101 protein-coding genes (2 of these 101 only partly in view) are annotated in these 112,497 nt (G+C 72.1%); 38 read left to right on the forward strand and 63 right to left on the reverse strand.

What is annotated here, in order from left to right:
- Positions 1-2,809: the 3' portion of a chromosome partitioning protein ParA gene (locus ACFFR3_RS24935; protein WP_379483928.1), read on the forward strand. It extends 509 nt beyond the left edge of the window; only the last 2,809 of its 3,318 coding nucleotides appear in the window; its start codon lies off the left edge, out of view; its stop codon occupies positions 2,807-2,809.
- Positions 2,810-2,813: 4 nt separating this feature from the next.
- Here the strand turns inward: ACFFR3_RS24935 and ACFFR3_RS24940 are convergent, their stop codons facing one another.
- Together ACFFR3_RS24940 and ACFFR3_RS24945 are read right to left on the reverse strand one after the other, a co-directional pair.
- Positions 2,814-4,298, reverse strand: coding sequence for a citrate/2-methylcitrate synthase (locus tag ACFFR3_RS24940; RefSeq protein ID WP_345387004.1), 1,485 nt, complete (start codon positions 4,296-4,298; stop codon positions 2,814-2,816).
- A gap of 51 nt (positions 4,299-4,349) precedes the next feature.
- A complete protein-coding gene (locus ACFFR3_RS24945) occupies positions 4,350-5,636 on the reverse strand; it encodes an MFS transporter (RefSeq protein ID WP_379483929.1) in 1,287 nt (428 codons plus the stop codon).
- Between the two features lie 105 nt (positions 5,637-5,741).
- On the opposite strand from ACFFR3_RS24945, the gene ACFFR3_RS24950 reads away from it, so the two are divergent.
- Positions 5,742-6,371, forward strand: a complete 630-nt coding sequence (locus tag ACFFR3_RS24950) for an HAD family hydrolase (RefSeq protein WP_379483930.1) — start codon at positions 5,742-5,744, stop codon at positions 6,369-6,371.
- 9 nt (positions 6,372-6,380) lie between these two features.
- On the opposite strand, the gene ACFFR3_RS24955 is transcribed toward ACFFR3_RS24950, so the two are convergent.
- The 3 genes from ACFFR3_RS24955 to ACFFR3_RS24965 form a co-directional block, all read right to left on the reverse strand.
- Entirely contained in the window at positions 6,381-7,265 is an 885-nt protein-coding gene (locus ACFFR3_RS24955) for an NAD-dependent epimerase/dehydratase family protein (RefSeq protein ID WP_379483931.1), read from the reverse strand.
- Positions 7,266-7,643: 378 nt separating this feature from the next.
- Positions 7,644-11,312 carry an AAA family ATPase gene (locus tag ACFFR3_RS24960; protein ID WP_379483932.1) on the reverse strand — a complete coding sequence of 1,223 codons (3,669 nt, stop codon included), beginning with the start codon at positions 11,310-11,312 and terminating at the stop codon, positions 7,644-7,646.
- Positions 11,313-12,422, reverse strand: coding sequence for an exonuclease SbcCD subunit D (locus ACFFR3_RS24965; RefSeq protein WP_364364153.1), 1,110 nt, complete (start codon positions 12,420-12,422; stop codon positions 11,313-11,315).
- Between the two features lie 107 nt (positions 12,423-12,529).
- On the opposite strand from ACFFR3_RS24965, the gene ACFFR3_RS24970 reads away from it, so the two are divergent.
- Entirely contained in the window at positions 12,530-14,023 is a 1,494-nt protein-coding gene (locus ACFFR3_RS24970) for an alpha/beta hydrolase family protein (RefSeq protein ID WP_345387015.1), read from the forward strand.
- Here the strand turns inward: ACFFR3_RS24970 and ACFFR3_RS24975 are convergent.
- Together ACFFR3_RS24975 and ACFFR3_RS24980 are read right to left on the reverse strand one after the other, a co-directional pair.
- The gene (locus ACFFR3_RS24975; protein ID WP_345409279.1) at positions 13,996-14,961 is read right to left on the reverse strand and encodes an alpha/beta hydrolase; all 966 of its coding nucleotides are present in this window, start codon (positions 14,959-14,961) and stop codon (positions 13,996-13,998) included. The genes ACFFR3_RS24970 and ACFFR3_RS24975 overlap by 28 nt on opposite strands.
- A 1-nt stretch (position 14,962) precedes the next feature.
- A complete protein-coding gene (locus tag ACFFR3_RS24980) occupies positions 14,963-15,823 on the reverse strand; it encodes an enoyl-CoA hydratase-related protein (RefSeq protein ID WP_345387017.1) in 861 nt (286 codons plus the stop codon).
- Positions 15,824-15,993: 170 nt separating this feature from the next.
- Between ACFFR3_RS24980 and ACFFR3_RS24985 the strand changes: the two genes are divergently transcribed.
- Positions 15,994-17,532 carry an LCP family protein gene (locus ACFFR3_RS24985; RefSeq protein WP_379483933.1) on the forward strand — a complete coding sequence of 513 codons (1,539 nt, stop codon included), beginning with the start codon at positions 15,994-15,996 and terminating at the stop codon, positions 17,530-17,532.
- A 40-nt stretch (positions 17,533-17,572) separates the two neighbouring features.
- A complete protein-coding gene (locus tag ACFFR3_RS24990) occupies positions 17,573-17,827 on the forward strand; it encodes a hypothetical protein (protein ID WP_345387021.1) in 255 nt (84 codons plus the stop codon).
- A gap of 104 nt (positions 17,828-17,931) precedes the next feature.
- Here ACFFR3_RS24990 and ACFFR3_RS24995 read toward each other — a convergent pair whose 3' ends face one another.
- The 3 genes from ACFFR3_RS24995 to ACFFR3_RS25005 form a co-directional block, all read right to left on the reverse strand.
- Positions 17,932-18,936 carry an enolase C-terminal domain-like protein gene (locus ACFFR3_RS24995; RefSeq protein WP_364364137.1) on the reverse strand — a complete coding sequence of 335 codons (1,005 nt, stop codon included), beginning with the start codon at positions 18,934-18,936 and terminating at the stop codon, positions 17,932-17,934.
- Between the two features lie 11 nt (positions 18,937-18,947).
- Positions 18,948-20,333 carry an MFS transporter gene (locus tag ACFFR3_RS25000; protein WP_345387025.1) on the reverse strand — a complete coding sequence of 462 codons (1,386 nt, stop codon included), beginning with the start codon at positions 20,331-20,333 and terminating at the stop codon, positions 18,948-18,950.
- 74 nt (positions 20,334-20,407) lie between these two features.
- On the reverse strand, positions 20,408-21,148 hold the full coding sequence (locus ACFFR3_RS25005; RefSeq protein ID WP_364364134.1) for a TetR/AcrR family transcriptional regulator C-terminal domain-containing protein: 741 nt from the start codon (positions 21,146-21,148) through the stop codon (positions 20,408-20,410).
- A gap of 103 nt (positions 21,149-21,251) precedes the next feature.
- On the opposite strand from ACFFR3_RS25005, the gene ACFFR3_RS25010 reads away from it, so the two are divergent.
- Positions 21,252-22,697 (forward strand): MFS transporter, encoded by a 1,446-nt coding sequence (locus tag ACFFR3_RS25010; RefSeq protein ID WP_379483934.1) that lies wholly within the window; start codon positions 21,252-21,254, stop codon positions 22,695-22,697.
- A gap of 6 nt (positions 22,698-22,703) precedes the next feature.
- Here ACFFR3_RS25010 and ACFFR3_RS25015 read toward each other — a convergent pair whose 3' ends face one another.
- The 5 genes from ACFFR3_RS25015 to ACFFR3_RS25035 are packed head-to-tail and all read right to left on the reverse strand — an operon-like array spanning position 22,704 to position 30,048.
- Positions 22,704-23,873, reverse strand: a complete 1,170-nt coding sequence (locus ACFFR3_RS25015) for a VWA domain-containing protein (RefSeq protein ID WP_345409280.1) — start codon at positions 23,871-23,873, stop codon at positions 22,704-22,706.
- Between the two features lie 13 nt (positions 23,874-23,886).
- Entirely contained in the window at positions 23,887-26,103 is a 2,217-nt protein-coding gene (locus ACFFR3_RS25020) for a DUF5682 family protein (RefSeq protein ID WP_379483935.1), read from the reverse strand.
- Positions 26,100-27,164: an AAA family ATPase gene (locus ACFFR3_RS25025; RefSeq protein ID WP_364556453.1), complete on the reverse strand. Its 1,065-nt coding sequence runs from the start codon at positions 27,162-27,164 to the stop codon at positions 26,100-26,102. Before ACFFR3_RS25025 ends, ACFFR3_RS25020 begins: the two co-directional genes overlap by 4 nt.
- Entirely contained in the window at positions 27,161-28,558 is a 1,398-nt protein-coding gene (locus tag ACFFR3_RS25030; protein ID WP_379483936.1) for a DUF5691 domain-containing protein, read from the reverse strand. The genes ACFFR3_RS25025 and ACFFR3_RS25030 overlap by 4 nt, the downstream gene beginning before the upstream one ends.
- Positions 28,555-30,048 (reverse strand): SWIM zinc finger family protein, encoded by a 1,494-nt coding sequence (locus ACFFR3_RS25035; RefSeq protein WP_379483937.1) that lies wholly within the window; start codon positions 30,046-30,048, stop codon positions 28,555-28,557. The genes ACFFR3_RS25030 and ACFFR3_RS25035 overlap by 4 nt, the downstream gene beginning before the upstream one ends.
- A 122-nt stretch (positions 30,049-30,170) precedes the next feature.
- Between ACFFR3_RS25035 and ACFFR3_RS25040 the strand changes: the two genes are divergently transcribed.
- The 3 genes from ACFFR3_RS25040 (at position 30,171) to ACFFR3_RS25050 (ending at position 33,565) form a co-directional block, all read left to right on the forward strand.
- On the forward strand, positions 30,171-30,713 hold the full coding sequence (locus tag ACFFR3_RS25040; RefSeq protein ID WP_364364116.1) for a cupin domain-containing protein: 543 nt from the start codon (positions 30,171-30,173) through the stop codon (positions 30,711-30,713).
- Between the two features lie 266 nt (positions 30,714-30,979).
- Complete coding sequence (locus ACFFR3_RS25045; protein WP_379483938.1) at positions 30,980-31,882, forward strand: alpha/beta fold hydrolase; 903 nt, start codon at positions 30,980-30,982, stop codon at positions 31,880-31,882.
- 144 nt (positions 31,883-32,026) lie between these two features.
- Positions 32,027-33,565, forward strand: coding sequence for an aldehyde dehydrogenase family protein (locus tag ACFFR3_RS25050; RefSeq protein ID WP_345387041.1), 1,539 nt, complete (start codon positions 32,027-32,029; stop codon positions 33,563-33,565).
- 52 nt (positions 33,566-33,617) lie between these two features.
- On the opposite strand, the gene glnII is transcribed toward ACFFR3_RS25050, so the two are convergent.
- Positions 33,618-34,637, reverse strand: coding sequence for a glutamine synthetase (gene glnII, locus ACFFR3_RS25055; protein WP_345387043.1), 1,020 nt, complete (start codon positions 34,635-34,637; stop codon positions 33,618-33,620).
- Positions 34,638-34,725: 88 nt separating this feature from the next.
- The gene (locus ACFFR3_RS25060) at positions 34,726-35,205 is read right to left on the reverse strand and encodes a hypothetical protein (RefSeq protein ID WP_345387045.1); all 480 of its coding nucleotides are present in this window, start codon (positions 35,203-35,205) and stop codon (positions 34,726-34,728) included.
- A gap of 63 nt (positions 35,206-35,268) precedes the next feature.
- On the opposite strand from ACFFR3_RS25060, the gene ACFFR3_RS25065 reads away from it, so the two are divergent.
- Positions 35,269-36,744: an LLM class flavin-dependent oxidoreductase gene (locus ACFFR3_RS25065; protein ID WP_379483939.1), complete on the forward strand. Its 1,476-nt coding sequence runs from the start codon at positions 35,269-35,271 to the stop codon at positions 36,742-36,744.
- A 7-nt stretch (positions 36,745-36,751) separates the two neighbouring features.
- Here ACFFR3_RS25065 and ACFFR3_RS25070 read toward each other — a convergent pair whose 3' ends face one another.
- Complete coding sequence (locus tag ACFFR3_RS25070) at positions 36,752-37,921, reverse strand: TerC family protein (protein WP_345387049.1); 1,170 nt, start codon at positions 37,919-37,921, stop codon at positions 36,752-36,754.
- Between the two features lie 138 nt (positions 37,922-38,059).
- Between ACFFR3_RS25070 and ACFFR3_RS25075 the strand changes: the two genes are divergently transcribed.
- Both ACFFR3_RS25075 and ACFFR3_RS25080 read left to right on the forward strand, forming a co-directional pair.
- Complete coding sequence (locus ACFFR3_RS25075) at positions 38,060-39,193, forward strand: NAD(P)/FAD-dependent oxidoreductase (RefSeq protein ID WP_379483940.1); 1,134 nt, start codon at positions 38,060-38,062, stop codon at positions 39,191-39,193.
- Positions 39,194-39,401: 208 nt separating this feature from the next.
- Positions 39,402-39,656: a hypothetical protein gene (locus ACFFR3_RS25080; RefSeq protein ID WP_345387051.1), complete on the forward strand. Its 255-nt coding sequence runs from the start codon at positions 39,402-39,404 to the stop codon at positions 39,654-39,656.
- 96 nt (positions 39,657-39,752) lie between these two features.
- On the opposite strand, the gene ACFFR3_RS25085 is transcribed toward ACFFR3_RS25080, so the two are convergent.
- A complete protein-coding gene (locus ACFFR3_RS25085) occupies positions 39,753-42,896 on the reverse strand; it encodes an AAA family ATPase (RefSeq protein ID WP_379483941.1) in 3,144 nt (1,047 codons plus the stop codon).
- Between the two features lie 12 nt (positions 42,897-42,908).
- Positions 42,909-43,586 (reverse strand): LptM family lipoprotein, encoded by a 678-nt coding sequence (locus ACFFR3_RS25090; protein ID WP_364364091.1) that lies wholly within the window; start codon positions 43,584-43,586, stop codon positions 42,909-42,911.
- 249 nt (positions 43,587-43,835) lie between these two features.
- Here ACFFR3_RS25090 and ACFFR3_RS25095 point away from each other — a divergent pair, with 249 nt between their 5' ends.
- Complete coding sequence (locus ACFFR3_RS25095) at positions 43,836-44,171, forward strand: carboxymuconolactone decarboxylase family protein (RefSeq protein WP_345387059.1); 336 nt, start codon at positions 43,836-43,838, stop codon at positions 44,169-44,171.
- Here ACFFR3_RS25095 and ACFFR3_RS25100 read toward each other — a convergent pair.
- On the reverse strand, positions 44,131-45,294 hold the full coding sequence (locus ACFFR3_RS25100; RefSeq protein WP_379483942.1) for a PQQ-dependent sugar dehydrogenase: 1,164 nt from the start codon (positions 45,292-45,294) through the stop codon (positions 44,131-44,133). The two genes, ACFFR3_RS25095 and ACFFR3_RS25100, sit on opposite strands and share 41 nt — an antisense overlap.
- A gap of 35 nt (positions 45,295-45,329) precedes the next feature.
- On the opposite strand from ACFFR3_RS25100, the gene ACFFR3_RS25105 reads away from it, so the two are divergent.
- Complete coding sequence (locus ACFFR3_RS25105) at positions 45,330-46,079, forward strand: SDR family NAD(P)-dependent oxidoreductase (protein ID WP_345387061.1); 750 nt, start codon at positions 45,330-45,332, stop codon at positions 46,077-46,079.
- A gap of 153 nt (positions 46,080-46,232) precedes the next feature.
- On the opposite strand, the gene ACFFR3_RS25110 is transcribed toward ACFFR3_RS25105, so the two are convergent.
- Complete coding sequence (locus tag ACFFR3_RS25110; protein ID WP_345387063.1) at positions 46,233-47,447, reverse strand: ABC transporter ATP-binding protein; 1,215 nt, start codon at positions 47,445-47,447, stop codon at positions 46,233-46,235.
- 177 nt (positions 47,448-47,624) lie between these two features.
- Between ACFFR3_RS25110 and ACFFR3_RS25115 the strand changes: the two genes are divergently transcribed.
- On the forward strand, positions 47,625-48,692 hold the full coding sequence (locus tag ACFFR3_RS25115) for a LacI family DNA-binding transcriptional regulator (RefSeq protein ID WP_364364081.1): 1,068 nt from the start codon (positions 47,625-47,627) through the stop codon (positions 48,690-48,692).
- Between the two features lie 127 nt (positions 48,693-48,819).
- Here ACFFR3_RS25115 and ACFFR3_RS25120 read toward each other — a convergent pair whose 3' ends face one another.
- Entirely contained in the window at positions 48,820-49,968 is a 1,149-nt protein-coding gene (locus ACFFR3_RS25120) for a 2,5-dihydroxypyridine 5,6-dioxygenase NicX family protein (protein ID WP_364364078.1), read from the reverse strand.
- 98 nt (positions 49,969-50,066) lie between these two features.
- Entirely contained in the window at positions 50,067-50,552 is a 486-nt protein-coding gene (locus ACFFR3_RS25125) for a glutathione peroxidase (protein WP_379483943.1), read from the reverse strand.
- 188 nt (positions 50,553-50,740) lie between these two features.
- On the opposite strand from ACFFR3_RS25125, the gene ACFFR3_RS25130 reads away from it, so the two are divergent.
- Both ACFFR3_RS25130 and ACFFR3_RS25135 read left to right on the forward strand, forming a co-directional pair.
- On the forward strand, positions 50,741-51,139 hold the full coding sequence (locus ACFFR3_RS25130) for an aggregation-promoting factor C-terminal-like domain-containing protein (protein ID WP_345387068.1): 399 nt from the start codon (positions 50,741-50,743) through the stop codon (positions 51,137-51,139).
- Positions 51,140-51,473: 334 nt separating this feature from the next.
- Positions 51,474-51,932 (forward strand): aggregation-promoting factor C-terminal-like domain-containing protein, encoded by a 459-nt coding sequence (locus ACFFR3_RS25135; RefSeq protein ID WP_345387070.1) that lies wholly within the window; start codon positions 51,474-51,476, stop codon positions 51,930-51,932.
- A gap of 30 nt (positions 51,933-51,962) precedes the next feature.
- Here ACFFR3_RS25135 and ACFFR3_RS25140 read toward each other — a convergent pair whose 3' ends face one another.
- Positions 51,963-52,610 carry a TetR/AcrR family transcriptional regulator gene (locus tag ACFFR3_RS25140; protein WP_364364070.1) on the reverse strand — a complete coding sequence of 216 codons (648 nt, stop codon included), beginning with the start codon at positions 52,608-52,610 and terminating at the stop codon, positions 51,963-51,965.
- A gap of 49 nt (positions 52,611-52,659) precedes the next feature.
- Here ACFFR3_RS25140 and ACFFR3_RS25145 point away from each other — a divergent pair, with 49 nt between their 5' ends.
- Entirely contained in the window at positions 52,660-55,728 is a 3,069-nt protein-coding gene (locus ACFFR3_RS25145) for an NACHT domain-containing protein (RefSeq protein ID WP_379483944.1), read from the forward strand.
- On the opposite strand, the gene ACFFR3_RS25150 is transcribed toward ACFFR3_RS25145, so the two are convergent.
- Positions 55,627-56,937, reverse strand: a complete 1,311-nt coding sequence (locus ACFFR3_RS25150; protein ID WP_379483945.1) for a sensor histidine kinase — start codon at positions 56,935-56,937, stop codon at positions 55,627-55,629. The genes ACFFR3_RS25145 and ACFFR3_RS25150 overlap by 102 nt on opposite strands.
- Positions 56,938-56,973: 36 nt before the next feature.
- A complete protein-coding gene (locus ACFFR3_RS25155; protein ID WP_345387077.1) occupies positions 56,974-57,465 on the reverse strand; it encodes a nucleoside deaminase in 492 nt (163 codons plus the stop codon).
- 220 nt (positions 57,466-57,685) lie between these two features.
- Here ACFFR3_RS25155 and ACFFR3_RS25160 point away from each other — a divergent pair, with 220 nt between their 5' ends.
- Entirely contained in the window at positions 57,686-59,410 is a 1,725-nt protein-coding gene (locus ACFFR3_RS25160; RefSeq protein ID WP_345387079.1) for an ABC transporter ATP-binding protein, read from the forward strand.
- Positions 59,407-61,284 (forward strand): ABC transporter ATP-binding protein, encoded by a 1,878-nt coding sequence (locus ACFFR3_RS25165; protein WP_345387081.1) that lies wholly within the window; start codon positions 59,407-59,409, stop codon positions 61,282-61,284. The genes ACFFR3_RS25160 and ACFFR3_RS25165 overlap by 4 nt, the downstream gene beginning before the upstream one ends.
- 65 nt (positions 61,285-61,349) lie before the next feature.
- On the opposite strand, the gene ACFFR3_RS25170 is transcribed toward ACFFR3_RS25165, so the two are convergent.
- Genes ACFFR3_RS25170 through ACFFR3_RS25190 form a run of 5 tightly spaced genes read right to left on the reverse strand, consistent with a single transcriptional unit; the run spans position 61,350 to position 63,840 of the window.
- Positions 61,350-61,652 carry a hypothetical protein gene (locus ACFFR3_RS25170; RefSeq protein WP_379483946.1) on the reverse strand — a complete coding sequence of 101 codons (303 nt, stop codon included), beginning with the start codon at positions 61,650-61,652 and terminating at the stop codon, positions 61,350-61,352.
- 57 nt (positions 61,653-61,709) lie between these two features.
- The gene (locus ACFFR3_RS25175) at positions 61,710-62,051 is read right to left on the reverse strand and encodes a DUF202 domain-containing protein (RefSeq protein ID WP_345387085.1); all 342 of its coding nucleotides are present in this window, start codon (positions 62,049-62,051) and stop codon (positions 61,710-61,712) included.
- A 13-nt stretch (positions 62,052-62,064) separates the two neighbouring features.
- Positions 62,065-62,397, reverse strand: a complete 333-nt coding sequence (locus ACFFR3_RS25180; RefSeq protein ID WP_345387087.1) for a YidH family protein — start codon at positions 62,395-62,397, stop codon at positions 62,065-62,067.
- Between the two features lie 56 nt (positions 62,398-62,453).
- The gene (locus tag ACFFR3_RS25185; protein ID WP_364364053.1) at positions 62,454-62,840 is read right to left on the reverse strand and encodes a DUF8711 family protein; all 387 of its coding nucleotides are present in this window, start codon (positions 62,838-62,840) and stop codon (positions 62,454-62,456) included.
- Between the two features lie 46 nt (positions 62,841-62,886).
- A complete protein-coding gene (locus ACFFR3_RS25190) occupies positions 62,887-63,840 on the reverse strand; it encodes an alpha/beta fold hydrolase (protein ID WP_345387091.1) in 954 nt (317 codons plus the stop codon).
- Between the two features lie 202 nt (positions 63,841-64,042).
- Here ACFFR3_RS25190 and bla point away from each other — a divergent pair, with 202 nt between their 5' ends.
- Together bla and ACFFR3_RS25200 are read left to right on the forward strand one after the other, a co-directional pair.
- Positions 64,043-64,999: a class A beta-lactamase gene (gene bla / locus ACFFR3_RS25195; RefSeq protein WP_345387093.1), complete on the forward strand. Its 957-nt coding sequence runs from the start codon at positions 64,043-64,045 to the stop codon at positions 64,997-64,999.
- A complete protein-coding gene (locus ACFFR3_RS25200) occupies positions 64,999-67,167 on the forward strand; it encodes a transglycosylase domain-containing protein (protein ID WP_379483947.1) in 2,169 nt (722 codons plus the stop codon). Before bla ends, ACFFR3_RS25200 begins: the two co-directional genes overlap by 1 nt.
- Before the next feature lie 16 nt (positions 67,168-67,183).
- On the opposite strand, the gene ACFFR3_RS25205 is transcribed toward ACFFR3_RS25200, so the two are convergent.
- Positions 67,184-67,762 (reverse strand): GntR family transcriptional regulator, encoded by a 579-nt coding sequence (locus ACFFR3_RS25205; RefSeq protein ID WP_345387099.1) that lies wholly within the window; start codon positions 67,760-67,762, stop codon positions 67,184-67,186.
- A 92-nt stretch (positions 67,763-67,854) separates the two neighbouring features.
- Here ACFFR3_RS25205 and ACFFR3_RS25210 point away from each other — a divergent pair, with 92 nt between their 5' ends.
- On the forward strand, positions 67,855-68,112 hold the full coding sequence (locus ACFFR3_RS25210; RefSeq protein ID WP_364364042.1) for a UBP-type zinc finger domain-containing protein: 258 nt from the start codon (positions 67,855-67,857) through the stop codon (positions 68,110-68,112).
- A 64-nt stretch (positions 68,113-68,176) separates the two neighbouring features.
- On the opposite strand, the gene ACFFR3_RS25215 is transcribed toward ACFFR3_RS25210, so the two are convergent.
- Both ACFFR3_RS25215 and ACFFR3_RS25220 read right to left on the reverse strand, forming a co-directional pair.
- A complete protein-coding gene (locus tag ACFFR3_RS25215) occupies positions 68,177-69,757 on the reverse strand; it encodes a Na+/H+ antiporter (RefSeq protein ID WP_379483948.1) in 1,581 nt (526 codons plus the stop codon).
- A 91-nt stretch (positions 69,758-69,848) separates the two neighbouring features.
- Positions 69,849-70,910: a hypothetical protein gene (locus tag ACFFR3_RS25220; protein ID WP_379483949.1), complete on the reverse strand. Its 1,062-nt coding sequence runs from the start codon at positions 70,908-70,910 to the stop codon at positions 69,849-69,851.
- Positions 70,911-71,284: 374 nt separating this feature from the next.
- On the opposite strand from ACFFR3_RS25220, the gene ACFFR3_RS25225 reads away from it, so the two are divergent.
- Positions 71,285-73,279: an ATP-dependent DNA helicase gene (locus tag ACFFR3_RS25225; RefSeq protein ID WP_379483950.1), complete on the forward strand. Its 1,995-nt coding sequence runs from the start codon at positions 71,285-71,287 to the stop codon at positions 73,277-73,279.
- A gap of 108 nt (positions 73,280-73,387) precedes the next feature.
- Here ACFFR3_RS25225 and ACFFR3_RS25230 read toward each other — a convergent pair whose 3' ends face one another.
- From ACFFR3_RS25230 to bar, 8 genes are all read right to left on the reverse strand, one after another.
- A complete protein-coding gene (locus ACFFR3_RS25230; RefSeq protein WP_345387105.1) occupies positions 73,388-74,143 on the reverse strand; it encodes an SGNH/GDSL hydrolase family protein in 756 nt (251 codons plus the stop codon).
- Positions 74,140-74,574 carry a type II 3-dehydroquinate dehydratase gene (aroQ, locus tag ACFFR3_RS25235; protein ID WP_345387107.1) on the reverse strand — a complete coding sequence of 145 codons (435 nt, stop codon included), beginning with the start codon at positions 74,572-74,574 and terminating at the stop codon, positions 74,140-74,142. Before aroQ ends, ACFFR3_RS25230 begins: the two co-directional genes overlap by 4 nt.
- Positions 74,571-75,641 (reverse strand): 3-dehydroquinate synthase, encoded by a 1,071-nt coding sequence (gene aroB, locus ACFFR3_RS25240; protein WP_364364028.1) that lies wholly within the window; start codon positions 75,639-75,641, stop codon positions 74,571-74,573. Before aroB ends, aroQ begins: the two co-directional genes overlap by 4 nt.
- Complete coding sequence (locus tag ACFFR3_RS25245) at positions 75,638-76,141, reverse strand: shikimate kinase (RefSeq protein ID WP_345387109.1); 504 nt, start codon at positions 76,139-76,141, stop codon at positions 75,638-75,640. The genes aroB and ACFFR3_RS25245 overlap by 4 nt, the downstream gene beginning before the upstream one ends.
- Positions 76,138-77,319, reverse strand: coding sequence for a chorismate synthase (gene aroC, locus ACFFR3_RS25250; RefSeq protein WP_379483951.1), 1,182 nt, complete (start codon positions 77,317-77,319; stop codon positions 76,138-76,140). The genes ACFFR3_RS25245 and aroC overlap by 4 nt, the downstream gene beginning before the upstream one ends.
- Positions 77,320-77,363: 44 nt before the next feature.
- Entirely contained in the window at positions 77,364-77,945 is a 582-nt protein-coding gene (locus ACFFR3_RS25255; RefSeq protein WP_345387111.1) for a prepilin peptidase, read from the reverse strand.
- 120 nt (positions 77,946-78,065) lie between these two features.
- The gene (locus tag ACFFR3_RS25260) at positions 78,066-78,608 is read right to left on the reverse strand and encodes an SseB family protein (protein ID WP_345387113.1); all 543 of its coding nucleotides are present in this window, start codon (positions 78,606-78,608) and stop codon (positions 78,066-78,068) included.
- A gap of 131 nt (positions 78,609-78,739) precedes the next feature.
- Positions 78,740-79,831, reverse strand: coding sequence for a barbiturase (bar, locus tag ACFFR3_RS25265; protein ID WP_379483952.1), 1,092 nt, complete (start codon positions 79,829-79,831; stop codon positions 78,740-78,742).
- A gap of 123 nt (positions 79,832-79,954) precedes the next feature.
- Here bar and ACFFR3_RS25270 point away from each other — a divergent pair, with 123 nt between their 5' ends.
- The 3 genes from ACFFR3_RS25270 to ACFFR3_RS25280 all read left to right on the forward strand — a co-directional run bounded on the left by ACFFR3_RS25270 (position 79,955) and on the right by ACFFR3_RS25280 (position 82,234).
- Positions 79,955-80,635 (forward strand): alpha/beta fold hydrolase, encoded by a 681-nt coding sequence (locus ACFFR3_RS25270; RefSeq protein ID WP_379483953.1) that lies wholly within the window; start codon positions 79,955-79,957, stop codon positions 80,633-80,635.
- Positions 80,636-80,696: 61 nt separating this feature from the next.
- Positions 80,697-81,788: an FUSC family protein gene (locus ACFFR3_RS25275; RefSeq protein WP_364364015.1), complete on the forward strand. Its 1,092-nt coding sequence runs from the start codon at positions 80,697-80,699 to the stop codon at positions 81,786-81,788.
- Positions 81,789-81,907: 119 nt separating this feature from the next.
- The gene (locus ACFFR3_RS25280) at positions 81,908-82,234 is read left to right on the forward strand and encodes an Atu4866 domain-containing protein (RefSeq protein WP_345387125.1); all 327 of its coding nucleotides are present in this window, start codon (positions 81,908-81,910) and stop codon (positions 82,232-82,234) included.
- A gap of 5 nt (positions 82,235-82,239) precedes the next feature.
- On the opposite strand, the gene ACFFR3_RS25285 is transcribed toward ACFFR3_RS25280, so the two are convergent.
- Positions 82,240-83,406, reverse strand: a complete 1,167-nt coding sequence (locus ACFFR3_RS25285; RefSeq protein WP_345387127.1) for a pyridoxal phosphate-dependent aminotransferase — start codon at positions 83,404-83,406, stop codon at positions 82,240-82,242.
- 25 nt (positions 83,407-83,431) lie between these two features.
- Here ACFFR3_RS25285 and ACFFR3_RS25290 point away from each other — a divergent pair, with 25 nt between their 5' ends.
- The 5 genes from ACFFR3_RS25290 to ACFFR3_RS25310 are packed head-to-tail and all read left to right on the forward strand — an operon-like array spanning position 83,432 to position 87,502.
- Positions 83,432-84,964, forward strand: a complete 1,533-nt coding sequence (locus tag ACFFR3_RS25290; RefSeq protein WP_379483954.1) for an alpha/beta fold hydrolase — start codon at positions 83,432-83,434, stop codon at positions 84,962-84,964.
- Complete coding sequence (locus tag ACFFR3_RS25295) at positions 84,961-85,881, forward strand: DUF418 domain-containing protein (RefSeq protein WP_364364006.1); 921 nt, start codon at positions 84,961-84,963, stop codon at positions 85,879-85,881. Before ACFFR3_RS25290 ends, ACFFR3_RS25295 begins: the two co-directional genes overlap by 4 nt.
- Positions 85,841-86,617 carry a carbon-nitrogen hydrolase family protein gene (locus ACFFR3_RS25300; protein ID WP_345387138.1) on the forward strand — a complete coding sequence of 259 codons (777 nt, stop codon included), beginning with the start codon at positions 85,841-85,843 and terminating at the stop codon, positions 86,615-86,617. The genes ACFFR3_RS25295 and ACFFR3_RS25300 overlap by 41 nt, the downstream gene beginning before the upstream one ends.
- Before the next feature lie 46 nt (positions 86,618-86,663).
- Positions 86,664-87,110, forward strand: coding sequence for a hypothetical protein (locus ACFFR3_RS25305; RefSeq protein WP_345387140.1), 447 nt, complete (start codon positions 86,664-86,666; stop codon positions 87,108-87,110).
- Positions 87,107-87,502 (forward strand): UCP033725 family protein, encoded by a 396-nt coding sequence (locus ACFFR3_RS25310; protein WP_345387142.1) that lies wholly within the window; start codon positions 87,107-87,109, stop codon positions 87,500-87,502. Before ACFFR3_RS25305 ends, ACFFR3_RS25310 begins: the two co-directional genes overlap by 4 nt.
- Positions 87,503-87,523: 21 nt before the next feature.
- On the opposite strand, the gene ACFFR3_RS25315 is transcribed toward ACFFR3_RS25310, so the two are convergent.
- Together ACFFR3_RS25315 and ACFFR3_RS25320 are read right to left on the reverse strand one after the other, a co-directional pair.
- Positions 87,524-89,008: a carboxyl transferase domain-containing protein gene (locus tag ACFFR3_RS25315; RefSeq protein ID WP_364364001.1), complete on the reverse strand. Its 1,485-nt coding sequence runs from the start codon at positions 89,006-89,008 to the stop codon at positions 87,524-87,526.
- Between the two features lie 98 nt (positions 89,009-89,106).
- Positions 89,107-90,276: a CaiB/BaiF CoA transferase family protein gene (locus tag ACFFR3_RS25320; RefSeq protein ID WP_379483955.1), complete on the reverse strand. Its 1,170-nt coding sequence runs from the start codon at positions 90,274-90,276 to the stop codon at positions 89,107-89,109.
- Between the two features lie 81 nt (positions 90,277-90,357).
- Here ACFFR3_RS25320 and ACFFR3_RS25325 point away from each other — a divergent pair, with 81 nt between their 5' ends.
- Entirely contained in the window at positions 90,358-90,888 is a 531-nt protein-coding gene (locus ACFFR3_RS25325; protein WP_345387144.1) for a uridine kinase family protein, read from the forward strand.
- On the opposite strand, the gene ACFFR3_RS25330 is transcribed toward ACFFR3_RS25325, so the two are convergent.
- Complete coding sequence (locus ACFFR3_RS25330; protein ID WP_345387148.1) at positions 90,878-91,546, reverse strand: histidine phosphatase family protein; 669 nt, start codon at positions 91,544-91,546, stop codon at positions 90,878-90,880. The two genes, ACFFR3_RS25325 and ACFFR3_RS25330, sit on opposite strands and share 11 nt — an antisense overlap.
- Positions 91,547-91,596: 50 nt before the next feature.
- Here ACFFR3_RS25330 and ACFFR3_RS25335 point away from each other — a divergent pair, with 50 nt between their 5' ends.
- On the forward strand, positions 91,597-92,457 hold the full coding sequence (locus ACFFR3_RS25335; RefSeq protein WP_345387150.1) for an NAD(P)-dependent oxidoreductase: 861 nt from the start codon (positions 91,597-91,599) through the stop codon (positions 92,455-92,457).
- A 33-nt stretch (positions 92,458-92,490) separates the two neighbouring features.
- On the opposite strand, the gene ACFFR3_RS25340 is transcribed toward ACFFR3_RS25335, so the two are convergent.
- From ACFFR3_RS25340 to ACFFR3_RS25350, 3 genes are read right to left on the reverse strand one after another with little or no spacing between them, the layout of a single operon-like run.
- A complete protein-coding gene (locus ACFFR3_RS25340; protein WP_345387152.1) occupies positions 92,491-94,299 on the reverse strand; it encodes a hydantoinase B/oxoprolinase family protein in 1,809 nt (602 codons plus the stop codon).
- Positions 94,292-96,292 (reverse strand): hydantoinase/oxoprolinase family protein, encoded by a 2,001-nt coding sequence (locus ACFFR3_RS25345; protein ID WP_345387154.1) that lies wholly within the window; start codon positions 96,290-96,292, stop codon positions 94,292-94,294. The genes ACFFR3_RS25340 and ACFFR3_RS25345 overlap by 8 nt, the downstream gene beginning before the upstream one ends.
- 7 nt (positions 96,293-96,299) lie before the next feature.
- Positions 96,300-96,671 (reverse strand): hypothetical protein, encoded by a 372-nt coding sequence (locus ACFFR3_RS25350; RefSeq protein WP_364363986.1) that lies wholly within the window; start codon positions 96,669-96,671, stop codon positions 96,300-96,302.
- Positions 96,672-96,800: 129 nt separating this feature from the next.
- On the opposite strand from ACFFR3_RS25350, the gene ACFFR3_RS25355 reads away from it, so the two are divergent.
- Positions 96,801-97,469: a thymidine kinase gene (locus ACFFR3_RS25355; protein ID WP_345387159.1), complete on the forward strand. Its 669-nt coding sequence runs from the start codon at positions 96,801-96,803 to the stop codon at positions 97,467-97,469.
- On the opposite strand, the gene ACFFR3_RS25360 is transcribed toward ACFFR3_RS25355, so the two are convergent.
- Genes ACFFR3_RS25360 through ACFFR3_RS25370 form a run of 3 tightly spaced genes read right to left on the reverse strand, consistent with a single transcriptional unit; the run spans position 97,418 to position 99,845 of the window.
- Positions 97,418-98,086 (reverse strand): DsbA family oxidoreductase, encoded by a 669-nt coding sequence (locus ACFFR3_RS25360; RefSeq protein WP_345387162.1) that lies wholly within the window; start codon positions 98,084-98,086, stop codon positions 97,418-97,420. The two genes, ACFFR3_RS25355 and ACFFR3_RS25360, sit on opposite strands and share 52 nt — an antisense overlap.
- Positions 98,087-98,126: 40 nt before the next feature.
- Positions 98,127-99,023 carry a hypothetical protein gene (locus ACFFR3_RS25365; protein ID WP_364363977.1) on the reverse strand — a complete coding sequence of 299 codons (897 nt, stop codon included), beginning with the start codon at positions 99,021-99,023 and terminating at the stop codon, positions 98,127-98,129.
- Positions 99,024-99,080: 57 nt separating this feature from the next.
- The gene (locus tag ACFFR3_RS25370) at positions 99,081-99,845 is read right to left on the reverse strand and encodes an SRPBCC family protein (RefSeq protein ID WP_345387168.1); all 765 of its coding nucleotides are present in this window, start codon (positions 99,843-99,845) and stop codon (positions 99,081-99,083) included.
- Between the two features lie 96 nt (positions 99,846-99,941).
- On the opposite strand from ACFFR3_RS25370, the gene ACFFR3_RS25375 reads away from it, so the two are divergent.
- The 3 genes from ACFFR3_RS25375 to cydB all read left to right on the forward strand — a co-directional run bounded on the left by ACFFR3_RS25375 (position 99,942) and on the right by cydB (position 103,253).
- Positions 99,942-100,793, forward strand: coding sequence for a polysaccharide deacetylase family protein (locus ACFFR3_RS25375; RefSeq protein ID WP_379483956.1), 852 nt, complete (start codon positions 99,942-99,944; stop codon positions 100,791-100,793).
- A 194-nt stretch (positions 100,794-100,987) separates the two neighbouring features.
- Positions 100,988-102,343 carry a cytochrome ubiquinol oxidase subunit I gene (locus tag ACFFR3_RS25380; RefSeq protein WP_345409285.1) on the forward strand — a complete coding sequence of 452 codons (1,356 nt, stop codon included), beginning with the start codon at positions 100,988-100,990 and terminating at the stop codon, positions 102,341-102,343.
- 28 nt (positions 102,344-102,371) lie between these two features.
- Positions 102,372-103,253: a cytochrome d ubiquinol oxidase subunit II gene (cydB, locus tag ACFFR3_RS25385; RefSeq protein WP_345387172.1), complete on the forward strand. Its 882-nt coding sequence runs from the start codon at positions 102,372-102,374 to the stop codon at positions 103,251-103,253.
- Here the strand turns inward: cydB and ACFFR3_RS25390 are convergent.
- The 10 genes from ACFFR3_RS25390 to ACFFR3_RS25435 all read right to left on the reverse strand — a co-directional run.
- Entirely contained in the window at positions 103,222-103,650 is a 429-nt protein-coding gene (locus ACFFR3_RS25390; protein ID WP_345387174.1) for a hypothetical protein, read from the reverse strand. The genes cydB and ACFFR3_RS25390 overlap by 32 nt on opposite strands.
- A 58-nt stretch (positions 103,651-103,708) precedes the next feature.
- A complete protein-coding gene (locus tag ACFFR3_RS25395; RefSeq protein ID WP_379483957.1) occupies positions 103,709-104,134 on the reverse strand; it encodes a hypothetical protein in 426 nt (141 codons plus the stop codon).
- A gap of 32 nt (positions 104,135-104,166) precedes the next feature.
- The gene (cutA, locus tag ACFFR3_RS25400) at positions 104,167-106,536 is read right to left on the reverse strand and encodes an aerobic carbon-monoxide dehydrogenase large subunit (RefSeq protein WP_379483958.1); all 2,370 of its coding nucleotides are present in this window, start codon (positions 106,534-106,536) and stop codon (positions 104,167-104,169) included.
- The gene (locus ACFFR3_RS25405) at positions 106,533-107,027 is read right to left on the reverse strand and encodes a (2Fe-2S)-binding protein (protein ID WP_379483959.1); all 495 of its coding nucleotides are present in this window, start codon (positions 107,025-107,027) and stop codon (positions 106,533-106,535) included. The genes cutA and ACFFR3_RS25405 overlap by 4 nt, the downstream gene beginning before the upstream one ends.
- 94 nt (positions 107,028-107,121) lie before the next feature.
- Positions 107,122-108,018, reverse strand: coding sequence for an FAD binding domain-containing protein (locus ACFFR3_RS25410; RefSeq protein WP_379483960.1), 897 nt, complete (start codon positions 108,016-108,018; stop codon positions 107,122-107,124).
- On the reverse strand, positions 108,015-109,424 hold the full coding sequence (locus ACFFR3_RS25415; RefSeq protein ID WP_364363954.1) for a uracil-xanthine permease family protein: 1,410 nt from the start codon (positions 109,422-109,424) through the stop codon (positions 108,015-108,017). Before ACFFR3_RS25415 ends, ACFFR3_RS25410 begins: the two co-directional genes overlap by 4 nt.
- Positions 109,425-109,615: 191 nt before the next feature.
- A complete protein-coding gene (locus ACFFR3_RS25420; protein WP_364363951.1) occupies positions 109,616-110,941 on the reverse strand; it encodes a uracil-xanthine permease family protein in 1,326 nt (441 codons plus the stop codon).
- Between the two features lie 76 nt (positions 110,942-111,017).
- Complete coding sequence (locus ACFFR3_RS25425; RefSeq protein ID WP_379483961.1) at positions 111,018-111,662, reverse strand: NYN domain-containing protein; 645 nt, start codon at positions 111,660-111,662, stop codon at positions 111,018-111,020.
- Positions 111,663-111,808: 146 nt separating this feature from the next.
- Positions 111,809-112,012 carry an RNA-binding S4 domain-containing protein gene (locus ACFFR3_RS25430; protein ID WP_355431188.1) on the reverse strand — a complete coding sequence of 68 codons (204 nt, stop codon included), beginning with the start codon at positions 112,010-112,012 and terminating at the stop codon, positions 111,809-111,811.
- A 22-nt stretch (positions 112,013-112,034) separates the two neighbouring features.
- Positions 112,035-112,497 carry the end of a PucR family transcriptional regulator ligand-binding domain-containing protein gene (locus tag ACFFR3_RS25435; protein ID WP_379483962.1) on the reverse strand. It continues 1,139 nt past the right edge of the window, so only the last 463 of its 1,602 coding nucleotides appear in the window; its start codon lies off the right edge, out of view; it ends in the stop codon at positions 112,035-112,037.

The raw sequence follows: 112,497 nt of genomic DNA on the forward strand, positions 1-112,497 counted from the left end.
GCGGGTGGCGCGGGCCGACGAGATCTGGGCGTCGCTGCCGCGCTCGGCGGGGCGGCGCGACGTCGTGGCCCGCGACCTCACCAAGGTCCTCTACGGCGACCGGGTCAGGTGCGTGTCGTTCCTGTCCACGTCCGTACGCAGCAAGGTCGCCACCAACCTGCTCTCCCAGCCGCTCAACGAGATCTCGCCCGAGCGGGTCTTCGAGGCCATCGCCGCGCTGACCGGCCTCGACGCCGAGCTCGAGCAGGAGCGCGAGGCGCGCCGCGACGAGCACGCCAAGCGCGTGCGGGCGGCGCAGGCGGCCGACCGGCTGGCCGAGTTCGAGTCGGAGTCGAAGGCGCTGCTGAGCACGTTCGACCGGCGTGACCAGGCGCGCGTCAGATTGGCCGACGCGCTGCGGTGCTGGCGCGGGCGGCAGGCGCGCAAGCTGGCCGACGCCGCCGCGAAGGACGAGGCGCTGGCCGCCGACCTCGAGCGGCACCAGGCGGCCGGTGTGGCGGCGGCCGAGGCGGTCGCCCTGGTCAAGGCGGAGATCTCCACCCTGCGCGAGGACACACTCGACCGGCAGGTCTCCGAGGCGCGCAAGGAGCTGGCGGCGCTGCAGGCGCGGGCGGGCAAGCTCGACGCCGACCGGGCCGTCGCCGAGAACTCCGCCGACGAGCTGCGCGGGCTCGTCCCCGCGCTGGAGGAGACGCGCCGGTTCGCCGACGGGCGCGACGTGCCGGCGGCCGAACGCGAGCTGGGCGAGGTGCGGCTGCGGCTCAACGAGGCGCTGAAGGCGCTCGGGGTGGCCGACCAGGAGGTGGCCTCCGCGCAGGCCGCGCTCGACGACGCCGAGGGCGGGCCGGCGGCGGCCCAGCTCGACGCGCTGGCGGCGGCGGGCATCGGCGCGACCGGGCTGCTCGACGCGCTCGACGTGGCCGAGCAGGCCCGCGACGCCAGCCCGTCCGGCGGCAGTCCCCGGAGGGCCGGACGGGGCCCGGGCTCCGGCGACGGGCGCAGGCCCGCCGCAAAGGGGACGGCCGACGCCGGTGACGCGCAGGAGGCCGACGCGGGAAGTACCGCGCGGGCTGCCGGTGCCGGGCAGGCGGCCGACGCCGTGCAAGCGGCCGACGCCGTGCAAGCAGCCGACGCCGTGCAAGCAGCCAGCGCTGTGCAAGCGGCCGATGCCGCGCGGGCGGCCGACGCCATGCAAGCGGCCAGCGCTGTGCAGGCGGCCGATGCCGCGCGGGCGGCCGGTGTTGTTGAAGGAGCGGCGCTGGGGGCGGCGCTCAAGGCTCGTTACGGGAAGCCGGCCGTGGTCGGTGACCTGCGGGGGTGGCCGCACGAGCACGCCGTGATCGTGGACGCGGGGCAGCTCGACGCCGCCGCCGCTGCCCTGGCCGGCCTGCCCGGGTCGGTGCTGGTGAGCGCGGCGGGGGTGAGCGTCGTCGGGGCGTTCGACGGGGTGGCGACCGGGCGCGAGGCCCGCATCAAGGCCGCCGAGCAGCGGCTCAACCGGGCCAAAGACGTCCAGGAGAGCGCCGCCCAGGCCGTACGCGAGGCCGAGGAGGCGGTCGCCGAGGCGCAGCGGCGGCTCGAAGGGGCCAGGGCCGGGGTGCGGCTGGCCGAGCTGGAGGTCAAGCTGGGCGAGCGGCGGGCCAAGCTGGCCGAGCTCAACGCCGCCATCGAGGAGCTGGCCCCCAAGGTCGCCGAGGCCGAGCGTCAGGCGGGTGCGCTCGACTTCCGCGCCCGTACGCGTGACATGGAGATCGAGCGGATGGAGGGCCGCAGGCACCGGCACGAGAGCGAGCGGGCGCAAGCCCGCGAGCAGGAGTCCAAGGTCACCGCCGAACGCGAGGCGCTCAAGCTCGACGCGCTGGCCGCCGACTGGGGCGGCACGGTCGAGACCGCCCGCGAGTGGCTCGAAGCGCTGTCCGACGACGAGCGGCCGCGCACCGCCGACGAGTGGTGGCGGGCCGCCGAACGCCTCCTTGACCAGGCGCTGCGTGACACGTTCCCGGACGACGACGCGGAGCTGCCCGAGGAGCTGCGCTTCCTGCTGAGCGAGCGGGAGGGCAGCACGGCGCGGGAGCAGGCGACGTTCTCGGCGGTGTGCGGGTCCCTTTCGTCCTACCTGCGGGGCCAGGAGGAGTACGAACGCCACCAGCGCCGCCAGATCGAGGCCCAGCTCGTCACCCGGCAGCGCGACCTGGCCGCGGCGGCTAGGGGCGCTGAGGAGGCCGCCCAGTCCACGGCGGTGCACCGGGCCGCGCTGACGGCCGCGATCAAGGCCCGTCTCACGCGGGTGGCCGAGGAGTTCGACAAGCTCGACACCTCGTACGGCGGTTACGGTGCCACCCTGGAGTTCCCGGTGCCGCCCGCGCCGGCCGACCCCGAGCAGCGCTGGCAGTGGCGGGTCACGCCGAAGTGGCGGCGGGGCGAGGGCCAGGGGTTCGTGCCGTACAACCGGCGGGCCAACACCGCGCTCATGGACGAGAAGGCCGTCAAGCTGGTGTGCGCGGCGGCCATCGCCTCGTCCGGGGGCGGCCACCTGTGCCTGGTGCTCGACGAGCTCGGGCGCAACCTGGGCAAGGAGCACCGGCGGGAGGCCGTCGCGCTGTTCCGGCGGATCGGCGAGACGTACGGGATCACGGTGATCGGGGCGCTGCAGGACGACATGGAGCCGTACGCGATCGACGCCTGCGGCCAGTACATCAAGCTGCGGCGGTCGTCGGACGCCATGCCGTACAACGAGCCGCCGGTCATCGTGGGGCACGACCAGCACGCGGAGCGGGTGCGGGCGCTGGCGGCGTACGTCGAGCGGTGAGCCTTCACCTGGGTGGCGGGCCGGTGTAGGAGGCGCGCAGGCGGAGGAGGGAGCCGCGGCGATACTCCTCCATCGCGTGCGCCAGCCAGCCCGCCGCCCTGGCCACCGCGAAGATCGCCTCGCCGGCGCCGCGGGTCATGCCGCTGACGGTGACGAGGGTGGCGAGGGCGAGGTCCACGTTGGGGTGCGGGAGGCGGCGACGGCGCATCTCGGCCAGTACGGCGTCCAGGGCCGCGATCCGCTCGCCCGCCGGACCGTCGGAGGGCATGACGGCCTTCTTGAGCAGGTCGAGGAGGAGGGTGGCGCGGGCGTCGCCGCTCTTGTAGACGCTGTGGCCGAAGCCGGGGATGCGTTCGCCGCGCCGTAGCCGCTCGCCGATGACGCGTGGTGCCTCGCCCGGGTGGGTGATCTCGGCCAGGAGGCGCTCCGCGGCGTACGAGGCGCCGCCGTGCAGCGGGCCGCTCAGCACGCCGAGGCCGGTCAGGACCACCGCGTACGGGTCGGCCTTGGCGGAGGCGGCGACCCTGGCGGCGAGTGTGGAGGCGGCCAATTCGTGGTCGGCGAGCAGCACCAGGGCGGCCCTGAGCGCGTCGAGCAGGCCGGGGCCGGCGGGGTGCGGGGACAGGCGGGTCCAGAGGCGTTCGGCGATCGTGCCGCCCTGGGTGTCGTCGTCGCGGAGGGGCGGCATCGCGTCCACCATGCCCGCGATCAGGCGGCGGGCCGTGGCGGTGACCGAGGCGGGGTCGAGCTGGTAGCGGAGGGAGTCGGACGCGCCGAGGACCGTGACGATGACCTGGAGGCGGTCGAGCGGCAGGAGGTCGCCGGGCAGGCCGCGCTGGGCGGCGCAGGCGGCCCGCAACCCGTCGCCCGGCTCAAACCGCCACCCGTCCTGACCGATCCCGGGCCCCTGCGGCCCTTCCGGCCCGCCCAGGCTCTCCGACCGCCCCGGCCCGTCCGAAAGCGCCCGCCCCTCGAACCTCCCCAAACCGTCCGAAATTTCCCGCCCCTCCGACCGCCCCAGACCGTCCGGGAGCGCCCGCTCCTCCGACCGCCCCAGACCGGCCGGGAGCGCCCGCTCCTCCGACCGCCCCGGCCCGTCCGAAAGCGACCGCCCCAGCCCGGCCGGACGTTGCTGCTTGGGGCGGCGGGGCCGGGCCGGGCGGTGCCAGATGGCGGGGTCGCCGGTCCACAGCCACTCCGCGACCGTCTCGAACGGCGCCGTACCGGCGAGGGCCAGCGCGTCCGCGCCCCGGTAGTAGGGCCGGTCCACGCCGAGCGACGTGACGGCCGACTCGATGACCAGCTCAGGCGGCTGGGCACGGGGCCGGCCGCGGCGGGCGAGGCGTTCGATCTCCTCGGCGGAGAACAGGCTGCGCCGCCCGTCCTCGCTGTGCCGCCGCTGCACGACGCCGCGGCTCACGTACGCGTACAGCGTGGCGGGTTTGACCCCGAGCCGCTCCGACGCCGCGGCCGCGTCGATCCACTCCACCCCGAAGGCCCTTCACGTTGACGACCGTCAACGTTGATTGAAGCACGGCCATCACAGGGTGCGGTCGCCGGTCTCCGGCAGGGCGAGCAGGCAGAGCAGGCTGAGGACGGCCATCGCGGAGACGTACCCGCCGACGGCCAGCGCGCCGAGCCCGCTCGCCTGCATGCTGGTGGCGACCAGGGGCGGCACCGCGCCGCCGAGCACGCCGCCGAGGCTGTAGGCGACGGACGAGCCGCTGTAGCGGTACTCGGTGTTGAACAGCTCGGGCAGGTAGGCCCCCATCGGCCCGAAGACCAGGCCCATCAGCCCGAGCGCGCCCGCCAGCGCGAGACCGACGAGGAAGATCACCCGGGTCTCCATCAGCGGGAACATCACCAGCCCCCACACGATGGCGCCGATCACGCCGGTGATCAGCGTACGGCGGCGGCCCAGCCGGTCGGACACCATGGCCGAGACCACCGTGCCGGCCGCCATGAACACCACGCCGATCATCGACAGCGCCAGCATCGTGGTCTTGGAGATCTCGAGGACGTCGGTGCCGTAGGCCAGGCAGTAGGTGGTGGCGGTGTAGAAGAGCGTGTACGCGATGGTCATGGCGCCGGCGCCGAGCAGGACGCGCCGCCACTGGTGCCGCATCAGGCCGGCGAACGGCACCCTGGCGATGCGGCGCTGGTCCATGGCGGCCTGGAAGACGGGCGTCTCGGAGATCTTGAGCCGGACGTACAGGCCCACGATCACCAGCAGCAGGCTCCCCACGAACGGCAGCCGCCATCCCCAGCTCTCGAACTGCCCGTCGCTCAGCGTCTCGCCGAGCACCAGGAACAGCCCGTTGGCCACGATGAACCCGGCCGACGGGCCGAGCTGCGGGAACATGGCGTACAGGCCGCGCTTGCCGGGCGGTGCGTGCTCGGTGGCGAGCAGCGCCGCGCCACCCCATTCGCCGCCGAGGCCGATGCCCTGGGTGAAGCGCAGCAGCACGAGCAGGACGGGCGCGATCACGCCGATGGCGGCGTAGCCGGGCAGCAGGCCGATGGCGACCGTGGACAGCCCCATCACCAGCAGGGACACGACCAGCATGGACTTGCGGCCGATGCGGTCACCCCAGTGCCCGAACACGGCCGAGCCGAGCGGGCGCGAGATGAACGCCACGGCGAACGTCGAGAACGCGGCCAGGCTGCCCGCCACCGGGTCCATCTCGGGGAAGAAGGCGGTGTTGAGCACCAGGGCGGCGGCGGTGCCGTAGATGTAGAAGTCGTAGAACTCGATCGCGGTGCCGATGAGGCTGGCCGCCGCGATCCGGGACCGGCTGGGGGCGTCGGTCTGGGGGGAAACTGTCATGCTGTCTCACTATGCGGACGATCGTCTTGTGAATCGATACGAGGACGCTATCACCTGGGGTGATGTTAAGTTTCACTACGGAACGTTCGCGAAGAAGGAGTGGATTTGGCGGTCGAGCTGGTGATCTTCGACTGTGACGGGGTGCTGGTGGACAGCGAGCCGATCTCCGTACGCGTGGGGCTGGCGGCCCTGCGGCGGCTCGGCCGGGACATGACCGAGGACGAGTACATCGAGCTGTTCGTCGGGCGTACCGGCGACTACTGGGAGCAGTACGTCGGCGCGACCCCGCCCGGGTGGCGCGACCGGTTCACCGCGGAGTACCGCGCCGCGGTCGACGCCGAGCTGCGCGTCGTCGAAGGCATCACCGACGTGCTCGAACGGCTCACGATCCCGTTCTGCGTGGCCTCCAACGGGCGCCACCGTACGATCCGCCACAATCTGCGGCTCACCGGGCTGGCCCATCACTTCGACGGGCGCGTGTTCAGCGCCGAGGACGTCGCCGAGGGCAAGCCCGCGCCCGACCTGTTCCTGCACGCCGCCGCCACCATGGGGGCCGAGCCTGAGGCGTGCGTGGTGGTGGAGGACAGCCCCGTCGGGGTGACGGCGGCGGTCAGCGCGGGCATGCGCTGCCTGGCCTTCGCCGGCGGCATCACGCCGGTCTCCCGGCTGGAGGGCCTGGGCGCGACGCTCTTCCACCACCCCGCCGAACTGCCCGCCCTGATCACCGCCCTCTAGAGACGGGCGTCACCTCTGGCGGGAACGGCCGTTCTCGTCCAGGTAGTCGCGCCACGTCCGCTTGGGAGTCCAGCCCAGCATCCGGTACGCCTTCTCGCAGGAGACGCCCGACGAGTCGACCCGGGACAGCGGGCGCAGCTCGATCTTGTCGCCGTGGATCCGGCGCAGCATGGCGGCGAAGTCGTGCCCGCCCGCGTTGTCGGGCGCGGCGATGTAGAGCACCTCGTGCCCCGGCAGGTCGGACTCGACGGCCAGCACGATGGCGTCGGCGAGGTCGTACACGTCGGTGTAGCTCCAGAGCCCGGCCCCGATCTCGCCGGCGTCCCGCACCTGGGGGCCGAGGTTGCGCTCGTAGTTGCCCTCGTGCTGCACCCAGCTCGGCCGCAACGAGATGCACTTGATGTCGGAGCGGCGCACCGCCGCGTCCATGAGCTGCTCGCCGAAGTGCTTGGACAGCGCGTACGGGTCCTGCGGCCGGGCCGGATGCTCCTCGTCCACCGGCGCGTAGTCCGGCAGGAAGGGCCGCTCGGCGAAGAAGAAGCCGGGGACGGTCTCGCTGGAGATGTTGACGAACCGGGTCACCCCCAGCCGCACCGCCGCCTCGATCAGGTTGAACGTCGCCATCAGGTTGTTGTGGAACACCACGTGCGGCGCGTTGGAGGTGGGGTCGGGGATGGCCGCCGCGTGCACCACGGCGTCGGCCCCGTGCGTGATGGCGTACGCCTGCCCCGCGTCGGTCAGATCGGCCTGCAGATAGCGCGGCTCGCCGGGATCGTGCCGCTCGAAGACGGGACGGGCCAGGTCGGTGGCGGTCACCTCGTGCCCCGCCTCGGCCAGGGCCTTGACGGCGGCCCTGCCCACCTTCCCGTGTGCTCCGGTGACGACGACGCGCATGAGCCGCTCCTCAGAGGCTGAAACCCTCGATCTCGCCCACAACCTATACCTCCCGCCTCGTCCTCCTCACCACCAGCCCACCCCCGCAGAACCACCCACCCGCACGACCTTCCGGCATGGGGGAACAGACCGGCCGTGACCAGCGACTCCCCCGTGGACAACGCCACAACCTCCTTCGGTGGCCCGCAAGCGACACGAGGGCTCCAGAAGCAGGCGGGCTGAGGACGTCCGGCCGCACGAGCGCCACGTCCCCTCCCGAAACGAGGCACCGTTCCAGGACGAGCGCCACGTCCCCAGGGGCGGCGCCGTTCCGGATTGAGCGCGCCTTGCGGGGTGGCGTTCCGCCGTTCGCCGAGCTGATCGGCGGGCGGTGGGACGTCAGGTGACGCCGACGGCGCTCAGGGTGGAGCCGGTGCGGGTCTTGGTGACCTTGAGCTGGGCGGTGATGCGGGAGCGGAGTTCGGGGACGTGGCTGACGATGCCCACGGCACGGCCCCCGTCGCGCAGGCCGTCGAGGATGTCGAGGACGCCGTCCAGGGTGTCCTCGTCGAGCGTGCCGAACCCCTCGTCCACGAACAGCGTCCCCAGCTCCGCGCCGCCCGCCTCGGCGGTGACGACGTCGGCCAGCCCGAGCGCCAGGGCGAGCGAGGTGATGAAGCTCTCGCCGCCGGACAGCGTGGCCGGGTCGCGGTCGACGCCGGTCCAGCCGTCGGCCACCTTCAGCCCCAGCCCGCCGCCGGCCCGCCCGCGCGCCCCGGCCGTCTTCCCGAGGTCGTGCCTGAGCAGGTAGCGGCCGCCCGACATGTGGTCCAGCCGCTCGTTGGCGGCGGCCACGACCTGCCGCAGCCGCTCCCCCAGCACGAACGACGACAGGCTCATGCTCCACTGGTTGTCGCTGGACGTGCCGCTGGCCAGGGACGCCATGCGTTCGGCGAGGCGGTGCCGGTCGGCGGCGGGACGCCAGCGTTCGAGGTGCCCGGCGAGCTCGTCGCGCAGCTCGGCCAGCCGCCGCGCCCTGGCCGCCGCCCGGTCGCGTACGCTCGCCAGCCGCGTGTGCTCCTCCTCCAGCGCGTCACGCTCGGCCCCGGCCGCGGCCAGGTCGGGCGCGGGCTCGGCCGCGGCGGCCACCAGCTCGGGGTCGGCGAGCACGCCGCTGACGGCCGCGTGCTGGTCGTCGAGCCGGCGCAGCAGCTCGGCCCGGCGCTCCCGCTCGGCCGGGCTCCGGTACGCGGCCTCCGCATCGCGCACGTCGCCGAACCCGGCCTCCGCCGCCGCCTCCTCGGCCGCCCGCTTCGCCCTGGCCAGCTCGTCCCTGGCGGACACCGCCGCCTGCGTCGCCTCCAGCGCCTCACGCAGCAGCTCGGCCTCGTCGTTCAGCCGGGACAGGCGGGCGGTCAGCGTGGCGTCGCCCCCGCGCGCCGCGTCGAGCCGCGCGGTGAGCCGTCCCGCGTCGCCGCTCAGCTCCTCATGCCGGGTACGCGCGGCCGCGAGGCGCGCCGCCACCCGGCGCCCCTGCTCCTCCAGCTCGCCACGCTCGCGTCCGAGCCGCGCTGCCTCCTCCGCCAGCCGAGGCTCCCCGGCCGCCGACTCCTGAAGCCTGCGCAACTCGCGCTCAGCCGCCGCCAGCGCCACCTCGGCCTCAAGCTCCGGGCCGAGCCGCGCCTCCTGCTCCCGGTCGGCCATGGCGTCGTCGGGATCGAGTCGCGCCGTTACGCCCTCTCCCTGCGCTCGCTCAGCCCCGGGAACCAGGTCGAGCTGAGCGCGTACGCGGGCCCGCTCGGCCTGCCGCTGGGCCCGGTGGGCTCGGGTGGCGGCGAGGGCCTCGGCGATCTCGCGGGCCTCGTCGCGGACGCGTTCGCGGTCGGCCTCCACCCTCTCGAGCGCCTGCGCCAGGGCGGGCTCGCGGTCGGCGACCGCCTGGAGGCGGGCCAGCTCCTGCTCGGCCCGCTCCACGTGCTCCTCAGCGGTGGCGACGTCGAGGCCGTCGGTGGCCGCGGCGGCGTCGGCGTGGCGGGACTCCAGTGAGGCCAGAGTACGTTCGGCGGCCTCGCGTTCGCCCAGGGCGGCGTCGTGGGCGGCCTCGGCCTCGCGTTCGTCGTCGGCGGACGGAGCGCTCGGGGCGGGCGCGGCGGGGTGGGGGTGGTGCTCGGAGCCGCAGACCGCGCACGGCCGCCCGTCGGCGAGGTCGCGCGCCAGCTCGGCCGCCATGCCGTCGATGCGGGCCTGCCGCAGGTCGAGCCAGCGTTCGCGGGCGGCCTGGGCCTGGTCGACCAGCACCTGGTGCGCGGCCCTCGCCGCTTCGAGCTCACCCGCGAGCGTCTCGCGGCGGTGCGTCGCCTCCAGCGCGGCCCCGGCCGACTCCAGCGCCGCCGTCTGGACAGGGATGGCCGCGGCCTGGGCGCGCACGCCGGCCAGCGCGGCCTCCGCCTCGGCGAGCCGGGCGGGCAGCTCGGCCTCCGCGGCGGCCACCTCGGCCTCGCGCTGCGCCAGCCCGTCGAGCTCGGCCGCCAGCGCGGCCAGCTCGCCGTCGATCTCGATGAGGTGCGCGGCGGCGTCACGTGCGGCCTTGGCGGCCGGGATCCTCGCAGCGTCGGTACGGGCCATCGCCAGGCCCGCCTCGGCCTGCTCGATCAGGGCGGGCAGCTCGGCCAGCCGGGCGGTCACGCGTTCGTCGGCGCGCAGCAGCTCGGCCAGCTCGTCCTCGACCCGCAGCAGGTCGCGCCTGACCACGGAGAGCCTGGCCTCCTCGGTCAGCAGCTCCTGCAGCCGCGCGATCTCGTCCTGCCGCGCCCGCTCCAGCGCCGCCAGCTCCCCGACGCTGGGCCCGTCCTCCTCGATCCGCCGCTGATCGCCGTACCGCCCGTCGGGGGATCCGTCCGGGGCGGAGGGGTCGGCGGGGCCGGAGGGGTCGGAGGAGGACAGGAGGGGGCGGGCGCGGGCGATGGCGTCGGCGGCCAGGGCGCGGGCCTTGGCTGCGGCTTCGGCGCGTTGCCTGGCGGCTGTGATCAGGGGAACGACGCGGTCGGCTCTGGCCGCGTCGTCGAGGATGGCCAGCAGGTCGGCGCGCTCGTCGGCACGTTCGTCGAGGGTGCGGCGCAGGGTGAGCGCCTCGGCGTACCGGCGCTGCCGTTCGGCCAGGGCGGCGGCCTGCTCGAACCGGGTGCGCGCGGCGCGTACGGCGACGCCTGCCGCGGCGTGCTCCTCCTCGGCTCGCGTCACGACGGCCCGCGCGACGGCGAGCAGCGCCCCCGCCCACGGCAACGGCTCCTCCTCCGGCGACGGGACCTCACCGGCGGCTGAGGCCACGGGCTGGGTGGGCTCGGTGGGCTCGGTGGGCTCGGTGCGCTCAGGGTCCGGGGTGAGCGAGTGCAGGAGGGTCGGGCCGGCGGCTTCTTCCAGGCGTTTGACGGCGAAGTCGACCTCCTGGCGGAGGTCCTGGGCTTCGCGCCAGGCCTGTTTGCGGTGCTCGGCCAGCCACGACTCGGCCGAGGTGAAGATCTTGACGGTGAAGAGGCGCTCGAGGAGTTTGGCGCGTTCGTCGCCGGCGGCGCGCAGGAAACGGGCGAAGTCGCCCTGCGGCAGCATGGCCACCTGGCAGAACTGGTCGGCGTTCATGCCGAGCAGCTGCCCGACGAGGTCGCCGGCCTCGTCGAGGCGGGTGGTGAGGCCATGCCAGCCGGCGCCCTGCCACTCCGACAGCACGACCTTGGACTTCTCCTCGGTGACGCCCGTGCCGCGCAGCTTGGGCCGCTGCCAGGCGGGTGAGCGCTGGATGCGCAGTAAACGGCCCCGGAGGGTCACCTCAAGGGTCACCGAAGGGCCGGTGCCGGGCGGGGCGTGGTCGCAGCGCAGGCTGCGGGCGCTGTTGCGCTGGCCGGGCACCTGACCATAGAGGGCGAAGCAGAGCGCGTCGAGGATGGTGGTCTTGCCCGCCCCGGTGGGCCCGTGGACGAGGAAGAGCCCAGCCTCGGACAATGCGTCGAAGTCGACGGTCTCGGTGCCGGGGAAGGAGCCGAACGCCGTCAGCGTGAGCCGGTGCGGCCGCATCTACGCCATCGTCTCCTTCACCCTGGACGCCTCGATGGCCTGTCTTAGCAGGTCTTCCTCCTCGGGTGCGGCAGGCTCGCCGCGGACCTCCTTAACGAAGTCGAGTGCGACCTCCGCCTCGGGCCGCCCGCTGAGGCGTACGGGCTGCGCGGCGGGGACGGCGCCCACGGGCTCGAAGGACAGCGCGAGGGTGTGGGGGAAGCGGGCGCGCAGCCGGTCCATCGCGGACTTGGGGCGCACCGGGTCGGTGAGGATGATCTGCAGCCAGTGGTCCTCGTAGGGGGCGTGGCGGGGGTGGGTGAGCAGGTCGTCGATCTCGCCGCGCAGCCGCCCGACGGGACGGGGCACGGGAGCGGGCACGAACTCCACCTCCTCCCCCAGCGTCACCAGCCAGGAGCCCTTGACGTGGCCGACCTCGGAGAAGGAGTAGGCCAGCGGCGAGCCGGAGTAGCGCACGGTCTCGGACATGCGCTGCCGCCCGTGCAGGTGGCCGAGCGCGACGTAGTCGGCACCGTCGAACGCCGTCAGCGGCACGTGGGCGACCCCGCCGACGCTGATGTCGCGCTCGCTGTCGCTGGCCTGCCCGCCGGTCACGAAGCAGTGGGACAGCACCACCGAGGCGCGGTGGCGGGCGGCGTCGGCCCTGATGCGGGTCATGGCGTGGGTGATGGCGGCGGTGTGGCTGCGGTCGGGCAGCTCCCACTGGGCGCGGACCAGCTCGGGCTCAAGATAGGGGATGCCGTAGAAGGCGACGTCGTCGACCACGACGGGCTCCCACGACTGGTCGGGCGAGGTGCGCACGTGGACGCCCGCCGCCTCGAACAGCGCCGAGCCGAACCGCAGCCGCAGCGCCGAGTCGTGGTTGCCGCTGATCAGCACCACCCGGGCCCCGGCGGCGCGCAGCCGGGCGAGCGCCTCGTCGAGCAGGGCGACGGCGTCGACGGGCGGCAGCGCGCGGTCGTAGACGTCGCCGGCCACCGCCACGACGTCGACCCGCTCGGCCCGCACGGTCTCGACCAGGTGATCGACGAACGCGGCCTGCGCCGCGAGCAGGCTCTCGCGGTGGAAGGAGCGCCCGAGGTGCCAGTCGGAGGTGTGCAGGATCCGCATGTCGCAGGAAGCTAACAGCTCTCACTGACAAATGCGGCCTCTCCAGTCCCACGCGCCGGGAGTAGGCTGAAAGATCAGCGGGCAAACCAACGCACATGGGGAGGCCGATGCGCACTGGCCGTGGCACCTTGAGCGTCGCCGCCGGTCTGGTGCTGGTGGCTCTCGCGACGGTCGGATACGTGTTGCCGCCCGCATTCGACCCGCCGCCGCTCAAGGTCGATCCAGCTTTTCAGGCGATCCCGCCTCAGCCCGTCGAGGAGCTGAGGCCGGTGATCGCCGCCGGCGCGATCCGCGAGGAGAAGATCTCCATCCCGGCGGAGGCCCAGCGGCTCCATGGCACGCTGCGGGTGCCGCTCACGCCTGGGCGGCACCCGGCGATGGTGTTCGTGTCGGGGTCGGGCAACGGCTCGCGTGAGGAGTTCACGCCGCAGGCGGAGTTCCTGGCGAAGACGGGCGTGGTGACGATCGCGTTCGACAAGCGCACGATCGGCTACGACTTCCGCCGCCGCGACTTCGGCCTGCTGGCGGACGACGTGCTGCGCATGGTCGAGTACCTCCGGACGCGGCCCGAGGTCGATCCCGCGCGGGTGGGCGTGTGGGGCGTGTCCGAGGGCGGCTGGGTGGTGCCGATCGCGGCGGCCAAGAGCACGTCGGTCGGGTTCGTCGTGCTGGTGTCGTCCCCCAACGTCTCCCCGCTGCGCCAGGTCGCCTGGGCGCTGAACGAGCAGCTGCTGCGGCTGCGGGCCCCCGCCGGCGTACGCGACCTGCTGACCAGGGCGATGGGCGGGGTCGGCTTCGACTTCCTGCGCTACGACGCGATGCCCGCCTTAAGCCAGGTCAAGCAGCCGGTCCTGGCGTTCTACGGCACCACAGACCCCTCGATCCCCTTCGTCGAGTCCACCAAGGCGCTCATCACGGCGCTCGGCAAGGCGGGCAACGACGACTACACGATCCGGTTCATGGGCAAGGGCGATCACGCCATGCGGGTCAACGGCGGCGACTTCACCAGCGGCTACCTGGAGACCCTGGCCAACTGGATCAAGGGCCTGCCGCGCACCGCGAAGCCGCCGGTGCACATGGCGGGCGCGACCCCCGTGCAGCGGTTCGAGGCGAGCGACGTGCCGGCCGCCCCCTGGTACGCGGGCGGCACGATGCTCGGCCTGACGATCTGCCTGGCCGCCGTCGGCTACGTGGCGGGCCCGGTGGCGGCCATGGTGGTCCGCCTGCGGCACCGCCACCAGACCCCCGTCGAGACCAGCGCCCGCCTGTGGCCGCCGATCAGGCGGCGCCTGACCCGGATGGCGTGGACCGGGCTCACGCTGCTGGCCTCGGTGGTCGCGTTCATCACGCTGCTGGTGCTGTTCTCGGTCAACCAGGCGGGCGCCTGGCCGGCCGTGCTGGCGGGCTGGCTGGTGGTGCGGCTGCTGGCCGTGCTCATGCTGATCCAGGAGGTCACGGCGGTGGCGGCGTACGTGTCGGCGCTGCGCGAGGGGCTGCAGCCGACCCGCTGGCAGTACGTGTCCGTGGCCGGCGTGCTGGGCGGCACAGGGCTGCTGCTCGTGGCCGCCGCCTACTATGGGCTGTTCTCCTTCCCCTGGTGAACGCCCTGCTGAACGCCCTGCTGAACGTCGTGGTGAATGAAGGCGGCCATCCAGCGGTCGATCTCGGCGAAGACCTGCTTGCGTGCGGGCTCGGCGGACAGCACGAGGTCGTGCACGCCGTCCTGGATGCGCACGCAGGTCACGTGCGGCCCGACCGAGGTGGACCAGCGGGCGATGTGGCGGGGGTCGAGCACGATGTCGGCCGAGCGGGCCTCGGGGACGAAGTCGCGTACGCGCAGGCCGTTGCTGGAGGCGAGCACGAGCACCGGCACGTCCACGGAGAGCCCGCCGTGCAGCCGCCGCTGGGCGCGCCGGATGGCGGCCAGCCACATGGCGTGCACGGAGAAGCCGCCGAGCGGCTTGAGCTCCAGGTCGTAGTCCCATTCGCCGTGCTCGCTGCGGTGCAGGGTGCGGCCGTAGACGTTGCTTGAGCGCAGCGGCAGCACCCACCGCGTGTACGACAGCGGCGTCTTGAGCAGGTCGGCGGCCAGCCGCAGGTGGGTGGGCACGTTGAGGTCGAAGAACGGGCTGTTGAGCACGAGCCCCTGCACCAGGCCCCGCCCGCGCACCCGGTCGGCCCACAGGGGCGCGACGAGCCCGCCGGTGGAGTGGGCGTTGACGGTCAGCTCGTCGTGGTCGCGCCTGATGACGCGGACGGCCTCGTCGATCTCGGGGAAGTATTCGGTGACGCTCCTGACCAGGCCCCTGGTCTGGTGCGGCAGCAGGGATCGGCCGTATTTGCGCAGGTCGAGCGCGTAGAAGTCGATGCCGCGCTGGACGTAGTGGTCGGCCAGGTGGTCCTGGAAGAAGTAGTCGGTGAAGCCGTGAAGGTAGAGCACCGCCCTGCGGGAGGCGGGCTCGGCCTTCCTGGACACCAGCGTCGCGACGACCTCGCCCTCGAAGTCGTCGGGCATGGGCAGCACGGTGATCTCGTACATGCTAGACACGATAGGGATCGTCGGGCCAGGAGGGCACGCCGGAGGGCAGGTCGGTGCTGACCCGCATCGGGAAGTCGGGCTGCCGCTTGTCGAGGAAGGCGGTGACGCCCTCGACCGTGTCGGGCGCGCCCCCGAGCTCGGTCATGAGGCGGGAGTCGGCGGCGTGCGCCTCCCAGGGCGAGGCGGCCGACAGGCCCGACCACATGAGGCGGCGGATGGCGGCGACGGAGACGGCCGAGGTGTTGTCGGCGATCTCCCCGGCCAGCGCGTACGCGGCGGGCAGCAGCTCGTCCGCTGGATGGACGCGCGAGACCAGCCGTCCTTCGAGCGCCTCGGAGGCGGGGAAGACGCGGCCGGTGGCGGCCCACTCCATGGCCTGGGCGATGCCGACGATCCTGGGCAGGAACCAGCTCGACGCCGCCTCGGTGACGATGCCGCGCCGCGCGAACACGAACCCGAATGTGGCGTCCTCCGAGGCGAGCCGGACGTCCATGGGCAGCGTCATCGTGACGCCGACGCCGACGGCCGGGCCGTTGATCGCGCCGATGACGGGCTTGAGCGAGCGGGCGATGCGCAGCGCGACCGTGCCGCCGCCGTCGCGCGGCACGCCGTCCACGGTCTCGCCCCACTCCTTGCCCTTGAACGTGCCTCCGCCGCCGCCCAGGTCGGCCCCGGCGCAGAACGCCCGGCCCGCCCCGGTGACCACCACCGCGCGGACGTCGTCATCGGCGTCGGCCAGGTCGAAAGCCTCGATCAACTCTCCGCGCATCGTAAAGGTGAAGGCGTTCAGCCGGTCGGGACGCTTCAATGTCACGGTGGCGATGCGATCGGTCACCCCGTACTCGATCTCTGAGAAGCCCATGCCCAGAATCTTATTCGGTCGCTGAAATTCATCCCCAGATAACGTCATATTTCGTATACGGAGCATAGGCTGCCGCCTCGATGAACCTGGGGACGACCGCGCCGCGCGGTTGACCACCGGGTTTGAGGGCTTCGCGCCTATGGTGGAACACGCGGGGAAACGGGGAAGGCGTGGAGCAGGCGAAGGAACCAGGGAGCGCCGCGGCGGTCCTCGGGTGGCTCGTGCTGGCGGCACTCGCACCCGGGGCCGCTCATCTGCGCGCCGGCCGGCGCAGGACCGGCCTCGTCCTCCTCTCCTGTTACGCCGCCATGCTGCTCGCCGTACTCGCGGTCGCGCTGACCAGCGACCTCGGCACGCTGCTCGGCTCGGCCACCCAGAACTCGTGGATCATCGCCGTCATGATCGGCACGGGAGTGCTGGGCGCGGCCTGGTTCGTGCTGATCGTGCACTCGTTCGTGATGCTGCGGCCCGGCCGGCTCGGCCCGGCGGGGCAGGCGCTCACCGGCACGCTGGCCGGGCTGCTCGCCGTCGTGGTCGTGGTGCCGTTCGGGTACGCCGCCCACTCCGCGAACACCTACCGGCAGGCGCTCGACCACATCTTCCAGCCACCCGAGCTCGCCGATCAGCCGCCGGCCCCCGAACCAGAGCCTGAGGACCCGTGGGCGGGGCGCGAGCGGGTCAACATCCTGCTGCTGGGCGGCGACGCCGACGACAACAGGACCGGTGTGCGTACCGACAGCATGCACCTGGCCAGCATCGACGTGCGGAGCGGCAACACCGTGCTGTTCAGCCTGCCGCGCAACCTCGAGGACGTGCGCTTCCGTCCCGGCACGCCGATGGCCCGCCGCTTCCCCGGCGGCTTCGACCTGCCGAAGGACGCCGGCGGTGGCAGCAGCGACCTGCTCAACAGCGTGTGGGAGTACGCCGACGCCCACCCCGAGCTGTTCGACGGCAGGCAGCACCAGGGTCCGAAGGTGCTGATGGACACCATCGGCTACACCCTCGGCCTCGACGTCGACTGGTACGCCCTGGTCAACATGTGGGGCTTCGCCCGCCTCATCGACGCCATCGGCGGCATCACGATCACCGTCGAGCAGGACGTCGTCTTCGGCAAGTACAACGAGGGCCTGGTCAAGGCCGGCACGCGCCGCCTCAAGGGCGCCGACGCCATGTGGTACGCCCGCTCGCGCACCTTCAGCGACGACTACACCCGCATGCGCCGCCAGCGCTGCGTGATCGGCGCGCTGCTCGACCAGGCCGACCCGGCGACGATCCTGACCAGGTTCAACCAGGTCGCGCGGGCCACCAAGAACCTGATCAGGACCGACATCCCGCAGCCGATGCTGCAGCACCTCGTGCCGCTGGCGCTCAAGGTGAAGAACGCCGAGGTGACCAGCCTGCAGTTCGTGCCGCCGCTGATCAACACCGGCTACCCCGACTGGGACGAGATCCGCTCCCTGGCCCAGAAGGCGATCCGCGAGTCGTCCCGTCCCGAGCGGCCCGTCGCGGCCTCCGCCTCCCCCTCGGCTGCACCGGCCTCGGCCTCACCGTCCGCCTCACCGCCGGCCTCACTGTCGGCCTCACCGTCCGCCTCACCGCCGGCTTCATCCTCGAAGACGCCCGCGCCGAAGAAGAAGTCGGCCAAGCAGGACGGCGACGACCCCGTGCAGGGCCTCACCCAGGGCTGCGGCCCCTCGACCAGGAGCTGATCGGGCAGGAGCTGATCGGTAAAGAACCCGCCTCGGCGCTGTGGCGTACCCGCCGGGCGCGGCGGCCCTCATGATCTCCTGGGCGGTGTCGCCGTACCTCGGGAGGTCCGTCATGCACCGCCGCCTGCTCGCCCTGTCAGCGCTCGCGCTGATCGTCGCCGCCGGCACGCCCACGAGCGGGCTCGTGGACCGTACGCACGGCGTCCGTGACGCGCTCATCGAGGCCGGGTCCCGCTTCTCCGGCATCGCCGACATCATCACCGGCGTGCACCTGGCCCGCTCGCTGCATTCCTGATCCCGGCTCAGGAGCGGCGGCGAGCTGGTGAGCGAGCAGCGGTGGGACGAGCGCGGCAACCCCACGACGGCGCCCTGACCGGCCGCTCGCCCGGCGCCCGGAGGTCAGGCGTGGAAGGACTCCTTGGTCATGCGGCGGAGGCGGTCCTCGTCGATCTCGTGGCCGAGCCCCGACTGCGTCAGCGGCACCGCGATGACCCCGCCGTTCGCGCCCACCACGGGCGTGACGATCTGGTTCTGGCGGGGCGGCTGCGTCACGTCACACGGCAGCGTGCACCCCGGCAGGCTGGCCACCGCGACGGTGGCGGCCCTGGCCAGGCCGGCGCCCTGGCCTCCGGTGCACTGGATGTCCCATCCGGCGGCGGCGGCGCGGTCGTGGGCGCGGCGGGCCTCCGACAGCGAAGGGAACGCGGCCGGCCGCAGCAGCAGCACGCGGGCCGCGCGCAGGGTGAGGTAGTCGTCGAGCTCGGCGGGCGAGGCGACCTCGACCGCCACGGACGCGGCCACCTGGTCCTGGAGCGAGGCGTGGGAGTGGACGTCGGTGGTGGCGAAGGGGCGTTCGATGACCTCGAGGCCGTAGGAGTCGAGCGCGACGAGCTGGTCGAGGTCGGTGTAGGCGTTGCCGCAGTCGACGGCCAGGGTCAGCGCCGGGTACGCCTGCCGCACCGCGCGTACGGGCTCGACGTCCCAGCCGGGCCGTACGTCGAGGGTGACATGTCCGTAACCGGCGCAGATCTGCTGGTTGACCCGGGTGACCAGGCCCTCGACCGACGAGTCGGGCGACAGCCGGACGGTCGCCATGAGGGAGGTGCGGGTGCCGCCGATCGCCTCGGCGAGCGGCACCCCGCGCATCTTCGTCCACAGGTCCCAGCAGGCCATGTCGACGGCGCTGTCGCCGCTCGGCACGGTGTCGGGGTGTTCCCAGTCGACGCCGATGAGCAGCGCCGCCAGCGTCTCCTCCAGCCTCGACCAGGTCTTGGCCGGGGGCGCGGTCGTCTCGCCCCACCCCGTCATGCCCCCGTGGTCGGTGAGCTTGACGAGCAGGCTCTCCGACCTCCTGCCGAAGGGCAGGAGAAGGCGGAAAACCTCAAGCTCCCGGACTCGCGGCATGCATCCCCCTTTTATGGCGCGGCTCCTTCCATAGTGCCCGGTGCCGAAGCGTGCACAAAACGCGGGGCCAGCACGAAGGCTCCGACGGCCAGCAGAGCGGTGAAGGCGAGGCCGATGAGGTAGCTCTCGCCGGCGGCGGTGAACAGGGCGCCGCTGATCGCGACCGCCACCACGGTGAACACCGATTCGCCGACGCCGACGGCCGCGCTGTTGCCGCCTTCCTCGCCCTCCTTGGACATCTCCAGCACCAGCACGGACACCGTCGGGTGCAGCGCCCCGATGCCGAGACCGGCGATGGCCATGGCGACGTACGCGACCGCGATCGGCATGGAGTCGAGCAGGACGAGCGTCACCAGCCCGATGCCGATGGCGATCATCGCGGCGCCGCCCCTGATGGCGGCCATGTTGCCGACCATGCCGCGGCCCTTGATCCAGGACCCGGTGGACCAGCCGAGCGCGCCGATCGTGAGCACGACGCCGGCGCCGGTGGCGGTCAGGCCGCGCTCGTTCATCAGCATGAGCGGAATGAACACCTCGGTGGCGGTCAGCGCGCCGAAGGCCAGGCCGCGCAGCACGGGCGCGGTGGGCAGGCCGCGGGCGGCCCGCATCGAGCCGGGCAGCAGCAGCTTGGGCAGGGACACGGCGAGCAGCACGATGCCCGCCGCGAGCAGGGGCAGGCCGGCCGTCTTGAGCGCGCCGCCGTACTGCAGGAGTGCGGCGGCGACGGCGGTGAGCGTGGCCCAGACGAGCTTGCGTCCGAGGCCGGGCGCGGGCCCTGCGACGGGGTCGTCCGCACCGGTACGCCCCGCGGCGCCGCGCCACAGCAGCAGCGCCGCCGGGATCACGATCAGCGACACCCCGAGGAAGATCCACCGCCAGTCGGTGTTCTCCACCACGAAACCGGCGATCGCCGGGCCCACCATCGAGGGCACCACCCAGGCCGCCGAGAACAGGGCGAACACGCGGGGATGCATCGCGGGCGGGTAGGCGCGGGCGACCAGCACGTACAGGGCCACCTGGATCAGCCCGGCGCCGAGCCCCTGCACGAACCGGCCGGCCACGAACACCTCCATGTTCGGCGCGAACCCCGCGAGCAGCAGGCCCGCCACGAAGGTGGCCACGCCGGCCGCGATGGGCGGCAGCGGCCCGCGTACGTCACTCCATCGCCCGCCCAGCACGGTCGCGATCACGCTGGCCGCCAGGGTGGCGCTGAACGCCAGGTTGTACAGGGGCATGCCGTCGAGGTCGCGCGCCACCACGGGCATGGCGGTGGCCACCGCCATCGCCTCGAACGCCACCAGCGTCACGAGCGCGACCAGTCCGATGCTCAAGGCCCGGTAGGGGGCGGCCAGCGCACCTGGAGGGGCCGCCGCGGTCTTCTCCACAATCGTCGTCATGTGGGAAAACGTATGGCGCGGCCCCTGTCCGGCACATCGGGCATCGGCCCTAGGCAATTGGGCCTAAGGCAGGCTCAGCCTTCGGGCATGCGGGCCTCGATGCCGTCGAGCATGAGGTCGAGCCCGTAGCGGAAGCGTTCCTCGCCCTCGGCGTCCACGAGGTCGTCGATGTGCTTGGTGACGTGGGGGAACTGCTCGGCCGGGAGCGCCCGGTAGTAGGTCGTGATCTGCTCGACGAACGCGTTGAAGTAGTCCTTCCTGTTGTCGTAGCCGGCCGCGCGCATCCTGGCGTAGTGCAGCGACCCCTCGTACGCGTCGCCGACGATGTAGAGCGAGAGCCGGTCGAGGGCGATGGCCGCCTCCCTGGGCGGCATGCCGGCGTCGACGAGCAGCCCGTACATGAACTCGCCCGCGCGTACGGAGTTCGCGCCCGTGGGGATGGTGGCCAGCGCCGCCCTGGCGACGTCGCCGTGCGCGCCGAGCACGCGGTGCGCCTCCAGCGCGTACGCCCGCAGCTGCTCCTTCCAGCGGCCCGGATCGCGTTCGGGGAGCACGATCTCGCCGAGCACCCGGTCGTAGAGCAGCTCCAGCAGCTCGTCCTTGTTGGCGACGTGGGCGTAGAGCGAGGCGGGGCCGGTGTCGAGCTCCTGCGCCACCCGTCTCATGCTGAGCGCGTCGAGCCCCTCGGCGTCGAGGATGCGCATCCCGGTCTCGACGATGAGGTCCTGGCTGAGCTGCCGTCTCGGCTGCACCGGCTTGCGCGTCTTGCGCCACGGCGGCGCCGGGACGCCGTCCGCTCCTTTGCGATCCACCATGGCGAACAGTGTACTTGACACGAACAGTGTTCGCTATTACAACGGTGTTCGTTGACGAACGCCGTTCGTCGCTACGAACACCGTTATCCAAGGAGTTTGTCCCATGACCGTGACCACACCCTCGGCGCAGACCGAGCTGCAGCCCTACCGATGGCGCTGGGTCGCCCTGTTCGTGATCCTCGCGGCCGAGGTCATGGACCTCCTGGACGCGCTCGTCACCACGATCGCCGCCCCCACCGTGCAGAAGGAGCTGGGCGGCTCCGACAGCCTCGTGCAGTGGCTCGGCGCCGGCTACACGCTGGCCATGGCCGTCGGCCTGATCACCGGCGGCCGCCTCGGCGACCTCTACGGCAAGAAGCGCATGTTCGTGATCGGCGCGTGCGGCTTCACCGCGGCCTCGCTGCTGTGCGGCGTGGCGGTCAGCCCCGAGATGCTGATCGCCAGCCGCGTGTTGCAGGGCCTGTTCGGCGCGGTGATGATCCCGCAGGGGCTGGGGCTGATCAAGGAGATGTTCCCGCCGCACGAGATGGGCAAGGCGTTCGGCATGTTCGGGCCCGTCATGACGATCTCGTCCGTGGGCGGTCCCGTACTGGCCGGCTGGCTGGTGGACGCCGACTTCTTCGGCACCGGCTGGCGCATGATCTTCCTGATCAACCTGCCGCTCGGCCTGGCCGCCGTCCTCGCCGCGCTGCGCTACCTGCCGGAATACCGCTCCGCCGGCGCCACCCGCCTCGACCTGCCCGGCGTCGGGCTCGTCTCGGTCGCCGCCTTCCTGCTCGTCTTCCCGCTCATCCAGGGCCGCGAGCTGGGCTGGCCGGCCTGGACGTTCGTGTCGATGGCCGCGTCGATCGCGGTGTTCGCCCTCTTCGGCCGGTACGAGGCCCGCCGCGCCGCCTCGGGCCGCGACCCGCTCGTCACGCCCAGCCTGTTCCGCAAGCGGGCCTTCACCGGCGGGCTCGTCGCCGGGCTCGCGTTCTTCTCCGGCATGATCGGCTTCAGCCTCGTCTTCAGCCTCTACACCCAGCTCGGCCTCGGGTTCAGCCCGCTCGAAGCCGGCCTGGCCGCGCTGCCCCAGGCACTCGGCGGCGTCGTCGGCTTCGGCATCGCCATGTCGGGGCTGCAGGAGAAGCTGGGGCGCGGCCTGCTGCAGATCGGCACCGTCGTCATGGCCGCCGGCGCGGCCACGCTCGCCCTCACCATTCACCTGGCCGGCACCGACGTCGGCACGCTGCAGCTCGCCCCCGGGCTCGCGCTGGCCGGCATCGGCATGGGTCTCACCATGGCGCCGTTCTTCGACATCGTGCTCGCCGGCGTCGAGCCGCACGAGTCGGGCTCCGCCTCCGGCACGCTGACCGGCGTCCAGCAGCTCGGCGGCGCGTTCGGCACCGCGCTGCTCGGCACGCTGTTCTTCAACATGCTGGCCGGGCAGTGGAGCTTCAGCGCCGCCATGCAGGTCACCGTGTGGGTCGAGGTGGGGCTGCTGGCGCTGACGTTCGCGCTGTCGTACCTGCTGCCCCGGCACGCCCGTCCTGAGCAGCAGACCGCGTGAGGCGGGTCAGGGCGCGGCGGTGTGGTGCTCGGCCCAGCGGGCGATGTCGCGCCGCTCGATGGCCGCGGCCATGAGATCGGGAAAGGCGTCGGGTGTGCACGCGAACGCGGGCACACCCATCGCGGCCAGCGCCGCCGCGTTCTCGTGGTCGTAGAAGGGCGCGCCCTCGTCGGACAGCGCGAGCAGCACGATCACCTGGACGCCGGCCTGCGTCATCGCCGCCACCCTGCGCAGCATCTCCTCCCTGACCCCGCCCTCGTACAGGTCGCTGATCAGCACGAAGATCGAGTCGGCCGGGCGGGTGACGAGGCCCTGCGCGTAGGCGATGGCCCTGTTGATGTCGGTGCCGCCGCCGAGCTGGGTGCCGAACAGCAGCTCCACCGGGTCGTGCAGCCGGTCGGTCAGGTCGGCCACCGCCGTGTCGAACACCACCAGCGACGTCTTCAGCGACCGCATCGACGCCAGCACGGCGCCGAACACGCTCGCGTACACCACCGAGGCCGCCATCGACCCGCTCTGGTCGATGCACAGCACCACCTCCCGCTGCACCGACCGCTGCCGGCGCGCGTAGCCCACCAGGCGGGAGGGGACGACGGTGTTCTTCTCCGGCAGGTAGTTCTTCAGGTTCGCCCGGATCGTACGGTCCCAGTCGATGTCGGCCGTGCGCTTCGGCCGGTGCGTCCTGGCCGACCTGTCGAGCGCCCCCGACACGGCGGCCCGCGTCTTCTGGGTCAGCCGGCGCTCCAGCTCCGCCACCACCGTGCGCACCACCGCCCTGGCCGACTCCCTCGCCTGCTCCGGCATCACCTTGTTGAGCGCGAGCAGGGTGCCCACCAGGTGCACGTCGGGCTCCACGGCCTCGAGCATCTCGGGTTCGAGCAGCAGCCTGGTCAGGTTGAGCCGCTCGATCGCGTCCTTCTGCATGACCTGGACGACGGTGGACGGGAAGTACGTCCTGATGTCTCCCAGCCACCGCGCCACCCGCGGCGCCGACGCGCCCAGCCCTCCTTCCCGCCGGTCCGCCCGTCCGCCCTCGCCGCCCCTGGCCCCGCCGTCCCGGCCGCTCTGGTCGTAGAGCGCCGCCAGCGCGCCGTCCATCTGCGCGTCCGCACCGTCGAGCGCGCACCCGGTGCCGTCGGCGGCCCCGCCGCCGAGCACCAGCCGCCACCGCCGCATCCGCTCATCTCGCTCACCCACCGGCCCGACCTCCTCCTCCGGTCGCCGTACTTCCCAGGATCGACAGGACGGTCGCCACCGCTGGGGCGGCGCGGTGGTCGTCCACGTCGTGCCGGCCAGGCCCGTCGTCGCGGCCCGCCGAGCGCAGGCGCTCCCCCACGGCCCGGCGCTCCGGGGGCGCGAACGCGCCGAACGTGCGGCGCAGCAGCGGCAGCACGTCGGTGAACTGCTCGCAGGACAGCCCGGTCAGCCACTCGTCGACCAGCCCCAGCAGGCGGGGGTCGTGCACCAGCAGCAACCCGCCGCCCGCCAGGAACCCCTCCACCCACGCCGCCGCCCGTGCCGGCGCCTGGCCCCGGGACATCGCCCTCGACATCCGGTCACCGGCGTCGTGCAGCTCGCCGGCGTCCAGGAGGATCCTCGTGAGCCGGCCTTCGATCAGGCCGTGCAGGTCCTGGCGTTCGCTGATCGCGCGCAGCGTCGCCATCCACCGGCCCCTCGGCGCCCCTTCGACGGCGGGTCTTTCCGCGTCGAGGAGGGCGACCGCGGAGTGCACGGCGTCCACGTGTGTGAGCAGGTCGGCCGCCGCGCCGTCGTCCAGCCCCGTCACGGCGACCGGGAGCCCGACGCGGATCCGTTCGAGCATCGACCGGACGATCACCGCCAGCCCCTCCGCCGAGGTGCCGCGCACGTCGCCGTAGCGGTGTGCCCGCACCATCGCGGGCAGCGCCGCCATCAGCCGGGTGACGTCGGTGTCGAGCGCCGCCTTGGCCGACAGGGCGGCCAGCACGTGCGGCAACGCGTCCGGCAGGTCGGCCAGCAGGCACTGCTCCACCAGCCCCGTCAGGTCCGCCAGCGCCGCCTTCCCGGATGCCGCCAGGTCGCGGGCGCGCCGCCCGGCGGCGGCGACCACGGTGGTGCCGAGGGCGGCGTGCTCGATGAGCGCGAGGTCGTGCTCGGGCCGCCAGCGCAGCGTCCACGTCTCCCTGAACGTGCCCTTCCCGCGCGCCTGCCCCGGCGTGCCCCAGCCGACCTCCAGCAGCCGCAGCCGGTGCAGCAGGTGGCTGCGGTCGAGGTCGAGCGGTTTGCGCAGATCGAGGTCGATCTCCCGGTCGAGCGCCTCGGGCTTGAGCTTGAGGCTGCGCTGCCGGTCGCGCAGGTCGCGCTGGAGCGGCACCATCGGGATGCCGTCGGGGACGCGACCGAGCCGGTCGCCGACCACCATGCGCCGCTGGATCAGCTCGACCGCCAGGTCGTCGCCCTCGCACAGCACCGCCCTGGCCGCCTCGGTGACCTCTCCGAGCCCCGCCAGCGGGCGGCCGCGCAGGGCGGCGAGGCTCTCGGCCAGCCGTACGGACTCGATGACGTGCGCCGACGACACCGCCAGCCCCTCGTCGCGCAGCACCGCCGCCGCCTGCGCCAGCCACCGCTCGATCGGCCGGTCCCCGGCCTCGAACAGGTGGTGGTACCAGCCCGGCGAGGTGATGCCCGCGCCGTAGCCGCTCCACGACGCCAGCCGCCCGTACGTCCACGGCACCCACGTCAGCTCGACCTTCGCCCTCGGCAGGCCGCGCAGCAGCGCGTTGTCGGCGGTGGCGGGCGGGAAGGGGGCCGTCAGCGCGGGCACGTGCCAGGCGCCGCAGATCACCGCGATCCGGCCGTGGCCCTGCTTGACGGCCGCGCGGACGGTCTTGCGCATGTACGCCTCGCGCGCGGCCTCCCGCTCGTCCGGCCGGTGCCCCTCGCGTACGGCGGACATGGCCTCGGCGATCACCGCGAACGGCGTGTCACCGCCACGGTGCTCGACCACGTCCTCCCACCAGCGCTCGGGATCGTCGTAACCGGCCGCCGAAGCCAGCGCACCGATGGGATCGACGGGCGCCTCACCGGGGGCGGCGGGCTCCCGGGTCTCGGCGAGCGAGTGGGCGGCGGGCAGGTCGCAGAACCGGACCGGGACGCCGGCCGACGTGCCGTACCTGATCGCCTGCCACTCCGGCGAGAACGCGGCGAACGGCCAGAACGCCGCCCGCGCCGGCGCCCCGGGCACGTGGGCCAGCAGCGCGACCGGCGGTTCGAGCCCGGAGGCGTGCGCGACGAGCGCGTCGGCCTCGGGCGGCCCCTCGATGAGGATCGCGTCGGGCCGCAACCGCTCCAGCTCCCGCCGCACGGCCCGCGCCGACCCCGGCCCGTGATGCCGCACCCCGAGCACGGAGACCTTCTGGGTGGTCATGACACCTCGCGGCAGGCGCGGTAGAAGTCGTGCCAGTCCGTACGCTCGCGCACGACCGTCTCCAGGTATTCGCGCCACACCACCCGATCCGACACCGGCTCCTGCACCACCGCCCCGACGATCCCGGCCGCCACGTCGGAGGCCCGCAGCACCCCGTCGCCGAAGTGGGCGGCCAGGGCGATGCCGCTGGTCAGCACCGAGATGGCCTCGGCGGTCGACAGGGTGCCGCTGGGCGACTTGAGCTTGGTGCGGCCGTCCTCGGTCACCCCCGTGCGCAGCTCCCTGAACACGGTCACCACCCGCCGGATCTCCGCCGGCCCCGTCGTCGTCTCGGGCAGCTCCAGCGAACGGCCGAGCTGGGCGACGCGGCGGGCGACGATGTCGACCTCCTCGTCGGCGGTGGCGGGCACCGGCAGCACGACGGTGTTGAACCGGCGGCGCAGCGCGCTGGACAGCTCGTTGACGCCCCGGTCGCGGTCGTTGGCGGTGGCGATGACGTTGAAGCCGCGCTCGGCCTGGACCTCCCTGTTGAGCTCGGGAATGGGCAGCGTCTTCTCCGACAGCACGGTGATCAGCGCGTCCTGGACGTCGGACGGCATGCGGGTGAGCTCTTCGACGCGGGCCACCCGGCCCTCGGCCATGGCGCGCATGACCGGCGACGGGGTGAGCGCTTCGAGCGACGGGCCCTCGGCCAGCAGCCGCGCGTAGTTCCAGCCGTAACGGATGGCCTCCTCCGCCGTACCGGCCGTGCCCTGCACGAGCAGCGTCGAGTCGCCGCTGATGGCGGCGGCGAGGTGCTCGGACAACCAGGTCTTCGCGGTGCCGGGCACGCCGAGCAGCAGCAGCGCGCGGTCGGTGGCGAGGGTGGCGACCGCGACCTCGACGATGCGGCGCGCGCCCACGTATTTGGGGGTGATGCGGTCACCGTCGCCCAGGATGTACGTGGTGACGGCCCACGGCGACAGCTTCCAGCCCGGCGGCCTCGGCCGGTCGTCGTCCTTGGCGAGGACGGCGAGCTCCTCGGCGTACTGGTCTTCCGCGTGCGGGCGCAGAACGGTCATCGGTGGAGCTCCTTGTACATGTCAGCGCGGAAACGCAGCAGGGCGGCGACCTTCTGGACGGGTTCGGCCGGGGAGAAGTCTTCGGCCAGCTCGTGCAGGTCGGGGTCGATGTGCTCACCGGCCAGCTTGACCAGCTCGGCGAGGTTCCACGGCTGCGTGGTGTTCACTTTCACGATCTTGCGGAGGACGGCCGTCGCCAGGCCCTCACCCCAATGGGACGACACCCCGCCGAGCACCATGATGAGCTGGCTGTCGAGGTCGTGCTCCGCGACGAACCTGGCCGCCAGCTCCTGCTGCTCCGCGGGCGGCAGAGCCACGAGCAGGTCGGCGATCGGGTCCCAGCCGAACATGGCCCGCGCCCACTCCGGGTCGCGCTGCAGCACCGCCGCGCGCACCCAGGCGCCCTTCACCTCGGCGTCCCAGTCGGGGATCTTCATGGCGAGCAGCCGGGCGGGCGGGTGGTCCCAGACGCAGAGCGGGGCGCGGGCGATGATCTGCTGCAGCCACCAGGCGCGCTCGCCGGTGCCACGGGGCGGCTTCTGGCGTACGCCGTCGCGTTCCATCTCCCTGTCGCAGGCTGTGGGGGCCTGGACGGCGATGACGCCGCCGGCGATCGTCACGCAGGCGCGCAGCCTTCCCGCCATGCGCCGCGACATGCGGGACTCCGGCAGGCGGGTCAGCAGGTTGGCGGCGGCCTGGCGCACCTCCCTGCGGCGGTCGTCGAGCGCCTCCTCCAGGAACGGCTCGTCGTCCATGCTCAGCCCCTCGGCCAGCACCTCCACGAACCCGGCCCGATCGTCCGGCGACTCCTGCTCCCACGTGCTCTCCAGCAACTCCCTGGCCTGAGCCGGGCGGGCCGCTCTGAGCGCGGTCAGATGGGCCCGCCGGTCGGCCGCGCCGCCCAGCTCCCACGTCTCACCGGTCGGCTCCTCCAGCAGGTAGTCCCAGCCGGGGTTGAGCCCGGCCAGCCAGCGCCCCCGCTGCCCGGCCAGCACGCCCAGATGCACCCGCATCGACCGGTCCCGCCGCCCGCGCTCCAGCAGGTCGGGCAGCACGTACGGCGGCACGATCCGGCCGGTCGCGGCCGCGGCGGCCAGCCACTCGGGCAGCAGCCGCTCATGCTCACCCCCGAGAATCCGCCGCAACCGCTCCGCCGCCCGCCTCCCCACGACCCCCCGCTCCTCCGAAGCCGCCCGCCCCGCACCGGCGGCACCCCCATCACCGGACGCACGACTCTCGCCGGGCGCTGCGGCTTGTGGCGGCTCGTCAGGGGTTTTGGTGCCCGCTCGCCGGCGTACGGACTCCACGGCGGCTGCTTCCAGCAGGTCGCCGGGGTACGGGCGGCGGTCGGTGCCCACGAGCGCGGTCGAAGCGAGGTCGTCCCAGCCGGTCACAGGATCACCGTCGTTCCTTCGTCGTCCCAGGTGGTCAGGGGGCGCAGGCCGGCCGGCGTCCATTCGGCGGCCACGGTGAGCGGGTGGCCGCCGGAGACGGCGATGAGGCGCCAGGGGTCGTGGGAGCGCGGATGCAGCGGCAGGCCGCCGATGGTGCGCCGGCCGGGGATCACGCCCGTGAGGACGAGCGGCCAGGACTCCGTCCACGGGTCCTCGGCGAGCGCGCGGGCCACCTCGTCGAGGGCTTCGGCGGGCGTCATCCCGGCAGGCACGGGCTCAGGCCCCTCGGTGGACACCTCGGTGGACATGGCCGGGGTGTGGCGGGTCGCCACCAGGGCGCGGAGCGGGGCGGCGCCCGGGTAGTAGGCCAGGTCGGCGTCGATGGCGGTGCCCGTCACCAGGGAGGCGTCGAGCGGCTGCCCCTGCGGCGCGAAGGACAGGATGAGGGCGGCCCGTCGCGTACGGCGGCCGCGCAGCCACACCCGGCGCGCGGTCAACCGGTCCTGCGTCTCGTCACGCCGCCCCAGGACATGCCACACGTCCCGGACCGCCGGACCCCTCAGCACCTCCTCCTTGGTCACGGGGAACCCGACCCGGATGAGCACCGTACGCGCGAGGTCCGGCGGCAGCTCAGCCCGCCTTCGGTAGGCGACGGCGAGCAGATTGAGCAGGGCGTACTCCTCCAGCAACCGCCCCGGCCACCCCTCCTCGGCCCGCACGCGCGACAACCGCGACACCATGCCCGCGACGCCCGGCGCCTGCGCGTCGATGAGCCGCTTGGCGAGCCCCTCCCAGTCATGCCCGGCCGCCACCGCCAGCCCCTGCCGCACCTGGTCGGCCAACCACCGCTCCAGCTCGGCCAGCCCAGCGGCGACCCGCCCATGCCGTACGGACTCCGCCCCGGCCGCACGCGAGCCGCCCCGCCCACCCGCACTCACCCGCTGGGCACCGCTCCCCGCCCCACGGGCGTCGCTCGATGCCTCATCGCCCCCGACCGAATCGCCCCCGACCGAGCTGCCGCCATCAGGGCCCGCGAGGGTTGCCTCAGCGGCGGTCTGCTCAGCGGCGACCTGCTCATCGGCGGCATTCCCGGCGGCGGTCTGTTCGGCGGCTGCTGTGTCGGCGGTGGTTGCGGCGCGGGCGGCGGACTTGGCGGCGCGTTCGGCGCGGCTGTCGAGCCACTCCGTCACCCACTGCGGCGCGCCCGCCTCGGCCGGGATCGCCTCGTCGGACCACAGGAGCAGGAGCCCCAGCGCGTGCTTGCACGGGAACTTGCGGCTCGGGCAGCTGCACCGGTAGGCGGGCTCGCTCAGGTCGACGCACGCCAGGTAGGGCGTGGACCCGCTGCCCTTGCACTCGCCGTAGACGACCATGCCCGTGTGGCCGCGCACCGGCCATTTCGCGGGCGTGGCCACGCCCTGCGCCGCCTTGCGGGACGAGGCGTCAGGGGCGAGGGCGAGGACCTGATCACGGCTCCACCGTTCGATCACCTGCCGCAGACTAGCCAGCCGCACCGACAATTCCCGCCCCCGTTTCCCACCCGTGACCAGCGCCACGCCCTCCGCCCGGACCGGCCTGATCCGTGTGTCGCGGGGACGCCTAGACTCGCTCTGTGGAGTTGCGGATCTACCCTGACGGCCCGTCCATCGAGGTGGCCGACGAGGCGGCGGCGCTGGCCAGCTCGCTCGACGGCCAGCTCGTTCTCGACGGACGCTTCCTGCGCAGAGACGTCACCGGCGCCCCCGTCGCGTTCGTCGAGCGTCCGCCCGTCGCCGCCGCTCTCGACCTGCTGCCGCATCCCGAGGGCGGCTGGTTCAGGGAGACGTGGCGATCGCCGGTGACGTTCACGCCGGACGGCTATCCGGGGGAGCGTGCCAGCGCCACCGCCATCTACTTCCTGCTCCACCCGGGCGAGGAGTCCGTGCCGCACGTGGTGCGCTCGACGGAGCTGTGGCTGTGGCATCGGGGCGGGCCGCTGGCGCTGACCATCGGCGACTCCGCCGTCACCCTAGGGCAGGACGTCGAGAACGGCCAGGTGCCGCAGGCGGTCGTGCCGGGCGGGGTCTGGCAGTCGGCGCGCCCGGCCGGGGACGAGGCGGTGCTGGTGAGCTGCGTGGTCTCCCCCGGCTTCGACTTCGCCGACTTCTCCGCCTGACACCCGACGCCATCGACGTACGTCGCGAAGCCCGCCGGCGGCGGTGGGCTCGGCCTGCCTTTCAGCGCTACGTGTCCCTCTGGGATATGGCTTCCAAGGGCCTGGTGACGGTTGAGAGATGGTCAGCGTCGGTGGTCATGACGCGGCCGGCCTTCGGCTCCGGAATCGGCGCATATCACTCGTTCTTTGTAATTCTATTATATCACGAATATTGATATTCCGCACCTTATTCGATCAATGCGAATTGAGGGCCTATATTCGCGGGCATGGCTGCTGAAGACGGAAAATTCGTCAAATCTGGGCAACTGAACTTGTGGACCGAGCGGTTCGGGGATCCTGGGGATCCGGCGGTGCTGCTCGTCATGGGGACCTCCACCCCGGGCCTGGGGTGGCCCGATGAGCTGGTGCGGGTTCTGGTGGCCGGTGGGCGGCAGGTGATCCGGTTCGATCATCGCGACACCGGGCGGTCCGACTGGGTCGATTTCTCCGTCCATCCGTATACCGCTGCCGACCTGGCCGATGACGCCGTCGCCGTGCTCGACGCGTACGACATCGCCACCGCCCATGTGGTCGGGGCCTCGCTCGGTGGGGTGGTGGCGCAGCTCCTGGGTGTGCACCGGCCTGAGCGGGTCGCGGCCCTCACCCTGATCATGAGCGCGCCCATGGGTGTGGACCAAGGGCCGGCCTGGGCACGGGCGCTGGCCGGGCAGGAGCCTGATCCGGGTGCGCTGCCGCCGCCCCATCCCCGGCTGCTCGCCCACCTCATGTCGCCGGTCCTGCGCACCACCCGCGAGGAGATCCTGGCCGCCGCCGTCGAGACGTGGCGGGTGCTGAGCGGGGACGTGCTGCCGTTCGACGAGGACGGGGCGCGGCGGCAGGCCGAGTACGCCCACGACGAGGCCGGCGATCCGGCCACGGCCGGCAACCACGACCTGGCCGGACGGACGTTGACCCCCGACCGGCTCGCCCCGCTCTCGGAGATCAGGGCGCCCACGCTGGTCGTGCACGGCACCGAGGATCCGCTGCTCCCGCTCCCTCATGGCGAGGCGCTGGCCGCCCTGATCCCGGGGGCACGGCTGGAGACGGTCGAGGGGATGGGACATTCCCTGCTGTCCGAGGGCGTGCCCGGCCGGGTCGCCGAGCTCATCCTGAGCCACGGAGCCCGGTGACGACCGACGCGTAACGGGGGCCGGTGCAGGCCGGGCCGCGGGCTGCGTGGTGGCCGGGCCGCGCGGCCCCTTCGTGGTCGGGTCACCTTGGGTTTTTTGCGGCGGGATGATTGTCTAGCCGGAGGAACTATGAGGAGGGCAGCGGTGAGCCGTCAGATCGTTTCCATCGTGGGGGGCAAGGACGCGGAGGCCGCGTCCACGTACGACTCCGTCAACCCCGCCCGCACCGGCGAGGTCGTGGCGAGAGTCGGGCTGGCCGACGCCGACACGTTCGCCGCCGCCTGCCGTACGGCCAAGGAGGCCCAGCGCGAGTGGGCCAAGGTGCCGGCGCCGGTGCGCGGCCGGGTGATCGCCTCCATCGGCAGGCTGGTGGAGGCCAACGCCGAGCGTCTCGCGGCCCTGGTGACCGAGGAGATCGGCAAGCCGTACGGTGAGGCGCTGGGCGAGGTCAGGGAGATCGTCGACACCTGCGACTTCTTCCTGGGCGAGGGCCGCAGGCTGTACGGGCAGACGGTCCCGTCGGAGATGCCGGACAAGAACCTGTTCACCTTCCGCACCCCGGTCGGGGTCGCGGCGGTGATCACGGCGGGGAACTTCCCGGTGGCGGTCCCGTCGTGGTATCTCGTGCCGGCGCTGCTGTGCGGCAACGCGGTGGTGTGGAAGCCCGCCGAGTACGCCGCCGCGTCGGCGCACGCGATGTACCAGCTGTTCGTGGCGGCCGGCCTGCCCGACGGCGTGCTGAACATCGTCTTCGCCGACGGCGCCGAGACCTTCAGGGGCCTGGAGCTGGCGCTGGGCGCGGGCAGCGTGCAGAAGGTGGGCTTCACCGGCTCCAGCGAGGTGGGCAGGAGGGTCGGCGAGCTGGCCGGCCGTCACCTGCAGTCGGCCTGCCTGGAGCTGGGCGGCAAGAACCCGATGGTGATCATGCCGGACGCCGACCTCGACCTGGCCGTGGAAGGTGCGCTGTTCTCGGGGTTCGGCACGGCGGGTCAGCGCTGTACGAGCCTCGGCACGGTGATCGTGCACGAGAGCGTCCACGACGCGTTCGTCGAGCGGTTCGCGCGGGCGGTGGAGTCGGCCAGGATCGGCGACCCGCGCGCGGAGGTGCTGGCCGGGCCGCTGCTCGACCACAAGTTCGCCGACCGCTACGAGGAGTACCTGACCTGGATCGAGCCGCACCACCGCGTGGTGACGGGCGCTACGGGCCGCATCACGAAGGACAACCCGCGCGGCGGCTTCGACGGCGGTGAGGGGCTCTACTACCACCCGGTGGTGGTCGACGGGGTGCGTCCCGGTGACCGGCTGTTCATGGAGGAGACGTTCGGGCCGATCGTCGGGGTGGCCTCGTTCGCGACCATGGACGAGGCGATCGAGCTGGCCAACCTGCCCGGTTACGGCCTGTCCAGCTCGATCTACACGACCGACGCCAGGCACGCCTTCCGCTTCCGCGAGGGCGTCTCGGCGGGCATGGTCAGCGTCAACAACTCCACCTCGGGCGCCGAGGCGCACCTGCCGTTCGGCGGCAACGGCAAGTCGGGCAACGGCAGCCGCCAGTCGGGCATGTGGGTGCTCGACCAGTTCACCCGCTGGCAGGCGATGAACTGGGATCACTCCGGCCGGCTGCAGAAGGCGCAGATGGACGTCGCGGAGATCGTCCCCGACCTGGACTTCCGCCTGGCCTGACACACGCGAAAGGGCCCCTCGCTGACGCGAGGGGCCCTTTTCGTGAGCAGGATCAGACCTGGCCGGCCTTCTCCAGGGCGGCGCAGCAGGTGCTCACCAGCAGGCGGGTGACCACGTACGGGTCGACGTTGGCGTTGGGGCGGCGGTCCTCGATGTAGCCCTTCTTGTCCACCTCGACCTGCCACGGGATGCGCACGGACGCGCCACGGTTGGACACGCCGTAGGTGTACTTGTTCCACGGGGCGGTCTCGTGGTGGCCGGTCAGGCGCAGCTCGATGTCGGCGCCGTACTGGGAGACGTGCTCCATCGGCTTGTCGCCCTCACCGAGCGCCTCGCAGGCGGTGATGATGGCGTCGTAGCCCTCGCGCATGGCGCGGGTGGAGAAGTTGGTGTGGGCGCCGGCGCCGTTCCAGTCGCCGCGGGCGGGCTTGGGGTCGAGGGTGGCCTCGACGCCGAACTCCTCGGCCGTCCTGTAGAGCAGGTAGCGGGCGACCCACATGTGGTCGGCGGCCTCGACGGGACCGGCCGGGCCGATCTGGAACTCCCACTGGCCGGGCATGACCTCGGCGTTGATGCCGGAGACCTTCAGGCCGGCGGCGAGGCAGCGGTCGAGGTGGAGCTCGACGATGTCGCGGCCGAACACGGCCTCGGCGCCGACACCGCAGTAGTAGTGGCCCTGCGGGGCGGGGAAGCCGCCCTCGGGGAAGCCGAGCGGGCGGCTGCCCTTGAAGAAGGTGTACTCCTGCTCGATGCCGAACCAGGACTCCTGGTCGGCGTACTGCTCGGCGACCGGGCGCAGCAGGGCGCGGGTGTTGCTGGAGTGCGGCGCGCCGTCGATCTCCTCGACCTCGCACAGCACGAGCTTGTTGTCGCCGCCGCGGATGGGGTCGGGGCAGACGAACACGGGGCGCAGCACGCGGTCGGAGGAGTGGCCCTCGGCCTGGTTGGTGCTGGAGCCGTCGAAACCCCAGACCGGCGGCTCGGCTCCGTCGGTCAGGATCTTCGTCTTCGAGCGCATCATGGCGGTGGGCTCGGTGCCGTCGATCCAGATGTACTCAGCCTTGTAGCTCACGGCGGTCCTTTCGGGGTTCTTCTCAGCCACGCCGAGTCTTACGGACAGCCGTTTCCCGCTTTTTGCCCGAATGTGAACGCCGTGTTAATCACGTTTCCGTCCGTACGCTCCCATCAGGCATGACCGTAACAGTGGTGTTGGGCCCGCCGGCACCGCACTGGGGCCCGTTGGGGAAGCGCTCCTTCGGGGTGGCCCGCACCGTACGTTCGAGCAGCGGCTTCGCCTGCGCGTCCCGCAGCGTCAGCCTGACCTCCACCGGCCGCGCGGGCAGCCCGGCGACGCCGCCGAAGCCGTGCTTGTCGCCGGTCGGCACGGCCGTCACCGAGCAGGTGTCGCCGGAGCAGGTCTGCTCGCCCGCCCGCGTGGTGGGGAACAGCTCGGCGCGGGCCCGGCGGCAGGAGCCGTCCCAGCAGACCTCCAGGTCGGCCTCCTGGGCGCGGGCCGCGAGCGGCGCGCGTACGGCGAGGCTCACGCCGACGGGGGTGCCGATCGCCGTGCACTCCACCGTGGTCGAGCAGGCGGCGCAGGCGAGGAGGAGGGCGGCCAGGGGCGCGCGGAACCGGTGCACATCCGTAAGACGGAGGGCAGCGGGCGGCGGTTCACGGGGCCGTGCGAACATCGACTCGGGGGGATGGACATGCATGATCTGTGGTTCGGCGCGTTCCTGTCGCCGGAGGCCGAGGGGCGCGAGCGGCTGCTGCGCCACGTGACGCTGGCCGACCGGCTCGGCCTGGACCTGGTCGGGGTCCAGGACCATCCGTACCAGGCGGGGTTCCTGGACACCTGGACGCTGCTGTCGGTGATCGCGGCCCGCACCGAGCGGATCCGGCTGGTCCCCGACGTGGTCAACCTGCCGCTGCGGCCCCCGGCCGTGCTGGCGCGCGCCGCCGCCTCGCTCGACCTGCTCAGCGGCGGCCGGGTGGAGCTGGGGCTGGGCGCGGGGGCGTTCTGGGACGCGATCGCCGCGATGGGCGGGCGCCGCCTGTCGCCTGGCGAGTCGATCGAGGCGCTGGCCGAGGCCGTCACGGTGCTGCGGGCGCTCTGGACGCCGGGCGACCCCGTCGTGTTCGAGGGCAACCATCACCGGCTCGCCGGAGCAGCGCCCGGGCCGTTCCCCGCGCATCCGATCGGCATCTGGATCGGCGCGATCAAGCGCAGGATGCTGGAGCTGACCGGGCGGATGGGCGACGGCTGGCTGCCGTCCTCCTTCTACAGCCCGCCCGGCGCGGTGGCCCGCCAGGCGAAGGTGCTGGACGCCGCCGCCGAGGACGCGGGGCGCGACCCGGCCGGCATCCGCCGGATCTACAACGTGGGCGGGACGTTCTCGCCGCTGCCGGGGCGCGGGTTCCTCGACGGGCCCGCCGCGCTGTGGGCCGAGCAGCTGACGGAGCTGGTGTTCGAGGTGGGGATGACCGGGTTCGTGCTGGCGCCAGGCGAGGACGCCGAGCGTGACCTGCGCACGTTCGCCGAAGAGGTGGCGCCCGCCGTACGCGAGGCCGTGGCCAAGGAACGCGGCGAACCCGAGCCCGTCGCCGAGCGGCCCGTCACGCTCACCCCGCTCGACGACCTCGACGAGACGGGCCGGCCGCACGCGCCCAAGCAGGACCCGGCGGCGCTGACGCCCGAGCAGCTGCGTCTGGGCCGTCACCTCGTGCAGGTGCACGACGGCTACCGGCAGGAGCTGCGGCAGGTCCAGGACGCGGTGGAGCAGGTGGCCGCGGGCCACGCCGACACCGGCGCGCTGCGCTCGGCGATCAACCGGCTGAGCGTGCGGCAGAACCATTGGACGCTCGGCACGTTCTGCGCCACGTTCAACCGGCTGCTGACCGTGCACCACACGATCGAGGACGAGTCGATGTTCCCCGCCGTCCTGGAGCGCGACTCGACGCTGGCGCCGGTGGTCAAGAAGCTGGAGCAGGAGCACGAGGTGATCGCCGAGCTGCTCGACCGGCTCGACGCCGCGTGCGTGGCGCTGCTGGCGGACCAGGCCGCGATCGAGCAGGTCAGGGCCGAGGTGGACCGGCTGGTGCGGGTGCTGTCGTCGCATTTCGCGTACGAGGAGGAGGAGCTGGTCGAGCCGATCGCCCGGCTAGGCATCCGCATCTGAGCGCCGCTCAGGCGCGGTCGTGCTCCGCGTGCGCACGGCGCAGCAGCGCGACCAGCCGCTCGTCCGCGGCGAGGTCGCGGTGCTTGGGCGGCAGGTCGGCCAGCCTGGCCTCCTCGGCGAGCAGCCGCCGGTAGATCTCCTCGCGCACCTCGGGGTCGTGCTCGACGTCCAGGTACTGCTGGGCGTGCCGGCGCACCACCGACACCACGTTGCGGGCCCGGCCCCTGGGGCTGGCCAGCGAGGCGACCACGGTGACCAGCAGCACGCCGATGATCACCGTCAGGGACAGCCCGGTGCTGATCTCGACCACCTTCACCGGCTGCCCGTCGTTGACGAACGGCACGTTGTTCTCGTGCAGCGCGTGCAGGATCAGCTTGACGCCGATGAAACCGAGAATGGCGGCCAGGCCGTAGCTGAGGTAGATGAGCCGGTCGAGCAGGCCGTCGATGAGGAAGTAGAGCTGGCGCAGGCCCAGCAGGGAGAACGCGGTCGCGGTGAAGACGATGTAGACGTTCTGGGTGAGGCCGAAGATGGCGGGGATCGAGTCGAGCGCGAACAGGATGTCGGTGCCGCCGATGGCGATCATGACGAGCAGCATCGGGGTCATCACCCGGCGCCCGTCCCGTACGGTGAACAACTTGTCGCCGTCGTACTCGTCGCTCGTCCGCAGCAGCCTGCGGGCCACCCGCACCATGAGGTTGTCGGGCGAGTGGCTCTCCTCCCCCTCCGGCCTGAGCAGGTTGCCCGCCGTGAGCAGCAGGATGAGGCCGAAGACGTAGAACACCCAGGCGAACAGGTTGATCAGCGCGGCCCCGACCAGGATGAACCCCGTCCGCGCGAGCAGCGAGAACACGATGCCGAACAGCAGCGCCTTCTGCTGGTCGGCGCGCGGCACCTTGAAGCTGCCCATGATGACGAGGAAGACGAACAGGTTGTCCACCGAGAGCGCCTTCTCGGTGACGTAACCGGCGAAATACTCGGTGCCCGCGTCCGAGCCGCCGAACCACCACACGCCGACGCCGAACAGCAGCGCGATGCCGACGTACAGGGCGGACCAGACGGCCGCCTCGCGCAGGGTGGGCACGTGCGCCTGGCGGACGTGGAAGAAGAAGTCGAACGCCAGCAGCGCGACGATGCCCAGGATCGTCAGCCACCACACCGCTGCGGATACGTCCATCGGGCTCCCCCACGGGTGCCGGGCATCGTGAGGGCTTGCGCCGGCCTTGCGCGTACTGGTCGTCGCAGGTGGTACCCGGAACGGCGGGCTCCGAACTCGATAGCCTCGCGGATAAAGCCCACGGAGAGGACGTTTCGGGTGTCACACCACGTCATCGTCATCGGCGGCGGCATCGCCGGCGCGAGCGCCGCCTTCGCGCTGGCCCGGCGGGGAGCGGCCGTCACGGTCGTCGACTCGGGCCTGGCCGGGCAGGCCACCGCGGCGGGCGCGGGCATCATCTCGCCGTGGATCTCCACGGTCGAGGGCCCGTTCTACGACCTGTACGCCGCCGGCGCCGCCTACTACCCGGAACTCATCGAGCTGCTGGCGGAGGCGGGGGTGCGGCGTACCGACCACCGGCGGACCGGTTCGCTGCTCGTCCACGAGGACCCGGCGCGGCTGGCCGAGGCGCGGGCCCGCGTGGAGGCGCGCGCCCGCACGGCCGGCGCGATCGTCGGCGACGTGCGAAGTCTCGACAGCGACGAGGTACGCGCGCTGGTCCCCGTGCTCGCGCCCGGCCTCGAAGGCGTGCTCGTCACCGGCGGCGGCCGGGTGGACGGCCGCACCCTGCGGGACGCCCTGCTCCAGGGCGCGGCCCACTACGGCGCCCGCCGGGTGAGCGGCGAGGCCAGGCTGCTGCCCCGCCCGCAGGGGGCGCCGGAGGTCGAGGTGCGCTCAGAAGTGGGCTCAGGAGTGGGCTCAGAACGGCTGGCGGCCGACGACGTGCTGGTGGCCGCGGGCGCGTGGACGAACCGGCTGCTCGAACCGTACGGCGTGCGCGTGCCCGTCGAGCCGCAGCGCGGCCAGATCACCCACCTGCGCCTCGACGGCGTCGACACCGGTGGCTGGCCGTCGGTGCACCCGATGTCCCACCACTACCTGGTGGGCTTCGACGACTCGCGGGTGGCGGTGGGGGCGACCAGGGAGACCGGCAGCGGGTTCGACGCGCGGGTGACCGCGCAGGGCCAGTGGCAGGTCCTCTCGGACGCCCTCCGCCTCGCCCCCGGGCTCGCCGGCGCCACGCTCATCGAGACCCGGGTGGGGCTGCGCCCGCTCCCGTCGGAGGACCTCCCGATCGCGGGCGCGCTGCCGGGGTCTCCCGGGGTGCACGTCGTGACGGGCTTCGGGGCGGCGGGACTGACGATGGGCCCGTACGTGGGGGCCGCCATGGCCCGCGCCATCCTGGACGGCCGTCCCGCCCCCGAGCTCGCCGCCGTCGCGATGACCCGGTGACGGAGTGCCATGACCGAGCCGGCGTTCGACGCCGAAGGTCTCTTCGACGACGACTACCTCCACTTCTTCGCCGAGCAGCTCGACGCCCGCGCCGACGCCGACGCCGCCCTGATCTGGCGGCTGCTCGACCTGCGGCCTGACCAGGAGGCGGATCGCGATCGACCTCAACAACTACGCGGCCGTCGTCCGCGGCTACCAGGCGTCCACCGTGGTCGAGCGCGGCGGCGACCTGGTCGTCGAGCGGCACCGCCTCGATCTGGAGACCGGCAGGAACGTGGTCGAGCGGACGATCGTCCGCGACGGACACGTCAGGACGGTTCCCTCCTTCGTGCGGCTGTTCACCTTTCCCGAGGTGCGGGACCTGATGCTCGCCGCCGGGTTCACGAGCGTTCATGCCTTCGGCGCGGAGGGCGGGCCGCTGACGATCGACAGCCGGCGGATGATCGTGGTCGCCGGACGCTGACGCGCCGGGGCCGGGTGGTCCGCACGCTGACGCGCCGGGGCCGGGTGGCCCGCACGCTGACGCGCCGGGGCCGGGTGGCCCGGGCGCGTCGGGCCGTCAGGTACGGCGGCCGGGGTCGGTCCCGTCGTAGCCGAGCAGGCGCATGGCGGTGTCCGGGTCCATCGCGGCGGCCAGGAACTGGGCGCGGGCGTGCGCCTGGTCGCGTTCCCGCTCCGCCTTGGCCTGGGCCGTACGGATGCCCTTGACTGCCGCGTACGCCAGCCCGGCGCCCACGAGCACCCCGACGATCACCACGAACAGCAGGAGCAGCAGGCCCGGTGAGGCGATGCCGGGCGCGGTCACCGCGCCGCCCCCGCCGCCGGCCCCGCTGACGGCCGGGGTGGTGCCCGTGCGGTCCGCCACGGCGCCGGTCCTGCCGGTGGCGCCCGACAGCACGCCCGTGACGGCCAGCGCGGTGAGCAGGGACAGCGCCACGAGCGCCAGCAGGCTCCCGACGACCAGCCACACCCTCCGCCCACGTCCCGGCCCCCCGCTCACCGCGACGGGCGGCTGAGCGACGGGCACTTGGGCGACGGGCTGGGCGAGCGGCGGCCCCGCGGCGGCCCACGGCACGAACTGGGGCCGCTCCGACGGCTCCCCGCCGGACCCGGCGGGCGGCGCGATGGCCGGACCATATACGGCGGGCGTCACGACCGGCCCTTTCGAGCCGTCCAGATAGGGCGGGGCGATGGCAGGACCGGCCGGGCCGTGAGCGGCCGGCGGTGCGATGGCCGTGCCGTACGCGGTGGGCGGGGTGGCGGGCGGGGTGGCGGCGGGGCCGTACGCGGTGGGCGGGGTGGTGGCCGGGCCGTACGCGGTGGGCGGGGTGGTGGGGGTCGGTGGGGCCGCGTCCAGGGCGCCCACCGGGGTGGGGAGGGTGCGGGCGATCGGGCTGTGGTCCTTGTGGGCCTGGGCGGCGTCCCTGTGGTACTCCTCCAGCTCCTCGTAGAACGCGTCCGAGGCGTACACCGTGCCGTCGATCAGCGGGCCGCGCTCGCCGCGGACGACCGCCACGACGTCGTCACCGTTGAGCGTCCTGTGCGTCTCCAGCGCGTGCGCGAGGCACAGCACCTCGCGCCGGTGCCGCCGCAGCAGTTCCTCGGTCTGATCGAGCAGCCGCACGAGGGTGAACTCGATGCGCTCCCCCAGCACGTCGGGCGTCAGGTCGGGCGGACGCCCGGCCGGCTCGCGGTCGGTGATGCCGATGGCGCCGCCGCCCGGCCTGCGCACCGCCTTGCCGCCCATGATCTCCAGCTCCTGGAGCGCGGGCAGGGAGGTGACGCCGGAGCCCATCCCCCAGTACGACTCCATCATGGCCGTCAGGTACGTGGCGGAGTAGAGGTCGCCGGAGACCCCGGAGGAGTTGTCCTCGCCGAAGAACATCCGCTCGCCGGCCAGGGAGGCCAGGGAGACCATGATGTCGGCCTCGTGCTCGGACTTCCACCGGGTGAACTGGTCCTCGGGCTTGATCGAGGCGACCATCCCGAGGTAGTCGGCGCCCTTCTCGATGGTGGCGATGTCGATCTCGAGGTGGAAGCGGGTCACGTACGCGACGACGGCGTGGCACGCCTCGTGCACGGCCACGGCGTGCCGCTCGCGCTCGATGTACTCGACGTCCTCGGGCGGCCCGAGCTGCTTGAGCCGCTTGGCGCGCAGCACGTCGGACCAGGTGATGATCTCCCTGCCGTCCCTGATGGCGGTGATGAGCGACTCGTTGACCAGGTCCTTGATGGTGGCGCCGGTGGCGTACGGGGTGATGGTGGCGAGCTTGTCGATCTGCTCGGCGGTCAGCTCGTGCGACACCTTGTCGAAGTAGCCCTGGTACGTGCGCACCCGCCCGGCCTTGGACGGGTAGCCGACCTTGTAGATGCGGTCGATGCGGCCGGGCCGCAGCAGCGCCTCGTCGAGCGCGTCGGGCCGGTTCGTGGCCATCATGACGAGGATGCGGTATTTGGGCGGCGGCTTGGGGCGCATGCCGAGCAGCCGGCGTACCAGGCGGTTGAAGAAGCCGCGCGGTTTCTTCAGCCCGGACAGCTCGGTGAGCAGGGCCTGCAGGGTGCCGGGGTCGCCGCTGTTCATCATGCCGCCGCCCAGGAAGAACCGGCTGCTCCGCTCAGGCTCCGGGTCGGCATGGCGGCCGGGGCGGAACGCGAGCACTTGCCGGGTGGGCTCGGACAGATAGGTCATGCCGTGACAGGCGGAGAAGCCGCCGCCCTGCCCGGGCGGCCCCTGCTGGGCGAGGCGGCCGCGCTTGCCGAGCGATTCGGCCTCGTCGAAGAAGACGATGACGCCGCCGTAGCGCAGCGCGAGCTTGCGCAGCTTCCTGAACAGGCCCTTGACCTTGAGGATGCCGATGCCCATGAACATGTTCGTGAACGCGCCCGGGTCCACGAACACGTACGGCTTGCCGGTCTCCCCGGCCACGGCCTCGGCCATGAGGGTCTTGCCGGTGCCGGGCGGCCCCCACAGCAGCAGGCCGCTCGGCACGTACCCGCCGCGCCGTTCGATCTCGTCGGGCCGTTCGAGGAAGACGATGTTCTCGCGGACCCGCTCGACGACGTGGTCCTGCCCCCACACGTCGTGGAAGCGGGTCTTGATGTCGTCGGGGAAGTACGTCTCGACGCCGCCCCTGGACAGGAACCAGAACAGCCCGACGAACTGGATGATGATGAAGAAGAACAGGAAGAGGATCTGGAAGAAGAACGGCAGGGCCTGCCACACCAGCGCCGGCGCCTGTAGCAGCGCGGCGAACGGGCTGACGTCGAGCACCGCGCCGAGCACGAGCGCGACCAGCGTGACGAAGAACGCGATCTTCAGCGCCCTGGCGAGCCGGAAGCGCGTCCAGTCGTCGAGGCGGAGGTGCGTCCAGCGTTCGAACCCGCCGAAGACCGTCCTGCTCCAGAAGCGGTGGTAGCCGGGTGAGCGCTCACTGATGAGGAAGTGGGCCTGCCTGACGATCTCCGCGCCGAGCAGCCAGAAGATCCACTGGTACGGCCGCGCGACGCTCCGCGCCGCCTCGGGGAAGCTGATGATGCCCTCGAAGTCCGCCATCACCTTCCAGGTGAGGACGAGGTAGGCCAGCACGAGGACGATGAGGAACTTGCTCCGGTCCCAGAACTGCATCTTCTTCCTGGTCACGGAGTCCGGGTCGGTCGGGCCGCTGCCGGGCGCGCGCAGCCCTTCGTGGTGGGTGGTCGTCATGGACAGGCTCCCTCATCCAGGCAGCCGGAGCAGCTTGAAAGAACTCGCGATCTTGTCGAACTCGGCGGCGCGCTCGCGGTAGCAGGTCGAGCGGCAGCCGATGAGCATGACGGAGACCGTGGCGCCCTTCTCGTCGAGGATGGCGGTGTGGTCGAACGTCTGGACGTACGCGCCGATCTGGTAGTTGAAGCGGACGTGCACGCCTCTGGCGCCGCCGTCCAGGCTGAGGACGTCGTCGCCGATGGGTTCGAAGCGGTTGAACAGGGGCGCCTGGCCGGTCGCCATGGCCTGCCGCGCGTAGAGCGCGCGCGTCTGCTCGGTCACCGGCAGGATGAAGTCCCGCAGCAGGTTGAGGGAGATCGCGTCGCGCTGCTCGGCGGTGAGCCGGTGCACGGTGGCGTAGACGAACGGGTCGCCCGAGCCGAGCAGGTGGGCGACCGAGGGTTGAGCCGACTGGTCGAAGGCCGTCGACCAGACCCGCTGGGCCCGCAGCAGCGCCGCCTGCGAGTGGGGGTGGTCGCCCGACAGGTACAGCTCGATGGGGTACGCGTCGAGCTGCTTGAAGGAGGCCGGCACCTTGAAGTAGGTGGTGCCGCTCTTGTCCCTTACGTAGGTGAACTCCGGCTGCCCGCACGCGGACAGCGTCAGGATCGCGGCCAACAGCGCGATCAACCCCCGTGTCTTTTTCACCAGGGCTTACCTCCGCTTAGCGGACCGACGGAGTGGTTGTGCCCGCTTTCTGGTGAAATGAGGCCCGATGTACAGGAGTAAATCTTGACCAAATCTTGGCCGTAGATTGGCTTTACTTGTGACAGATCGGCCGGGGCCGCCCTCGAAGCCGGTTGCTCGGGGCTCCAACGTTCATGCAACCTCCCATTGGTTCATCTCGGGAAGTAGCGAAAGATATGAGGATCCCTTCCGACACCCGCGGAGTGAACAATGACAGAGCCCGCCATGGAGACCGTCGACTCCTTCGGCATGACGGCCGAGCGGCTGTTCGCCGAGGTCTGGTCGCGCCCGGTGCTGTCGGTCAGGGAGCGCCGGTTGCTCCTGCTCGGCCTGCTGGTCGGTCAGGGCCTGCACGAGGCTACCGAGATCCAGCTCGACGTGGCCCTGCGCGCCGGCGAGCTGAACGAGTCGGAGCTGCGCGAAGTCGTGGTCTTCCTCACCCACTACGCCGGATGGGCCCGTGGCGCGAAGCTGAACGACCAGGTGGAGTCGTTGATCGAGCGGGTCAGGCGGGATCGACGCGATAGAGCGGACCCCTCAGGCTGAGCGCGTAGAGCTCGCCGTCGGGGCCCTCGCCGAACGACGACAACTGCTCCACCTCGCCCACCCCGGCCGCGGCGTCGAGATCGTCCACGGGCGCGGCCTTCACCCATCCGGCGCAGAAGTCGCCGTACAGGAAGTGGCCGCGCAGCCACGGGATCTTCGTGCCGCGGTAGACGTGACCGGCGATGACCGAGCAGTTGCTGCCCTCCTGCAGCGAATAGACGATCACCGGCTCGACCAGATCGGCGGCCTCGCCGTCGCGGAACGGGCTCCTGCCCTCGCGCAGGTTCCAGCCGTAGTTGGCGCCGCCCTTCGAGCCGGCCGGCTCGCGGTCGACCTCCTCCCAGGCGTTCTGGCCGACGTCGCCGATCCACAGGTCGCCGCTCTCGCGGTCGAAGGTGAAGCGCCAGGGGTTGCGCAGCCCGTACGCCCAGATCTCCGGCCGCGCGCCGGACCTGCCGACGAACGGGTTGTCGCGCGGCACCGCGTACGGCTCGTCGCCGCGCGGGTCGATGCGCAGGATCTTGCCCAGCAGCGTGCCCAGGTCCTGGCCGTTGCCCTCGGGGTCGCCGCCGCTGCCGCCGTCGCCGAGCGCGATGTAGAGGTGGCCGTCAGGGCCGAAGGCGAGCTGGCCGCCGTTGTGGTTGGCGTAGGGCTGGTCGACCTTGAGGACGTCGCGCCTGGCGGTGGCCTTGGAGCCGTCGTAGGCCCACTCGGTGACGTGGGTGTCGCCCTGGGCGTCGGTCCAGTCGAGGTAGAGCCAGCGGCCCGAGGGGTGGAAGGCCACGCCGAGCAGGCCCTGCTCGTTGCCGGTGCTGACCTCGCGGGACAGGTCGACCACCGTCGCGCCGTCGGAGGTGCGCAGCCGGCCGGTCTGCTCGGCGACGTAGAGGCGGTCGTCGTCCTTGCGCACGGCCATCGCCACCGGCTGCTCCAGCGTGGCGATCTCGGTGAACCGCAGCTCGCCGCTGGACGACGGCGAGGACGACGGCGAGGGGGTGGCGGCCTCGGAGCTCGCGGAGCTCTGAGCCGCCGACGGCGTCACAGGGGCCGGGGCGGCCGGCGTGCAGGCCAGCAGGGCAGCGGGCAGGAGCGCGAACGAGAACACGGCCACGACGAGGCGCACGGCCCTCATCCTGCCACGAACGTTAGGGTTCAGACATGCCTACCGCACTGATCACCGGCGCCACCTCAGGAATCGGCGCCGCTTTCGCCCGGCGCCTGGCCGCCGACGCCTATTCGCTCGTCCTCGTGGCCCGCGACGAGCTCCGCCTGATCCGCACCGCCGACCAGCTCAAGCTGAGGTACGGCGTGCCGGTCGAGGTGCTGCCCGCCGACCTGGCGACGGACGAGGGCCTGGCCAAGGTCGAGTCGCGGCTGCGCGACGGCGTCGATCTGCTGATCAACAACGCCGGGTTCGGCAACCCCGGCCATTTCCCCGACGTGCCGGTCGAGCGCGAGGCGCGCATGCTCAAGGTGCACTGCGAGGCGGTGCTGAGGCTGACGCTGGCGGCGCTGCCCGGCATGCGCGAGCGCGAGCGCGGTGCGATCGTGAACGTGGCGTCGGTGGCGGCGTTCTTCACGCGGGGCACCTACAGCGCCTCGAAGGCGTGGGTGGTGAACTTCAGCGAGTCGGCCGCCGCCGAGCTGCGCGACCCGCGTATCAAGATCATGGCGTTGTGCCCGGGTTTCGTCAGGACGGAGTTCCACCAGCGGGCCTCGATGGACTCCTCGACCATCCCCGGCTTCATGTGGCTCAAGGCCGACGACGTGGTGCGCGACGCGATGCGCGACCTCGCGCTCGGCAAGCGGGTCTCGATCCCCGACCTGCGCTACAAGGCCGTCGTGGCGATCGGGCGGCTCATCCCGCGCAGCGTGCAGGCGATGGTGTCGCAGCGGATCGGCCGCTGACGATCGGACGCTGACAAAGCTGACGATCGGCCGCTGACAAAGCCGAAGATCGGACGCTGGCAAAAAGGCGGGCCCCCGCCGCGGGAGGGGGTCGCGGTGGGGGCCCGGACGGTCGCGGGCGTCGCCCGCGGCCGGGAATGGGAGGTCAGCGCCTCAGCGGTTGGCCTCGTGGCCGATGGCCAGACCCGAGGACGAGTCGAAGAAGTGCAGGTTGTGCGTGTCGACGACCAGGTCGATCTGCTGGCCGGGGCGCACGTGGCTGCGGGCGTTGACGCGGGCGGTCCACAGGGACTTGTCGCCCGCCAGCGGCAGCGTGCTGTCCTCGTCGTCACCGGCGTCGGCGGCGGCCACGGTGTCCTTGTGCTCGACCGGCGGGGCGTCGATCAGGAACAGGACGTTGATCTCGGAGCCCAGCTCCTCGGTGACCTCCGCCTTGACGGGCAGCGTGGCCCAGCCGTTGGCGTGGTTGCCGGCGGAGGCGGCGTCCTCGAAGTCGGAGGGGCGGATGCCGAGGATGATCTTCTTGCCGACGTACTGGTCGAGGCCCGGCTTCTCGGAGAAGGTCGACTCGGGGATCGACAGCTTGATGTCGGCGAAGGTCACCGCGGCGCCGCCGTCGCCGCGCACCAGCTCGGCGGTGACGAAGTTCATCGCGGGCGAGCCCATGAAGCCGGCCACGAACAGGTTGACGGGCTTGTCGAACAGGTTCTGCGGGGTGTCGACCTGCTGCAGGATGCCGTCGCGCAGCACGCAGACGCGGTCGCCGAGGGTCATGGCCTCGACCTGGTCGTGCGTGACGTAGACGGTGGTGACGCCGAGGCGCTCGTGCATCTGGTTGAGCGAGGCGCGCATGGAGACACGGAGCTTGGCGTCCAGGTTGGACAGCGGCTCGTCCATGAGGAACGCCTGCGGCTCACGCACGATGGCGCGGCCCATGGCGACACGCTGACGCTGACCACCGGAGAGAGCGGCCGGCTTGCGCTTGAGGTAGGTCTCCAGGCCGAGCATCTTGGCGGCCTCGTTGACCCGCTTCTGGATCTCCGGCTTCGGCATCTTGCGAAGCTTGAGGCCGAAGGCGAGGTTCTCCTCGACCGTCATGTGCGGGTAGAGCGCGTAGTTCTGGAAGACCATCGCGATGTCGCGGTCCTTCGGCGGAAGGTGGTTGACCACCTTGTCGCCGATGGCGATCTCGCCGCCGCTGATGTCCTCCAGGCCCGCGATCATCCGGAGCGCGGTCGACTTACCGCAACCGGACGGGCCGACGAGCACCATGAACTCGCCGTCCTTGATTTCAAGGTTGAGTCCGTTCACGGCCTTGACGCCACCGGCGTAGACCTTGTCGACGTTCGTCAGAACGATGGATGCCATGACATTCCTTCGCGCTCCAGGGCTGTAGCCCGGATGTTGGTCCCGTTTCCCACTCACGTGGATACGTTTTCAAGCATCTCACCCGAAACGGACATGAGTGTCAAGGGTTACGGCGTGACCAGCCCTTGTTCTTCGCACATCTTCCTCTTTACCGGAAACCATGATGGAATCGTTTCCATGGAGAAGCGGGCGACCATCAAGGATGTGGCCGAGGCGGCCGGCGTGGGCGTCGCCACCGTCTCCCGGGTGCTGTCCGGCGGCTCGGCCAGCCCGCAGACCCGCGAGCGCGTCCTGGCCGTCGCGGCGCAGCTCGACTACCGCCCCAGCGCGCTCGGGCGCAACCTGCGCCAGCGCCGCACCGGCGGCATGGGCCTGCTCGTGCCCGACCTGACCGACACCTTCCACGCCCAGCTCGCCGAGGGCGTGCTCGCCTGCGCCCGCTCGGCCGGCGAGCCGGTCGTGCTCGGCTCCACGGCGGGCGACCCCGAGCAGGAGTCCGAGCTGATCGGCATGCTGCTGGAGCAGAGCGTCGACCGGCTCATCGCGGTCCCGTCGGGCGACGAGGAGAGCTGGGCGCCGGCGCTCCGCGCGGGCATGACGGTGGTCTTCGCCGACCGGCTGCCCGCCGTGCCGTCCGCCGATGACGACGACCCGGCGGTGCGGGCGGTCAACGACCTCATGCTGCTCGACGGCGCCGCCCCCGCCCCCGCGCGGCCCCGGTCGCTGGACGTGCCGTCCGTGACGGCCGACGACCGGTCAGGCATCCGTACGGCGGTGCGCTACCTGCGCGGCCTCGGCCACCGGCGCATCGCGTTCATCGGCGGGCCCGGCCATGACCGGCGGGCCGCGGCGTTCAGGGAGGCGGTGGGCGAGCCGGTGGACGAGGAGCTGATCGTGTTCGGCACCGGCAGCCGCGACTCCGCCTACGCCGCCGCCTCCGGCCTGTTCCAGAGCCGTCCCGACCTGTCGGCCGTGGTCGCGGGCGGCAACGTGCTCGGCGAGGCGGCCGTGCTCGCGGCCAGGGAGCTCGACCTGCGGGTGCCGCGCGACGTCTCGCTCATCATGTACGACGACGTCCCCTGGGCCGAGCTGTGCTCACCACCGCTGACCGTCGTCGCCCAGCCGGGGCGCGACATGGGCTATCGGGCGGCCGAGCTGGTGCTGCGGTCGGGCGGCCGGCGTCCGCGCTCGGTGGTGCTGCCCACGCAGCTGATCGTGCGCGGCAGCTGCGGCCCCCGCCACTGAGCCCCTTTCGCCGCGCGGCCCCTTTCAGCTGCGGCCTCCGCCACTGAGCCCCTCTCATCTCGCGGCCCCTTTCAGCTGCGGCCTCCGCCACTGAGGCCCTTTCAGCTCGCGGCGCGCCATGGCCTTCTTACCCGGCGCCGCCCGTGTAGCGGCGGGGCAGGACCAGCACCGGGTTGTCGTCCAGGATCACCTCGGGCGGGCCGAACCTGGCCGCCGCCCGCCTGATCTCCGGCTCGTCGAGCAGCAGCAGCCGCCCGTGCTCGACGAACAGCTCGCCGTCCACCACCACGGTCGGCCGGTCCACCTGGCAGTCGCAGTGGGCGAAGCCGGGCCCGCTGGTCACCGGCAGGCCGCCGGTCAGCCCGTCGAGCCCGCAGTAGAAGGCGCCCGCGTGCTTCTCCCGCTCGAACTGGGTGCCGCCGGCCAGCCGCACCTTCGGGTTGAGCCCGAACAGCGCGTGCCGCATGTAGAAGCCCTCGGGCGCGTACCTGCGCAGCTGCGCGGCGGCGGCGCCGCCCTCGATCTTGCGGACCAGGTTGCCTTCGAGCGTGATGCGCAGCGGCTCCTCGGGGACGCCGGTGACGGTGGAGTCCTCGACGACGAGCATGCCCTCGGTCTCGGTGGGCCAGAAGTTGACGCCCCCGTACGGGAACGGCCGCCAGTCGCCCGGCCGCAGCCCGCCCGGCCCCGGGTCCTCGAAGGTGAACCCGGCGAACGTCAGGTCGGTGCCCCGCGCCGAGGTCACCCTGATCGAGGAGGCCGTGGCGAGCTGCCGCAGCGCCCTGGCCACGAGCGCGTAGAAGACCTCGACCGGCAGCCTGGCCCCGGTCAGCAGCGCGCCCGCCGTGGCCGTCATGTGCAGCGACACGAACCGGGCCGAGCGCGCCCTGATCTGGTCGAAGAACAGCGGCTCGCTGTGCACCTCGCCCCACCAGGTGCCGCCGATCACCACGTCCGCCTCGTGGAAGGCGGCCGTCTCGATCTGCAGCGGCGCCTCGCGGTCCCACCCGCCCGCGCTGAACGGCGGCACCGACAGGATGCGCACGTCCGCGTCGCGCATCGCGGCCGCGGCGGCGATGGCCTGCACGACCACCGGGTCCACCGTGTGCTCCATCATCAGCAGCACCCGGTCGCCCGGAGCGACCCGGGCGTATTCGCACAGGTTGCGCGCGCCGGGCATCAGCTCGACGATCGCGTACGGCGACACGGAGGGCTCGGCGGCGTAGGTGAAGGGCGATCCCGCGTACGGGTTGCCGGCGTACGGATTGATCGTCATCACGCTCCCCTGCGGGCCGGACCAGCGACAATGGGGATGACTACCCACCGGCCGGCGCGCGTAGCGTCATGACTTCGTAACGCTTGGCGACCGCCGCGTCAGAGCAGCTTCTCGATCGCCGCGACGACCGCCGGGTCGTCGGGCGTGATGCGGGGGCGGAAGCGGGCCACGACCCGGCCCTCGCCGTCCACGAGGAACTTCTCGAAGTTCCACTGCACGTCGCCGGCCTCGCCCTGCTCGTCGGCCGCCTGGGTCAGCTCGGCGTAGAGCGGGTGCCGGCCCGGGCCGTTGACGTCGGCCTTCTCCAGGAGCGGGAAGTCCACGCCGTACGTGGCGGAGCAGAACTGCTGGATCTCCTCGGCGGTGCCGGGCTCCTGGCCGGCGAACTGGTTGCAGGGCATGCCGACGACGGTGAAGCCGCGGGGGCCGTACTGGCGCTGGAGCTCGACGAGGGCGGCGTACTGAGGGGTCAGGCCGCAGCGGGAGGCCACGTTCACGATCAGGGCGGGGCCGCCGGAGGCGAGGGCGCCGAGCGTGGCGGGGGCGTCGTCGAGGGTGCGGAGCGGGATGTCACTGAGGCTCATGATCCGACCCTACAGAACGAGTCAGGGCCAGATTTGTGACACAGTCCTCATTTTTCGGACAAATCCCCTGAAGAAGGTATATATCGTGATCTTTACTGACGATCTTCGTTTTCTTGGTCAATTCGCTGTCAAGGGAAACGCTCGGGCACTGTGGCGCGGTCCATGAACCCCCTCGAAAGGGAACCCGCATGCCCATGCTCCGCCGTACCGGCGTCCTGGTGCTGACCGCCACGCTCGTGGCGGCCGGCGGCGCCTCGGCCGCACAGGCGCAGAGCTCCCAGACCAGCGGCAGGAACAAGTCCATCGCTCGGACCATGGTGGCCAAGCGAGGCTGGGACATCGGCCAGTACAGGTGCCTGGTGAAACTCTGGACCCGCGAGAGCGGCTGGAACCACCGCGCAGGCAACCGCAGCTCAGGCGCCTACGGCATCCCGCAGGCGCTGCCCGGCCACAAGATGGCCTCCTCCGGGCGCGACTGGCGCACCAACCCGCGCACGCAGATCCACTGGGGGCTCGGCTACATCAAGCAGCGCTACAAGTCGCCGTGCCGGGCCTGGGGCCACTTCCAGTCCCACCATTGGTACTGAGCCAAACCCCAGGCTCGCGCGCTTTTTTCGGCAAGCCCCGCCCAGCCGGGAGACGGGCCGGGCAATCCCGCTCCAGCGAGCGGGCCTTTTATCCGCAACGAACACACAAACACCCGTCCTTCGCGTGTCACTGTAAGTGACCGATGGTGACTGTGCGTAATAGGAATCGTGCTAAAGGACACGTCGCGGTGCCCTCCGGGCCGCCCAGCACGATCGGGCGGTAACAGGATCCCGGAGGGCCACGCGGACCCTCCGCGCCCGAGCCACGGGCGCGGGCAGGCAGGGCGCGCGCCGAGCGCGCCCGTCCGCACGCGGCCCGATGGCAAGGATCGAATTGGACAGCACACGCGTGCTCACGGGCACACTCATCACCGTCAGCGCATTCACCGTCATCGGCGCCACTCCGGCCAGGGCCGAGACCATGCCGATGCCGATCAAGACCAGGACCTGGACCACGTCGGCCCAGCCGAAGATCACGGCCGTCCGGCCGGAGAACAGGAACAAGAAGATCGCCCTGGGGCACGTCGTCCAGCGCTCGTGGAACCTGCGCGAGTTCCGCTGCCTCGACAACCTGTGGACCAGGGAGAGCGGCTGGAACCACCGGGCACGTAACAGCTCATCCGGCGCGTACGGCATCCCGCAGGCCCTCCCGGCCGGCAAGATGCGCGGCGCGGGCCGCGACTGGAAGCACAACCCGGAGACACAGATCCGGTGGGGCCTGGCCTACATCAAGGGGAGGTACGGCAGGCCTTGCGGCGCCTGGGGACACTTCAGATCGCACAACTGGTACTAGGAGGCCAGGAGGGCATCCGGTGCCGTACCACTACCGGGTGCCCTCCCTGCGCCCAGCCCGCTCCTCGACGGCCCTGATCAACATGTCCAGCCCGAACTCGAACTCCGCCTCGTGATCGCACTCCCCCAGCGGCCCCGCCAGTGACGTCACCTCGGGGAACAGCACGGGATCGACCCCGTCCGCGCTGATCGTCCTGGTCTGCGCCGGCGCGAACGTCGGCGTCACCCCCACCTCCCGCAGCAGCGAGCCCACGATGTAGGCGATGAACATGCGCAGCACCCGCACCGCGTCGGCCCCGTCGAACCCCGCCTCACGCAGCGTCGCCAGCGCCCGCTCGACCGGCAGCAGCCCGGCCGTGGAGTGCAGCTGCCTGCTGACCACCAGCATCGTGCAGCGCGGGTAGTGGTGGGCGATCTGCCGGAACGCCCGCGCCTGCCCGCGTACGCGCTCGCTCCACGGCGACTCGGGGTCGTCCGTGAACTCGATCTCGCTCAGCACCGCCTCGGCGACCCCGTCGAGCAAGGCGTCCTTGTTGGGCACATGGTTGTAGAGCGACATCACGCCGACCCCCAGCCCGGCCGCGACCCGCCGCATGGAGATCGCATCGGCGCCCTCCCGCTCGATCAGCTCGACGGCGGCGGCGACGATACGCGCTCGGGAAAGAGGCTCAGTGGGCATGACTCATTCTAGGAACGCGATCACCCCACACTCCGGCAGACTGTGACGAGTGCGGCACCTGCTGACCTATCGCGACGCCGTCGCCCTTCTGGGCGGCCCCACAGCGATCTCGGGTCTCCTCGACAAAGGCTCGTCCCTGGCGCTGTTCGGACTCGGCGAGATCGACCTGTTCGACGCCCGCGCCGAGGCGGTGCGGCTCGGCGACACTTTCCTGCGCCGCATGCGCGACAAGGTCAAGGGCCTGAGCCGGTACGACACCACGCAACGGCTGACGGCGGCCCACACGGTCATCGTGATGGTCGCCTATCTGGAAGCGCTAGCCGAGACGGACGTGCTCCGCGAACTGACCCTCGATGACCAACGCCGCGTCCTCGGCACGGATGGCCCGTTGCACCTCCTGGCCGACGACCTCGACCTGCTGGCCCCAGGTGTCGCCGACGCTTACGAGAACGTGGTGGGGGTCTTCCGTCTCTACTACCGCGCGGTCACCAACACGCTGCTCGACGTCCTGGCCGGGCTCGCGTGCTGGGACCGCTGGGACGAAACCACACGGCAACGGCTGCGTGACGAGACACCGGTCCGAGCGCTGCGCCGCTACGAGGAGCTGTTCCGCCGGATGGCCGCCGAGTTCCCCGAGGTGACCTGCTGGATCGACCGCACCGACCATCAGGCCACCAGGGCCGAGGTCAGGAAGCTGGGGCACGGCCTGGCCGGGATCGAGCGGCGGCTGGCCGCGCTCCCGCAGGTTCGTGGCTTGCCTGACCGCCTCACCGCGCTCATCACATCGAATCGGGCCGCACTACGCCGCCCGATGATGTCCTCCACCCGCACACCCCCGGGAATGACTCTCCCCTTGCTCGAACAGGGCTACGTCGACCCGAAATATCGTCTGCATCCGAACATCCCGTTCGTGTCCGCCGAGGAGGTATGGGCGCAGGTCGATCACCGCGACGACCTCACGTCCTTCTTGGCCGCCTACCTGACGCAACCTCTGGCCGCCGAGGCGCCGCTGCTCGTGCTGGGGCAGCCGGGTGCGGGCAAGTCCGTACTGACCCGCGTGCTTGCCGCCCGCCTCCCGGCGAGCGAGTTCCTCGCGCTCAGGGTCGAGTTGCGCGGCGTGCCGGCGGACGCCGACGTTCTCGCGCAGATCGAATACGGCATCAGGGCCGCGCTCGACGAGGACATGTCGTGGCCGGACTTCGTGCACGCGGGCGGAGGCGCGCTCCCGGTGGTCATGCTGGACGGCTTCGACGAACTGCTCCAGGCGACAGGTGTCAACCAGAGCGACTACCTGGAGCGGGTCGCCGAGTTCCAGCGCACCCAAGCCGAGAAGGGCCGGGCGCTCGCCGTCATCGTCACCTCAAGGACGGCGGTCGCGGATCGGGCCCGGGTGCCGGAGAACTCCTACGTCATTCGCCTGGAGCCGTTCGACGAGGACCAGATAGAGCAGTGGGTCACCGTCTGGAACAAGGCCAACCAGGCATATTTTCGCGACCGCGACCTGCAGCCCATGCCCCTCGAAAGAGTGCTCGCCGTGCCGAAGCTGGCCGGTCAGCCGCTCCTGCTGTCCTTGCTGGCCCTCTACGACGCCGACGCCAACGCGCTGCGTCTCATGCGCGAGGACCTGCCCGAGGCCGAGCTCTACGAGCGCCTCCTGCACGGTTTCGCGGCCCGGGAGGTCGCCAAGACCCGCCCAGGGCTGCCGGACGACGAGCTCGAACGGGCGGTGGAGGACGAGCTGCTGCGGCTGTCGGTGACGGCGTTCGCGATGTTCAACCGCGGCCGGCAGTGGATCGCGGACGCCGACCTGGACGCGGACCTGCACGTACTGCTGCCGGACTCACCAGAGAAGAGCGGAGGATCCGGTTTCCGCCGCCGGTTGACGCAGGCGGAAGGCGTGATCGGCGGGTTCTTCTTCATTCACACCACCCAGGCGCTGCGCGACCACGAACGCCTCAGGACGTACGAGTTCCTGCACGCCACCTTCGGCGAATACCTGGTGGCCCGCCTCGTGGCCAGGGAGCTGGCGGACATGGCGGAGCAGCTGGCCTTCGCCGAGTCGCGCCGCCGCCCGGCCACCCCCGACGACGGCTTCCTGCACGCCCTGCTGTCCTTCGCCGCGCTGGCGGGCCGCGCACCCACGGTGGACTTCCTGGCCCACCGCCTGACGAGCGACCTCACGGAGGACCGGCGCGAGATCCTCAAGAGGCACCTGTGCGAGCTGTTCGCGCGGGCGCTGCAGGCCAGGCCGGGTTCGGCGTACGACGCCTACCAGCCCACCCGAGCGGACGTGACCGCCCGCTGCGCCGCCCACGCCGCGAACCTGATGCTGCTCGCGGTCCTTACGGCCGACGGCCCGGTGACGGGGGCCGGGCTGTTCGGGAGCGCCCAGCCGGAGCAGGCGAACGAGCTGTGGCGCAGGATGACCCGCCTGTGGCACTCCCAGCTCACCAGGGCCGAGTGGGACGCGCTGATCCGCACGGTCAAGGTCCGCCACGAGCTGCGCGACGGGGTCAGGACGCTGGAGGTGACGTTCGAGCGGGACGCCGAGATCGACGTGGCGGACCTGGTCTTCTTCACCTGGCCGGGCGAGGGGCCGCAGCCGGCCCGCAGGATGCGGTCGAGCGGCTCGATCCCCATGCGCGAGATCGCCTTCCGCGACGACACGCTGCTCGGTCACCTGTACGCCGCCCTCCTCCCCTACGCGGCGGACGTCGATCCGACGCTGGAGTCGTACCCGCGCTCCCCCGTGGCGCTGCTGCTCGACCTCCTGCTGAGCGAGACGCCGGACACCGGACGGTACGCCGTCGCGCTGGCGGAGGGCCCGACCTGGAAGTACGTGGACCAGGTGCTGCGCAGGCTGGCGGAGGACGCCCGCGTGCTGCCCGGCCGCGACGTGCTCACCCTCATGCGGACGGCCGCCCGCCGCTGGTCGGGGCCGGACCGGCTGCAGCGGATCCACGAGGTGCTGAGCGCGCGCCCCGACGTCGACGAGCGCGTCAAGGTGCAGGCGGGCCTAATCGCGGGGCAAGCGGAGGACGAGCCGCGTCTGCGGCCCTTCGATGGTCAGCTCTCCGCCGTGCTCCCTCGCGATGTCCCGGGCGATCGGCAGCCCTAGGCCGCTGCCGCCGAGGTCGCGCGAGCGGGTCCCGTCGAGGCGGGTGAAGCGTTCGAACACCTGCTCCCGCTTCTCCTCGGGGATGCCGGGCCCGTCGTCCACCACTTCGAGCACCGCCTCGTCCCCGCTGCCCCGCACGTGCACCTCCACCTTGGAGTCGCCGTAGCGGTCGGCGTTGGACAGCAGGTTGGTCAGGACGCGGGCCAGCCGCAGCCGGTTGCCGCGCACGTGCACGCCGGGCTCGGCGCGTACGGTGACGGGCAGCCGGGAGGGTCGCCGCGCGACCTCGTCCTCGACCAGGCGGCCGAGGTCGAGGCGTTTCTTCTTGACCGGTGCCCTGGCGTCCAGGCGGGCCATGAGCAGCAGGTCCTGCACGATGTCGGCGAGCCGCTGCGCGTCGGCCAGCGCGGCCCGCCAGTCGTCCTCGCCACGCTCGTGCAGCCCGTCCTCCAGCCGCACCATCAGCCCGGCGATGGGGGTGCGCAGCTCGTGGGAGGCGTCGGAGACGAAGCGCCGGTGCCGCTCCACGGCGTCCTCCAGCCGGTCGAGCGTCTCGTTGACGGTGGCGGCCAGCTCGGCCACCTCGTCGCGCGAATCGGGCACCGCGACGCGGGAGCTGAGGTCCTCGGCGCTGATCCTCTGCAGGCCCTGCCTGATCTGCTCGACGGGGGCGAGCACGCGGCCGACGCCGTACCAGGTGCCCCAGGCCATCAGCGCCAGCAGCAGCGCGGAGGAGCCGAAGAGCATGACCCGCAGGTACGGCGAGTGCAGCAGGAACGGCTCGCGGACGGCCGCGTAGGCGACGACGGGGCCGTAGACGGTGGCGCGGTTGCTGGTGCCGACGACGGCGAGGCAGCCCTCGGGCCGGCACTCCCGGGTCTCGACCTGCGAGTCACCGCCGGTGGGCCGAGCCCGGGTGATCGGTGGCTCGCCGAGCAGGCCCGCGCTGGCGGCGACCACGCGGCCCTTGTAGTCGACGATCTGCAGCAGCCCGATGCCGCCCGTCGGCGGGATGGGGTCCTCGAAGCGCTGGGTGTCGATGATCGTGGTGAGGTGCCTGCTGGCGGTGGCGGCCTGCGCGACCAGGTCGGCGCGGGCCCTGGACGGCCACGTCGCCGAGAGCAGGGCCGCTCCGCCCAGCAGGAGGACGCCGAACGACGCCACCGTCGCGAGCGTCATCCGAGCCCTGATGGAGCGGCCGTGCACCATGTGTCCGACTGTGCCACGCGGGCTGCAAACCGCAGGTCAAACGGATGTCGGCCGTCCGCTGTGGTAACTCCTGTGCAGCTCGCGCACCTCGTCGGCCAGCTCGGGCGCGGGGCCTTCGACGGTCACGCCCGGCGCGATCTCGTTGATCGGCAGCGGACGCACGGGCGGCGGCGGCACGCCCAGCTCGCCGAGCCAGGTGGTGAGCTGCGCCGAGGACGTGGCGTACACGATGCGGCCGAGCCCGACCCAGGCGTGCGCGGCGGCGCACATCGGGCAGTGCTCGCCCGAGGTGTAGACGGTGGCGGCGGAGCGCTCCTCCGGCGTGAGGTGCTCGGCCGACCAGCGGGCCAGCGCGAACTCAGGATGCCGGGTGCGGTCGCCGGACGCGACGTGGTTGTGGTCCTCGCCGAGCACGGCGCCGTCGCCGGAGACCAGCACGGAGCCGAACGGCTCGTCGCCCGCCTCGAGCGCCCTGCGGGCCAGGTCGACGCAGCGCCGCAGGTGTGCGAGCTCGGATTCGCCGATCATCGGCCGCCCTCCTTCCTGTCGTCAACTACGGCTTACGGACCGCCGAAAGTGCATGACTATTCACGTTTTCCCACGTCATGTACAGAAAACCCACCCTGAGGCCACAGAAAATCGGTTGATCCGACGTATTAGCCTAGGAGGGATGCCTCCCGATACGCACCAACCTCGCCCTGCCCTGCCGTCTTCCAGATCCAGGCTCTCCGCCAACTCCCTGTGGCGGATGCGGTCCTACCTCCGCCCCTACGTCTTACGGCTGGTCGTCATCTGGCTGACCGCACTCGTCGGCGTCGGCCTGGTGATCGTCTTCCCCCTCATCATCGAGCAAGTCATCGACGGGCCCGTGGCCGACAAGGACCCCGGTGCTCTGCTGCCACTCGGCCTGCTGGCGGTCGGCGTGGGCGCGCTCGAAGCGCTACTGATCTTCTTCCGGCGCTTCATCCAGGTCAAGCCGGTGCTCGGCCTGGAGACCGCCATCCGCGACGACCTCTACGCCCACCTGCAGCGGCTGCCCATGGCCTTCCACGGCGACTGGCAGTCGGGCCAGCTGCTGTCACGGGCGACGACGGACCTGTCGACCCTGCGGCGCTTCCTCGGCTTCGGCGCGCTGTTCCTGGTCATGAACGTGCTCCAGGTCGTCACCGTCACCGTGCTGCTGCTCAACAAGTACTGGCCGCTCGGCCTGCTGGTGCTGGCCTCGGTCGTGCCGATCGTGATGACCTCCCAGCGCTTCGAGCGGCGCTACATCAAGATCTCCCGCCAGGTCCAGGACGAGCAGGGCGACCTCGCCACGTTCGTCGAGGAGTCGGCGATCGGCATCCGCACGATCAAGGCGTTCGGCCGCCGCCACCACGTCTTCGACCGCTACGACGAGGCCGCGCTCAAGGTCTACGGCTCCTCGATGAGCAAGGTGCGGCTGTCGGCGAAGTTCTTCTCCTTCCTGGAGATCGTGCCCAACATCACGCTGGCGCTGGTGCTGCTGCTCGGCGCGCTGGCGGTCGGCTCCGGCGCGCTGACGCTGGGCGCGCTGGTCGCCTTCACCACGCTGATGCTGCAGCTCGTCTGGCCGGTGGCGAGCCTCGGCTACCTGCTGGTCATGGCGCAGGAGGCGATGACCTCCGCCGACCGGCTGATGGAGGTCATGGACACCGTTCCCGCCATCGAGAGCGGCTCGGACGTCATCGAGGAGCCGCACGGCCACCTGCGCTTCGAGGGCGTCGGCTTCCGCTTCGCCGACTCCGAGCAGCCCGTGCTCCAGGACGTCTGGCTGGACGTGCGGCCGGGCGAGACGGTCGCCATCGTCGGGGCCACCGGGTCGGGCAAGACCACCCTGACCGCGCTGGTGCCCCGCCTGCTCGACCCCACCTCGGGCCGGGTCACGATCGACGGTCACGACGTCCGCGACCTCGATCTCAAGCAGCTGCGCCAGGTGGTCGCCACCGCGTTCGAGGAGCCCACGCTGTTCTCGATGAGCGTGCGCGAGAACCTCATGCTGGGCCGGCTCGACGCCACCGAGGAGGAGCTGGAGCAGGCCATCCAGACCGCGCAGGCGATGTTCGTCCACGACCTGCCGTGGGGTCTCGACACCCGCATCGGCGAGCAGGGCCTGTCGCTGTCCGGCGGGCAGCGGCAGCGGCTCGCCCTGGCCAGGGCGGTGCTCAGCAAGCCGCGCATCCTCGTGCTCGACGACACGCTGTCCGCGCTCGACGCCGAGACCGAGGCCCTGGTCGAGGAGGCGCTGCGGCACGTGCTGCGCGACGCGACCGGCATCGTGGTCGCCCACCGCGCCTCCACGGTGCTGCTGGCCGACAAGGTCGCGCTGCTGCGCGACGGCACGATCACGCACGTCGGCCAGCACCGCGAGCTGCTGGCACAGGTGCCGGAGTACCGCGAGCTCCTGGCGCAGGACGCCGACTTCGACGACGCGGCGGAAGGAGCGCTGCGATGACCACGACGGCGACCACGACGGCGACCACGACGGCGACCACGACGGCTCCTGAGAAGAACGCCGCCTGGCGCGGCGTCGGCTCCGAGGACCAGGACGAGCTGTCGGAGAAGGTGTCGGTGCTGCTGCGGGCCCGCTCGCGGCGGCTGCTCGGCGATCTCCTGCGGCCGTACCGGAAGAAGATCGCGCTGCTCGTCCTGATCATCGTGGTCTCCAACGCGGCCGGGCTGTCGATCCCGTTCCTGGTCTCGGTCGGCATCGATCAGGGCATCCCGCCGATCACCGGCGGCCAGGCCCCGACGGTGCTGCTGACCGTGGTCGGGGTGATCCTGGCCGCCGCGGTCACCCAGGCGCTGGCCCGCCAGGCGTTCCTGCGGCTGATGGGGACGGTCGGCCAGAGCATCCTGCTGACGCTGCGCAGGAGGGTGTTCGACCACTTCCAGCGGCTGTCGCTGAGCTTCCACGAGAAGTACACCTCGGGCCGGGTGATCTCCCGGCTGACCTCCGACATCGAGGCCATCGCCGAGCTGGTGCAGTCGGGGTTCGACGCGCTGGTCAAGGCGGTGCTGACGCTGGTCGGCACGGCGGTGCTGCTGCTGGTGCTGGACGTGCACCTCGGCCTCGTGGCGCTGGTCCCGCTGCCGCTGCTGCTGCTGTTCACCAAGTGGTTCCAGCGGCAGTCGGCGGTCGTCTACCGGCGGACGAGGGAGACGGTCGCCCTGGTGATCGTGCACTTCGTGGAGTCGATGATCGGCATCCGGGCGGTGCAGGCGTTCCGCAGGGAGCCGCGTAACCAGGAGATCTTCGAGCAGCTCAACGACGACTACCGCGACGCGAACGCGCGCAGCATGATCCTCGGCGCGACGTTCATGACCGGCATCAAGTTGATCGGCAACATGACGATCGGCGCGGTGCTGCTCTACGGCGGCTACCTCGCCCTGCACGGCGAGGTGGAGGTCGGCGTGCTGGCCGGGTTCATGCTCTACCTGCGCCAGTTCTACGAGCCGATGCAGGAGATCAGCCAGTTCTACAACACACTGCAGTCGGCCGGCGCGGCGCTGGAGAAGCTGTCCGGCGTGCTGGAGGAGGAGCCCGGCGTGCCGGAGCCGCGCGAGCCCGCGGCGCTGCCGGGCGGCCGGGCGCAGGGCAAGGTGCGCTTCGACGGCGTCGAGTTCTCCTATGTCAAGGAGATGCCGATCCTGCCGCACCTCGACCTGACCATCCCGGCCGGGCAGAGCGTGGCGCTGGTCGGCGCGACCGGCGCGGGCAAGACCACGCTGGCCAAGCTGATCTCCCGCTTCTACGACCCGACCGAGGGCCGCGTGCTGCTCGACGGCGTGGACCTGCGCACGCTCGACGAACCGGCGCTGCGCCAGGCGGTGGTCATGGTGACGCAGGAGAACTTCCTGTTCGACGGCACAGTGGCCGACAACATCAGGTTCGGCCGCCCCGACGCCACCGACCACCAGGTACGCGAGGCGGCCAAGGCCATCGGCGCCCACGAGTTCATCTCGTCGCTGCCCGACGGCTACGACACCGAGGTGGGCAAGCGCGGCGGGCGCATGTCGGCCGGTCAGCGCCAGCTCGTCGCGTTCGCGCGGGCGTTCCTCGCCGACCCTGCCGTGCTCATCCTCGACGAGGCCACCTCCAGCCTCGACGTGCCGAGCGAGCGGCTGGTGCAGCGGGCGCTGCGGACGATCCTGGCCGAGCGCACCGCGCTGATCATCGCGCACCGGCTGTCCACGGTGGAGATCGCGGACCGGGTGCTGGTGATGGAGCACGGCCGCATCGTGGAGGACGGGCCGCCGGCCCAGCTCATCGCCGCGTCCGGCCGCTTCGCCGGGCTGCACCAGGCGTGGCTGGAGAGCCTCAGCTAGAGGGTTCCGGCTCCGGCGCTCCCCCAGGGGTGCCGGAGCCGGCTCTGCAGTGAGGGTCGGGGAGTTCAGTACAGCGGCGGGCGTACCGGGCTGATCAGCGGCGTCTCGTCGGGGACGGTGGGCTCCGCCGCTCTCCTCAGCTCCGGATGGCGTGACAGGTAGCCGTCCGGGAAGGTCGTGGCCCGCTGGCAGCCGCATCGCGGGCAGATGGCGCCCGACGAGGGCGGCGAGACGGGCAGCCCGGCGCGCAGCCAGATCTCACCCCCGTTGCCGTGACGGTCCTCCTGGTGCCTGACGACGTATTCCTCCTCCCACACGTGCCAGCAGCGCTGACACTCGAAAGGCACGATCCGCAGTTCTTCTTCCATGAGGTCACCCCCTGCTTCCGAGTGTCCGCCTCCCTCCCGGCGTGCCGCAACCCGGCCCTACCGAACGGTGAGCACAAAGGTCACGGCGCCCGCGACCACGCTCAGCGTGCCGAGCCAGGCGACGATCGCGTCGAGCCCGGCGTCGAGGGGGCGGCCGCCGTGCAGGGCGGCCTGCACGCGGCGGAAGCGCTGCCTGGTCCTGATCAGCAGCACGGCGCCGCAGAGCGCGGCCAGCGCGAACGCGGCGATGGCGGGCGCCGGCAGGCCGCTGCGCAGCGCGATGCCGGCGGCGCCGAGCCCGCCGGTGGACAGCGCCACGGCGGTGCGCACCCAGGCGAGCCGGGTGCGCTCGCTCTGCAGGCCCTCGTCCCAGATCTCCTCTTCCGGAGTGATGCCCACGGCGTCCTCGCCGTCAGCCCCGCGCCGACAGGATGATCAGGACGAGGGCGGCCACGGCGACGGCGGCGACGCCGTAACCGAAGACGGCCGCGAGCGCGGGCGGCGGGAGCGGCGCCTGCTTGCGCAGCGCGCGCTGGATGTTGCGCCAGCGGGGGTAGGCCATGCCGGCCGCCAGCGCGGACAGGGTGACGAGCGCGATGGCCAGGCACGTACGCAGCCACGGCACGAACACGTCGGACGGCACCGCCGCGATGGCCACCCCACCCGCGCTGAGCGCCAGCGCCGTGCTCAGCCAGGTGAGGAAGGTGCGTTCGTTGGCCAAGGTGAAACGCGGGTCGGGTTCCATGGAAAAACGGTAATTCGTCCCCATTTCCCCTAGAGATGCCGGGATTGTCCCTGGGGTCAGCTGCAGGCCTGCGCGACCTGGTTGACGTAGTCGGCGCTCTCGGTGGCGACCTTCTGGGCGGCGTCGACCGCGTCGTTGACGTCGTTGACCGTGATGCCGGTCAGCGTGGCGGCCAGGCTGTCGCTGGCCTCCTTGAGCGTGGTGTTGGCCGCCGAGTCGGCCACGTCGTTGAGCTTGGCCGCGGCGTCGTCGATCGCCTTGTCCATGGCCTGGGGGTCGTCGGTCAGCTTGGTGACCTGGGCGCCCAGCTCGGTGATGATCTTGGGTGCCTCGATGCAGGCCTGGGCCTTGTCGATGGTGTTGTTGACCTCACTGCAACCGGCCGCGAGCACGCACGAGGCGAAGAGGGCCAGGGGCACGAACCGGCTTTTGAGTGAACGCATACCTTGACCCTACCCAAGCAGTCGGCCACGTGGCGTGACCGAACGCTCAGGGCAGCGTGGCCAGCCAATCGGTCAGCAGCCGGTTGACCTCCTGCGGGCGCTCCTGCTGCACCCAGTGGCCGCAGCCGTCGATCAGGTGACTGCCCGACAGGCCGGGCATGGTCTGCGGGAACGCCTCGATGGCGCCCGCCAGCCACCGTACGCCGGCGTCCTGCGCGCCCGCGACGAACAGCGACGGCTGCAGGATGGGGGCGCCGTCCCAGGCCGCGAGGTCCTCCCAGTCGCGGTCCACGTTGCGGTAGCGGTTGAGCCCGCCGGTCAGGCCGGTGCGCTCGAACTCGTCCGCGTAGACCTCGAAGTCCTCCTCGCCGAGCCAGGACGGCAGCGCGTCCTTCGGCCAGCGGTCGCGCAACCGGCCGCCGGCGGGCAGGAAGAAGGCGCTCTCGCCCGGCCCGTCCGCCGACAGCGCGGCGTAGCAGCCCGCGAGCCAGCCCCGCACGTCGGACTCGATCTCCGCCTCGGCCCGCCCTGGCTCCTGGAAGTAGCTGACGTAGAACTCCTCCTCGCCGCCCATCGCGGCGAACGCGTCGGCGGGCCGGTGCGGGCCGCGCGGCGCGTACGGGACGCTGAACAGCGCGACCGCGCGGAACAGGTCGGGCCGCAGCAGCGCGCTGTGCGCGGCGACGCCCGACCCCCAGTCGTGCCCGGCGATCACCGCCGGCCCTCCGCCCAGCTCCCGCACCACGGCCACGCAGTCGGCGACGAGCTCCAGCATCCGGTACGCCGCCACCCTGGCCGGCTTGACCGAGCGCCCGTAGCCGCGCACGTCCATCGCCACCGCCCGGTATCCGGCGGCGGCCAGCGCGGGCAGCTGGTGGCGCCACGAGTACCACGACTCGGGGAAGCCGTGCACCAGCAACACCAGGGGCCCGTCGCCCTGCTCCGCCACGTGGATGCGCCCCGCGGGCCCCTCGATCAGCCGATGCGTGATGTCCTTCATGTCATTCCTCCTTTTCCCAGCACTATGGGCCGCTCGCGAGGGCGGCGGGTAACCACGTTGCCGTTCCGGCAAAACGGGCACTGAACTGCAAGGATATGGAAAGCGATATGAATGCTTTCGCGATATCGCTATTAGACATCGCGCTTTCGCATCTGCTTTGCTCCTGCCCTCTGATCTGATCGAACGACGGCAAGGACTTGGCATGCGACACCTTCGTGCCCGGCGGCTCTCGGCCGCGGTGCGGGCGACTACGTTGACCCTCACGCTGCTGGCCGGCGGGGCCGCGACCGCGAGCCCCGCCACCGCCTCGGCGGCCACCGCCTCGGTGATCACCGCCGAGCTCTCCGGCCAGGCGCTGGTCAGCAAGGAGCTGCGGGCGCTTGAGTCGTCCTTCAAGGGGCGCATCGGGGCGTACGCGATCGACACGGCGACGGGGAGGACGGTGGCCTACCGATCGGCTGAGCGGTTCCCGCTGCTGTCCACGTTCAAGGCGGTGGCGTGCGGGGCGGCGCTGCACAAGGCGCGCACGTCCGAGCCCGGCCTGATGAACAAGCGGGTGAAGTGGACGGAGGCCGAGGTGAAGCCGAACTCGCCCACCACGGAGAAGCACGTCAAGGACGGGCTGACGGTCGCGCAGCTCTGCAAGGCCGCCATCACGCTGAGCGACAACACCGCGGCCAACATGGTGCTCAAGCAGCTCGGCGGGCCCGCCGGGCTGACCAGGTACTTCCGCAGCCTCAAGGACCCGGTCTCGCGGCTGGACCGCTGGGAGACCGAGCTGAACGACTGGACGCCCAAGGAAAAGCGCGACACCACCACCCCCTCGGCACTCGCCCGCGACCTGCGCCTGCTCACCACGGGCAAGGCGCTGCACCCCAAGGACCGCGCGCAGCTCAACCGCTGGCTCATCGCGAACGAGACCGGTGACGCCCGCATCCGCGCCGGTCTGCCGAAGAAGTGGACCATCGGCGACAAGACCGGCACCAACCAGGAGATCGGCGCGGGCAACGACGTCGCGATCGCCTGGCCGTCCGGCCGCTCGGGCGCGCCGATCATCCTGGCCGTCTACACCAACCGCACGGCCGTAGGACAGCCCGCCGACGACAAGGTGATCGCTCAGACCGCCACCGTCCTGGCCCGCGGACTCGGCAGGCTCTGATGCGACGTCGGGGGACGAAGCTCCTGCGCCTCGCCGCGGCCGCCGCCGGGTCGGGCGTGCTCGTGGCCGCGATCGCGATCCCGGCCGTCGGGGGCATGGGGGCCGGGTTCGTGGCGGCGGCGGACGAGGTGAACCTCAAGCCGGTCGATCTCGCCGAGCCGCCGCCCGCCGAGGTGACGATCGTGCGGGACGCCAAGGGCGGCGAGATCGCCCGCTTCTACGAGGAGTACCGCGAGATCGTCGGCCTCGACGAGATCGCCGAGCAGATGCGGACCGCGATCGTGGCGATCGAGGACTTCCGCTTCTACGAGCACGGGGCGATCGACGTCGAGGGCACGCTGCGCGCCCTCGCCACGAACCTGCAGACGGGCCGCACCAGCCAGGGCGGCTCCTCCATCACGCAGCAGTACGTCAAGCAGGTGCTGCTCAACTCGGCAGGCACCGAGGCGGAGCGGAACGCGGCCATCGAGGCCAGCTACGCGCGCAAGCTCAACGAGCTGCGGTACGCGATGGGGATCGAGCAGAAGTACACCAAGGACCAGATTCTCGAGAAATATCTGAACATCGCGTACTTCGGGGCGAGCGCGTACGGCGTCGAGGCCGCCGCCAAGCGGTTCTTCGGCGTGCACGCGGCCGACCTGACACTGGCGCAGGCCGCCACGCTGGCCGGCGCCGTGCAGGACCCGAACGCCACCGACCCCAACCTCGGCCCTGAGCACCGGGAGCGGCTGCTGCACCGCCGCAACGTGGTGCTGAACCGGATGGCGGAGCTGGGCAAGATCACCGCTGCGGAGGCGGCCGCGGCCAAGGCCACGAAGCTGGGCTACAAGGGCACGCGCCTGCCCGGCGGCTGCGAGGCCAGCAAATATCCGTACTTCTGCCTTTATGTCCGGCACGAGATTCTGAGCAACCCCGACTTCGGCCGTACCGCCAAGGCCCGGCTGGCCATGCTCAACCGGGGCGGGCTCACCATCAGGACCACGCTCGACCCGGTCGCGCAGGCCGCCGCCGAACGCGCCATCAAGCGGTACGTGCACGCCTCCGACCGGCCCGTGGCCGCCGAGGCGCTGGTCCAGCCGGGCAGCGGGGCCATCAGGGCGATGGCGGCCAGCCGGCGGTACGGGCCCGACGCCCGCAAGAACGAGATCTCGTACAACGTGGTCGCCGACACCGCGCACGGGGGCGGTGTCGGATTGCAGCCGGGCTCGACGATGAAGACGTTCACGCTGATCACGGCGCTCAAGGAGGGCATGAAGCTGGACGACGGGCTGACCGCGGGGGCGGGCTATCGGGCGCCGGCGTACTCGACGTTCAAGAACTGCGCAGGTCAGAACATCGGCGACCCCACCCACACCGTCACCAACGACGAGGGCTCGCCCGGCTGGAAGACGCTGCGCACCGGCACGTGGAACTCCGTCAACACCTACTTCATGGAGCTGGAGCAGCGGGTCGGGCTCTGCGACACCGTCAAGACCGCGAAGTCGCTCGGCATCCGGCGTGCGGACGGCAAGAAGCTGCGCGAGTTCGAGACGTTCACCCTCGGCATCAACGAGACCGACCCGGTGACGGTGGCCGCCGCCTACGCGGCGATCGCCGCCCGGGGCACCTACTGCGCGCCGATGGCCATCACCCACATCACCGACAGGGACGGCTCGACCACCCGCTACCGCCCCAAGTGCCGCGAGGCGCTCGAACCCGCCATCGCCGACGCCACCGCCGAGGTGCTGTCGGGCGTGTTCACCGAGGGGACCATGCGGGGCTCGGGCGGCATCGGCCGGCCCGCCGCCGGGAAGACCGGCACCACCGACGGGTACGCCTCGGCCTGGTTCGCCGGCTTCACCCCCGACCTGGCCGGAGCCGTCAGCCTGGGCGATCCGCGGGGGTCGCAGCAGTACAAGCTGACCGGGGTGACGATCGGCGGGCGCTATTACGGGTCGGTACAGGGGGCGAGCGTCCCCGGGCCGATCTGGCGGGAGACCATGATCCAGGCGCTGCGCAAGGTCCGTCCCACGCCGTTCACCCCGATCCTCACCAGCCGCTTCGAGGGCTGCACGACGGGCTGCCCGCCGAAGAAGCCGGAGAAGGACGAGGACGAGGAAGCGACGGGCGCCACCCCCACGCCCACGACCTCGCTCTCCCCCACCCCCATCCCCACCACCGAACCGTGAGGACGGGGAGGCGGGGTCAGAACTCGTCGTGCCCGGTGACCTGGGTGACGGTGAAGACGTGGCGGGTGGCGGCGCAGATCGTCTCCAGGGCGTGGACGGGCACGTCGTCCGTGGAGTAGCCGGTGCGCAGCACCTGGACGACCCACTCCCCCTCCGCCAGCTCCAGCGTCTCGCGCTCGAACGCGGTCGGCGGGCGGGCGACCAGCGTCTCCTCGGCGCGCCCGAACTCGTGGCCCAGCGCCACCAGCGCCGACTGCAGCGACGGCCGGACGAACCCCGGCTCGGCGATGCGGGTGCCGGCGAAGAGGTCGGCGCGGAAGAAGCTGGTGGCGACGCGTACGGGGACGCCGGAGGCGGTCAGCAGCTTGCGCCGCGCGATGACGCCGGTGCCCGGTGGCACGCGCAGGCAGGCGGCGACGTGGTCGGGGGCGGGCTCCTCGCCGACGTACAGCATGCGGCGGCCCGCCTCCAGCCCCTGGCGCTCGGCCTCGGCCAGGAACAGGGACTTCGACGCGCGTACGGCGGGCTCGGTCGGCAGCGCCCGGCGGACCAGCACCCGCCGCGCCCCGGCGTTCGTGCCCTCTGTGACTTCCATGTCAGCCTCCTCGACGTGCGCAGGCATCCTACGCGCCCCGCCACCGGCCCCGGTCCGGGGGAGACCGCCGGGCGGAGCATAGGATCGCGTACATGGCAACGTGCGAACATCTGTCACAAACGGGCGACCCCGCCGCGAAGACGCCGGAGGGCTGCGAGGAGTGCCTGGCCCACGGGGGGCGGTGGGTGCACCTGCGGCGCTGCCTGGAGTGCGGCCACATCGGGTGCTGCGACTCGTCGCCGGCCAAGCACGCCACCGCGCACTTCCAGGAGACCGGCCACGCCGTCATGCAGTCGTACGAGCGGGGCGAGAACTGGCGCTGGTGCTTCGTCGACAGTCAGATGGGCTGACCCACCCCGGCACCGGACCCGAGCCCCGGGCGCGCGGCCCTGACGACCGGGCGCTCGGCCTCGGTCAGCGGTCGAGGATGGCCTCTTCGAAGTCGAGCTGCGCCATCACCTCGCGCAGCACCTCGTCGTCGAGCCGCCGCTCGTCGCGCATGCGGACGAAGACCTCCCGCTCGGCCTGCAACATCCGCCGCCGCAACCGCCGGTAGAGCGTGCTCGGCGTCTCGGCGCCGCCGGGCCCCGTGCCGCCGCCGAGGCGTTCCCAGGCGGTCAGCGAGCGCCGCCACGACTTCTCCCTGAGCTGGTCGATGACCTGTTTCTGGATCTCGTCCGGCTCGTGGCCCTGCTCGGCGATGAGCCGGTCGAGCTCGGCCAGGCCCGCCTCCAGCGCCGCCTGCTGGGCGGCCGCCTCGGCCAGCCGGTCCTCGTAGCGCTCCTGCTCGCTCGACACCCGCAGCCTCCTGATCAGCGCGGGGAACGTGGTGCCCTGGATGAGCAGCGTGCCGATCACCGTGGTGAACGTCAGGAACAGCAGCATCGCCCGATCGCGCTCGGGCACGGTCTCGGGGACGGCGAACGCCGCCGCCAGCGAGACGACGCCGCGCATGCCCGCCCAGCTGAGGATCGCCGTCTGCTGCCCGGTCGGCCGCGCCTCTCCCCCGCGGATCATTTGGATCAGGTACGAGTACGCGAACATCCAGACGAACCGGACGGCGATCGTCACCCCCAGCACCGCCGCCGCGTACCCCGCGACCTGCCACGGCCGATAGCCGGCGATGCCCTCGATCACGGGCACGAGCTGCAGCCCGATCAGCGCGAACACCACCGTCTCGAGGAAGAAGACGGTGACCCGCCACACGGCGTCGGACACCAGCCGGGTGCCGAACCCGCGCAGGTGCATGCGGTTGCCGAGATAGAGGCCCACGATCACCACGGAGATCACGCCGGAGGCGTGCACCGACTCGGCCCCGAGGTAGGCCGCGAACGGGACGAGCAGCATGACCGTGTTGTCGACGAGCGAGTCGCGGGTGCGTTCGAGCACCCACGCGCATCCGAACGCCAGCGCCAGCCCGATCGCCGCCCCGCCCACGGCGGCGAGCAGGAACTCGCCCAGCCCGTGCCAGAGGCTGATGGCGCCGCCGGTGGCCGCGCCGATGGCGACGCGGTAGAGCGTGAGCGCGGTGGCGTCGTTGAACAGGCTCTCGCCGACGAGGATGGTCAGCGGCCGGCGCGGCAACCCGAGACGGCGGCCGACCGCGACGGCCGCCACCGCGTCGGGCGGCGCGACGATCGCGCCGAGCGCGAACGCCAGCGCGAGCGGCAGGGTGGGCAGCAGGAGGTGGACGAGCAGCCCGACCACGACCGTGGTGAACAGCACCAGCCCCACCGACAGCAGCCCGACCGACTTCCTGACGTCACGCAGGCGCAGGTAGGAGCTGTCGAGGGCGGCGGAGTAGAGCAGCGGCGGCAGGAAGACGTAGAGCACGAGCTCGGGGTCGAGCGGCACCGCGGGCACCATCGGCGAGACCAGCAGGCCGGCCGCCACCAGCAGCAGCGGGGCCGGCCAGCCCCTGCGCCGCGCGAACGCCGCCACGGCGACCGCGCCACCGGCCAGCAACAGCAGTTGCGGGCCCATGCCGAACCCCACCAGCGCCCCCTCCACCAGGTCACGGCCGTGTCAGCCGATCGTCTCGCGGTGAAGAGTACCCGGCGGCGCGAGGGCGGCGGTCACCAGGCGGTCACCACTCCCTGCGGTCGCTTCTCTCGTGGTAATCGGGCTGGTCAGGGCGCAGGCGCTCGCCCGTGGAGAACATGGGGTCCCCGACGTAAGGGCGGGTCAGCTCGGCCTCGGACTGCGGGTACTGCTGCTGCTCCTGGCGGCCGAGCGCGAGCAGCGGATCGACCGGGTTGGCCTGACCGGCCGGCGGGTTCTGGTAGGAGCCGTAGTCGTCGGGGGCGGGCTGCGGCGGCTGCCTGCGGCGGCCCGCTCCCGGGATGCCGTGCATGGGCGTGCCCAGGCCCGCGGTGCTGGGCTGCGGCTCGGACCGCGGCCGCTGCTGAGGCTGAGGCTGAGGCTGCTGGGGCTGGGGCTGCTGCTGGTAGCCGTCGGCGCGCCGGCCCGCGTAGGGGTCGGAGGGGTAGGCGTCGGCGGCGTACTGGTCGTGGCGGGGCTGCGCCTGCTGGTACGGGTCGGCGGCCTGCGAGGGGAAGCCCAGCGGGTCGGTGCTCAGCGGCGACGGGCGGCGCTGCTCGCCGGGGAGCTGGTAGACGGGGTCCTGGTCGACGTACTGCGGGCCGGTGAAGGGCTCGGGCTGCCTGCCCTGCTGCTGGGCGTAGTGCGGGTCGCTGAGCGGGTCGCCGGTGTACTGCGGGCCGCTGTAGGGGTCGCCGGTGTACTTCGGCTGAGGGCCCGTCGACTCGACGTACTGCGGGCCCGTGAAGGGGTTGCGCTGGTCGCCGTACTGCTCGCGGGGCGCGGTGGTCTCGCCGTACGCCTCGCGCTGGGCGCCCGCGTCACCGTACGAGGCGACGAGCTTGTCCTGGTGGGGCGGGTTGCCCCGGGCCACGAGCACGTCGTTGGGCGACAGCGCCGCCGTGGGACGGTCGTCCAGGGGCGACGGCTGGCCCTGAGGCTGCTGCGCCTGGGGCTGCTGAGGCTGGGGCGGCCGGTGGTACTGGCCGGTGCCGGGGATGACCTCGGTGCCCGGCTCGTGCGCCGGCACGGCGGGCTGCTCGCCGGTCGCCTCTGCGAATCCCTCATCGAGGGTGTCGAGCAGCCGGCCGACATCCTCCATCGGCATGCGGAAGCTCGCTGTGCACATCTCCCCGCGCCACAGACTGAGGACGAGCGTGCCCTCATGCCACGTGACACGCAGGCACCGCTCCTGACCTCGCGCATCGAAGAAGACTTCGCCGAACGACGGCAACGGGACAACTTCCGACATGGCAGACATACTGCTTTAACCAGCCTTTATTCGTCCACTCAACCCCGGAAAACCCTACTGAACCGGCCTTCCCATCTACTCCCGGAACCCCTCTGGTCACATCCGGTGAACTCCCCCACCTGCCAGTCGGCGTTCCGATCGCCCAGTGTGCCACGCAACCCGCCGGGAGTTTCCTGGAACGCCGGGATGCGTCTGGCCGATCACACCGCGTTCGGCGCGGCGGCCCCGGAATGCGGGTAGCGTTTACTGCCGTGCCCGACTCCCATCTCCCGCCAGTGGACGAACTGCTCAGCATCGCGGTCAACGCTCTCGGAGGGAGCGAACGCCAGGGCCAGATCACCATGGTGCGGGCCGTGCAGAACGCCATCGACGCGGAAGAGCACCTGGCCGTCCAGGCGGGCACGGGCACGGGGAAGTCGCTGGCCTATCTGGTGCCGTCGATCCGCCACGCGATGGACAGCGACGCGCCCGTCGTGATCTCCACGGCCACCATCGCGCTGCAGCGCCAGCTCGTCGACCGTGACCTGCCCCGCCTGTCCGAGGCGCTGGGCAAGGAGCTGCCCCACGAGCCCACGTACGCGATCCTCAAAGGCCGCCGCAACTACCTGTGCCGCTACAAGGCGAGCGCGGGCTGGCCCGAGGACGACGAGCAGGACCAGCTGTTCGACCCGCGCGAGGTGAGCGCGACGGGGCGCATGGTGCAGCGCATCCAGGAGTGGGCCGAGGAGACCGAGACCGGCGACCGCGACGAGCTGGTGCCGGGCGTCAGCGAGCAGGCGTGGCGGCAGTTCTCGGTCAGCGCGCAGGAATGCCTGGGCGCGAGCCGCTGCCCGAGCGGCGCCGAGTGCTTCGCCGAGCTGGCCAGGGCCCGCGCCGGCGAGGTCGACGTCGTGGTGACCAACCACGCGCTGCTCGCCATCGACGCCATGGGCGAGCTGCCGGTGCTGCCCGAGCACCAGGTCGTCGTGGTCGACGAGGCGCACGAGCTGGTCGACAGGGTGACGTCCGTGGTGACGTCCGAGCTGTCGGAGGCGTCCGTCATGCTCGCCGTACGCCGGGTCGGCCGCCTCATCGACCAGCCCATCGCCGACCAGCTCATGGAGGCGGGCGAAGACCTCAAGGCGCTGCTGGCCGCCGCCCCGCCCGGCCGCATCGACGAGCTGCCCCAGGTGCTCGGGCTGACCCTGCAGCTCATCCGCGACTCCGCCTGGCGCTGCGTCACCGCCCTGGGGCCGCGCAACGCCGACAAGGACGACCCCGACAAGGCGGGCCAGCGCAAGGCCGCGTTCACGGCGCTCGACGAGGTGCACGACACCGCCGTGCGCATGCTCGACGCCTACGGCCACGCCTCCGAGACCGACAGGGCCGAGGTCGTCTGGCTCGACGGCGGCACCGACCGCCGCCCGCCCGCGCTGCGGGTGGCGCCGCTCAACGTCAGCGGCATGCTGCGCGACAAGCTGTTCGGCGAGCGCACGGTCGTGCTCACCTCGGCCACGCTCGCGCTCGGCGGCACGTTCGACGCGCTGGCCGCGCAGTGGGGGCTCGGCGAGGCGGGCAAAGACTGGCAGGGCATCGACGTCGGCTCCCCCTTCGACCACCCCCGCTCCGGCATCCTCTACGTCGCCAAGCACCTCCCCCAGCCCGGCCGCGACGGGCTGCCGCAGCAATACCTCGACGAGATCGCCGAGCTGATCGAGGCGGCCGGTGGGCGCACGCTGGGGTTGTTCTCCTCGATGCGGGCGGCCAAGGCGGCGACCGAGGCGCTGCGCGACCGGCTCGACGTGCCGCTGCTGTGCCAGGGCGACGACTCGACGATGCTGCTGGTCAAGCAGTTCGCCGAGGACGAGCCGACCTGCCTGTTCGGCACCCTGTCGCTGTGGCAGGGGGTCGACGTGCCGGGGCCGTCGCTGCGGCTGGTCATCATCGACCGCGTCCCGTTCCCCCGGCCCGACGACCCGCTGACCTCCGCCCGCCAGCGCCACGTGGCGGCCAAGGGCGGCAACGGCTTCATGGCCGTCGCCGCCAACCACGCCGCCCTGCTGCTGGCCCAGGGCGTCGGCCGGCTGCTGCGCTCGCAGGACGACAAGGGCGTCATCGCGGTCCTCGACCCCCGCCTGGTGACGGCCCGCTACAGCGGCTTCCTGCTGGGCTCACTGCCGCCGTTCTGGCGCACCACCGACCCGGCCGTCCCCCGCGCCGCCCTGAAGCGCCTCACCACCACCTGACCGGGGTCAGGCCCAGGAAGCCGCCAGCCCGGCCGGGCGCATGAGGCCCAGGAGCCTGGCATCGGGTCAGACCCGGGGAGCCTGAGGCCCAGGGAGCCTGAGGCCGGGTCAGGCCCAGGGGGCGAGGTCGGGGCGTTTCGCGGTGAGGCCGTCGCCCGAAGAGACGCCGCGCAGGCGGCGGGAGACCCACGGCACCAGGTGCTCCCGCATCCACTGGGCGTCCTCGCGACGCCGGGAGCGGGGATCGACGGTGCGGGCGGGCCACTCCTTGCGCCAGTCATCGAACGGCACGCCCAGCACGTCGAGCACCCGGGCGGCCACCAGCCGGTGACCGTCCTCGTTCATGTGCAGCCGGTCGGCGCTCCAGGCCCGCCAGTCGCGCAGCCCCTGCATCGACCACTGGTCGACGAGCCGGCAGCCGTAGAGGTCGGCGATGGAGCGCAGGTGCAGGTAGTAGATGGCGAACTTGCCGCGCATCCGCCGCATGATGGGCGTGTCACGCGGGTCGACCCCGGTGAACAGCAGCACGTCGGCCCCGCCGGAGCGCAGGTCGCGTACGGCCCGCGCGAGGGTCTTGGCCATGACGTCGGGATCGCTGCCCGGCCTGAGCAGGTCGTTGCCCCCCGCGCAGAAGCTGACCAGGTCGGGCGCCATCTCGACGGCCAGCGGCACCTGCTCGGCCACGACCTGGTCGAGCAGCTTGCCGCGCACGGCCAGGTTGGCGTAGCGGAAGGAGGGGTCGTCGGCGGCGAGCCGCTCGGCCACCCGGTCGGCCCAGCCACGGTAGTGCCCGTCCGGACCGGGATCGTTCAGTCCTTCTGTGAAGCTGTCGCCGAGCGCGACGAAGGACTTGTAGTGCCTCATGAGGTGGTGATCATCTCCGCGATAGCGTGCAGCGCAAGGACGTATGACTGTAGTCCGAAGCCGGCGATCGTGCCCGTCGCCACCCCGGCCACGACGGAGGTATGGCGAAACTCTTCCCTCGCCGCGGGATTGGAGATGTGGACCTCGACGAGCGGGGCGGTGCGCTGGGCGATGGCGTCCTTGAGCGCGTAGGAGTAGTGGGTGAAGGCGGCGGGGTTGAGCACGACGGGGATGCGTCCGTCGCACGCCTCGTGGATCCAGCCGATCATCTCGGCCTCGTCGTCGGTCTGGCGCACCTCGACGTGGTGGCCGAGCTTGCGGCCGGTGTCGCGGCAGAGGGCGGCGAGGTCGTCCAGGGTGTCGGCGCCGTAGACGTCGGGCTCGCGCACGCCGAGCCGGCCCAGGTTGGGGCCGTTGAGGACGAGGATCATGCGGAGATCTCCTTGTAGGCGGCTTCGAGCAGCTCTTCCGCCGGATCTTCGAGGCGGCCCGGCCTGGCGAGGTCGTCGAGCACGACGAACCGCTGCTTGGCGCCGCGGTTCTTCTTGTCGAGCCGCATGTGGTCGCGCAGCCGCGGCCAGGCGTCGGCGCGGTGGGTGATCGGCAGGCCCACGGCGGTGAGGATGGCGCGGGTGCGGGCGACGAGGTCGGCGCGGCCGGACAGCCTGGACAGCTCGGCGGCGTAGACCATGCCGACGGCGACCGCCTCGCCGTGGCGGATCGTGTAGCGCTCGTCGCGCTCGATGGCGTGGGCGAGCGTGTGGCCGTAGTTGAGGATCTCGCGCAGGCCGGCCTCGCGCAGGTCGGCGCCCACGACGTCGGCCTTGACCCGGATCTTGCGCTCGATCAGCTCACAGGTGTGGGGGCCGTCGGGACGGGTGGCGGCCTCGGGGTCGGACTCGACCAGCCGCAGGATCTCGGGGTCGGCGATGAAGCCGCCCTTGATGATCTCGGCCAGGCCCGCGACGTAGTCGGCCTTGGGCAGCCCGGCCAGCGTGGACAGCTCGCACAGCACGCCGGCGGGCGGCAGGAAGGTGCCGACGAGGTTCTTCCCCTCGGCGGTGTCGATGCCGTTCTTGCCGCCGACGGCGGCGTCGACCATGGCGAGCAGCGTGGTGGGCACGAGCACGACCTGGACGCCGCGCAGCCACGTGGCCGCCACGAACCCGGCGAGGTCGGTGGTCGCGCCGCCGCCGACGCCCACCACGGCGTCGGAGCGGGTCACGCCGTGGCGGCCCAGCTCGGACCAGAGCCGCGCGGCCACCTCGACGGCCTTGCACTGCTCGCCGTCGGGCACGGTCAGCTCGGCCACCTCGTAGCCGGCCGCGGCCAGCGCCTCGCGGACGGGCCTGGTGATCTCGGGCAGCGTCTCGGGAGCGATGACCGCGACCGTGCGCACGCCGGGCTTGAGCAGCGTGACCAGCTCGGCCAGGACACCGGTGCCGACCACGACGTCATAGGGGCTGTCGCCGCGTACGTGGATCCTGGTGGCGCTCACCCGGGCAGCCCCTTCACGATCTCGTCGGCCAGCTCTTCCGGCTCGCGCTTGTCGGTCACCACGGTCATCATGGCCAGCCGCTCGTAGATGGGCCGCCGCTCCTCCATCAGCGCCTTGAGGCGGCTGCGCGGGTTGAGCACCAGCAGCGGGCGGGCGCTGGCCAGGCCGACCCGCTGGACCGCGTCGGTCAGCCCGACCTGGAGGTAGACGACGGGCTGGCCGTCGAGCAGGGCCTGCGTCTCCTCGTGCAGCACGGCGCCGCCGCCGAGCGACAGGACGCCATCGTGCTCGGCGAGGGCGCGGCGCACGGCCTCGTGTTCGAGCTCGCGGAAGCGCTCCTCGCCGTCCTCGACGAAGATGTCGGAGACGGGCTTGCCCGCCACCGCCTCGACGTCGGAGTCGGTGTCGCGGAACCCGACGCCGAGCCGCTCGGCGAGCAGCCGCCCGAGCGTGGTCTTGCCGGATCCGGGCGGCCCGATGAGCACGGCCTTGGCTGTCATTTGATCACCATGGAAGAGAGGTAGCCGGACAGGTTGCGGGCGACTTCCTCCACGGAGTCGCCGCCGAACTTCTCGATCGCCGCGTCGGCCAGCACCAGCGCGACCATCGCCTCGGCCACGATGCCGGCCGCGGGCACGGCGCACACGTCGGAGCGCTCGTGGTGGGCCTTGGCCGCCTCGCCGGTCTTGACGTCGATCGTGGCCAGCGCCCGCGGCACCGTGGAGATGGGTTTCATGGCGGCGCTGACCCGCAGGATCTCGCCGTTGGTCATGCCGCCCTCGACGCCGCCCGCCCGGTTGGTGATGCGGCGCACGCCGTCTGCTGTGGTGTATTCGATCTCGTCGTGGGCGCGGGAGCCCGGCCTGCGGGCGGTCTCGAAGCCGTCGCCGACCGCGACGCCCTTGATCGCTTGGATGCCCATGAGCGCGCCCGCCAGCCGGGAGTCGAGCCTGCGGTCCCAGTGGGTGTAGCTGCCGAGGCCGGGCGGCAGGCCGTAGGCGAGGACCTCGACGACGCCGCCGAGGGTGTCGCCCTCTTTGTGTGCCTTGTCGATGACGGCGACCATCGCGGCGCTGCCCTCGGAGTCGGCGCACCTGACCGGGTCGTCGTCGATCCTGCCGAGGTCGCCCGGGCCGGGCAGCGTCTCGGCCGGGGTGCGGGCGCCGCCGATCTCGGTGACGTGGCTGACGATGTCGACGCCGAGCGCCTGCTTGAGAAAGCGCCGCGCGACCTCGCCCAGCGCGACGCGGGCCGCGGTCTCGCGGGCGCTGGCCCTGTCGAGGACGTTGCGGGCGTCGTCGAAGCCGTATTTCTGCATGCCGGCCAGGTCGGCGTGGCCGGGGCGCGGGCGGGACCTCGGCGCGTTGCGCGCCAGGCCCTCGAGCTCGGCCGGGTCGACCGGGTCGGCCGCCATGACCTTTTCCCACTTCGGCCACTCGGTGTTGCCGACGCGGATGGCGACCGGGCTGCCCATGGTGCGCCCGTGGCGTACGCCGCCGACGATCGTGACCTGGTCCTGCTCGAACTTCATCCGCGCGCCGCGGCCATAACCGAGCCTGCGGCGGTGCAGGGCCTCGTCGATGGCGGCCGTGGTCACCTCGACCCCGGCCGGCAGGCCCTCGAGGACGGCGACGAGTTCGGGCCCGTGGGACTCTCCGGCGGTCAACCAGCGCAACATGCGTACAAGTCTTCCACGTGCCGCCGAGTGGGATGTCCCTCCGCTCACCCAGCGAGACAGAGTGTCGTGAACGCGCCGAGCAGCATGAAGGGGCCGAACGGGAACTGGGTGTGCCTGGTGCCGCGACCGGTCAGCAGCAGGACGAGGGCGTACAGGGCGCCGAGCGCCTGCCCGGCGAGCGCGGCGGCGGCGACCGCCTCCCAGCCCAATGTGCCGCACGCCATGCCGATGAGCCCGGCCAGCTTCACGTCCCCGAACCCCATCGCATCCGGCCTGACCAGCCACAACACGCCGTAGACCGCGATGAGCGCCGCCCCTCCTGCCAGCGCGCCCGCCAGCTCGCCGGTCGGCAGGAGCGCGAGCGCCATGATCGGGTACGCGGGCAGCGTGATGGCGTCGGGCAACGTGCTGGTCCGCCAGTCGATCACCGCCAGCGCGGTGCCGATGACGGCGAAACACGCGTACGCCGGCCCCGCCCGCCACGCGATCACGGCCACCACGGCGGCACAGGTCAGCTCGACCGCCCCCGGGGCCGGCGCCCACGTCGGTCCGTCGTCGTAGGACCCCGCGAGCGCTCTGATCCGAGCCCCGCAGACCAGCCCTGCCACCGCCATGATCCCGAACATGCCGCAGAACCTAACCCGCTCCTCCGCGCGAGGAGTGCCGATACGCACAACCGGTATGACGCCGCCGCGCGGGCGCGAGAGGGGACCGACGCACAGGCACGGTCCGGGCTGGTTGGGTGGTCAGCTGGGCTTTCTGGAGAACCAGCGGCGTTTGGGCTTGGGCTGCGCGGGGGTCACCTTGGCGACCGTTACGCCGGTCAGTCGGTCCACTGTGCCGGATTCGACGGCGGCCAGGGCGGCCAGCACGTCGCCCTCGATCACGAACTGCACCGGGCCCGCCACGTCCACCACGACCGCCGCCGCCTGCTCCTGGACGGCTGCCCTGCACACCTGGAGCGTGGTGGCCTGGATGGGGCGGGCGTCGGGGCGCCACCGCGCCAGCGACTCCGTGCCGGTGAACGCGAGCACCGCCTGCCTGCCGTCCTGGCCGACGAGCTTGGGCAGCGCCATCTCGCTCTCCTTCTCCTGCCGCAGCCCGTGGGCGCCGACCTCGGTCTCGGTCAGCAGGGCGACCACGGGCACGAGCAGGCGTGCCGCGCCGAGCACGTTGAGCACCTCGGCGGGGCCTGCCGTGCCCGCCTCGTAGGCGGCCAGGGCCGCGGCCACGGCCGGTGCGGCGGAGCCGTCGTCTTGCGGGTCGAGTGGCTGCGGGATGTTCGGCACAACGCCCGAGCCTATCCGCCACCCACTCCGTGCCGTCCGACGACTGCACCGGGCCCGTCCGAACGCACCGGGCCATCCGGGGATCCGGCCGCGCCGAAGCACGTGACGGGGCCGGAGACCGGTCTGAGGCGCTAACCGAGGTCGGCGATGGCGGCGACGGGGCCGCCGCCCGACGGGCCCTGGTGGACGGCGGCCACCGAGACGAAGACGGCCGGGTCGCCCGTCACCGAGGCGGCTACGCCGCCCACCGCGGCCTTGATCTGGCGGTGCCAGTGGACGTCGGAGTCGTCCAGCATGATGTTGCGGCGGCCGCGGACGCGGCCCGAGGGATCGGCCTCGCATTTCATGAAGACGTTGACCAATCGTCCCCCGAGGTCCGACGGGTGGGGGCGGCCGGGGAGCGGGATGCCGGCGTCCTTGATGGCCTCCCAGATGCCGTCGGCGTCGAGCGCGTCCTTCATGACGCTGTGGCCGATGCGGTAGCGCCCGCCGATCCCGCGTACGTTGCCGACCAGCACGATCTGGGCCCGGTCCAGCTCGACGCCGGACGAGCAGGAGGCCACCGACGAGTACAGGGACAGGTCCTTGTGGATCTGGTCGGCGCTCGGCATCTCGATCTCGCCGAGCGCGACCGCGATGCCGAGCGCGGTGGTGGAGTTGGACAGGTCCATCGAGGGCCCGGTCTCCTCGATGGCGGTGTCCTGGCCGCGGCTCTTGGCGTCGGTGATGGTCGCGAGCGTGAGCAGGGGCGTCTTGGTCTGGACGTAGTGCACGTCGCGCGGGTCGTCGATGCCGGCGATCTTCATGGCCTCGCGTACGCCGGCCGCGACCTTCTCCACCATGGCCGGCCGCCCGATGTCCTCGGGCAGGATGACCTCGCTCATCGCGACGCCGACCGACAGCCGCGGCTCGTCGGACGGCGGCGCGTCGGCCGTGGTGGCGAAGATGGTGGCGTGGGGGCTGAGGATGCCGTCGGTGCCGCCGGACCACACGAGCGGCACGCTCTCCGGCGACGGGTGCCCGTTCTCGGCGAGCACCTGGCGGAAGGCGCGGTCGGCGAGGATGCGGGTGTAGTCGTTGACGCCGCCGTTGCCCTCGGTCTTGCCGATGACGGCCAGGACCCGTTCGGCCTCGATCACCCCGTCGGCGATGAGACGTGACAGGCCGGAGGCGTCGGTGACGCTCTCGATCGGCACCTTGCGCACTTCGATCGGGTCCGGCATGCGTTGCCCTCCTCTGCCCGGTTTCCGCTGACGCTACCGAGCCGGCCAGCGGGGTTCATGGTCAATGTCTGCCCACGTAGACCGGCGGTGATGTCAACGTGTGGCGGCGGTAGGGTCCCGGATGTGATTCGGGACGCGCACGTCAACGGCATCAGGCTCCGCTATCGGGAGGAGGGCGGCCCTGACGACCGGCCGCTCGTGCTGCTGCACGGCCGCACCGCCGACCACAACGACTGGAACGGCATCACCCAGCACTTCGCCAGGAGGGGCCGCCACGTCCTCGTGCCGGATCTGCGGGGGCACGGCGAGAGCGAGCATCCGGGCGCGTACGCCCTGCACGAGATGGCCGACGACGTCGCCGCGCTGCTCGACCACCTGAGGACCGGGCCCGTGGAGCTGATAGGGCACTCGCTGGGCGCGCTGGTGGCGACGCGGGTGACGCTCGCGCGGCCGGACCTGGTGTCGCGGCTGGTGCTGGAGGACCCGCCGCAGGCGTACGCGATCACCGGGCGGCCGCCGATCGTGGAGGACGGCCCCGCGAGCTTCGACTGGCGGATGATGCACCAGACGGAAGCCCAGCTCATCGACCCCGACCCGGCCTGGGCGGCGGGGCTCGCGGCGATCGGGACGCCGGCGCTGGTGCTGTCGGGCGGGACGGCCAGCCCGCTCGACGCGGCGGACATCGCGCGACGCATCCCGGGAGCGCGGCTGGTGACGGTCGAGGCGGGGCACCTGATCCACGTGACGGCGCGCCAGGAGTTCCTGCGAATAGTGGACGCGTTCCTCGACGAAGACCCTCGGTAAAAGCGGGCTTCATGGGGCAAACGTGACCTTACTGTCATAAAGATCCGCCATCCTAGGATGGGTGCGCACCCGGCTCAGCGATCTCGTCAAGGAACGGCTGGGCACGTTCGGCCTCACAGCCCCCTCCATCGCGCAGTGCGCGGTCGGCTCGGCCCTCGCCTGGGTCATCGCCATCGAGCTGCTCGGCCACCCCCGCCCCTTCTTCGCCCCCATCTCCGTGCTGATCTGCGTCGGCGTCGGCCTCGGCCAGCGCCTGCGCCGGCTGGTCGAGCTGGTCGTCGGGGTCAGCCTCGGCGTCGGCGTGGGCGACCTGCTGGTGTCCTGGATCGGCTCCGGCGCCTGGCAGCTCGCGCTCGTCGTGGCGCTGGCGATGACCGTGGCGGTGCTGCTGAACAGCGGGGCGCTGTTCGTTGCCCAGGCGGGCTCGTCGGCGGTGCTGGTGGCCACGCTGGTGCCGGGCGAGGACGTGGGCGGCCTCGACCGGATGGCCGACGCGCTCACCGGCGGCATCGTGGGCATCGTGGCGGTGGCGTTGCTGCCCGCGAGCCCGTTCTCGATCGCGGCGAAACACCTGTCGGGGGTGCTCGACGCGCTGTCCACGGTGATGGAGCGGGCCGCGGAGGCCATCGAGAAGCGTGACGTGGAGCTGGCGGCCGAGGCGCTGGAGGAGGCGCGTGAGACGCAGGCCGCGGTGGAGGAGTTCGGGGCCGCGCTGGAGACCAGCAAGGAGATCACCATGATCTCCCCGCTGCACTGGCACCGCCGCGCCCGCCTGGCCCGCTACGAGACCGCGGCCGTGCCGGTCGACCTCGCGCTGCGCAACGTCCGGGTGCTGGTCAGGCGCACGCTGGCGTCGCTCGGCGAGGCGAGCCCGCCCCCTGCGGCGCTGGCCGAGGCGATGCGCGAGGTGTCGGAGGCGGCGCTGCTGCTCCAGCTGGAGCTGGGCGCGGGACGGGACCCGACGCTGGCCCGCCAGGCGCTGCTCGCGGTGGCCGCCAGGGAGCGCCCGCGCGGCCTGGGCTTCTCCGCGCACGTCATCATCGCCCAGCTGCGCTCGGTGGTGGTGGACCTGCTGCAGGCCACGGGCATGGAGCACGAGGAGGCCACGGCGGCGCTGACCCCGCTGGACGGCGAGCCGTCGCACCGCCGCTAGCGGAGCCTGGGTGTGGCGCTCCCAGGAAGATCCCGCCTCTCGTGCGGCCCGCCGCGCCCCGGCAGACTCCCTGGTCAGGGGGCGGGAGGTCCGTCTCCGCTGATCGAGGGAGTGCGTACATGATCGGCAGAGTGCTGCTCACGCTGGGCGTCATGACCGCGATGGCGGCCTGCGCCGACGCGGGGACGCGCGGAAAGTCGACCGCGACGGCGCCGCACCCGCACGTCGGCATGTGGGTGACCGCCGACGGGCGGATCCGCCAGGAGCTGCGGGCCGACGGCCGGTACGAGGAGGAGCGCGACGGCCGCCCCAAGGCCTACACCGGCAGGTACACCGTCACGGGCGACCACATCGACTATTTCGACGACCTGGGCTTCACCGCGACGGGCGACGTGCGCGACGGCGTGCTCTACCACGAGCACCTGGTGCTCTATCGGGAGTGGTGACCCGCTCAGGCGGACAGCCGCTTGAGCCTGGCCACCGCCTCGTCGATCACCTCTTCCTTCTTGCAGAAGGCGAAGCGCACGAAGTGGCGGCCGCGCTCGGGGTGATCGTAGAAGACCTGGGTGGGGATGGCGACCACGCCGGCCAGCTCGGGCAGGCGCCGGGTCAGCTCGAGCCCGTCGGTGAAGCCCAGCGGCCTGATGTCGGTCTGGACGAAGTAGGTGCCGGCCGGCCGCAGCACGGAGAACCCGGCCGCCGACAGCCCCTCCATGAGCCGGTCGCGCTTGTCCTGGAGGCCGGAGGCGAGCGCCGAGACCCAGTCCATCTCGTGCCGCAGCCCGTAGGCGACCGCGAGCTGCCACGGCGCGCTCGCCGTGAACGTGAGGAACTGCTTGACCGTCGAGACCGCCGTGACCAGGGCGGGCGGCGCGCAGACCCAGCCGGTCTTCCAGCCGGTGACCGAGAACGTCTTGCCCGCCGAGGAGATCATCACCGTGCGCTCGCGCATGCCGGGCAGCGTCGCCATGGGGATGTGCTCGACCCCGTCGAACGTGAGGTGCTCGTAGACCTCGTCGGTGATGGCGATGAGGTCGTGCTCCTGGCACAGCTCGGCGATGGCGGTCAGCTCGGCGCGGGTGAAGACGGTGCCGGTGGGGTTGTGCGGGGAGTTGACCAGGATCGCGCGGGTGCGCGGCGTGACGGCGGCCCGCAGCTCGTCGGGGTCGAAGGTGAAGCGGCCCTCGGCCGGGCGCAGGGTGACGGCCACCAGCTTGGCCTGGGCCAGGGCGATCGAGGCGGCGTAGGAGTCGTAGTAGGGCTCGAAGGCGATCACCTCGTCGCCGGGCTCGCAGAGCGCGAGCACGCTCGCCGCCACCGCCTCCGTGGCGCCCACCGTGACCAGGACCTCGCTGACCGGGTCGTACGGGAGCCCGTAGTGGGCCGCCCGGTGCTCGCTGACCGCCTGCCGCAGCTCCAGCACGCCGGGCCCCGGCGGGTATTGGTTGGCGCCGGCCCCGATGGCCTGCACCGCCCTGTCGAGCATCGCCGCTGGGCCGTCGGTGTCGGGGAAGCCCTGCCCGAGGTTGATCGATCCGGTCTGGACGGCGAGCGCGCTCATCTCCGCGAAAATCGTCGTGCCGAAGGCGCGCATCCTGGCAACAAGTGGTTCGGTCACGGCTCCACACTATTAGTCTCGTGCCGTGTTCATTCGGGTCGTGCTCGCCCTCGCCCTGTCCGCGCCGCCCGTCGTGACACCGGACCAGGCCGATCCCGGGCCCTGCCAGGTCCCCGTGCCCGCCGGCACGGTCTGCGGCTTCCTGGAGGTGCCCGAGCGCAGGGACTCCCCCGGCCGCACGATCCAGGTCGCGTACGCGGTGCGCCACTCCCTCGCCCCCGGCCGGCGGCCCGACCCGGTGGTGTTCATGGGCGGCACGCCGGCGATCCCGCTCATGAAAGAGCTGGCCGGGATGTTCCCCGAGCGTGACGTGGTGGCGGTCGACCAGCGCGGCGGCGGGGCGTCGCAGCCCGGCGTGGCCTGCCCCGAGACGGCGCAGGCGCTGCTCGGGCGGTTGCGCGTGCCGCCGTCCGACGTGGGCGCCGCCGCCGTACGCTGCCGCGACCGGCTCGCCGCCCAGGGCGTGGACCTGCGGGGCTACCGGACGGGCGAGATGGTGGCCGACGTGGTGGCGCTGCGCGGCCTGCTCGGGTACGACGCATGGAACCTCGTCGGCGCCGGCCACGCCGCGCGCGTGATGGCGGCGGTGGCCGCGGCCGACCCGGCGGGGACGCGCTCCGTGGTGCTGGAGGAGCCGCCCGAGGACCCCGGGGCCGAGCCGGCCCGGCTGGGGGACGCGTACGAGAGGGCGGTCGCCCGGCTGAACGCGCGGCCCGCCCGGGTGACGGCGCTCGACCCGCTGCTCGGCAGGGAGTTCGCGGCCCGGGTGAGCGGCCACGACCTGACCGCGCTGCTGGGCGCGGCGCCACGGGACGCGGGCACGCCCTCGCTGGTGGACGCCCTGGCCCAGGGGCGCGAGGAGCTGCTGCGCCCGCTCGTGGAGCGGCTGGGCGAGGAGCTGGCGGGGCGCGCGTCGGGGCCGTACCACGCCGTACGCTGCCAGGACGCGCCTCCCCCGGCCGGGTCGCCGCTCTTCACGGTCAGCGGCGACCAGGCGGTGTGCGACGCCTGGAACCTGCCCAGGGCCCCGGAGCCCGTCACCCTGGCGAGCACCGCGCCCGCGGCGCCCGTCCACGTCCTGCCCGCCGCCTTCCCCGGGGACGCCTGCGCCCGGCGCGCGGCCGCCGCGTTCGTGGCGGACCTCAGGCCGGCCGGTCCCTGCCCCGGAGCGCGGCCGGTCGAGCTGCACGTGACGGCGGCCCCGTACGCGATCGCGCACACTCCCTGGCTGGCCGCGCCGTTCGGGCTCTTCGCGCTGGCCTGCCTGATCCAGCTCGTCACGGCCGCGCTCAAGGGCCGGGCGCTGCCGGCGTACGGCGGCCTGGCAGGGGTGGCGTTCGCGGGGCTGACCGGCCAGTCCGTCTACGAGCTCGCCAAGGAGCCCGGCGGCGCGCTGACCGTCGGCGTGCCGGCGATCACCGAGTGGTACGCGTCGCTCGCGGTCGTCTCCACCGCGCTCACCGTGGCGGCACTTTTGCACAACCGCAGGTGGCCGCAGACGACCGCGGCCGCCATCTCAGGCGTATTCCTCGTATGGTGGTTCACCTGGTTCCTGTGACACGCATCCGTGAGCTCGACGCCCTACGCGGCTTCGCGGTGGGCGGCATCATGCTGGTCAACACGTGGCAGCACACCGACAAACAGGTGCGCGTCCCACTCGACTGGACGATCGAGACGCTGTTCCAGAGCCGCTTCTACCCGATCTTCTCGATGCTGTTCGGCATCAGCTTCCTGCTGTTCCTGCGCGGCAACAGCCGGTGGGCGCTGCTCAGCCGGTTGTTCTGGCTGTTCTGCCTCGGCAAGGTGCAGCACGCCTTCTACGAGGGCGAGGTGCTGACCGACTACGCCTTCTTCGGGGCGCTGGTGCTGCTGCCCGCCTCGTTCCTGCCGGGCGGGCTGCCGGTGCTGCTGCTCGGCCTGGTCGTCACGGTCTGGGGGCTGATGGTGGGCGGCGGGGTGCTGCTGATCCCCGGGTTGTTCCTGCTCGGCATGGCGCTGTGGCGGTTGCGGCCGCCGCGCGAGCTGCTGCTGCCGGGGTTCGCGGTCGCGGCACTGGCGACGGCGCTGCTGACGGCGGCCGGGCGGATGACCGGCGACGGCCTGGTCTACAACCTGGCGGCGGTGACGGGGGCGGCGGCGTACTCGCTGGGACTGCTGCTCGTGCTGCGCCCGCGCCTGTCGGCGGTGCTGGAGCCGCTCGGGAAGATGGCGCTGACCAACTACGTCACCGGCACCGCCGTGATCGTGCTGGCCCTGCCGCTGCTGAACGCCGACCCGACCCGCTGGTCGGTGCTCGCGCTGACGGCGGTGACGCTGGTCGTGCAGGTGCTGGTCAGCCGGTGGTGGCTGGGCCGATACCGGTACGGCCCGCTGGAGTGGGTCTGGCGGTGCCTGACCTTCTTCCGTCCCGTGCCCAACCGGCTAGAGTCGAATCGTGACCACCATCGCCCTCTGCCAGATCCCGGTCTCCCCTGACCCGTCCACCAATCTCAAGAGGGCCAGGGAGGCGCTGGCCGCCGCCGAAGGCGCCGACCTGGCGATCTTCCCCGAGGCCACGCTCACCCGCTACGGCCGGCGCATCACGAGTCTTGCCGAGCCGCTCGACGGCCCCTTCGTGACGGGTCTCGCCGAGTCGGCGCGCGCCCACGGGCTGGCGGTGATCGCCGGCACGTTCGAGACCGGCGGCGACCGCGTCCGCAACACGGCCGTGGCCATCGACGCGCAGGGGGCGATCACGGCGGCGTACCGGAAGATCCATCTGTTCGACTCGTTCGGCGCGAAGGAGTCCGATCTGGTCGAGCCGGGTGCCGAGCCGGTCGTGACCGAGCTGGCCGGGCTCAAGGTGGGGCTCGTCACCTGCTACGACGTGCGCTTCCCCGAGCTGGCCAGGGCGCTGGTCGACAAGGGCGCCGAGATGTTCGCGGTGATCGCCGCCTGGGGTTCCGGGCCGCTCAAGGAAGACCACTGGATCACCCTGGTCAGGGCCCGCGCGCTGGAGAACACGATGTGGACCGCCGCCGTCGGCCAGGCGCCCAACCCGGCCGAGTCGTCCGACGGCTACGGCGTGGGCCGCAGCATGCTGGTCGACCCGCTCGGCGTGGTGCGCGCCGACCTCGGCACCGGCCCTGCCACCCGCCTGGTCGAGATCGACCACGAGTGGACCGCGACCGCCCGCGCCACCCTCCCTTGCCTCGAACATCGCGTCCTGTAATCGGGGAGTGGTCCATCCGGGGGTCAAGCGATCGTAAAGTAGACCCGTGAGCGGAACGCAGATGCAGAAGGTCGTCCCGCCGCGTCTGCTCGTGCCATATCTGTCGGGCAAGCGCACGGTCATATCGGGCTACGTCTACCGGGTGCAGGACTGCGTCCGGCTGACCACTCCCGAGGCGCTCTTCTACGGGCTCGACCTGTCCTTCGACGGCTCGGAGCTGTTCGCCGAGGTGCCGGAGCTCTATGTCATGCGCTGGCACGCGCGCGACGTCGACACCTACGCGGTGCCCTACGGGCCCCACATGGGCGGCGACTGGAGCGATGCGCCACCGTTCGCGGGCAACGGGTTCACCACGTCGTCCGAGCACGTCGTGCCCCAGTTCCACACCGTCCCGATGCCGATCCCGGCCGGGGCGCAGATCGTCCACGTGACCGTCGAGGGCGAGCGGCCCTTCGCCGACTACGACGGGCTGACCTGGCGGCGCGCCGCATGAGCGACGAGATCACGCCCATCGCCTCGGGCTTCGTGGCCCGCTACGGCGAGCACACGCTGCCCGCCGCGCTCGGCCCCGACGGCGACCAGGTGGTGCTGTTCAGCGAGGCCGAGCTGGAGGGCTTCGAGCCCGCGTCCGGCTACTGGCGGCGGGTGGTGCCGCGCTCGAAGGTGGAGTGGCTGGTGCTGATTCGCACCGTCGGCGCGTTCGGCGGCGAGCCGTGCATCGTGCTCGACGAGGACGACGACGGCCTGCACATCGCCTACACCGGCCACAGCGGGATGAAGGCCGAGGCGCTGGGCTACTGGATGGTCGATCACGGCGCCTACGAGGTCGTGGTGCCGCGCGAGGAGGTCTTCTCCATCCGCGTCGAGCGCATCCCGGTGCCCTGACGCCGGGCGGTCAGCGCGGGGTCAGCGGAGGTTGCGGTAGCGGGCGTGGCGGGCGGCCAGCCGCTCCTCCGGGCTCAGCCGCAGCAGGCCGGCGATCTCATACTCCAGCGCCCGCCCCACCCGCTCACAGAACTGGCGCGGCTCGTACGCGGCGTCGGGCAGCTCGGGCACGACCCGGTCCACGATGCCGTCGCCGCGCAGGTCGGTGGCGCGGATGCGCTGCGCCTGGGCGATCTCCGGGGCGAAGTCGACCGAGCGGTAGAGGATGGCGGAGGCGCCCTCGGGCGGCAGCGGCGACAACCACGCGTGCTGCGCGCACAGCACCCGGTCGGCGGGCAGCAGCGCCAGCGCGGCCCCGCCGGCGCCCTCGCCGAGCAGCAGGCAGACCGTGGGCGCGTCGAGCATGACCAGCTCGGCCAGGCAGCGCGCGATCTCGGCGGCCAGCCCGCCCTCCTCGGCCGTCTTCGACAGGTCGGCGCCCGCGGTGTCGATCACGGTGATGAGCGGCAGGCCCAGCTCGGCGGCCAGCCGCATGCCGCGCCTGGCCGCCCGCAGCCCGGCCGGGCCGAGCGGCGAGGTGGTGCGCTGGAAGCGGCGGTCCTGGCCGAGCACCACGGCCGGCGCGGTGCCGAACCTGGCCAGCGCGAGCAGCAGCCCCGGCTCGTTCTCGCCCTCGCCGGTGCCGCTGAGCGGGGTGACGTCGGTGGCGGCGAGCTTGAGCAGCGCGCGTACGCCTGGACGATCGTCACGCCGTGACCTGGTGATGGCCTCCCACGCCTCGACCGGCCGCAGGTCCTCCTCGGGCGGCTCGCCCGCCACCACGCCGGTACGGTCGTCGGCCAGCACCGACAGCGCCCTGATCGCCACCTCCCGCGCCTCCTCCGCCGAGACGACGGCGTCGAGCAGGCCCTTGCGGTGGAGGTTCTCGGCGACCTGCACCCCTTCGGGGAAGGGGTAGCCGTGCAGCGACTCGAACACCCGCGGCCCGAGGAACCCGATCAGCGCCCCCGGCTCGGCCGCCGTGACGTGCCCGAGCGACCCCCACGAGGCGAACACCCCGCCGGTCGTCGGATGCCGCAGGTAGACGACGTACGGCAGGCCGACCGCGCGGTGAGCCTGGATCGCCACGGTGATCTTCACCATCTGGACGAACGCCAGCGCGCCCTCCTGCATGCGCGTGCCGCCGGAGGCGGGCGCCGCCAGCAGCGGCAGCCGCTCGCGGGTGGCCCGCTCGATGGCGGCCACGAAACGCTCGGCGGCGGCCACCCCGATCGAGCCCGCCATGAACGAGAACTCGCACGCCGCGACCGCCACCCTGCGGCCGTCGAGCAGTCCTTCGCCGGTGATCACGGCCTCGTCGTAGCCGGACTTGACCCGGGCCGCGGCCAGCTCGTCGGCGTAGGAGGAGCCGGGCTCGGCCGGATCGGCGGGCGGCGCATCCCATGACTTCCACGACCCCCGGTCGAGGACCGTGTCAATCAGCGTGCGCGCGTCCGGTCGGCTCACTATCGCTCCCTAGATGTCTGCCAACGATGCAATGGTGACGCACGAGCGCCCCCGCCGGTGCCACAGCCGGTGCCACAGCCGGTGCCACAGAACGCCGCTCATCGTTCGCGCTCCTCGAGCCAGGCCAGCACGGCGGGGCCGTCCTGGCCGAGCGCGGGCGGTGCGGTGTGCGTCGTCGGGGGCTCGCCGTCGAAGCGCAGCGGCGGTCCCGGCAGCTCGATGGGGCCGAGCACCGGGTGATCGACCTGGACGACCAGGCCCTGCGAACGGGTCTGCTCCCACGTGTAGACCTCGTCGAGCGTCCTGATCGCGCCCGCGGGCACGCCGGCCGCGCTCAGCTCGGCCAGCCAGTGGGCGCGGTCGTGGGCGGCCAGCGCCTTCTCCATGTCGGCGATCAGCTCGTCGCGGTGCAGGAACCGGTCGCGGTTGGTGGCGTAGCGTGGCTGCTCGGCGTCGATGCCGAGGAGCGCGGCGACCTTGCGCCAGTGGGCCTCGTTGCCGGCGGCGATCTGCAGCATGCCGTCGGCGCAGCGGAAGGCGCCGTACGGGGTGATCGAGGAGTGGTGGTTGCCCGTGGGGGCGGCCACCTTCCCGCCGACCGTCCAGGCGGTGCCGTGGTAGGAGTGCACGCCGGTGACGGCGGCGAGCAGCGAGGTGCGCACGACCCTGCCCGCGCCGGTCCGCTCGCGCTCGTAGAGCGCGGCGGCCACGCCGTACGCGCCGTGGATGCCGGCCAGCAGGTCCGCGATGGACGCGCCCACGCGGTAGGGCTCGTCGGCCGACGGGCCGGTCAGCGACATCAGGCCGGCCTCGCCCTGGGCGATCTGGTCGTAGCCAGGGCGGCCGCCCTCGGGGCCGTCGTGGCCGAAGCCGGTGATCGACAGGACGACCAGGCGGGGGTTGAGCTCGTGCAGCCGCTCGACGGGGAAGCCGAGGCGGTCGAGTACGCCGGTGCGGAAGTTCTCGACCAGGACGTCGCTGTGGCGGACGAGCCGTTCGATGAGCTTTTTGCCCTCGTCGGACTTCAGGTCGACCGCGATGGACTGCTTGTTGCGGTTGGCCGCCAGGAAGTACGTGGATATGTCGTGATCCGGCCCGACGAAGGGCGGGCCCCACCCGCGTGACTCGTCGCCGCCGTCCGGATGCTCGACCTTGATCACCCGGGCGCCCAGGTCGCCGAGCAGCTGTGCGGCGTGCGGCCCCGCCAGCGCTCTGGACAGATCGAGCACGACGATGCCACCGAAAGGCCCACCGAGGGGTCCGAGCACGATCCCAACCTCCCATTGCGCGTTATGGGGCGAATGAACATTCTCGCAGGCGTCCACCCCCCTTCCTCTACCCTGGGTGCGATGATCGGTCTGCCTGCCCGCATCGCCGCCCTGCCGCCGTCCTGCGGTCCCGTGCGGCTGGTCGCCGTCGACGGGCCCGCCGGGTCGGGCAAGACGACGTACGCGGGGCGGCTCGGGGGCGAGCTGGGCTGCCAGGTGATCGGCAGCGACGACTTCCCCGTGCCGTGGGAGGAAGGACCCGGCGGCTGGTTCCACCTGCTGGAGTCGCAGGTGCTGCGGCCGCTCCAGCGCGGCCTGCCGGGCGGTTTCCGCAGGTACGACTGGGTGCGCGGGGTCTATGCCGAGCAGGTGTCCGTGCCGCCCGCGCCGGTGCTGGTGATCGAAGGGGTCGGTACGGCGCGGGCGTCGGCGGCCGGGATGCTGGCGTACACGGTGTGGATGGAGGCCGACGAGGCCGAGCGGCTGCGGCGGGTGCTGGAGCGCGACGGGCCTGAGCTGGAGCCGCGCTGGCGCGAATGGTTCGCGGCCGAACGCGCCTGGTTCGCGGCCGACCGTACGAAGGAACGCGCCGACCTCGTCGTCAGGACGTGAGATGGGCGACGTCGTTGAAGCGGACCAGCTCGCCCGCCCGCCACACCGACACCGACCCGTTCAGCACCGGCGCGAACGCCAGCACCGCCGACAGCTCCGTGTCGGGCCGCCCGCCGAGCACGTGACGCAGCCCCAGCACCACGGAGTCGTGCGCGACGATCAGCACCCGCCGCCCGTCGGCGCGCCCGCCCAGGTCATCGGCCAGGAACGCGCGGAGCCTGACCGTCACGTCGGCGAGTGACTCCCCGCCGGGCGGGCGGAAGGCGTAGGCTCCGGCGGCCTCCCGTCGCGCCGGCTCGTCAGGGAACCGCTCGCGCAGCGCGGCCAGGTTGCGCCCGGCGAACGCGCCCTGCTCCTGGTCCCTCAGCCGGTCGTCCACGACCACGGGCAGCGGCTCCGCGCCCCACGTCTCCTGGGCGATCCGCCAGGTGTCGCGTGCCCGCCGGTAGGGCGAGCAGCACACCAGCTCGGGCGCCTCGTTCTGAGGCAGCGCCGCCAGCAGCCGCCCGAACGCCGCCGCCTGGGCCCGCCCCAGCTCGGTCACCGTCACCTCGTCGTCGCCGCGCTCGTAGACCAGCGGCCGGTCGCCCGCGAGCCGATGGGCGAGATTGGCCTCGCTCTCGCCGTGCCGCACGGCCATGATGACGGACGGTCGCATACCGCCATCCTCACACGAGCCGGCTCCGGGGGTGATCGTATGGTGATCTCATGGTTTCTGTCGCAGTTCTCGGAACGGGGCTCATGGGGCTGCCCATGGCCCGCAACCTCGTCAAGGCCGGCCTGCGGGTCACGGTGTGGAACCGCACGCCCGACAAGGCCAGGCCGCTGGAGGCGGACGGCGCCACGGTGGCGGAGACGCCGGCGGAGGCGGTCGAGGGCGCCGACGTGATCGTGACCATGCTGAGCGACGGCGACGCAGTGCACGAGGCCGTCACCGCCGCCGCGCCCGGGCTGCGGGCCGGTCAGGTGTGGGCGCAGATGAGCACGGTCGGCGTCGCGGCCGTCGGGCGGCTGGCGGCGCTGGCCGGGCGGCACGGGCTGACGTTCGTCGACGCACCGGTGCAGGGCACCAGGCAGCCCGCCGAGCAGGGCAAGCTGGTCATCCTCGCGGCCGGTCCCGAGCCGGCCAGGCAGGTCCTGGAGCCGGTGTTCGGCGCGGTCGGGCAGCGTACGCTCTGGCTCTCCGGCGACGGCGCGGACGGCGCGGGCACCAGGCTCAAGATGGCCACGGTCAGCGTCGGCATCTCCATGACCGCCGTCGTGGCCGAGGCGCTCGCCCTGGCCAAGGGGCTCGGGCTGGACCCCGACCTGGTCAGGCAGGTGATCTCGGGCGGGCCGATGGACAGCCCGTACTTCCAGGCCAAGTCGAAGGCCATCCTGGAGGGCGACTTCGCGCCGTCGTTCTCGGTGCGCAACGCCGAGAAGGACACCCGCCTCATCGTCGAGGCGGGCGAGTCCGCCGGGGTGCGGCTCGACGTGGTGGCCGCCTCTGGCGAGCGCTTCCGCCGCGCCGAGGCGCAGGGCCACGGCGACGAGGACATGGCCGCCACCTACTTCGCCAGTTCCTGAGCCCCGGCCAGCGCGATCGGCCGGGGCGCGGCGTCAGAGGTCGTCCACCTCGGCGTGGCTGCGGCCGCCGGAAAGCTTGGCGTAGCCGGGCCCGCGGTCGAAGAACCGGTCGGCCGGAGGACGCAGGCGGGCCCGCAGCTCGGCCGTGGCCTGCTCGTCGATGCGGTCGCCGTCGAGCACCACGCCGTAGTCGCCGAGCGCGCCCGCGATCGACACCTTCCCGTCGCGCACGTCGGCCGCCACCGCCCGCGGGTCCCTGTCATACGGGGAGCCCCATCCGCCGCCGCCTGTGGTGCGGATCCTGATCAGCTCGCCGGCGAGCACGGGATGGTCGTCCACCAGCCCCTCCATCTCCCGGCCCGCGATCTCGACGCGGAACGGCCGCCCGGCCAGGCCGCCGTTGACGCCCCAGCAGGACAGGATCGACCGGTCGGCGATCGACATGTACGAGGCGTTGCGCAGCATCCTGATGTGCTTGTCGTAGCCGAGCCCGCCCCTGAACATGCCGGGCCCGCCGGAGTCGCAGGCCAGCCCGAGCCGTTCGACCCGCAGCGGCCAGCGGGCCTCGGCGAACTCGACGGGGATGTTGCGCGAGTCGGGCACCACGTGGATGGTGTCCTCGCCGTCGGCGTACCAGCGCCCGCCGGACCCGCCGCCGAGCACCTCGCGCATCAGGTAGGGGACGCCGTCGGCGTCCACGCCGTGCACGCCGGTGTAGCGGATGGTCTCCTGGTCGGCCGGCATGCGCCCGCCGGTGGCCTTGGCCAGCACGCCGGCCAGCACGCCGAGCAGGCGCAGGATGACGAAGGTGCGGGCGTTGGTCGGGGCCGGGAAGATCGGGGTGAGCAGCGTGCCCTTCTCGGGGAAGACCATCGTGATCAGCGGCACGACGCCCTCGTTGACCTCCAGCTCGGCCATGCGCTCTGGGGTGTCGGCGAGGTTGCGCAGCACGGGCGCGAGCCACTTCTTCAGGAACACGCCGTCGGCGTAGTCGCCCGCGTGGTTGATGGGGCCCTTGGCCTGGGGCGAGGTGCCGGTGAAGTCGATGGTGAGCGGGGACTCGGCGGCGTGGTCCACGGTGAGCGTGATGCGCTGGGCGTGCAGGCGCGGCTCGTCCACGCCGTCGTGCTCGGCGTAGTCCTCCCACACGTACGTGCCCTCGGGGATCTTCGCCAGCAGCTCCCTGCGGAACGTCTCGGTGGTCTTGCCGATGATGGCGTCGAAGCACTCCTCGACGGCCTCCCGGCCGTAGCGCTCGAACAGCTCGCCGAGCCTGCGCGCGCCCATCAGGCAGGCCGAGCACTCGGCGTCGAGGTCGCCGGCCAGCGAGTCGGGCATGCGGGAGTTGCGGGTCATGATGCGCAGCGCGGCCTCGTTGGGCACGCCCTGGTCGCGCAGCTTGATCGGCGGCACCATGAGGCCCTCTTCGTACACCGAGCGGGCGTGGGAGGGCATGGAGCCCGGCACCGCGCCGCCGATGTCGTCGTGGTGGCCGAACGCCTGCACGAACGCGACCACCTCGCCCTCGTGGAAGACGGGCACGGTGACGCACAGGTCGGGCAGATGGCCGATGCCGCCTTCCGACAGGTAGACGTCGTTGTGGAAGTAGACGTCGCCGGGCTTCATCGTCTCGATCGGGAAGTCGCGGACGACAGGCTGGACGAGCGCGCTGTAGGAGCGGCCGGTGAGCTTGCGCAGCCGGGCGTCGTGGATGCCGGCGCGGAAGTCGTGGGCGTCGCGGATCATCGGCGAGCGGGCCGTCCGCGCGATCGCGGTCTCGACCTCCTTCTCGACGGAGGCGAGCGTGCCCTCGACGATCTCCACCAGGATCGGATCAGTCACGACTTATCTCCACATTTCCGTATTCGTCGACCTTGGCGGTGAAGCCCGGGTGGACGGGGATCGTGGAGCCGTACTCCTCGATCACCGCCGGGCCCGAGACGGTCGCGCCGGGGCCGAGCGCGGCGCGCTGGTGGATCGGGGTGTCGCGGGTCTCCTCGAAGTGCACGGGACGCACCGACGTGGCCCCGGGGCCCGGCTTGTCCAGGCGCGGGATGACCGGGCGGTTGATGGGCCCGATGCCGGAGACGCGCAGATTGACCCATTCGACGCCGTGGCGGGGGTCGTCGCGGTAGGCGTAGCCGTACAGCTTCTCGTGGGCGTCGTGGAAGCGGGAGACGACCTCTTCGTGCCAGGACTCGTCGATCTCGCCGGCCGGGGCGGGCACCCGCACCTCGTACGCCTGACCGAAGTAGCGCAGGTCGGCGCTGCGCTGGTGGACCGGCTCGGAGAAGCCCTCGCGGTCGAGGGCCTCGGCGGCCTGATGCTCCAGGTCGTGGAAGATCTCGACGGCCTTGCCGAGCGAGAGGTCGCGGGTGACGTACGTACGGACGTAGTCGTTCTTGACGTCCACCGTGAGCAGCCCGAACGCCGAGACGTTGCCCGGGTCGCGAGGCACGACGACCGACGGAAGACCGAGGATGTCGATCAGCCGGCACGCCAGCAGCGGCCCGGACCCGCCGAACGTCACCAGCGGGAAGTCCCGCACGTCCAGCCCCCGCTTGACGGTGAGCCTGCGGATCGCGTTGCTCTGGTTGAACGCGCTGATCTCCAGGATCCCGGTCGCGGTGCGCTCGGGCGTGAGCCCCAGCTTGTCGGCCAGCGCCTCGATGCCGCCGCGCGCCGCGTCCACGTCGAGCGGGATCTCCCCGCCCAGCAGGTGCGGCGGGATGCGGCCGAGGAAGACGTGCGCGTCGGTGACCGTCACCTCGGTGCCGCCCTTGCCGTAGCAGAGGGGGCCGGGGTCGGCGCCGGCCGAGCGGGGGCCGACCTTCAGCGTGCCCTCGGGCGAGATCCAGGCGATCGAGCCGCCGCCCGCGCCGACGGTGACGATGTCGATCATCGGGATCTTGCAGGGGTAACGCCCGATCGTGCCCTCGGTCGTGATGGACGGCTCACCGTCGATCACCACCGCCACGTCGGTCGAGGTGCCGCCGCCGTCGAGGGTGATCACCGAGGTGTGGCCCGCCGTGCCGGCGAGCAGCGCCGCGCCCAGCGCGCCGGCCGCCGGGCCCGAAAGGACCGTGGTGATGGGCTGGTTGACGACCTCGCGGGCCGACAGCACGCCTCCGTTCGACTTCATCACGGAGAACGACCTGCCGAGGCGGCCGGACAGGTTCGCGAGGTAGCCGCGCATGGCCGGCTTGACGGCGGCGTCCACGAGCGTGGTGACCGAGCGCTCGTACTCGCGGTATTCGCGCAGCACGTCGCTGGAGAGCGAGACCACCGCCTCGGGGTGCTCGCGGGCCAGCACCTCGCGCATCCGCCGCTCGTGCTCGGGGTTGGCGTAGGAGTGCAGGAAGCAGACCCCGATCGCGGTGATGCCCTTGGCGCGGAACCAGCGGGCCACCTCCACGGCCTGCTCCTCCGAGAACGGCCGCACCTCCTCGCCCAGGTGGTCGAGCCGCCCGCCGACGGTCTTGACCAGGTGCACGGGCACGATCCTGGGCGGCTTGACCCAGAAGTAGGAGTTGCCGTAACCGTCGGGAACGCTCTGCCTGGCGATCTCCAGGACGAACTCGAAGCCCTCGGTCGTGATGAAGCCGAGGCTCTCGATGCGGTCTTCGAGCAGCCGGTTCGTGGCCACCGTGGTGCCGTGGACGATCGAGGCGACCTCCGGCTCACCCAGCTTGCCGAGCCCGGCCATGAAGCCGTCGGCCGGGTTCGCCGGGGTCGAGGGGGTCTTCGTGGTGAGGATCTCACCGGTCTGCTCGTCCACCGCCACGACGTCGGTGAAGGTGCCTCCGGTGTCCACTCCGATACGGACGCTACGCATGGGCTCCTCAGCTCCGGCGCCGGCCGAGCACTTCGTCGATCACTCGTGGCGCGTTCTCCGTGCCGACGTACGCGGCCAGGCGCACCACCATCTCCTGGGACCTGGCGAGTTCCGCCTCGACCCTGGCCTTCCCCGACTGGCCCGCCTGAACGCCGAAATAAGCGCCGATGATGGTGCCGATCACCCCCGCCACGCCGGCGAACAGCACACCGAACTCGGCACTGGCGAACACGGCCGCGGCGAAGGCCGCGAGGACCGCGACGATGCCCGCCACGACGACGAGGAAACCATAGCGCCAGCGGGTGGCGTCGGCTTGGGCCGGTGAGAGGTCGTCCTGCGTCATCATGGCGTCGAGCGAGGCTGGTTTGTCGGTGACCACAGATTTTCCTCCTGTAACTCGTGGGGAGAAATGTCCCACGAGGTCATGGAACAAGCCAAGCCACTAAGCTGACGGCCCGTGACTGATCTGTCTGCCTTGTCGCCAGCGCCGTCGGGCGCCAGAGATGCCGTGCTGAAGTTCTACTTCGGGCCCATGGACTGCGGGAAGTCCACTCTGGCGCTGCAGATGAACTACAACCACGCGCGGCAGGGCAGGCGGGGCCTGGTGCTGACCAAGCACGACCGCTCGGGCGAGCCGCAGGTCACCAGCAGGATCGGGCTCGGGCGCGAGGCGATCGAGGTGGAGGACGGCCTCGACCTGGTCGCGCTGGTCACCGCGTACGACCGCGTCGACTACCTCATCTGCGACGAGGCCTGCTTCTACACCGTCGAGCAGATCGAGCAGCTCGCCGACCTCGTGGACGAGCACGGCGTGGACGTCTACGCGTTCGGGCTGGCGTCGGACTTCCGCTCGGTCATGTTCCCCGCCGCGCAGCGGCTGTTCGAGCTGGCCGACGAGGTGTCGCGGCTCCAGGTCGAGGTGCTGTGCTGGTGCGGGCGTCCCGGGCAGCTCAACGCCCGCGTCGTGGGCGGGACGATGGTGCGTACGGGCGAGCAGGTCGTCATCGGCGACACCGACGACGCGCCGGTGCGCTATCAGGTGCTCTGCCGCCGCCACCACCGCGCGGGCCGGCTCGGGGAGGGCTCTCATGTCGCCCGCCACGGCGCACGGCCCGCACTGGGCGGTCAGACCGCGCAGGTCCCGTCGTCGCAGCCGTCGGCGGGCGCGGCGAGCTGAGTGATCGGGGTCTGCCCGGTCCGCTCGGCCACCTCGTCGATCGCGGCGGCGAAGGCGTCCTCAGGCTGCGCGCCCGACACGGCGTACTTGCCCTCGAACAGGAACAGCGGCACCCCGCTGATGCCCAGCGAGCGCGCCCTGGCGAGCTGCTCGCGCACCTCGCCCTCGCCCTCGCCGGTGTCGGTGACGCCCGCGTCGGCCGCCAGCTCGGCCAGCACGGCGGGGTCGCCGACGTTGCGGCCCTCGGTGAAGTACGCGCGGAACAGCCGCTCGGCCATCTCCTTGCCGCGTCCCTGCCGGGTGGCGACCTCGATGAGCCGGTGCGCCTCGAACGTGCCGGCGCTGATGGCCTGGTCGTAGCGGAGCTCGAGCCCGTCCTCCGCGGCGACGCCGACGACGCGGTCGATCATCTGCGTGGCGTTGGGGCCGAACTTGCGCTGCATCGCCGGGATCACCGGCTCGCCGTCGCTGGAGGCGTCGGGGTCGAGCTGGAACGGGCGCATCGTCACCTCGATGGTGCCGCCCTTGGCGCGGAACCGCTCGGCGGCCCTGTCGAACCTGGTGTGCCCGATGTAGCACCAGGGGCACACGACATCAGAAAAGATCTCGACCTTCATGTCGGTCCACAACCGCCTGCGGACCTGCCTGATTCCTGATTCATCCGGCGGCCAGCTCCTCCAGCCGGTACGTCAGGTACGCCGAGTCGTCCACCAGCGCCGACGCCCCCCGCCACCAGCCGAACCACTCGCCGCTGCGCCACATCCAGTCGACCCGCTCGATGGCGGCCACCACGTCGCCGACCGTCCGCCACTGCTCGCCGAGCTGCTCGCGGGTGGCGCCGTGGCGCACCGCCCAGGCCCGCAGGATGCCGGCCGCCGAGGCGGCGACCTCGCGCGCGTAGGGGTCGGGGTCCTCGCCGGGCAGCCGGTGCGGCCCGAGCCCGGCCGCGACGCCCCAGCTCCACTGCGCCTCGGCGGGCCGGGAGTAGCGCAGGGAGTGGAAGTCGAGGTTGGAGCCGAGGTCGCCGTCGGCGCGCCGGGTGACGACCGCGTCGAGCCTGCCGCCGGCGTCGAAGTGCACGACGAGCCGCTGCCCCGGCTTGACGCCGGGCGGCAGCGCGAAGCGGTCCTCGGCCTGCCAGGAGTTGAGGTCGACCTGCGCGACGGGCGCGCCCCACAGGTGGTCGGCGGCGTCGTCGGCGATCCAGGCGGCGAGCATCTCCAGGGCGGTCAGGTCGGTCCACGGCTCGATGGCGACGGCGGTGCGCACGACCTCGTCGGGCGGCGGCAGCTTCCCCCCGCGCGGTCTGCTCCACCACTGCTCGCCCAGCTCGCGGGTGCCGACCAGCAGCGCCGCCAGGGCGGCCAGCTCGGCCGAGCGCCGGGTGAGCTGGGCGCCACGGGCCAGCTCGAGCGTGCGCTCGGTGCGCTCGGCACCGAGCACGGGACTCACGTCGCCGATGAGCCGTTCGGCCGTGGGCCGCTCCTCGCCGAGCAGGTTGCGTACGACTCGCCTGGCCTCGGTACGTGCGTCTTCAGCGTGTGCCTGCCGCATACTCGCCACGCTACGCCGGGAGATCCTTTTCCGCGAGAGTCCAGGAGGCAGGCGCCGTCAGGCGCGGCGCCTGGTGCCCCGCCCGAGGAGCCAGCCGAGCGTCACGCCGGCCAGCGCCACACCGGCACCGGTGCCGAACGCGGCCAGCATGACCCACGGCCGCGTCTCGGTGCGCGGCGCGCGGGGCCGCTCGTAGACGGCGGCGGGAGCGGCGTCGGTAAGGCTCCGCGCGTCCGTAAGGGTCCCCGCGTCCGTAAGGGCCGCGGCGTCCGTGAGGGCCGCGGCGTCCGTGAGGGCCGCGGCGTCCGTGAGGGCCGCGGCGTCCGTGAGGGGCGCGGCGTCCGTGAGGGGCGCGGCGTCCTGCGCGGGCGCGACGGCCGGGACCGGGGCGCACAGGTGCTGCTCGACGGCGGTGAAGAACTCCTGGGCGGTGCGCTTGGCCACCGAGCCCAGCATGCGCTGCCCGACGCCGCCGATCATGCCGCCGATGACCGCCTCGGCGTCGTAGTCGACCCTGGTGCCGCCGTCGGCCTCGCTGAGCCGGACCTGCACGGTCGCGTCCACGGTGCCGGGCGCGCCCTGCCCGCGCGCCTTGAGCGTGAAGCGCTCGGGCGGCAGCGGGTCGGACAGCGCCACCTCGCCCTGGTAGACGCCCTTGACGGAGGCCACGCCCGCGTTGACCGTCATCCGGTACGTGTCAGGACCGCACTCCTCCAGCCGCTCGCACCCAGGGATGGTCCGCACCAGCACGGCGGGGTCGCGGAACGCCGCCCACAGCCGGTCCCTGTCCACCCCGATCACGACACTGCCCGCCACGTTCATGTCGCCACTCTAAGCAGCCGGAGCCTCCCGGCTTAAGGGCAACACCTGCCAGACGCGGACCGGCCGGTCGATCATGCCTGGCAAGATTCTGTGGTTATGGTGGGAAAGCGACGGGCGTACGTGACGGTGGGTGTGGTGTGCGCCCTGGCGCTGGCCGCCTGCGGGCCGGGTGACGTGCCCAAGGAGTCCGCCGCGCCGAAGGAGCGGCCCACGGCGTCCGTGACGCCGAGCCCGACCGCGCCGCAGGGCCCGCCCGGGGTCAGGCCGCGCAGGGGCGAGGTACGCCCGATCACCCGCACCGGCGACCTGCCACCGGTGATCAGCTCCATCCCCACCAGGCGCAAGGTCGTCTTCCTCACCATCGACGACGGCTGGGAGCAGGACCCTGGCTTCGTCCAGCAGATCCGCGACGAGCGCATCCCCATCACGGCCTTCGCCATGCGCGACGCGGTGGAGGCCAAGGGCACCCCGGACCAGGCGGGTGGCGAGGCGCGCTACGTCGGCGCCGGCAAGTGGGGATATTTCCGTCAATTGCGTGACGCCGGGGTGGCCGTCGAGAACCACACCCTCACCCACCCCAACCTCCGCCTCCTCGGCCGCGCCGCCCAGCGCAAGGAGATCTGCGGCACGGCCCAGCTGATCAAGAAGGAGGTCGGGACGCGGCCGGCGTTGTTCCGCCCGCCGTTCGGCAACTACAACACCGACACGCTGCTGGCGGCCAAGAGCTGCGGCGTACGGGCCGTACTCCTGTGGACCGCGACCGTGCAACCGGGCGGCAAGATCGCCTACCAGGTGCCCGACAAGCGGCTGCGCCCCGGCGACATCCTGCTGCTGCACTTCCGCCCCAACCTGGCCAGGGACTTCCGCATCCTGGTGAAGAAGATCAAGCGCCGCGGTTACGCCCTGGGCAACCTCCAGGCGTACCTGGACGCCGCCGACCCGCGCTGAGGTCCGCCTCGGGACGTACGGGACGATCCGTCGCGCGGGTGACGCGCATCCCCGCCCCAGCAGGGCATTCTCGAAGCTCGGCAACCAGCACACCCGGGATGTGACGAACGTCGCACCCCATTGCTCTACAGCTTGTAGTACTACTGCAAGTAGATGTACTACAGCTTGTAGAGCAACGACTTTCGGCGGGGATGATGGACGCACTAGACCTGGCGCGGTGGCAGTTCGGGGTGACCACCGTGTACCACTTCCTGTTCGTGCCCCTGACCATCGGTCTCGGGATCTTCGTGGCCGGCCTGCAGACGGCCTGGCACCGCACGGGCAAGGAGCACTACCTCAAGCTGACCAAGTTCTTCGGCAAGCTGTTTCTGATCAACTTCGCCATGGGCGTGGTCACCGGCATCGTGCAGGAGTTCCAGTTCGGGATGAACTGGAGTGAGTACTCCACCTTCGTGGGCGACGTCTTCGGCGCCCCGCTGGCCATGGAGGCGCTGCTGGCCTTCTTCATGGAGTCCACGTTCCTCGGCCTGTGGATCTTCGGCTGGGACCGGCTGCCGAAGAAGGCGCACCTGGCCTGCATCTGGGCGGCGGCCATCGGCTCGAACATCTCCGCCTACTTCATCCTCGCCGCCAACGCCTGGATGAAGCACCCGGTCGGCTACGAGGTCGTGGACGGCAAGGCCAGGATGACGGACCTGTGGGCGGTGCTCACCAACTCCACGGCGCTGGCCCAGGTGCCGCACGTGATCGGCGGGGCGTTCGTGGTGGCGGGCGGCTTCGTGCTGGCGGTCTGCGGCTACTGGCTGCTGCGCACGCGTGGCACGCGGGCCGCCGCCATGTGGCGCGGCGCCGCCCGCGCCGCGCTGCTGATGACCGCGCTCGCGGGCGCGGTGGTCGCGGGCACCGGCGACATGTCCGCCAAGCTCATGTACGAGCAGCAGCCGATGAAGCTGGCCGCCGCCGAGGGTCTGGAGCGCGACACGGCGGGCGCGGCGTTCAGCGTCGCCCCCGGCATCGAGATCCCCAAGGTGCTGAGCTTCCTCGCCACCAACGACCCCGACGCCGTCGTCGCCGGCACCGAGGACCTGCAGCGCCGCTTCGAGGAGCAGTTCGGCCCCGGCGACTACCGCCCCAACGGCCCCGTCGTGTTCTGGTCGTTCCGCGTGATGATCGCCTTCGGCATGGCCACCGTCGGCCTGTCGGTGCTCGGGCTGTGGCTGACCAGGCGCCGCCGGGCCTTCCCCGCGTGGCTGTCGAAGGCGCTGCTGCTCGCGCTGCCGCTGCCGCTGGCCGCGGTGATCGCCGGCTGGCTGCTCAGCGAGATCGGCCGCCAGCCGTGGACGGTCGCCGGCGAACTGCTGACCGCCGCGAGCGTCTCACCCGGCGTGACGCTGGCCGAGGTGGCCACCTCCCTGGCGATCTTCACCCTCGTGTACGGCGTCTTCACCGTGGCCGAGGCCGTGCTGCTGGCCAGGCACGTACGCAAGGGCGTCGAGGAGCCCGCCCCCGAGCCCGCGGCCGAGCGGCGCGAACCGCAGCTCATGTACTGAGCCCATGTGACGAGTTGAGGAGCTTCCCGTGATCGAGTTGTGGTTCGCCATCATCGCCTTCCTGTGGACCGGCTACTTCGTCCTCGAAGGCTTCGACTTCGGCGTCGGCATGCTGGCCCCGGTGGTCAGCAGGAACGCCGCCGAGCAGCGCGCCAGCCTGCAGACCATCGGCCCGGTGTGGGACGGCAACGAGGTGTGGCTGATCACCGCGGTCGGCGCCATGTTCGCCGCGTTCCCCGCCTGGTACGCCGGCGTGTTCAGCACGTTCTACCTGCCCGTGACGCTGATCCTGGTCGGGCTGATCCTGCGCGGGCTCGGCCTGGAGTGGCGGAGCAAGGTCGCGAACCCGGCCTGGTGCGACCTCGCGGTCGTGGCGGGCAGCGCGCTGCCGGCGTTCCTGTGGGGCACGGTCTTCGCCCACCTGCTGTTCGGCGGCCTGCTCGCGGCCCTGCTCGGCGGCGCGTTCACGCTGGCCGTGTGCGTCCTGCACGGCGCGGTGTTCCTGGCGCTGAAGACCACCGGCCAGGTGCGCCGCCGCGCCAGGACCGCCGCGCTCGCCGCCGCAGGGGTGACGCTGCCGGTGGCGGTGTTCGCCCTGTCGGGCCTCGGCACCGGCCCCGCCCTGGCCGCGATGGCGGCGCTGGCCGCGGCCACGGCGCTGATCTGGCGGCGCAGGGAGGGATGGGCGTTCGGCGCGACGGCCGGCGCGATCGTGCTGACCACGCTGGCGGTCTTCATGGAGCTGCGGCTGCGCCCGCTGCCGGGTCTCACGCTGGCCGAGGCGGCGTCGGGGCCGTACACGCTGACCATGCTGAGCTGGATCGGGCTGATCGCCCTGCCGTTCGTGCTGGTCTACCAGGGGTGGACGTACTGGGTGTTCAGGAAGCGGGTCCTGGTGCCTGCCGGCTGACCCGCGCCTCCTTCGTCAGGTGCAGGTCGCCGCCGAGCCGCTCGTGCAGCAGGTCGAGCACCTGCCGGCCGGCCAGCACCGTCCACCTGGGTCCCACCAGGTACGGGTTCTTCTCCGGCGCGGCGTCCATCCAGGCGTCCTTCCCGGCCTGGCTGGCGAAGGTCGTGACGAAGAACTCGCCGTCGGGGGTCTTGCAGTAGCCGGTACGGATCTCCGGCGCGTCCACCTGCATCCGGGGCGCACAGCCGACCTTGGCGGCCAGTTGCTCGACGGTGACGGGGGCGGCGCCGGCCCGCTGCGCGCTCGCCGTGACGTAGCCGCCGACGCTCCCGGAGGAGCAGCCGGCGACCAGTCCGGCCAGCAGCGCGAAAGCGGCCAGACGTGGAAATGTCGTCATGTGCAGAGGTACGCACCTGCGGGAGGCCAGGTTCAGGACCCGCCGACCCCTTGACCGGTCACTGGGGGGCGGGGGTCTGGGAGACGCGGTGGTCGGTCAGGTGGAGGTCGCCGTTGAGCGGGCCCTTGAGCACCTCCAGCACCTTCAGCGGCCCGAGCACCGTCCACTTGGGCCCCACCAGGTGCGGGTTGTACTCGGGCGCCTCGTTCATCCAGGCGTCCTTGAGCTTCTCGGTCTTGAAGGTGTTGACGAAGAACTCGCCGGCGTCCGTCTTGCAGAACGCGGTCCTGACGTCCTCGGCCTCGACCTGCATCTTGGGCTTGCAGCCGACCTTCTCCGAGATCTGCTCGACGGTCATCGGCTTGGGAGTGGCCGGCTCCGCCCCGTCCGCTGCGACGTAGTCGTTCCAGCCGCCTCCTGAGGAGCAGCCGGCGACCAGTCCGGCCAGCAGCGCGAAAGCGGCCAGACGTGGAAATGTCGTCATGTGCGAGGGTACGCAGCCCCGCCGCCTCCGGTTCACCCGGATCGGCCGCCCCTTGCGGTGCGCAGCGTGTGGAGGTCGGACGGGGAGATCGGCATGCGGTCGATCGGGATGCCCTCGGCGTCCTCGACGGCCGAGGCGATGACCGCCGACACCGGGATCACGCCCGCCTCCCCCGCCCCCTTGACGCCGAGCGGGTTGAGCGGCGACGGCGTCTCCAGGTGGCCGGTCTCGACGCGGGGGATCTCGGTCGCGTACGGCATGAGGAAGTCCATGAAGGAGGCGTTCACCAGCTGGCCGTGCTGGTCGTAGACCATCCGCTCGTACAGCGCGCCGCCGATGCCCTGGGCGACGCCGCCGTGGATCTGCCCCTCGACGATCATCGGGTTGATGAGCCGCCCGCAGTCGTGCACCACGGCGTACCTGACGACCTTGATCTCGGCGGTGTCGGGGTCGGTCTCCACGATGGCGGCGTGCATCCCGGCCGCGAACGTGGAGCGGATCGGCGAGTAGTAGTCACGCCCCTCCAGGCCGGGCTCCTCGCCCTCGGCGACAGGCGGCTTGTCCGGATCGGCGGCGCCGGAGAACTGGGTGGCCTTGGCGGCCTCCTCGTCGAAGGCGTACCTGAGCGGGTTGGCGAGCACGGCCACCGTGGACAGCGGGATCGACGCCGACGGCGTGCCCGCCACGTGCACGAGCCCGTCGGTGACGGTCAGATCCGCGGGGTCGGCCTCCAGGGCGTCGGCGGCGATGCGCAGCGCCTTCTCGCGGACCTTCCTGCACGCCAGGGCGATGGCGTTGCCGCTGACGACGGCGGCCCTGGAGGCGAAGGTGCCGACCGCGTACCCGAAACGGCGGGTGTCGCCGGTGACCACGCTGACCCGCTCGATGGGCACGCCCAGCTCGGCGGCGGCGATCTGGGCGAAAGCCGTCTCGTGGCCCTGCCCCTGCGAGGTGAGGCCGGTGGAGACGTGCACCCGGCCGTCGGAGGTGATCTGCACGTGCCCGCCCTCGTACGGGCCGACTCCGGTGCCCTCGACGTAGCAGCCGATGCCGATGCCGCGCCCAGGACGCCGCTCGAAGGAGTCCCAGCCGATCAGCTCCTTGATCATGCGGAGCATCTCGGGATAGTTCCCGCTGTCGTAGATGAGCGGCCGGCCGTCCTGGAAGATCATCCCCTGGTCGTACGGGAACTCGTCGGGCTGGATGAAGTTGGCCGCCCGCACCTCCGTGCGGTCCTTGCCGAGGTGCCGCGCGATCTTGTCGAGCGTGCGCTCCATGCAGAACACGCCCTGCGGCCTGCCCGCCCCACGATAGGGCGTGACCTGCACGGTGTTGGTGTAGACGGCGGTGAACTCGACCCGGTACGCCCCCGGCTTGTACGGCCCGAGCAGCTGCGTCGAGGTGACGATCGGGACGATGATCCCGTACGGCGTGTAGGCCCCGTGGTCGTGCAGGATGCTCACGTCGAGGCCCAGCACGCGCCCGTCGTCGTCGAACCCGACCCGCACGTGCTGCACCTGCGCCCGCTCGTGCGCCGACGACACGAAGTGCTCGCGGCGGTCCTCGGCCCACTTGATCTCGCGGTTCAGCGTCATGGCCGCCCACGGCACCAGGATCTCCTCGGGCCACGGGTGCACGATCTTGACGCCGAAGCCGCCGCCCACGTCGGGCGCGATCACCTCGACCTGCGGCAGCGGCAGGCCGAGCGCGGCGGCCACGGCCATCCTGACGCTGGTCGAGGTCTGGGTGCTGGAGTAGACGCGCAGGTCGCGGCCGTCCCAGCGGGCGTACACGCCGCGGCCCTCCAGCGGCATGCTGGCGCTGCGCTCGATGTCGAGCCGGAAGGACAGGGTGTGCGGCGCGCCCTCGATCGCCTCTCCTGCGCCCCGGCCGTCGGTGGCCGGGACCTCCTGGACGAGGTGGGCGCCGACGTTGCCCGGCACGTCCTCGTGCACGAGCTGCGCCCCCTGCACGGCCTCCGCCAGGCCGACGACGGGCTTCAGCGGCTCGTAGTCGACCTCGATGAGCGCGCAGGCGTCCTCGGCGGCGTAACGGTCGGCGGCCACCACCATGACCACCGGCTCGCCGACGTGCCTGACGACGTCCCTGGCCAGCGGGTAGGCGGTGCGGCCGTGGGTGAGCGCCGGGTGCGGGATGAGCAGCGGCAGCGGCCGTCCGACGCGCTCCGGCAGGTCCTCCCAGGTGTGGATGGCGACCAGCCCGTCCACGTCGAGCGCCGCCGAGACGTCGATGTCGCGGATGCGGGCGTGCGCGTGCGGGGAACGCACGAACGCCGCCGCCAGCGCCTCCTGCCCGAGGTCGTCGAGGTAGCGGCCCTGGCCGGTGAGCAGCCGCGGGTCCTCCCTGCGCGCCACCGGCTCCCCGAGCCACCGCGTCGTCATGCCTCCTCCGCCAGCAGCTCGGCGGCCCGGTGGACGGCCTTGACGATGTTCTGGTAGCCGGTGCAGCGGCACAGGTTGCCCGAGATGCCCTCGACCACCTTCTCGTCCGTCGGCGCCGGGTTGTCGCGCAGCAGCGCCGTCACCGTGCACAGGAAGCCCGGCGTGCAGAAGCCGCACTGCAGGCCGTGGCACTCGGCGAAGGCCCGCTGCACCGCCGACAGCCGCCCGTCCTCCCCTGCCAGGCCCTCCACGGTGGTCAGCTCGGCGCCGTCCACGGTCACCGCGAACGTCAGGCACGAGCGCACCGGGCGGCCGTCGAGCAGCACCGTGCAGCAGCCGCAGACGCCGTGCTCGCAGCCGACGTGCGTCCCGGTCAGGCCCAGGTCGTGGCGCAGGCAGTCGGACAGCAACCGCCGCGCGGGCACGCGCGCCCGCCTCGCCGTCCCGTTCACGACCAGCGTGATCTCGTGGAGCACGTTCCCCCGGCTCATGTTCTCGCGGCTCGTGGTTCCGTGGCTGGTGGTTTCGTAGCTCTTGTTTTCGTGGCTCGTGGTTTCGTGGCTCGTTGTCTCGTGCCGGGTGGTCTCATGGCCCATGGGCCGCCGCCCCCTCCCGCGCCGCGTCGTGCAGCGCCCGTTCGGCCAGGACACCCACCAGGTGCCGCCGGTAGGCGGCGGTGGCGTGCAGGTCGTCGTCCGGATCGGCCGCGGCGCGTACGGCGTCGGCCGCCCCCGCGAGCTTGTCGAGCTCCACGACGACCGGCACGGGCCCGACCCCGATGCACGCCACCCGCGCCCGCCCGTCCGGCGTGACCAGCGCGCACACCCCGGCCAGCGCGTAGTCGCCGTGCCGCCGCGCCACCTCGTGGAACGCCACCCCCACGCCCTCCTCCACCGCGGGGAAGAACGCCGAGACGGCCAGCTCGCCGGGCCGCGCCGCCGACTCCATGGGCCCGACGAAGAACTCGGCGGCCGGCACGTCACGCATCACCGCCACACCGCCGGCCGAGCGCTCGGCCGCACCACCGGCCGAGCCGCCATCCGGGGAGCCACCGGCCGGGCCGCCGTCCCATCGGGCCAGCCGAACGGAGCCGCCCAGCACCGCCAGCACCGCGGGCAACTCGGCCGCCGGATCGGCGTGCACGAGGCTGCCCACCACCGTGCCGCGATTCCTGATCACGGGGTGGGCGACCAGCTTGAGCGCCTGCGTCAGCAGCGGGTGCGCGCCCGCCCGCTCGGCGTCGGAGTGCCGGACCAGCGCCCCCACCCGGACGCCCTCCGGCGTCACCTCCAGGCCGTCGAGCCCCGCCACCCGGTTGATGTCCACCAGGTGGCCGGGCGCGGCCAGCCGCATGTTCAGCATGGGGATGAGGCTCTGCCCGCCCGCCAGCACCTTGCCGCCCTCGGCCCCCACCTCGGCCAGCGTCCGCAGCGCCGCGCCGAGGTCGCGGGGAGCGTGGTAGGCGAAGGGCGGCGGCTTCAAGCCTCACTCCGTACGGGCTCCGGGCTGCGTCCCGCGATGGCGCGCAGCAGGTGGTAGCCGCCCAGCACCACGATCGTGCCGAGCGCGATGCCCTCCAGGGTGAAGTCGCCTCCGATGGCGTGCTGCACGGGTCCGATGGCCAGGATCATGCCCGCCCCGATCGGAACCATGTTCACGGGATCGGCGAAGTTCACCCGGTTCTCGATCCAGATCTTCGCGCCGAGCAGGCCGATCATGCCGTACAGGATGACCGTGACGCCGCCCAGCACGCCGCCCGGCGTGGCCGCGACCAGCGCGCCGAACTTCGGGCACAGCCCGAACGCGATCGCGATGACGCCGGCGATGTAGTAGGCGGCCGTCGAGTAGACCTTGGTGGCCGCCATGACGCCGATGTTCTCCGCGTACGTCGTGGTCGGCGAGCCGCCCACCGCGCTGGTGACCACGGTCGCGACGCCGTCGGCCGTCACGGCGCGGCCCACGTACGGGTCGACGTCCGTGCCCGTCATCTCCCCCACGGCCTTGACGTGCCCGATGTTCTCCGCGATCAACGCGATCACGGCCGGCAGCACCAGGAGCACCGCCGAGGTCTTGAAGTCGGGGGCGTGGAAGTTCGGCAGCCCGAACCAGGGCGCCGCCGCCACCGCGTCGAAGCTCACCCGGTCGTGCGGGAACGCCGTGGCCACGCAGTACGTGCCCTCGACCGGGCAGGCCGCGCCCGCCGCGTCGCGCAGGTTCGCGCCGGGCAGCACCGACGTGACGGGCCCCACCGCCAGGTCGAGCAGCCACGACAGCACGAACCCGGACACCAGCCCGATCAGCACCCCGATCCGCCCGATGAACCCCTTGAACAGCACGATCACCACGAACGTGATGAGCATCGTGATGAGCGCCACCCAGTGGTCCTGCGGCCAGTAGACGTCCGCGACCACGAACGCCAGCCCGAACCCGATGAGCATCACCACCGCGCCGGTCACCACCGGCGGGAAGATCTTGTGGATGATGGACACGCCGAGGAAGTGGATCGCCAGCCCGGCCAGCGCCAGCACGAACCCGGCCACCAGGATCGCGCCCGTCACGATCGCGTCGGCGCCCGCGGTGTCGCCGCCCGCCGCCGCCCTGATGGCGAACACGCCGCCGACGAACGACGCGCTCGTGCCCAGGTAGCTGGGCACCTTTCCCTTGACGATCAGCAGGAACAGGATCGTCGCGACGCCCGACATCATCACCGCGACGTTGGGGTCGAGCCCCATCACCAGCGGGAAGACGAACGTCGCCCCGAACATCGCGATCACGTGCTGTGCCCCGAACCCCACCATCCGGGGCCAGCTCAGCCGTTCGTCCGGCCTGACCACCTCGCCGGGGGCCAGATGCCTGCCGTCACCGTGTTTGGTCCATCCCACAACCATGGCAAGCCCCTCTTGTACTGGGCGCTGGGCCGGCGTCACGTACCGTTGCGGGCACATTAGGCCCGACGGCACGCGCTCACACGGGCATGATCTGCCAAATCTGGCCCGCCGACCAGAGCCAACCTCGCGCACATGAGCAGACCCGCCCTGTGAGGGGTGTCATGTGAGGGATGTTCGGTGAGTGCGGGGGGCTATGAGGCCGCGGGCTCCTCGCGCCGGACGGCGCGCAGCAGGTGGTAGCCGAGCAGCAGGACGATCGTGCCGAGCGCGATGCCGCTCAGCGCGAACGTGTCGGTGATCGGGAACGCGACCGGGCCGATCGCGCAGATGATGCCCGCCCCCGTGGGCACCAGGTTGCCCGGGTCCGACAGGTTCACCCGGTTCTCGATCCAGATCTTGGCGCCGAGCAGGCCGATCATGCCGTACAGGATGGTCGTCACGCCGCCCAGCACGCCGCCGGGCGTGGCCGCGATGAGCGCGCCGAACTTGGGGCACAGGCCGAACAGGATCGCGATCACCGCCGCGATGTAGTAGGCGGCCGTCGAGTAGACCTTGGTGGCCGCCATGACGCCGATGTTCTCCGCGTACGTGGTCGTCGCCGGCCCGCCGACCGCCGTCGCCACCACCGTGCCGACGCCGTCGGCCATCACCGCGCGGCCCATGTAGGCGTCCACGTCCGTGCCGGTCATCTCGCCCACGGCCTTGACGTGCCCGACGTTCTCCGCGATGAGCGCGATCACCACCGGCAGCACCAGCACGATCGCCGAAGCCTCGAACACCGGCCCGTGGAACGACGGCAGGCCCACCCAGTCGGCCTGCGCGACCGCGTCGAGGTTGACCCGGAAGTGCTCGGTCACCTGGCCGCTGTCGTCGGGTGCGGTGATCTTGCCGCCGACGACGTCCCATCCCCACGACAACAGGAACCCGAACACCAGCCCCAGCAGCACCCCGATCCGGCCGAGGAAGCCGCGGAACACGCCGATGAACACGAACGTCGCCGCCATCGTCAGCAGCGCCACCCAGGGGTCCTTCGGCCAGTAGACGTCGGCCGCCACGTACGCCATGCCGAACCCGATGAGCATGACCACGCCGCCGGTGACGATGGGCGGGAACACCCGGTGCAGGACGCCGACGCCCAGCTTGTGGATCGCGAACCCGCAGACGGCCAGCACCACCCCGACCGCCAGCAGCGCCCCCGTGACGGTCGCGTCGCCGCCGCCCGCCGCCCTGATCGCGACGACCGCGCCGACGAACGACGCGCTGGACCCGACGTAACTCGGGATCCTCCCCTTCACGATGAGCAGGAAGAGGATCGTCGCGACCCCGGACATCATCACGGCCAGGTTCGCATCCAGCCCCATGACCAGCGGGAACACGAACGTCGCCCCGAACATCGCGATGACGTGCTGCGCGCCGATGCCCACCATCCTGGGCCAGCTCAGCCGCTCGTCCGGCTTGACCACCTCACCCGGCGTCAGGCGCTTCCCATCGCCGTGCACCTTCCACCCCAACGCCACGCCCGCACCTCAATCTCCCGCCTGACCAGCGGGTACGACCACGAAATATGTCGCAGAGCACAATAGAGGGTGCCCCCTAATTCCAGTACGCCGGGCGCCGATATTCGACGCCGTCCGGCCCGCACACCACCTCGGGGAACTGGCTCTGGCGGACGATCGCGTCGCCCAACGGCAACCACGCGTCGCTCACCTGCCGCAGGCTCTCCGAGCGCCGTCGCGGCGGGAACGCGGTGACCACCCTGGTCTTGGTGCCGCGCACCGCGTCGATCCTCCTGATGACGTGCACGGCGGCGCACAGGTCGGAGTCGGCCGACACGACCATGACCGCGTCGACCCGTCCGGTCGCCACGTCGTCCACCATGGCCGCGGCCAGCGCCACGTCGGACTGCTTCTCGGCGTAGGTCCGCCACTTGTGACCGCAGGCGCGGCAGCGGCACTTCTGCTCCTGGAACCGGCCCAGGACCACCCGCGCCCCGCTGCACTCCAGCGCCGCGAGGTAGACCTGCTGGCGGGCCGTGGCCGGCGGGTCGTCGCGGATGGGGGCCGAGAAGTAGTTGAGCCCGACGAGCCGCTGGTGCGGGCGGAGCACCCGCGTCGCCATGCCGAGGAGGTCGAGCCAGAGGAAGCGCCTGCCGCCGAGTTCGCGCAGTCCGTAGTACATGTTGAAGCCGTCCACGTAGACGCCTACGCGCTGACCTTCGGGATTCGACTTGTCGCGCACCGCTATCACGTCCTAACATGTAGTGACCCGCCCGGGGCTACGATCCCGGGTACTACGGCCCCCGTCAGGGGGCCGTTTCTTTTGCGGCACTGATGCTAGTAAACAGTACGTAATGACGTGATGACTTTTCGTGAACGCCCGCCGCGTTACTCCACGCGGATCGAGAACCCCTCGCCGCTGACCACCTGGCCCGACCGGATCTTGGCGCGTTTGCGCAGCTCGACCTCGCCGTCGACCATCACCATGCCCTCGGCGACGAGCTGTTTGGCCATGCCGCCCGTCTCGGTGATGCCGCAGTATTTGAGCAGGTCGCACAGCGGGATGTAGTCGGAGCGCAGTTCGAAGTCCACGAGCGACCAGCCTAGATGCAGCTCAGATGCCGCGCATGCGCAGCACGTGCAGCGCCAGCGTGAGGTTGAGCCGCAGGTGGGGGTCGTCGGTGAAGTTGCCGAGCAGGCGTTCGAGCTTGCCGATGCGGTAGCGCAGCGTGTTGTAGTGGAAGTGCAGCCGGCGCGCGGTCTCGGCGACGTTGAGGTTGGTCTCCAGGAGCACCTGGAGGGTGCGGCGCAGGTCGGCGTTCTCGGCGTCGTCATCGGAGGCGAGCGGGCCGAGCGTCTCGCGGACGAACGCGTGCAGCTCGTCGGTGTCGTTGACCAGCGACAGCAGCCGGTAGACGCCGAGCTGGTCGAAGTGCGCGACCGCGCCGGGCCCGTGGAGCTGGCGTCCGACGCGGGCCGCCTTCAGGGCCTGCGAGTACGCCTCGGGCAGCGTCTCCGCCCCGGGGCTCGGCCGGGAGGTGCCGGTGGAGAAGGTGGCGGGCGGCAGGTCGGCGAAG

This window comes from Nonomuraea salmonea (assembly GCF_042428605.1).
Taxonomy (GTDB): domain Bacteria; phylum Actinomycetota; class Actinomycetes; order Streptosporangiales; family Streptosporangiaceae; genus Nonomuraea; species Nonomuraea salmonea.

What these genes read in the sequence shown, in the direction of transcription:
- ACFFR3_RS24945 (WP_379483929.1), bottom strand. Translation starts at nt 5,636, where the DNA reads ATGACAGTTTCCCCCCAGACCGACGCCCCCAGCCGGTCCCGGATCGCG.
- ACFFR3_RS24955 (WP_379483931.1), bottom strand. Translation starts at nt 7,265, where the DNA reads ATGCGCGTCGTCGTCACCGGAGCACACGGGAAGGTGGGCAGGGCCGCC.
- ACFFR3_RS24960 (WP_379483932.1), bottom strand. Translation starts at nt 11,312, where the DNA reads ATGCGGCCGCACCGGCTCACGCTGACGGCGTTCGGCTCCTTCCCCGGC.
- ACFFR3_RS24965 (WP_364364153.1), bottom strand. Translation starts at nt 12,422, where the DNA reads ATGCGGATCCTGCACACCTCCGACTGGCACCTCGGGCGCTCCTTCCAC.
- ACFFR3_RS24970 (WP_345387015.1), top strand. Translation starts at nt 12,530, where the DNA reads ATGCGCACTGGCCGTGGCACCTTGAGCGTCGCCGCCGGTCTGGTGCTG.
- ACFFR3_RS24975 (WP_345409279.1), bottom strand. Translation starts at nt 14,961, where the DNA reads ATGTACGAGATCACCGTGCTGCCCATGCCCGACGACTTCGAGGGCGAG.
- ACFFR3_RS24980 (WP_345387017.1), bottom strand. Translation starts at nt 15,823, where the DNA reads ATGGGCTTCTCAGAGATCGAGTACGGGGTGACCGATCGCATCGCCACC.
- ACFFR3_RS24995 (WP_364364137.1), bottom strand. Translation starts at nt 18,936, where the DNA reads ATGCCGCGAGTCCGGGAGCTTGAGGTTTTCCGCCTTCTCCTGCCCTTC.
- ACFFR3_RS25000 (WP_345387025.1), bottom strand. Translation starts at nt 20,333, where the DNA reads ATGACGACGATTGTGGAGAAGACCGCGGCGGCCCCTCCAGGTGCGCTG.
- ACFFR3_RS25005 (WP_364364134.1), bottom strand. Translation starts at nt 21,148, where the DNA reads ATGGTGGATCGCAAAGGAGCGGACGGCGTCCCGGCGCCGCCGTGGCGC.
- ACFFR3_RS25010 (WP_379483934.1), top strand. Translation starts at nt 21,252, where the DNA reads ATGACCGTGACCACACCCTCGGCGCAGACCGAGCTGCAGCCCTACCGA.
- ACFFR3_RS25015 (WP_345409280.1), bottom strand. Translation starts at nt 23,873, where the DNA reads ATGCGGCGGTGGCGGCTGGTGCTCGGCGGCGGGGCCGCCGACGGCACC.
- ACFFR3_RS25020 (WP_379483935.1), bottom strand. Translation starts at nt 26,103, where the DNA reads ATGACCACCCAGAAGGTCTCCGTGCTCGGGGTGCGGCATCACGGGCCG.
- ACFFR3_RS25025 (WP_364556453.1), bottom strand. Translation starts at nt 27,164, where the DNA reads ATGACCGTTCTGCGCCCGCACGCGGAAGACCAGTACGCCGAGGAGCTC.
- ACFFR3_RS25045 (WP_379483938.1), top strand. Translation starts at nt 30,980, where the DNA reads ATGGCTGCTGAAGACGGAAAATTCGTCAAATCTGGGCAACTGAACTTG.
- ACFFR3_RS25065 (WP_379483939.1), top strand. Translation starts at nt 35,269, where the DNA reads ATGGACATGCATGATCTGTGGTTCGGCGCGTTCCTGTCGCCGGAGGCC.
- ACFFR3_RS25070 (WP_345387049.1), bottom strand. Translation starts at nt 37,921, where the DNA reads ATGGACGTATCCGCAGCGGTGTGGTGGCTGACGATCCTGGGCATCGTC.
- ACFFR3_RS25085 (WP_379483941.1), bottom strand. Translation starts at nt 42,896, where the DNA reads ATGACGACCACCCACCACGAAGGGCTGCGCGCGCCCGGCAGCGGCCCG.
- ACFFR3_RS25095 (WP_345387059.1), top strand. Translation starts at nt 43,836, where the DNA reads ATGACAGAGCCCGCCATGGAGACCGTCGACTCCTTCGGCATGACGGCC.
- ACFFR3_RS25105 (WP_345387061.1), top strand. Translation starts at nt 45,330, where the DNA reads ATGCCTACCGCACTGATCACCGGCGCCACCTCAGGAATCGGCGCCGCT.
- ACFFR3_RS25110 (WP_345387063.1), bottom strand. Translation starts at nt 47,447, where the DNA reads ATGGCATCCATCGTTCTGACGAACGTCGACAAGGTCTACGCCGGTGGC.
- ACFFR3_RS25115 (WP_364364081.1), top strand. Translation starts at nt 47,625, where the DNA reads ATGGAGAAGCGGGCGACCATCAAGGATGTGGCCGAGGCGGCCGGCGTG.
- ACFFR3_RS25120 (WP_364364078.1), bottom strand. Translation starts at nt 49,968, where the DNA reads ATGACGATCAATCCGTACGCCGGCAACCCGTACGCGGGATCGCCCTTC.
- ACFFR3_RS25125 (WP_379483943.1), bottom strand. Translation starts at nt 50,552, where the DNA reads ATGAGCCTCAGTGACATCCCGCTCCGCACCCTCGACGACGCCCCCGCC.
- ACFFR3_RS25130 (WP_345387068.1), top strand. Translation starts at nt 50,741, where the DNA reads ATGCCCATGCTCCGCCGTACCGGCGTCCTGGTGCTGACCGCCACGCTC.
- ACFFR3_RS25140 (WP_364364070.1), bottom strand. Translation starts at nt 52,610, where the DNA reads ATGCCCACTGAGCCTCTTTCCCGAGCGCGTATCGTCGCCGCCGCCGTC.
- ACFFR3_RS25150 (WP_379483945.1), bottom strand. Translation starts at nt 56,937, where the DNA reads ATGGTGCACGGCCGCTCCATCAGGGCTCGGATGACGCTCGCGACGGTG.
- ACFFR3_RS25155 (WP_345387077.1), bottom strand. Translation starts at nt 57,465, where the DNA reads ATGATCGGCGAATCCGAGCTCGCACACCTGCGGCGCTGCGTCGACCTG.
- ACFFR3_RS25160 (WP_345387079.1), top strand. Translation starts at nt 57,686, where the DNA reads ATGCGGTCCTACCTCCGCCCCTACGTCTTACGGCTGGTCGTCATCTGG.
- ACFFR3_RS25165 (WP_345387081.1), top strand. Translation starts at nt 59,407, where the DNA reads ATGACCACGACGGCGACCACGACGGCGACCACGACGGCGACCACGACG.
- ACFFR3_RS25170 (WP_379483946.1), bottom strand. Translation starts at nt 61,652, where the DNA reads ATGGAAGAAGAACTGCGGATCGTGCCTTTCGAGTGTCAGCGCTGCTGG.
- ACFFR3_RS25180 (WP_345387087.1), bottom strand. Translation starts at nt 62,397, where the DNA reads ATGGAACCCGACCCGCGTTTCACCTTGGCCAACGAACGCACCTTCCTC.
- ACFFR3_RS25185 (WP_364364053.1), bottom strand. Translation starts at nt 62,840, where the DNA reads ATGCGTTCACTCAAAAGCCGGTTCGTGCCCCTGGCCCTCTTCGCCTCG.
- ACFFR3_RS25190 (WP_345387091.1), bottom strand. Translation starts at nt 63,840, where the DNA reads ATGAAGGACATCACGCATCGGCTGATCGAGGGGCCCGCGGGGCGCATC.
- bla (WP_345387093.1), top strand. Translation starts at nt 64,043, where the DNA reads ATGCGACACCTTCGTGCCCGGCGGCTCTCGGCCGCGGTGCGGGCGACT.
- ACFFR3_RS25200 (WP_379483947.1), top strand. Translation starts at nt 64,999, where the DNA reads ATGCGACGTCGGGGGACGAAGCTCCTGCGCCTCGCCGCGGCCGCCGCC.
- ACFFR3_RS25205 (WP_345387099.1), bottom strand. Translation starts at nt 67,762, where the DNA reads ATGGAAGTCACAGAGGGCACGAACGCCGGGGCGCGGCGGGTGCTGGTC.
- ACFFR3_RS25210 (WP_364364042.1), top strand. Translation starts at nt 67,855, where the DNA reads ATGGCAACGTGCGAACATCTGTCACAAACGGGCGACCCCGCCGCGAAG.
- ACFFR3_RS25220 (WP_379483949.1), bottom strand. Translation starts at nt 70,910, where the DNA reads ATGCCGATGGAGGATGTCGGCCGGCTGCTCGACACCCTCGATGAGGGA.
- ACFFR3_RS25225 (WP_379483950.1), top strand. Translation starts at nt 71,285, where the DNA reads ATGCGGGTAGCGTTTACTGCCGTGCCCGACTCCCATCTCCCGCCAGTG.
- ACFFR3_RS25230 (WP_345387105.1), bottom strand. Translation starts at nt 74,143, where the DNA reads ATGAGGCACTACAAGTCCTTCGTCGCGCTCGGCGACAGCTTCACAGAA.
- aroQ (WP_345387107.1), bottom strand. Translation starts at nt 74,574, where the DNA reads ATGATCCTCGTCCTCAACGGCCCCAACCTGGGCCGGCTCGGCGTGCGC.
- ACFFR3_RS25245 (WP_345387109.1), bottom strand. Translation starts at nt 76,141, where the DNA reads ATGACAGCCAAGGCCGTGCTCATCGGGCCGCCCGGATCCGGCAAGACC.
- aroC (WP_379483951.1), bottom strand. Translation starts at nt 77,319, where the DNA reads ATGTTGCGCTGGTTGACCGCCGGAGAGTCCCACGGGCCCGAACTCGTC.
- ACFFR3_RS25255 (WP_345387111.1), bottom strand. Translation starts at nt 77,945, where the DNA reads ATGTTCGGGATCATGGCGGTGGCAGGGCTGGTCTGCGGGGCTCGGATC.
- bar (WP_379483952.1), bottom strand. Translation starts at nt 79,831, where the DNA reads ATGCCGGACCCGATCGAAGTGCGCAAGGTGCCGATCGAGAGCGTCACC.
- ACFFR3_RS25280 (WP_345387125.1), top strand. Translation starts at nt 81,908, where the DNA reads ATGATCGGCAGAGTGCTGCTCACGCTGGGCGTCATGACCGCGATGGCG.
- ACFFR3_RS25310 (WP_345387142.1), top strand. Translation starts at nt 87,107, where the DNA reads ATGAGCGACGAGATCACGCCCATCGCCTCGGGCTTCGTGGCCCGCTAC.
- ACFFR3_RS25325 (WP_345387144.1), top strand. Translation starts at nt 90,358, where the DNA reads ATGATCGGTCTGCCTGCCCGCATCGCCGCCCTGCCGCCGTCCTGCGGT.
- ACFFR3_RS25330 (WP_345387148.1), bottom strand. Translation starts at nt 91,546, where the DNA reads ATGCGACCGTCCGTCATCATGGCCGTGCGGCACGGCGAGAGCGAGGCC.
- ACFFR3_RS25335 (WP_345387150.1), top strand. Translation starts at nt 91,597, where the DNA reads ATGGTTTCTGTCGCAGTTCTCGGAACGGGGCTCATGGGGCTGCCCATG.
- ACFFR3_RS25345 (WP_345387154.1), bottom strand. Translation starts at nt 96,292, where the DNA reads ATGCGTAGCGTCCGTATCGGAGTGGACACCGGAGGCACCTTCACCGAC.
- ACFFR3_RS25360 (WP_345387162.1), bottom strand. Translation starts at nt 98,086, where the DNA reads ATGAAGGTCGAGATCTTTTCTGATGTCGTGTGCCCCTGGTGCTACATC.
- ACFFR3_RS25365 (WP_364363977.1), bottom strand. Translation starts at nt 99,023, where the DNA reads ATGCGGCAGGCACACGCTGAAGACGCACGTACCGAGGCCAGGCGAGTC.
- ACFFR3_RS25370 (WP_345387168.1), bottom strand. Translation starts at nt 99,845, where the DNA reads ATGAACGTGGCGGGCAGTGTCGTGATCGGGGTGGACAGGGACCGGCTG.
- ACFFR3_RS25375 (WP_379483956.1), top strand. Translation starts at nt 99,942, where the DNA reads ATGGTGGGAAAGCGACGGGCGTACGTGACGGTGGGTGTGGTGTGCGCC.
- ACFFR3_RS25380 (WP_345409285.1), top strand. Translation starts at nt 100,988, where the DNA reads ATGGACGCACTAGACCTGGCGCGGTGGCAGTTCGGGGTGACCACCGTG.
- ACFFR3_RS25390 (WP_345387174.1), bottom strand. Translation starts at nt 103,650, where the DNA reads ATGACGACATTTCCACGTCTGGCCGCTTTCGCGCTGCTGGCCGGACTG.
- ACFFR3_RS25395 (WP_379483957.1), bottom strand. Translation starts at nt 104,134, where the DNA reads ATGACGACATTTCCACGTCTGGCCGCTTTCGCGCTGCTGGCCGGACTG.
- cutA (WP_379483958.1), bottom strand. Translation starts at nt 106,536, where the DNA reads ATGACGACGCGGTGGCTCGGGGAGCCGGTGGCGCGCAGGGAGGACCCG.
- ACFFR3_RS25405 (WP_379483959.1), bottom strand. Translation starts at nt 107,027, where the DNA reads ATGAGCCGGGGGAACGTGCTCCACGAGATCACGCTGGTCGTGAACGGG.
- ACFFR3_RS25415 (WP_364363954.1), bottom strand. Translation starts at nt 109,424, where the DNA reads ATGGTTGTGGGATGGACCAAACACGGTGACGGCAGGCATCTGGCCCCC.